Below are 98,694 nucleotides of genomic sequence, written 5' to 3'. Positions count from 1 at the left end.
ACAATGTACAATTTTTTTATCGATTTTTCAATAAGCATAAGCAATTGTTTGAATGAGAGTAGGACAAGGGAGAGGCATTTAGAGAAAGCGGGTTCACCGGACACATCCCATTTTAAATTCAGTGAAGGCAAATGATAATATAAACTTCATAAGTGGATAATGCGGAGAAGAATATTTAGTATTGGACTGACTCCCATCATTAAGGTCTACGGCAGCCTTGGAACAGAGAATAAAGTCTTAGACTGCCGATCACAGTACCATTCCAATTGTCTATTTCAATCTTCAACACTTCACTGTACCATTTTTTTATAACTTCAAGATTCTTAGTTCTCCAAAATATTCCTCCGAAACCTTTTATCATTGTCTCTAACTCCTGTCTGTCATCAATTTTTAGCTATCCGATTTCATTAGATATTCGATATTTAAATTAGAGTTCCTTTTTCAACTATACTGCCTGTTTAGCTTGATGAAGAGTCGACAGACAAATAATTTATTATCTCAATCTACAACTTTATTTTACAAGTCTAACACTTTATTTATCAGTTTATACTTTATTTTCTTCGGACCGCCATTCTGTTGTTTTATCTCCTAAAAATAAGACTATTTCATGGAACAGTTTGCCGCAGCAGCTCAATGGATGTCACAGGATAAGAACATAATCCTTTAAGAACCCGCGCCCTGCGCGGTTTTTCTGTTTCAGGCTATAGATTCAACTATAAATATAAAGCGGCATTATCAGAACAACCGCTATTGACAAACCACTACTTTGTGTTACTGTATAGTGGTAGTAAGTAATACTGAATATCAGTCATACAGAATAGCAAGGGGTGATTGTGCTGGAAAATCTGACGGAAATGCTCAAAGGCGTGCTTGAGGGCTGTGTCCTTGAAATAATAAGCCGCAAAGAAACCTATGGCTACGAAATCACGCGGCGGCTGAACGCCCTCGGCTTCTCAGATGTTGTGGAGGGAACGGTGTACACTATCCTGATCCGGCTTGAAAAAAGCAAGCTGGTAGAGATCACCAAAAAGCCCTCCGACATGGGTCCTCCGCGAAAGTTTTTTGCGCTCAACGACGCGGGGCGTGAGGAGCTGCGGAGGTTCTGGGAGAAGTGGAAATTTGTTGCATCGAAAATGAACCAATTAAAGGAGGAGGAGTAACAATGCTTGATTCAATCATAAAATTGTTAATAGGCGACATGGAAGATAAACGGGCCTATAAACAAATGATGAAGAGGGTTGACGCCTTGCCGAAAGATTATCGGTTTGCATTTCGCAAAATTCAACATTATATGTTTAGCGTTGGCCCCCTTGGCGGCGGTGACATGACGATATTTACGGACTTGACGATGTTTAAGGACTTAGTGGATTTATTTGAAGTAAGTGCGGCAGAGGGCAGGCAGGTTCTTGATGTCATAGGCAGTGACGTCGGCAAGTTTTGTGATGAGTTTATGCGCGCGTCGGTTACCAATACCGAAACAGTGCGAGAAAAACTAAACAAAGAGATTATGGAAAAATTTAATAAGGAGGAGCAATAACTATGCTGGAGCTTATCAAAAAAATGATCGGGGATAAAAAAGAGTATAAGCAGCAAATGGCAAGGGTAGAAGCGCTACCTGAAGACTATCGGTTCGTATTTGAAAAAATCCATGGATACATGTGGAGTTTCGCAGTAGGAGACGGCTCTGATATGTTGAAAATTCAGCACGAATTGATCGAGTTGTTTGAAGCGAGCGCGGCGGACGGCAAACACGTTCTCGACGTGACGGGCGAAGATGTTGTCGGGTTTTGCGACGAGCTTCTGCGCGGCACGAAAATGTGGACCGATAACTTTCGCAAAAAATTAAACCGCGACATGATGAACAAACTCGGAAGGGGGGACGATTCTAAATGAAAGACATCGCAATTCAAGTAAAGGATTTAAAAAAATCCTACAAGACCACGGAAGTCCTAAAGGGAGTGAATTTCGAGGCGCGGCGCGGCGAAATTTTTGCCCTGCTCGGCTCCAACGGCGCGGGCAAGACGACGATTGTTAAAACCCTCACCACGCTGCTTAAACAGGACGGAGGCACCGCCTTCGTAAACGGCTTTGACGTCGCGTCAAAGCCCGACCATGTACGTCAGTCGATTAGCTTGACAGGACAGTTTGCTGCCGTGGACGAGATATTGACCGGGCGGGAAAACCTGATCATGATTGCCAGGCTCCGACACCTGAAAAATTCGATTCAGATCGCGGATGATTTACTGAACCGCTTCGGCCTGACCGAAGCCGCCAACCGCAAGGTGTCTACTTATTCGGGCGGTATGCGCCGCAGGCTCGACATTGCCATGAGCCTTGTGGGAAAACCGCAGCTTATCTTTCTCGACGAGCCGACCACCGGGCTTGATCCCGAAGGGCGCAACGAGGTTTGGAAGACAGTCAAAGAGCTTGCGAATAATGGCACGACGGTATTTCTGACCACGCAGTATTTGGAAGAAGCCGAGCAGCTTGCAGATCAAATTGCCATTCTGCATGAGGGCAGGATTATCGCGAGCGGCACACTCGCGGAGCTGAAAAAGCTGTTTCCGCCCGAAAAGGTGGAGTATGTTGAAAAACAACCCACATTGGAGGAAATATTCCTCGCAATCATCGGCAAAAAGGAGGAAAAGTAAATGGAAACGATTAAGAAACACTTTTTCAGCGATATGGGCGTTATGCTTGGACGTTCCATGCGCCATATTTTCCGCAGCATGGATACCATCATCACGGTCACCATCACTCCGATCGCGATGCTGCTGTTGTTCGTTTATGTGTTCGGCGGCGCGATTCAAACCGGCACGGATAACTATGTGAATTACCTGTTGCCCGGCATCCTGCTGATTGCGATTGCAAGCGGCATCTCCTATACGGCTTACCGTCTGTTCATGGATATGCAAAGCGGCATCTTCGAACGGTTCCACTCCATGCCGATTGCACGTTCGGCCGCGCTGTGGGGGCATGTGCTGACCTCATTGGTGTCCAATGCGATTTCGGTTGCCGTCATCATTCTTGTAGCGCTCATTATGGGCTTCCGCTCGCCGGCAGGAGTATTGTCATGGCTTGCTGTGGCCGGTATACTCGCATTGTTTACGCTGGCCTTGACATGGATCGCGGCGATTGCCGGACTGTCCGCAAAATCGGTGGACGGCGCAGGCGCCTTTTCCTACCCGCTTATCTTCCTTCCGTTTATTAGTTCAGCGTTTGTGCCTACCGAGTCGATGCCGTCGGCTGTCCGCGCTTTTGCCGAAAACCAGCCAGTAACTTCAATAGTGGAAGCCATCCGCGCGCTCTTGTCGGGGCAACCTGTCGGAAATGATATTTGGGTTGCACTCGTTTGGTGCATAGGGATATTGATCGTCTCATATCTATTTGCGATGCGTGCATACAAACGGAAAGCAGCTTAATGTTTGCAGGCATTAAAATGAGAGTGGTTAACAAAACTTCAAGTAAAGGGATGGTAGAGTGTGTAAAGACGAATGGATATTATGCCCGGTCTGTGCCAACAAAACACGGGTCAAGGTACGTAATGATACGGTACTTGAAAACTTTCCGCTATTTTGCCCCAAGTGTAAACAGGAAACGATAATCAATGTAAAGGAACTGAATATGTCAGTTATCAAAGAGCCAGGCGCCAAGACGCAGAGCCGATAACCGTGAGTGAAATCACAGTTGTTGGCTCTTTATTTATGATAACTCCCCAATCTATATGATTGACGTCAAAGAAGAATGCGACAGTTCCCTAATAAAGAATATAGTTTTTATGAACCCGCGCTTAGCGTGGGTTTTCAATTCTTAGGTAGCAATGTAGTTCGTTGTCGGAACGCTAGGCGTAACTGTTGACTCCCGGAGCACTTAGGGGTTATTTATGGTGCGTGAGTTTTTTTGTTGAGAGCTTTGTTGTACTGCTAATGAATGGAGATTCGAAATAACGTCTATAAGTATCAAGTAGTTAACATTTGTATCATAAAATAACACAGGCCTTACACTTCGAAACGCAACAGTCTGTATAATGAATGATATAAATTCTCTAGGTGCCGCCAAAAATTTTACAACAGCGGCAGTTGTATGATTCATCCGCATTGACCTTGCTAAGGAGTGATTACACATGAGCGCAAGAATTAAAGATGTAGCTAAACGAGCGGGTGTCTCTGTCACCAGTGTGTCCCGAGTTCTGAATAGTGAGAAATATATTAGCCAACATATTCTTGAGAAGGTGAACCAGGCGATCAAGGAATTGAACTACACCCCAAGCCAGATTGCCCGCAGTTTAAAAAAGCAGAAAACCGATACAATTGGTGTCATCGTTCCCGATCTCACGAATTATTTCTGCTCAACTATATTAAGCAGTATTGAGGAAAGTGCCAGTGAATATGGCTATAATCTGATCGTCTGCAATATTGCAGAAAATCTGGATAAGGAATTGAAATATCTGTATGCTGTTCAGGAGATGCGGGTAGACGGAATCATCATCATGCACCAAAAGGTGAACAAACGTATCCTTTCTTTTATAGAAAGTGCTTCTATGCCTATCCTGTTCTCTTGTGTCCGCTCCCCGCTGCCGGGCAGGTTCTCAGTGCTGATTAATGACTATCAGGCGGCACTGGATGCCACCGAATATCTGATCGGCCTCGGTCATCGCCAGATTGCCTTCCTAGGCGGGGATCTGGAGGATGTAACGGCAGGCCGTAGCCGCTATCAAGGTTATTTGGACGCCTTAAACAAATCCGGTATTCCGCTCAATCCTAATTTCATCAGGTTTGGCAACTATAAGCAGGAGAGCGGACGAATAATGATGCAGGAGATTCTAGAGCAAGGAGAGCGGCCTACTGTTGTTTTTGCTGCCAGTGATGATATGGCAGTAGGTGCCATGAACTGTGCGCTTGATTATGGACTCAGTGTTCCTGAGGATATATCTGTCATGGGATTTGACGACAGTCTGATTGCCGAGGCCGTCAGGCCAATGCTTACTTCTATGCAGCAGCCTGTCCGGGAGCTCGGACGGACTTCGCTTGAATATCTGCACAACTTAATTCAAGAAGGGGAGCAGCCGGACTGTAGAGACATTTATCTGCCGCACCGGATCATGGAGCGGGCAAGCTGTCGAAGAATATAATATGAAACACCGTACATGCAGGTCCGTTCAGGTTGACGGACCTGCTTTTTTTGTATATCAATTACAAACAAAACTATCGATCAACTTTAATATAAATCGGCTGAAAAGCAGGAGTTCTTTTAACAAGAAATGATTATGCTAGTGAAGGAAAGTTTTCCGGTATCGATACCATATGAGTGATTACGGTGAGAAAGAGGTACAGGCCATGCATAAAGGTATCATCGCGGTTGAGGGAAAACTCACTCCGCTTAGTTCTAAAACACATATCACTTACCAATTCCACCTGGAGCACCCCTTGTCTTCACTGGAGATCGATTTCAGGTATGCGCCCAAACAGTTTTTAGACAGGGAAGCATCACAGCCGCTTATATTAGAAGCTATCGAGACATACTCCGATCCGGCTTGGGTGGAATTGCATAAGAAACAATGGGACAATTTCTACCCCTTGCAGAATTTGTTGACATTATCTCTGGATAGCCCCTCAGGCTTCCGCGGCTCAGCACACCGGCATGCTCCAGAGCAGCAGCACATGATCTGCCCGGATGGGAGCAAGACTTCTCCCGGGTTCATCGCCGGGGACATTCCCTCCGGAGTATGGAAGATAACGATCAGCGTGCATTGTGTTGTTACACCCGATTGCCGCTATGAATTATTCGTGAGGGGGACCGGCAGATGAGATGGCTTCCATTTGAGCTTCATACCCATACGCCCCATAGTGATGGGACACATTCTCTACTGGAGATGTGCCGGGCTGCCGCAGAGCTAGGGCTTGGAGGAATCGCGCTTACAGACCATAACACCGTATCGGGACTAGCAGATGCCGAAGCTGTCAGCAGGCAGACAGGCATTACCATCATTCCCGGCATGGAATGGACGACGTTCTACGGCCATATGCTGACCCTTGGCGCCCCTTACTGCGAATGGAGGGATCTCGGTCCCTACGATATTCATAAGGGCATCGCTCGTGTTCATGAGCAGGGAGGTATCGTGGGCATTGCCCATCCCTACAGCTTCGGCAGTCCGATCTGTACAGGCTGCCACTGGGATTACACCGTAAGCGACTGGAATCAGATTGATTATATGGAGGTATGGCATGAGACGATGCCTTCGATGAAGAATCATAATGTGCCTGCTCTCAGACGATGGACCGAGTTGCTGAACGGAGGGTACCGGATATCCGCTACAGCCGGCCGGGATTGGCATAGATCCGATCCGGCTGACAATCTGGCGGCTTACACGTATATCGGCCTTCCCGATGCACCATTGCCGGATTCATCAACTGCCATCATTGCCGCAATCAGGCAGGGACAGATCTGCCTGAGCATGGGTCCGCTTCTTGAGATTAGTCTCTCTCTTGGAGCTGACCAATATGGGCTTGGGGACGAGGTTCCCTTAGCCATCAGGGAGGACCATCCTGTTGCAGGTCTAATTGTGCAGATCACACGTTCAACCCAGCCTGAGCGTCCTTGGGGAGCGGAGGAGGGCAGCCTGATCATCGTAGATTCTAATTTGGGGGAGCTGGCAAAAGTACCGGCCTTCGGGTATGACGGATTGCCTATTATGCTGACAACCGCAGGATTAGGATGGCTGCGTGTACGGCTGTTTGGCATCATCGACGGAATCCTGACAACCATTGCCTGCACCAATGCGATTTATTTCGCAAACAGGCAGCGGGATGAAGAATAATTGCAAAGGAGGGATAGCGATGCAATATCCAAAGCTGATCGCCCATACAGGCTGCGAGGGAACGAGCTACAATTCGCTTGAATCCTGTGAAGCCGGAGTGAAGGCGGGGGCTCCTATTCTAGAAGTGGATGTCAGAGTAACCAAGGATAATGTGGCTGTTCTCCAGCATGTTGATGAGCCTTCCGTCAGCCAGTTGAATTATGAGCAGCTGCTGGAGACAGGGCAGAAGCCGGAGACGCTGAACCGGGTATTAACACAGTTCAGTCAGCTACCCGTGGCCTTCAATCTGGATCTCAAAACAGAAGAGGCGGGGTTGGCGGCCATCGCTGATGTAACAGCCACATCTACCTGGAGCCAGGTATGGTTCACCGGGGCCACAGGGCTGATAGCAAATTCCGGATATTCCAGACATGTAATGTGGAATTTACCGAAGGAACTCAGTGAGTTGGACGAAGTAAGCTATCGGCAGCAAGCGGCAGAGCTGTGCCAGCTAGCGGCTGAAGCGAAGTTCGGCGGTGTGAATCTCCAATATGAATGCTGCCGGCCTTATCTGGTTCAGCAGGCCCATCTTCACGGGTTGCAGGTTTGGATCTATACATTACCCTATGATCAGAACTTGTTCTTTAAATATATGGATATGGGCGTAGATGCAGTTACTGTCTATGAGGTGAAGAAGTTTGCAGCGCTGAGAGCTGTTATGCCTGAGGACGGCGGGGCATGAAGCGCAGCCCTCCCGCCCTCACCCTGCTGGGATTGGCCGGACCGCTGTTTCTGAGCCAACTGGTGCAGACGGTTATCTTCACAATCGATACCTTGATGCTTAGCAATTATTCTGATCTTGCCGTTGCCGCCGTAGGTACGGTCTCTCAATTGCTCTCCACAGTCAATCTGCTGTTCGGATTCGCCACCGTAGGGGCCGGAATCATTATGAGTCAATTGAACGGCTCGGGGAAGCGGGCCGAGGCAGCCGGTGTCGCCCGGACCGCAATAATAGTGAATCTGCTGCTCGGCGGTATAGCTAGCATAGGGCTGTTCTTGTTCCCTGAACCGGTCCTGCGCGCCATCTCCTTGCCTGAAGAATTGATGCAGTACGGGACAGTGTTTCTATCGGTGACAGGACTTGCCTCCTTTGCCACGTCCTTCATTATGACTGCGGAAATGACCTTGCGCATGAACGGTATGGTCAAGCGGATGCTTCTGCTGTCCTTCGCGATGGTCGCTCTCAATACGTTTGGCAATTATATGGTACTGTATGAACCGTTCGGCCTGCCTTCCTATGGGGTTGAAGGTGTGGCATGGGTGACCTTCGGGAGCAAGCTGGTTGGCGTGGCGTTAGCTGCGTTCCTGTTGATCCATGCGATGGGTCAAACTCTATTCCGCGTTAAGGGCATCTCACTCCGACTTGCTGATTTACGGGGAATCTTCAAGCTGGGCATTCCTTCAGCAGGTGAGAATCTCTCCTATTCTGCTTCTCAGGTAGTCATTATGATGATGGTAACACTCCTCGGGACTACAGCCATCACCACTAAGATATACACACAAACACTTACCGGATATATCTTTCTGTTATCTGTCTCTATCGGTCAGGCGACTTCGATTATGATCGGTCATCTGATTGGAGCTGGAAAATCGGAGAAGGCGAGCACCACCGGGCTTCGGCATCTGAAAATCGGACTCTTCCTGAGCTGCTCCGTCAGCCTGTTGCTGTATTTGGTATCCAAGCCACTGATGGGTCTGTTTACGGAGGACAGCAATGTCATTAACATGTCTGCCAACCTGATCCTGCTGTCCGTCCTGCTGGAAGCTGCCCGTGCCTGCAATGTCATTATGATTGCTTCGCTGAATGCCAGCGGTGAAGTGAAATATCCTGTCATGATGGGACTTATTCTGATGTGGGGAGTAAGCGTCCCTGCGGCTTATCTGTTCGGAATCGTATGGGGTTATGGAATATACGGCATTTGGCTGGCTTTTATTATAGATGAATGGATTAGAGCCTACTTCATGCTCCGGCGCTGGAAATCAGAGAAGTGGCGGCAAATTCGCTTGTCTGCTGTCGATACCAAATACAGAAGCACAGAATTGCAGCCCGATGCCGGAGCTGTCTAACGTTAACTTTACACAATATTATTAATCTCTGAAATGTATAGCAGGGAGGGATGGTTACCTTGTCCGACCATATGTCAAAGGCTACACCGCTCGGCGTCTTAGACCAACGTATGCTGCGTAAACGCAACAAAATGATCCGGAGGCAGCCTCCGCTTGCCTGGTATCTATTTCTTCTGCCCACGTTGCTTGGCATTGCGGTGTTCATGATCTACCCGCTCGCTGAGTCGCTGCGGCTCAGCTTCACCAAGGGGGCTGATGAGCGGTTCGTTGGACTGGAGAATTACGTGAGTGTGCTGGAGTCAGGCACCTTCTGGTATTCGGTGTACAACACGCTCTACATTACCGTCTTCCAGCTTCTGATTGCCATTCCGCTAGGTTTCATCATTGCTTGTCTAATCAACAATTTACGTCGTGGCTCAAACTTCTTCAAGGTGCTGTTCTATCTGCCCAATGTCACTTCTATTGTTGCAGCTGCCACTGTCTTTCTGGCGCTTCTACATCCTGATGGGCCACTCAACTATGTGCTGCAATTGCTCGGCTTCGAGAAGGTAATCTGGCTGTCACAACCCCTCTCTGCCAAGTGGGGGGCGATCATTCTTTCTGTTTGGCATTGGCTGGGCTTCGTCATCATTATTAATCTGGCCAATTTGCAGGCGATATCAAGCGACTACTATGAAGCGTCTTCTATAGATGGGGCTTCACGCTTCAAACAATGGCTGTACATCACCCTGCCGAATATGCTTGGAAGTCTGACTGTCCTGTTTATCATTGGCTGGATCGGCGGCCTGCAGCGGTTCTCCGATGCTTATATGCTCGGTGGCTTGCAGGGAAGTCCTGCGCGGTCCTTGCATACTGTTGTCGGGTTTATATTCGAGAGAGGGTTCGGCGGGCATGAATATGGTCTGGCCTCTGCGGCGTCATATATTTTATTTCTCTTTATTCTTGCTTTCACATATATCAATACCAAGGTCACGAAGATGAAAATATAGGGAGGAGACTTATAACATGTTGAACGCAACAGGAAAAGGGAAACTGTCGAACGGGTTGCTGTTCCTGCTCCTGCTTGGAATGGGTGTACTGATGTTGTATCCCTTTCTCTGGATGATAAGCGTCAGCTTGGAAAGAAGCAGCAACATAGCCGTTCCATTTCCACCACGGATCATTCCTGAACAGTTCTCCATATTCAACTATAAGCTGGTATTCGAGAATGGGGTTCTGTTCAAGACCTATGCCAATTCAGCAATCATTTCATTGTTTAGTGTCATTCTCAGTGTGTCTTCTGCCCTGCTGGCCGGCTATGCCTTCTCCAGAGGGGAATTCAGAGGCAAGAAATTCCTATTCTTCGCAGTCCTGGCTACCCTGATGATTCCATTCGAGGCCAGACTGATTCCGATGTTCAGTATGTTCAATGATCTCGGTATGATTAATACCAAATACCCCCTGATATTTCCAGCGATTATTAATGCGCTTGGTATTGTGCTGGTGAAGCAGTATTTTGACCGTCTCCCTGAAGGGTTACGTGAATCAGCCAAGATTGATGGGGCCAATGAGTTCACAATCTTTATCCGTATTTTTGCTCCCCTGACCGGGCCGATTACAGCGACGCTGGCGATTCTGGCCTTTCAGGACAGCTGGAATTCCTTCCTGTGGCCGCTCGTTGTCATCAACGATCAGGATATGAAGACCGTACCGTTATTTCTGTCCAGCTTCTCTTCAGAGAATGGCAACCGGTTGGTGGGGGTTACGATGGCTACAGCGGCAATGAGTATTCTGCCGATCCTGCTTGTGTTTCTATTTTTACAAAAATACATCATTCGCAGTATTGCCCTTAGCGGCTTGAAGGGAGAGTGATAGCTGGAGAATGCGTGGTCACTTCAAGAGGCGGGACTGGTAAGCAGGTAAGTGGCAATTTATAAAAAATATAATGGAGTTAGGGGAGTTAACAATGTTTAGTAAATCGACCCTGAAGTTGACAGGAACGCTGCTGCTGGCGTCCACTATGATTCTAAGTGCATGTGGGACAAACGGTAATTCGAACGGGGCAGTGAAGGTCAACAATGAGCCAGCAGCAACTGAAGGCACCAGTAGTGCAGTGGCGGCGAAAGATGCGCTGACAGGAACACTGAAAGTGCAGCTTGTGGGCGATTTCTCGCTGGAGGACAAGACCGATGCAATCTCAGGCAAAACCTCCAAGGGTGTAAAGGTGCTGAAAGAGGAGTTCGAGAAGAAGTATCCTAACGCATCTGTCGAGTTTGTACTTATGGGCTGGGATAACTATAACGAGAAGACTCAAACTATGCTTCAATCAGGAGCAGCTGATGTATATCAAGTGCCTGGGATTGCCGCTTTTGCCGAACAAGGGCTGCTGGAGCCGTTGCAGTCCTACATTGATAAAGACAGCTATGATCTGGGGAGTTATCTGAATGGACAGGTGGATGGCTGGAAGGCCATGGGCCCGGATGATCAGGAGCTACAGATTTATGGCCTGCCTTTTATCGGCGATGCGCGGGTAATTGTATACGACCGGCAGTTGTTCGATGAATGGGGTGTGGAATATTTGTCCGAGTCTCCGACTATCGAGGAAGTCATGGAGAAAGCCTCCAAGATGACAGGCAAGAACCCCAAAACGGGCGAACAGAACTATGGTCTGACCTTCAAGGGCGCCGATGCTGCCGATACTGTAATGAATATTAATGAATCGCTGGGTGGACAATGGGGCACAGGGTTCTTGTGGAAGGATATGGAGCTGAACTTCGAAAGCGAGACCATGGTGAAATCAATCGATTGGTTGAAAGAAGCGATTAAGTATGCACCGGAGGGCGTAATGGCCGGACAAGGCTCTGAATACTTCCTGACGGAAAATAACAACATTGCGATCAACCTGCGTGAAAGTCCGGGATTTATCAATAGTTTGGCCACCTTTGGACTGGAAGACCGCTACCAGGCGGCCTTGCTGTTCAAGAATCAGGCAACAGATATGGGTGGCATGTTCGCCGGAAGCCCGTTCGCAATTGGAGCATCCAGCAGCAATAAAGACCTGGCTTGGGAATGGTTGAAATTCAGCGGCAGCGAGTTATTCCAGCAATATATGTGGGATGAACAGCGTTCGCAGAGTATGCCAGTCATCAAGGCAGCAGAGAATTGGCCTTCTGTGCAGGAGATAGGACAAATGGACATTATTCTGAAGCAAATGGGCCAGCTGTGGACACCACGTTATCCATATCGCTCCGGTCAACCACGCTATATTCTGTCAGAGAATGTAGAACGTGTTCTGTTAGGTGAACTAGGTGCGGCCGAAGGAATGAAGAAGGCTCAGGAGGAAGGCACTAAATGGTTGGCCGATCAGCAGTAAATGCTATGATGTAGACTATAGAGAAGTCTGGCCCTGGCCAAATATAATTGCGTTATGTAAGTATACGGGATCGCGCCGACATAAGGTGATACCTAATTCGATTGGGAGTCCTATTGAAAGTCGCTAAAAAAGCGGCTTTTTTTTATCGGTATAAGTTCTTGTCCCGAGTCGAGGACAAGAACTTGTACCGATTGCCGATTTAATGGATACCAATATTTAAATTTATCGAGACGAAGAAGGAGTGAGTATTGAAATCTTTGTTATTTAGAATATTCTTATTTGTTTTACAGTATACTATCATTCTTATTCTGAATAGTTGGATTGTGGAACAACATACCAATAATGCACATTATGGATAGGTTGGTGATCTTCATTCATGCGACAAAAAAAGAGTCTATTTCTGCTGATGATCTTTATATTAATTGTAACTTCAGGATGCAAAAGTCAGGAGTTGAGACATAAAGAACAAGATTTAGTCCGAGTAAAATCCGTAAACGGTGAAAACACAAAAAAAGTCGTTTTACTGGTGATCGATTCATTAATGGCACAAGCAATTGATAAAGGCATAGAGCAAAATGAACTACCCACTATACAATTTCTGATCAAACACGGCCAATATTTTAAAAACCTTGTCAGTTCTTTTCCCACCATGTCAGTGACGATTGACAGTTCTCTGATTACTGGAACATATCCGGATGTACATCATGTGCCTGGTTTGACATGGTATTCGGCGAAGGAAAAAAAACTTATCAATTATGGAACCGGACCGATGGAGATCATCAAACTTGGTGCTGACAGTGTATTGGTTGATGCGTTAGTCAACTTGAACGACCGTCACTTAAACCGGAACATGCCCACCATTTACGAAGACTTGGCCCGAAGCGGGATGAAATCCGGCAGTATTAACGGTTTGATATATCGGGGCACCGTTGATCATACTTTATCCATTCCTCTCTGGATTCAAGGTCCTACTTCATTACCTAAAACAATTCCTGTAAAGGGCCCCGATTTTTTAACGCTGGGTTCATTGTCAGATCCGCTTGAAGGCATTCAAAAACTGCCTGACGGTTTAACCCGTCGCATCGGTCTTAACAATCAACATTCCATTGAAACCGCCCAATATCTAATAAAGGCAAATAAATTACCGGATTTTTTGTATGTTTATCTACCTGATTTGGATCAAAAAATTCATAAAAAGGGTCCTTCAGAGTTAAAAGGAGTCAAGGAAGTAGATAGACAGCTCGAATCATTATTGCAAAGCTTTGGTTCGCCGGAGGAAGCTTTGGACAAGGCGGTTTTTATTATTGTTGGAGATAGTGGAATGACCAAAATCTTGCCTGTCCAAGATAACCCGGTTATCGATTTGGCTTCCTTTTTCAACGACTATAAAGTGTTGCGTCAGGAAGAAACAGTAACGGATGATACTGAAATCATTCTCGCTGTCAATGAAACTATGGCCTATGTCTATACTCTTAAAGCGGACAAGCTAAAAGACATTGCCTATTTATTAAAAGATGATCCTCGCATCGATGTAATTTCATGGAAAGAAAAGGAGTGGATCTACGCAATTCAAGGTGCAACCTCCAAAAAGCTCAGATTTAAAGCCAATGGCAAACTGATCGATGATTATCAACAAAAATGGGCGGTCGAGCAAGATGTAGAGGTGTTGGATTTGAAAATAAATGCTCAACATCATTCATTACAATATGGTGAGTATCCCGATGTGCTCAGGAGGTTATCTGGAGCTTTACATTCTCACCCTGGAGAATTTTTGATTGTCACCGCAAAGCCAGGTTATGAATTGGCAGACATAAGCTCACCGACGCACAAAGGAGGTGGAGGTCATGGCTCTTTTGGACAAATGGAATCGCTGGTTCCCCTTATCATTAGTGGAACAGATCAAAAGCCGCAATACTTGCGGATCATAGATTTAAAATCCTTCCTGCTTAAGCTACTAACAAAGTAGCGATTCATGCTTTCCATTTTCGTACTTTTAGATGCTGAAACTGAAGATGTTATGTCAAGGGGAGCTCGGTTTAAAGTGATTCAATAGTACACTAGCTGATCTTTAGATTGTTGATGATAAGCCTTTGTTATATGATGAAAGAAGGGAGGATTCGGTTAACTATATAAGTTCTTGTCTTTTAATCATATATGTTCTGTCCTCCATAAATAATCCCTAGATTGTGACACAAAAAGGGGGGATAGTTTGAGAAAATTTCTGTTTTTGATGATTCCGCTCTGGCTGGCAACTACTTTTTTTGCAATTTGGCCAATTCATGCGGATTGGGCATACAATTTTGTTGTAAACGACGGTAAATCCTATATCATTTCTGACAATCGAGTGGAAAAGGAACAAATCGGTTCAATAATAGGCAAAGTTACATCATTTTCAGACAAGGAAGGCACATACTCAGGTAATTTTTCGAATCACTATCCGAAGGGCACTGAATATTACAATATCAAAGACGTGGACAAAAATGAGGCAATTGCGATAAAGATAAATGATGGGTCATTCATTAAAGCTAATTATGAGGGTGAATATGCCGGTTCCACATTTGATTGGGGAAAAGCTTTATGGTATACCGCCGGCTTATTCTTGCTAGTCCTTGTCATTGTCATTGTGAAAAATAATCGGAAATGAATCTAATACTAAAATGCAGGATCGTTAAGATAACGGGAAACGTTAGTTAAATAAAACAGCGGCAGCCTAGGACTGGTTTTCTCGTCCTTTACTGTCGCTGTTTCGACTCTGGTGTCAGTCTAATTATTCATTAGTGGCATCGTTAGGATTCATTTCAAAAATGGCTCAGCCATCCGGAGCATTTCTTCTTTACAAAAATACTGTCCGCTCATCTCGTCCATTTGATATGGATAATCTCCTGTCTGCCAGGAATTTCGGCTGACTATGTCAGACTATTGCCGCCTTTATACTTGGTGTAAAGCATTTCTACTCCCTGAACTACCAGCTTTTCTGCGGTAGGTAATCTTGTACAGCCAGGCTGCGAATGGCACATCAGGATTGTAGGTGGACAAGGAACGGTAAGCTTTGAGAAAGACCTCCTGGGCGCTGTCCTCTGCTTCTGGATAAGACCCGAGCATATGATAACAGTAAAGAACTATCGGCTTCTGATAGAGAAACAGGATACTCTCAAACTTATCAATATTGCCGCCCAGCACCTCGTTAATAGTATTGTGCAGTACTTCATCCTCCAAGGCTTCTCCCCCCTTTCAATGTGTACAACGAATGATGGAGTAGGAATGTGACATTTTTTCAGAAAGTAATGCTGAATGTGTAGACGAAAAAAAGCCCATCTCTCAAGTGAGAAAGAAGGGGCTTGCTCCGTGTTTACCACGGTCTCTTCGTGAAATCTGGAAGGTAACCTCGGCCCAGCTGGAGATTAAACGCTGGAGCAGGGTACAGTTGAAACTGCAACCTGATAGGTTGTGCTTTGGCAGAGATGCGTAGACTCGTCGCCTTAACAACCGGGATACCCGGCCATGTCTGCGTATAACCAATTGTGAATTGAGGTACCGAATGACCGGACAGGTGATGGAAATATGAAATCCATTCACCACACATAGAGCTCACTGAGCTTAATAAAAGCGGCAGCTTCCGGCAGTGTGCAGCAGCTTGAACAAGCGGCGGCTTTGTAGTCTGGGGCGATAGTATAGGTCTGTAAGTACATTGATTCCGCTTGTGTGATCAGACTAAAGCTGCCATCTTCACACTGCTGTACCGTAAATGAATCAAGCGGCCGGGACAGCCCGGTGCCAATCGCCTTGATATAGCTTTCCTTTAATGTCCACAAGTCATAAAAAAAATTCTGCTGCTCCCCGGCAGACTTGCCCTGTAACGCCTCTCGCTCCTCCACAGAAAAAAACCGCTCTGCTATTTGAATATCTATGGGCCGTATCTGCTCAATATCTACTCCGAGAGAACCCTCATTCATTCCCCAGATCATCAGCACCCAATCTCCTGAATGAGACACATTATACTCAAAATCAGGCAGCCCAGACACCCCCGGTTTGCCGAATGGATTCTCCTCGAATTGAATATTGCCATTCCGTTTACCGAGCTGGCTGCAGAGGATGTACCGCACCAGTATCTCGCCAAATAAAGAACGATACGCATCTTCCTTATGGAAAAACCGGGCGAGACGTGCGCGCCGGGCTTCCGATACCTGTGCTGTAAAATAAGCATAGCTCTCCAGACTTAGCTGCTCCGGGAGCTTAAAAGCAAGAATTTTGGACATAAACAACACCTGTCTTAGGAGATTTTATTTTGTTTTCGTTATTGTGAATATTGTGAAATATGAAGTCCGTTCTCTAAACAGGACAGCTATACGATTCTAGCATATTTATTTGAACTCACTCCATACCTAAATTGGTACTAATAGCTCTTTCCGAAATTTGCACATTATTGAACTACTGGCATTTTACGACATAATAGGACGTCGAATGCTGCAAATATATACACCATTCAATTAACTTACTTAAAATTATATTAATTATCTTTATTGTTATATAGTCCTAAAGAATGGTATTTATTTAAATATTTTCATAGTATAGTTGGTATTATCAAGACATCGTCAAAATCAGTTTTAATACTACAATAATATTGAATGAAAGCAATATTACGGGAGTGATATCATGTCATTGGAGAATGAATGTGAAGATAATAAGGCGGATATTGCCATTATTGGCCTCTCCATCCGTCTGCCTGGCATTGATACCGTTTCACAGTTCTGGGAAGCAATCCTGGGTGGAGAAGAGGTGGTTGCTAACACATCCCCGCAGGATAAAGCAGAAGTTGCTTCTGCGGAGGGAAGGCCAAACTTTATTCGCACAAACACCAACATTCGGAACATTGAGAATTTTGATGCTGCTTTCTTTAATTTCAACATAAGAGAGGCGTCCTTGATGGACCCGCAGCATCGTCTGCTTCTGGAGATGGCTTGGGAAGCGCTGGAGACAGCGGGATATGATCCGGGAACCTATGACGGTCTTATCGGGATGTATGCGGGCGTGTACGCGAACTATTATCAAATGTTCAACCTTATGCCGCTTCTCAATGGCAACAGAGCAGCCTCCGAACTCCAAATGCAGATCGCAAGTGAGAAAGACCATGCGGCGACGATGGCCGCTTACAAGCTAGGCCTTACCGGGCCAGTGCTGAATGTCCAGTCTGCTTGTTCCAGCTCGCTGGTTGCTGTACATCTGGCTTGCGAGAGTCTGCTCACTTACTCCAGTGACATGATGGTATGTGGAGGTGCAACACTCGGCATTCCCCAAGCTAACGGCTATTACTATCAAGACAACGGGTTGTTGTCAGCTGATGGGCATCTCCGGGCGTTCGATAAGCAGGCTACTGGAACCTTGTACAGCGACGGGGCAGGTTGCGTCGTACTGAAACGATACAGTGATGCCCTTGAGGATGGCGACACCATTCATGCTGTAATTAAAGGTTCTGCCGTCAATAATGACGGAGCCCTCAAAGCCGGATATACAGCTCCCGCAGTCAAAGGTCAGATTCAGGTTATTGAACGCGCACAGATGAACGCAGACGTAAGCGCCGAGGACATCTGTTACATAGAAGCTCATGGTACCGGCACTCCTCTAGGAGATGCGATTGAGCTTGAGGCACTGCATGAGGTATTTGCCAGACATACTGAAAAAAACGCTTTTTGTGCTTTGGGTTCGGTTAAATCTAACGTCGGTCATACGGGGCCATCCGCAGGTATTGTTGGGTTAATCAAGACAGTCATGGCCCTGCGAGAGAGGATACTGCCACCCGCTATTCACTCAGATACACCACATGACAGGTTAATGACGGGCCAGAGCCCGTTTTATCTGAATCCTGTTCCGCTGGAGTGGAGCAGCCCCAATCAGCGGCGTCTGGCTGGGGTCAGCTCCTTTGGACTTGGAGGCACCAATGCACATGTTATCCTGCAAGAAGCGCCGGTGTTGCCGAAGGAACCTTCCTTACGGCGCAGCAAATTGTTCGTCCTCTCCGCCAAAAGTGCAGAGGCGCTCAAGAGGCAAAAGCAATCCTTGCAGCAATTTCTAAGCTCTGCTTCAGAAGAACTGTTAGCGGATGCAGCCTATACACTGCAAACCGGACGGAAGCTGTTTGAGCACCGGGCAATTTGGCTATACGGCTGCGGAGGTGAGACGGAATGGATGGAACGGGAGACTGGCAAGAAGGATAACCCCGATCTTGCGGGCATGCCCTTGTTCCACTTTCCGGACCTATCCAATTTCGAGGCTCCTGAGCTTGGGGATTGGATCGCTGAGGAAACGGTATTCTACAAGAACTTCGTGCAGGGTAAGAAACTGGCAGAGGAATGGTTTGGCAAGGGAGATTCGGCATTGCGGGAACAAGCCACATACGCATTAACCGTGCAGATCTCCTTATTCAAACTCTGGGAGAGCTGGGGAATCCATCCCTCGGGCTGCCAAGGTACGGGCAGCGGCTTATTTGCCGCCGCTTATGCCTGTGGCCTCCTGACTCATGCGGATGCTATGTATCTTGGCAGCTCCTTTACAGCCGCACTCGCAACTTCGGGTGAGGCGCGGGGTACTTTTGTCCGAAGGTACCGGCAACATGTCTCGAGTCTGAAAACGGGGGCGATGAAGGTTCCACTTGCAGCATCGCCGGGAAGGGACCCGATGACTCCTACGGAGTGGAGCAGCAGCGATTTTTGGACAGCGTATCTGACGGATGCCCTGGAAGACGGAGCCTCATTACAGACCAGCAGCAAGAATGAAAAAGATCGGCTGGTGCTTGATATGAATCTCGGTGAACCTTCGGAACGTCATGGAACAACAGAATGGAAGAGCGTTTACCTTCTTCTCGGCAAAGTCTGGATGGAAGGCTGCCCCGTCAATTGGAAGTCTTATTATCAAGGGGAACGCCGCCGCCGCATTGAATTGCCTGCCTATCCTTTTGAAAGAACACGCTGCTGGGTGGAGCGTGATGATTCTGCACTTGATACTACCGGGCCGCTTCAGCCCATTTCGGAACCCGTCAACTTGCGGTCAGAGCAGTTGGATGGATATATCGCACCAAGAACAGAGGTTGAACGTGACCTGGTTGCAGCTTGGGAGCTTTATCTGGGGGTGGCCCCAATCGGAATCAACGACAATTATTATGAACTGGGAGGCAACTCGCTGCTGGCAGCTTCCTTGCATGCACATATATGTGAACAGTTTTGCGTGACGCTTAAACTTGAAGTTTTTTTGGAGCAGCAGACGATAGCCCGATTAGCCGAATCCATTGAATCCTGGAGATTGAATTCTATATCTGCGAAAGGCGGACACTGACATGGATCTTGTGAATAAGGCATTGCATCGTTTAAGCCATCCCCAAAAGAGAATTTGGTATACCGAATGCCTTCATCCCCAGACAGCCGTACATCATATTGGTGGCTGTGTCCGTATTCACGGAACGCTCGACTTCCCCCGTTTGGAAACTTCGATCCAGAATGTGATTCAGTCTCATGATGGCCTGCGCCTGCGTTTGCGGGCACAAGACGGTGAACCGCAACAATATGTAGCGGATACTACTTCGCTACAGCCGTTGCCCCGCTACGACTTCAGCTCATATGCCAATCCCCAAACGGCTTATGAGAGGTGGGTGAAGGCAGAGGCGGCAAAACGATTTGAACTTTTCGATTCTCCTTTATACCACATCGCTACCTTCAAGGTGGGGGAGCAGGATAATGGTTTTCTCCTGAAAGCCCATCATATCATCTGCGACGGCTGGTCAATGGACCTGCTGACCAGACAAATTCTCGGACATTATGAATCGCTGGGCAGGGAAGACATCTCTGACCGTGCCGTATCCGAACCCTCCTATTTGACTTATCTTGATCTCGAAAGTCAATACCTGAGCTCTCAGCGCTGTCAGAGCAACAAACAATTCTGGGAGAACAAATTTGACGTTCTTCCCGAACCGCTGTTTGACAAAACTGCCACTGCTCCGGCCGGCAGGCGCTATACCCGCCTGCTCGACAAGCAGGCCACAGGGCAGATTACCCGTATTCTGCCAGAGCTTAATGTGTCATTGCCCCTATTTTTATCTGCCGCATTCGGGTTGGTACTAGGCAGGTATTACCAGAGAGAAGATCTAATCCTGTCCATACCCGTGTCCAACCGCTCTGCACACACCAAGGCAACGGTTGGCATGTTCACTGGCAATCTGCCGCTGTCGCTGCATCTTAAGGAAGGCCTGTCCATACGGACATTTTTACAGCGGGTACGCCGTGAATATTCACGTAATCTCGCCAATCACAAGTACCCGTTCGATCTCCTTGCAAAGCATCTTCAGTTGCGAAAAAAAGGGCATGGAAGCTTATACCAGGCCGCTGTGAATTATTATAATACCCACCTATTGACAACCGTGGACAGCATGATGATTAGCAATGAGGAGTTCTACTCCGGCGAGCAGGCTTATCCCGTACAGTTGATGATCAAGGACTGGTCCGAGGATGGCACGTTATTGTTCACTCTGGACTACCAGACTCAGATAATTGGCAAGGAAGAGGCAGAGTCGCTGGTGGAATGTCTCCTGCATGTGTTGAACCAGATGGTGCATACTCCAGACCTCCCATTGAAGGAACTGACGCTGTCTACCGAAAGACAATTGGAACAAACTTTGATTCATTACAACCAGCATTCAATCCATAACTATCCACTTGAAAAGACGGTTATGGATCTATACGCAGATCAGGTTCGGCTCCATCCGAATCGGATTGCCGTGAGCTGTGCAGATGAGAAGCTGACCTTTGCAGAATTGGCGCAGCAGGTCAATTGCCTTGCGGCAGCCCTGACCGCAGAATTTCCGCAAGTGTCAGGCGTTATAGGCGTACGGATGCATCATTCTCCCGAACTGGTCATTGCAATTCTAGCGATTCTTCAGTGCGGTGCGGCTTTTCTCCCGCTGGACCCCGGAGTTCCGGCCGCCAGAGCGGAATATATACTCCGAGACTCGGGAGCAATCTGCCTGTTGACCGATCTGCCAGAGGAACCGGCTTTCGGCTGGCCTATTCCAACGCGCAATTCCCGGCATCTGCTCCGGCATAGGCCGTTGTCTGCGGGGGAACAGCAGAGGTCGAGGCCTGAAAAAACGGCTTACATCCTATATACCTCGGGATCTACAGGAGCGCCCAAAGGGGTTAAAGTTCTTCATTCTAACCTGGCCAACTATATCACTTGGGCAGCAGAAGAATACTTGACCTCGGAACACGAAGTGTTCGCCTTTTATTCCTCAATCGCCTTTGATCTGACGCTGACATCCTTGTTCGTACCGCTGGTCAGCGGCACCCAGTTGAGGATATACCCCTCCAGCGGCGAGGACTATACCTTGAGCCGGATTCTGAGCGAGAACAGAGCTACAGTAATCAAGCTTACCCCTTCCCATCTTGCGCTTATGGGGGAAGAACGGAGGCCGAATGCTGCCTTGCGGACACTGATTGTGGGCGGGGAGAGTCTCAAGACCGGCCTTGCAGCAGCCATTCAGCAAGCATACGGGCCCAATCTGGCTATTTATAACGAATACGGGCCAACGGAAGCAACCGTAGGCTGTATGATTTACCGTTATGATTCCATAAAAGACAAGGGAGCGGCGGTTCCTATAGGAGTACCTGCTGCAAATGCGAAGCTATATATATTGGATAGGGATTTGCGGCCGCTGCCTCCAGGCGCGAGGGGAGAGCTCTACATTTCCGGCCCCGGTGTTGCGGCTGGCTACGTCCATCAACCCGAACTGACAGAGGAACGTTTCTTGCCGGATTCGGTAAACAAGGGCAACCGGATGTATCGTACGGGGGATCTGGTCCGGTGGGGTGAAGGCGGAGTGATGGAATATATCGGCCGCTGCGATACCCAGCTTAAGGTTAGAGGCTACCGAATCGAGACGGAAGAGATTGAACATCACCTGCTGGAGATGGAGGGTATCCGTAATGCAGTTGTCTTGACGGAGGGTGAAGGTCCCGGCATGGAGCTGGTCGCCTGTATTGTCGGAGGCTCGCTTACAGCGTTGGATATCCGCAGCCGTCTGGCAGGCATCCTGCCTGGATACATGGTTCCGGGACGCATCATTTTTAGGACAGAGATTCCGCTTACTGCTAATGGGAAGACCAATCTGAGGCAGCTTGCACAAGATTTAAATGCCGCCGCTGCACAGGTCCATGAGTACGAAGGAGGGACTCAGACTGAACGCCTTATATCCGCACTACAGACCGTTCTGGAGCGTAGGGAAATCAGCCTGGAGGACCGGTTTTTCAATCTGGGCGGGGATTCCATCAAAGCGATTCAGATTTCAAGCCTGCTCAAAAACCAAGGACTTCAACTCAGCGCGGCAGACATTCTGGATCATCCCCTCATAAGCGAAATGCTGCTGCATCTCACGGAAGATAAGGAGGTTCAGCCGCAGGGTCCGCCGGAGGGAATCGTCCCGTTGACACCGATCCTGTCGTGGTTTTTCTCCCGGGAGCTTAAGAATGAAGACTACTATCTGCAATCGATGCTACTGGAGATCAGAGAAGATGTTGCCACGCATACCCTTGAAGACAGTTTAAGGCAGTTGGTCCGGTTGCATGACTCCTTGCGCTTGCATTATGACTCTGTACAGCAGCAGCTATCCTATAACAATAACCTTTCTGTATATGAGTTCCAGCTAAATGTACTTGATTTGACCGAATTTGATCCTAAACAACGGGAGCAAGAGTTTCTGTCATATACCTCCACACTGAAGGCAGGCATACGCCTTACTGAGCAGGATCATTTCCCCTTCCGCGCCTGTCTGATTATGGAGCCGGGACGTGCTAATCGTCTGCTGCTGGCGGCTCACCATGTCTGCATAGACGGTGTCTCATGGCGGATTATTATGGAGGATTTGGGACGATTGCTTCGGGGAGAACGCCAGTGGCTGCCCAAAACATCATCGTTCAAGCGCTGGTCGCTGGCGCTGAGCGAACGCGCTGAACCGCTGGTCCAGCGGGAGCGGGAATATTGGAGCGGAAATTACAACCTCCCAGATGATCATTGGTTTTGTTTAGGGCAACCGCGTAGTGGATGCACGACACTTCGTACGCTGACGTTCGGCCCTACTGAAACGGGGCTATTGCTTGAACAGTGCCAGCAGATTAACGGTCTGCAGCCCCATGAGCTGCTGCAGACTGCGCTTGCCCTGGCACTTCATGATACCTGGGACTGGCAGACGCAGGTCATTTGGCTGGAAGGACATGGCCGGGAGCCCTTGTTCCCTGAAATTGATCTCTCGCGTACCACTGGCTGGTTCACCAGTCTGTATCCGGTCAGAATTACGGTTGAGGCAGGTACAGGTGTAATCGAGAGGAGGGATAACATCCTCCAACAGTTCAGGGCGGTGCCCCGCAAAGGTCTGGGATATGGCATTTTGGCTTATGGATTAGGGCAGATTGCACCGGCTGTTCCCCGGATTTTGTTCAATTATCTTGGGGAATTTCAGGAGGATTACGGGAATGGGCTGTTGCGTGTTCTGAATGAGCCAACAGGACCGGATATGGCCGAAGACAATGCAACACCATTCGTACTGGAGATCAACGCTTATATTCTGAAGCGAAGACTGTATCTGGAGTTGCGTTATCCCTCCAGTATGCCGGACAAGGTCATGGAGCAGTGGATGGAGCGGTATGAAGCCCTCTTTGTGGAACTTCTCACTCAACCGCCGGTTCAGAGGGAGCCAAACTGGACACCCGCCGATTTTGATGCGGTGGATATGACGCAGGAGGAATTGGATTCGTTATTCAAGTAACAGGGGGGATGGCATGAACCGCTTGCTAATCAAAATGCTCTGCGCCTGTATTCTGCTTGGTATAACTGCGCTGCCGCCAGCTTCGGCAAATACTGCTGGCAGCGGGATTTCGGCTGAGTCCGTCGACGAATATGTGCTTAGGCTGATGGATCAGATGGATCTTCCCGGTGTCTCTGTAGCTGTGCTTCGCGGTGACAAGACTTATGTTAAGGGGTATGGCAAAGCTGACGCCAGCCGGAATATACCGGTAACCCCGGACACCTTGTTCGAACTTGGCTCCAACAGTAAAGCCTTCACCGGCGTAGGTCTGCTGCTGCTTGTCGAAAGAGGGCTTGTAGACCTGGAAGCGCCAGTAACCCGCTATCTGCCATGGTTAGCACTGCAAGCGAAGGGGGAGTCTGCCGAACCAACGGTCGGGCATTTCCTCCACCAGACCAGTGGGCTGGGCAGTGATTCCGTTGCGCTGATTGATCCGTCCACCGAAGACACCGCACTCCAGAATACGGTGCGCGGACTAAGCGAAAACCCGCTCTGGTATAAACCGGGGACCCAATTTCTGTACTCCACCGGAAATTATGATGTACTTGGCGCGATTATTGAAGCTGTGAGCGGGATGTCCTATGAATCTTATATGTCCGCTGAAGTTTTGCAGCCTTTGGGTTTAGAGCAAACATCCGCAGGAAGAGCGATCTTGCAAGGTGGCAAGGAAATCTCCCAAGGCTACAAGCCCGGACTTATTGGCAACAGAGAGTATCAAGCCCCCGTCTACCGCGGGAATACACCCGCAGGCTACATTTTGTCAAGCGCTAAGGATATGGCCAGCTGGTTGAATCTGCAGATGAACCCGGCAGTAGCGCCTTCAGAGCTTAGGGGGGCCATTGCCCGTGCGCAGATTCCCGATGAAACGGTCAAGGCAACAGAAACTCCTCCGTACACGATACCTTTTCGCTATGGCGGTGGCTGGCTTGTATTTAACAAAGGAGATCATACCCTCTATTCACACGGGGGCAATAATCCCAATTTCTCTTCTTACGTCTTGTTTGATCCAGTAAAACAACTCGGAGTTGCTGTCCTGGGGAATCGGAATACGACGGCGACTTACGCCATCTGCGAGGGACTGTATGCCTTGCAGCAAGATCTGAAACCTGCCGCTGCACCAATGGATACTATGGACACGGCGAATCTCGCAGGACGGATCATTATCATCATTTGTGCGGCTCTTTGTCTCTGGATGATCTACGTATGGGTCAAGGATCTGCGCTTGATCCGCAATGGCAGACGGATGCGCAGGGGATCTTCTTTCGCTCTATACCTCAAGACATCCGGTTTTGTTATCCTAGCCGCTTTTATCGTGGGCGTAGCCTGGTATATACCCAAAATGCTTTTTTGGGGCTATCCTTGGAGATTTATTGTCGTCTGGGCACCGTTTACGATAGTCCCGGCTATGATTTTGATCGCAATCACAGGAACGATGTTCTCAGCCTTAAGACTGTTAAAAATGTGGTTCCCGCTACACCCAGAGGTGCAAACGGACCGCCGGACACAGCCGCAAGTGATTCAAGAGGAGGCCTCCTTATGACTATCAAGCTTTTTACAATTCCGTATTCCGGCAGCTCAGCGGCCATTTACCTGAAATGGAGGACCCTGCTGCCGGAAAATATCGAAGTGGTACCCCTTGAATTTCCAGGCAGAGGCAAACGGTTCGGGTCCAAGCTATGCGGCAGTATGGAGGAATTGATTGACGATCTTGTACAGCATATTAGCAGCCAGCTTCAGGGGAGTCCATATGCGCTGTACGGACACAGCCTGGGAGGACTGGCGGCTTATGAACTGAGTGTGCGGCTCCTGGAGAGCGGACAGTCGCTTCCGGTACATGTCTTCCTCTCTGGCTGTAATCCCCCGCACCTGCGTTATGGAGAGGAGCAACTGCATAAACTGCCGGACGAGCTATTCCTTCAAGAAATCATCAAGCTGGGCGGTACCGCTCAGGAGCTGGTTAATCACTCGGAGCTAATGAGAGTTTTTCTGCCGATCATCAAAGCGGACTATAGAATCTACGAGTTATATGCCGGGAACGGCCGGTGCGTGAAGCTTCCGGTGGATTGCACGGTCATGCTCGGCACCGATGACCCCTTGATGCCTGCGGAGAACGGGATAGAGTGGGAGCAGTATATCAGCGGGAGCATGGTGATCAAAAATCTGCCCGGCGGCCACTTTTTCATTCATGACCGACAGGATGATGTGATCGCCGCCATTCAGGATGCACTTGCCGTTCATAAGTGAGGAGGCCCAAGATGAAGGTTGAGAAAAACAACGTCCAAGATATTTGGCCGCTGCGGCCGCTGCAGCAAGGGATGCTGTTTCATTATTTGCAGGGGGAATCCAAAAGTGAATACATGGAGCACCTTGTCCTTAGCCTGCAGGGGCAAGTCGATAACCGGCTGTTCAATGAGGCCTGGCTCGCTGTCTACCGTGCGAATGACGCATTGCGGTCCGTTTTCAAATGGGAGGGGCTCCGGTCCCCTGTGCAGGTGGTGCTTCGGAGCCGTGAACCGTTGCCGGAAATCTATGATTTTACGGGCGGAATTATCCCTGATGAATTTAAGGCCGTCATTTCCAGTGAAGATCAAGAGGCTCTGAAGCAGACGAAGAGCATAGAAGAACGGATGCAGCTAACTGCAGAAATCATTGGCAAACGGAACCGTACGATGCGTTTCGATCTGACCCGGGAAACCCTAAGAATCGTATTATGTAAGTTCGACGGGGAATGCAGATTGTTCCTTACGTACCATCACATTTTGCTGGATGGCTGGAGTCTCGGCATTGTGCTGGAAGAATGGCTTCATGCCTACCGGGCACTCGCTGAAGATCAGAAAGTGTCCCCTTCGGCAAAGCCGGGAATGAAGGCTTATCTGGCTGCTGTCAAAAGCTCACGCGAACCGGAACGGGAAGCGGTGTATTGGGCCGATTGTCTGCGGGATTATGAAATAAAGCAAACGATACAGCCGTTCTACAAACCCCGGCGCTCGGGATTCAAACAGGTATCCCTGAACATACCGGAAGCGGCAGCTGCGGGAATGCGGCTATTTTGCCAAAACAATGGCATTTCGGTAGCCACCTTGATGAATGGTGCGTGGGGCATATTGCTCCAGCGGTTCAAACATGTCGATGATATTGTATTTGGCTCGACGTTATCCGGCAGGGGCGTTAGTCTTACCGGCATCGACCGTATAGTCGGGCTGTTGATCAATACGGTGCCGCTGCGTCTTTCCAGCCGAAAGAGGGAAAGTGTCCAGGAGTATTTTGCAGGCGTTCATTCAGCAATCGCGGCCAGGCGTCCATATGAAATGGCTGGTCTGTCTGAGATCCGGGAATACGCTGGAATTCAAGGTACGGAGGAGTTATTTGATACCTTACTGGTCATGGAGAACTATCCGCTGGATAAGGTGCTGCTGGAGCAGCCGATGGCAGACTCAGTACCGGAAGGTCTAACCGGGCAAGTTCCGTTGTCGATCAGTTCCTTTGAAATGGTGGAGCACACTCATTATCCGCTTACTCTGCTCATTCGGGAGAGCAGCGGTTTCGAAATGGACTTCATCTATGATCAGGAAAGCTATGAGTATTTTGTGGTAAATCAGATGTCACAGTGCTTTGTGCAACTGCTGCATAATCTTGTCGCGCAGCCAGAGGTACTGGTGTCAGACATTAGGATCGCGGAACCTGACGCACTAAAAATGAACGGACTGCTGTCCTCCGCCGAACCCCTGAAGCAGTTCCGTGAACAATCTATTCCGCAGTGGTTCACCACGATGGCACGGAGCCATCCCCAGAACATTGCCATAATTCATGAGCAAGTCAAGTGGACCTATGCTGAGCTTGATCGGATGTCTGACAGGGTAGCCGCTGCACTGATTCGTCTTGGAGCCGGACCGGAGCAATACATTGGAATCGAGTCTCGGCGGAGCCCGGAGACGATCATGGGACTGCTCGCGATTCTGAAATCCGGGGCGGCTTATGTGCCTCTGCACCCGGATTATCCCGAAGAGCGGATCAGGTTCATGATCGAAGATTCAGGAATGCGGCTTATGCTGTCAGACGCAGATAGCCGGCTTTCTTTTATGAGATCCATGAATGTAGATACACTGTGTTACCAAGATATCCTTGTGAAAGAAGACCCAGCACCGCTGGACAGCTTCCCTTCTCCGCATGATGGCGGACACCGTCTAGCCTGCATTGTTTATACTTCCGGATCTACCGGAAAGCCCAAAGGCGTAATGATCGAGCATAGAGGCATCGTGCGGCTGGTCAAGCATACAGAGTTTGTGAATTTCAGCACCAGCGATGTGATTTTGCCGACATGTCCGTTTGAATTCGATGTCTCCAACTTCGAGATCTGGGGAGCACTGCTGAATGGAGCGTCACTGTACCTGATGGCTCAGGACAAGCTGCTGATGCCTCAGGTATTAAAAGAAACGCTGCTCCAGCAGAAAATAAGCTTGATGTGGATGACTACACCGCTGTTCAATCAATTAGCCAGTGTGGATGCTTCGCTGTTCCGCTCCCTGCGTTATCTGATTATTGGTGGTGATACGTTGTCGCCAACGCAGATTAACAAGGTGAGACAGGCCTGCCCGGCTTTGGCACTCGTCAATGGTTATGGTCCTTCCGAGAATTCGGTGCTGTCCACCACATTTGCGATTGAACGGGAATATGAGACCAGAATCCCGATTGGCAGACCTGTCTCGAACTCCACTGCATATATTCTGGACCGGGATCAACAGTTTTTGCCTGTAGGAGCGATTGGTGAACTATGTGTCGGGCTGGAAGGCGTGGCAAGAGGGTATCTGAACAACCCTGAGCTGACCGAAGCCAAATTTATTCCCGATCCGCTTTATCCAGAGTACAAGATGTACAGAACAGGGGATTTGGCCCGATGGCTTCCTGATGGAAATATTGATTTTCTCGGGAGAGCCGACAATCAGGTGAAGGTTCGGGGATACCGGATTGAGCTGCAAGAAATCGAACATGAATTAAGCCGGCTGCCCGGAATAGAAGACTGTACGGTTATTATTATTCAGTCATCTGACCGGGAGAAGGAGCTGGCTGCATATTTTGTAGCGGGCGACACACTGCAAGCAGGTTCGCTAAGAAAAGCGTTGCTGGAACGGCTGCCATCCTATGCGGTGCCTACGCGTTATATGCAGCTTGCTGCGCTGCCGCTGACGATCAACGGGAAAATTGACAAGAAGGCGCTGCGCAACCTGCCGTTCCCTTCCTCAGTCATCGGAGGTAAACCTGCAAAATCATTGGCCTTTATGGAAATCACGGTGCTGGAAGCCTGGAAGGAAGCACTTGGGGTGGAACAGATTGGACTTGATGACCCCTTTTTTGATATCGGCGGGAATTCGCTCCTGACGATCCGTATCAGCGATAAGCTGAATGCCTCCACCGGTATTGAGCTGTCGGTAACCGATTTATTCCGATATCCAACGGTCAGAGAGCTCGCCGCGTACATGGCGGTGAAGCAAACCGAAGGGAGCCCGAAGAACGACACTGATCATGTGGCTGTTCCCTCCCAAGTAGAGCAACAGCCGATGGTAGGTGCTTCCGCAACAACCAGTGATATTGCTGTCATCGGACTTGCCGGAAGGTTCCCAGGTGCTGCTGATCCGACGAGTTTTTGGCGCAATCTGCGGGATGGGAAGGAGAGCATTTCGTTCTTTTCCGATGAAGAATTGCGCGCTGCCGGAATTGCCGAGACGCTGCTGCGTGACTCCAGGTATGTGAAGGCCAAGGGGATGCTTGAGGATATCGAATACTTCGATGCGGAGTTGTTCCATTACAGTCCGCAAGAGGCCGAACTTATGGACCCGCAGCTTCGCATTCTGCATGAACTCGCCTGGGCGAGCCTGGAGGATGCCGGATACGATCCCATGCGGTACCGGGATGCCATTGGCTTATTTGTGGGCGCAACGGTCCATTTGAACTGGGTAAACCGCCTGTTCGATTCGCTGGAGGACGATACAGAACGCTGGCGGGCAGCAAATCTTAATGTACATTCCTTGAGCATGCCCATCTCTTATAAGCTCAATCTGAAAGGTCCGTCGCTAACCGTTGAAACCGCCTGTTCTTCGTCACTTGTAGCGGTACATCTAGCCTGTAATTCCCTGATGCGAGGAGAATCGGATCTGGCGCTGGCAGGAGGGGTGTCGATCTCAGTACCCAAGAAGTCGGGCTACACCTACCAGGATGGAATGATTAAATCGCCGGATGGGCACTGCAAAGCCTTCGATGCAGATGCCAAAGGGACAGTCAGTGGCGACGGTGCGGGTCTTGTGGTGTTAAAAAGGCTGGATCAGGCTGTTCGGGATGGCGATCATATCTACGCTGTTATTAAAGGATCTGCGATTAACAACGATGGAACGCGCAAGGCTGGATTCACGGCACCTAGTGTTCAGGGACAACTAGAGGTTGTGACGGCTGCATTGGAAGCCGCAGCCGTCCCTGCGGAATCCATCAGTTACATTGAGACGCATGGTACGGGCACCCCACTGGGTGATCCCATCGAGATCGAGGCCTTGTCCGGGTTGTTCCCCGCCTCCAATGGAACTGGAACAGCCATCGGGTCTGTCAAAACCAATATCGGACATCTCGATGCTGCTGCGGGAATTGCCGGATTCATCAAAACAGTGCTGGCACTGCATCACAAGCAGTTGCCTCCCAGCTTGCATTATAAGCAGGCAAATCCAGCAATCTGCTTCGACAAAAGTTCATTGTATGTCAATGCCACGCTTCAGGATTGGCTGCCGCCGGAAGGTTCGCCGCGCCGTGCCGGTGTAAGCTCCTTCGGAATCGGTGGAACCAACGCGCATGTCGTCCTGGAGGAGGCCCCGCTTCCCGTCGCGGCAGATCATGGGATCAGACAGAACCAGAGTGAGGGATCACCCGAATTATTCCTATTATCCGCTGCGACTGAAGAAGCCTTGCTGCAAAAAACAGAAGACTTGCTCTGTTATCTCAGTTCGGCAGAAGGTCAAGAGCAACAGCTTTCTGATATCGCCTATACGCTGAATATAGGCCGTCAAGAATTGAACTGCCGGGTGGCATGGATTGCCGCGGATGCAGCTGAGCTTGCTGCCGGCCTGCGTGCTTTCCTGAGCGGAACACGCAACATTGCCCGTATCCGGGAGGCTGTGCATGTAGTATTCGCATTCCCGGGCCAGGGAACCCAGCATGCAGGAATGGCACGTTACCTGTATGATACGCAGCCGCTATTCCGGCGTGAAATGGATCGCTGTCTGGAGCTGGCCTCACCGATCTTGGCGACCGATTTGCGGTCCATCTGGCTGCCGCAGCAGGGGCCGGACTCGGGAGGGTCAACACTGCCGGCAACGACTTTGAAGGCTATCGACCAGACCGAAATTGCCCAGCCGCTGCTGTTCATGGTGGAGTATGCGCTGGCCCGGCTTTTGCAGCATTGGGGCATCTCACAGGCGGCTATGATCGGGCATAGCCTCGGTGAATACACGGCGGCCTGCATCGCAGGCGTGTTGACACTGGAGGAGGCTATCCGGCTGGTGATCCGCCGATCCTCGCTAATGCAGCAGATGGAACACGGCGAGATGATTAGCATTGGCCTGGGGCATGAGCGCTTGCTTCCACTGCTGGGCGAATGGCCCGAACTGTCCGTTGCTGCGACCAACAGCCCGGAACTCACAGTGGTCTCGGGACCGCCCGCATCCATTCGTGCCCTGTCAGCCGAGCTGCGGCAAAACGGCCACGAGCCGTTCCGTCTGCAGGTATCGCATGCCTTTCATTCCGCGATGATGGAGCCGATGCTCGGCCCCTACAGCAAAGTGCTCCAAGAAATCAAATTGGCGGCTCCGGCAATTCCGTATATCTCCAATGTTACGGGTGAGTTTATCACAGCCGAACAAGCAGTGGACCCTGAATACTATGTGAATCATGTCCGGCAAACCGTCAGGTTCTCGGAAGGTGTGGCAACGCTGGTGGAACAGCTTGAGCCTGTATTTCTGGAAGTCGGCCCGGGCCGGACGCTGGGACAACTGATCCGCCGCAACCCGGGTATCAGCAGTAATAGTAAGATTCTTAGCATAGTACCCAAAGCCTCCGAGGCACAGGCCGCAGGTGTTCAACTGCTTCAGGCCTTGGGGGACCTATGGATGAGCGGAGTGGCTATCAACTGGGAGAATGTATTTGAGAACCGCAAAGGACGGCGGGTTTCCCTGCCGGTGTACCCGTTCGGGAAGCAATATTACTGGAAACATCAGCAGGGGAAGGCAGAGAATATCCAACCAGACAGCTCGCTTTCCCGCAAACGTCCGGTTTCAGAATGGGCTTATGCCCCGGACTGGAGTGAGCAAGAGGGCCGCCCGGAAGACAAACGTCCTGCCTGCAACGGACAGACGGTGCTGTTGTTCACTGAGCGGAGCCTTCTCGCTGACCAGCTTGCAGAGTTGCTGGAGGAGCAAGGGGCCCGCTGGATCAAGGTCTACCCCGAAGGGAGCTTTCAGAGGGAGTCTGCTGCTGAGTACACCCTTGATCCCGGCAACCCGGCCCATTATGCTCAATTGTTTGATGTGCTTGCCGAAGGCGGGACACAGGCACCCGAACGGATCATTCATCTGTGGAGTCTCGGGTTGGAACAAGCCGAAACCTTGGCTCAGGCCCAAGTAGCGTCCGGTCGAAACGGGGAGAATCTTGCCGACATTGAGGTGCTTAACCGCTGCCTGTACAGTGTACTGGAACTGGTTCGTGCGGCCGCTGTAGCCGCGCAAGGGAAGACGCTGGATCTTACGCTGTTCACAAATCAAATGGAACGGGTCCATTCGAACGACATTGTAGATCCGCTAAAAGCTACCCTGCTTGGAGTAGCCAGCGTTATCCCGCTGGAGTATCCGCATATCCGGGTGCATACGCTGGATCTCGACAAGGAGTCCGCCGCCGCGAATCCCGGACTTCTGCTGACACTGCCTTTCGAAGGGTCGGAGGGTAAGGCTTGCCCGCTTCCCACTCGGCAAGCGCTGCGGTCCTCACACCGATATGAACACGGCTTCATCCGGGTGCCCCTTCCCCGGAGAACCCTTCCGTCCGGCGCTTTGCGCAAGGGAGCAGTGTACCTGATCACTGGCGGACTTGGCGGAATCGGCCTTGCGCTCGCCGATTATCTGGCTAGTCAATATCAGGCCAGGCTTGTACTGGTTAGCCGCAAGCCGCATCCGGTACAGGATCGGCTGGAGCAGCTAAGTGTGAGCGGAGCACAGGTGCATGTGGAATATGCCGATGTCGCTGACCGAGCATCGATGGAACGCGTCATTTGCGCAGCGGCGGAGCGCTTCGGCCCGCTGGACGGAGTATTCCATGCCGCAGGAGTGCCGGATGGAAGCATGATCCACATCGCAACAAGAGAACAAATCGCAGCGGTGCTGCGGCCCAAAATCGCAGGTACCACAGCTTTATATGAGGTGCTTGCAGATATGCAGCAGCCACCGGCATTTCTCCTGCTGTTCTCTTCAATCAGCGGCTCGTTCGGTGCTTTCGGGCAGTGTGGGTACGCAGCGGCCAATGCCTTTATGGACGGATTCGCCCGTGCACATGCCGGGGAGTCGTCTGGAATGCGCGTAGTCAGCATGGATTGGGATGCATGGAAGGAGACGGGGATGGCTGTTGAGGCTGTGAACCGATTTAACGGGTCCGACAAAGACGATTTGGATACCCCAGCCTACAAAGAAGGGCTTACGGACCTTCCGCTGCGCATCTCCCACCCGCTGCTGACCTCCAAAAGTGAGGCGGCAGGAGAGACGCAGACGGTTTATGTGTCCAGATTGTCGGCAGAGCATCATTGGGTACTGGACGACCACCGGATGCTCGGTTCCTCCATTTTACCGGGAACAGGTTATGTAGAGATTCTGAGGGCATCGTTTGAAGAGTTAACCGGAGATACCGGCCTGAACATTGTAGAACTGTTTTTTGTACAGCCGCTTGTGGTCGAAGAGGTGTGTGAGCTAAGAACCGTATGGTCCAAAAATAGCAGCGGCTGGGAATTCTCCATGTCCTCCATAGGAGCGGCAGGAGAATGGGTACAACATGCCAAAGGCTGCGCGGAGCGTCTGGAAGAGCAGACTGATCGGACACTCAGCGACACAGAGCTCAATAAGCTCCATAACTGCCTACTGGAAGCAACGAATCCTGTAGAAGCAGAACGATCCGAGGAGGGCACGAAGGTACGCATGCAATATGGCCCTCACTGGAACAACATGCGCCGGTTCTTCCGAAACGAGAATGAAGCTGTTGCCGAATTGTCACTGCCAGAGGATCTGGCAAGGGACTCGGCTGATTACGGAGTTCATCCCGCTCTGATGGACCGGGCAACGAGCCTGCTGGGCGGACAAACGGAGGACAGCCGTGCTTATCTGCCTTTTGCGTATAAGAACCTCCAGATTCTCCGGCCGTTTCCTGCTAATCTCTGCACCATTGTGCAAGTAGGGGAACAAAGTGAAGAAGCCCGGACGTATACCTGCCTCATTACTGATCTGGAAGGCAGTGTACTCATGGAGATTGAAGAATATGTCATGAGAAAAGTCCGTGACCAGTCGCTGTCAGACAAGTTGCCTTTGGAACGCGAAGGAATGTTGCCTGCGGTCGGCAATTATCGGCTGGGATTAGCCGTACCAGGTGAACTGAACAGCCTGCATATCCTGTCTGAATACCGGATGCCGCCGGGACCGGATGAGGTAGAGATTAGAGTGGCGGCTAACGGCCTGAACTTTAAGGAAGTGCTGTATGCACTCGGTGTGCTCAAGCTGCCGGATACCTATGGTTTCAGCTTCGGCCTGGAATGCGCCGGGACGGTAACGAGGGTGGGGGCAGGCGTAACCGGTTGGCTGCCTGGAGATAAAGTGATGGCGATAGCCGGAGCAAGCTTGGGCAAATACGCGCGAGTGGCGGCAAGCTCGGTGGTGCGCAAGCCTTCCCGGATATCGTTTGCTGAAGCGGCAACCCTGCCGATTGCCTTTATGACAGCTTACTACGCGCTGATTATCCGTGGACAGCTCTCCCCGGGCGAGAAAGTGCTGATTCATACGGCAACTGGCGGCGTGGGTCTGGCAGCCGTGCAAATCGCCCAGTGGGTTGGAGCGGAGATTTATGCAACGGCTGGCACCGAAGAGAAACGAGACTACCTGCGTTCACTGGGTATCTCCCATGTGTACTCCTCTCGGGATCTTGCTTTTGCCGACCAAATCCGTGAGTCTGCCGGAACGGTAGACGTGGTTCTGAATTCCCTGACGGGAGAGGCTGTCGAAAAAGGCCTTTCCTTATTGGCCCCGCATGGCAGATTTCTGGAAATGGGCGTAAAGGACATTATGGAGAACAGCAAGCTGGGGATGCGGATTTTCGAGAAAGGAATTTCTGTGTCAGCCATCAGCATGGACAGCGACCTGCCAGGCTACACCAGGCTTTTCCGTGAGATTGCACGGCATGTGGAAGACGGCACTTTTACACCACTGCCTGTGATCCCCTACCGGTTCGCAGATACGGAAGAGGCTTTCCGGTATATGGCATCGGCCAAGCATATTGGCAAAATCGTCATTACCCAGGAACACTCTGCAGCTCAAAAGTCGGAGACGGTGCAGCTCCAGGGTGGAATGACCAATGCTGAAGGAATAGAAGTGCTTGAGCATATTTTAACCAAAGTCATGAGTGCAGAGTTGTCTCCCGTTCAGTGGCTGTTGTCAACGACCGACCTGAACACCCGGTATTCCTTACTTGAGGCCAACACGCCGGAGGGGATAAGACCTGCTAATAAGCCTCTTCCTGCGGGACGCAAGCGGAAACGGATGGCTAACAGCACCGAATATGCACCACCGCTTACACAGACGCAGAAGAAGCTGGCAGAACTGTTCATGGACTATCTGGAGCTGGAGGCGATTGGGCTGCATGATAATTTTTTCGAAGCGGGAGCAAGCTCACTTGACCTGATTCAGATTAATGCCCAAATCAATGCTTTGTCTGTCAAAGATACGTCGATTGTCAAAATGTACTCCTACCCGACGATTCATCTGCTGGATGCCTATTTGTTCGCGGACAGGGAAGAACAGACGGACAAGAGCGAGGTTCTCAAAGATTCCGAAGACCGCAAAAGAAAGGCAAGCCGCTTGAAAACGCTGGAGTCCATCAAGGGAAGAAGGTGACGTGATGAGTGAAGAGACCGCAGAGACCGGACTTGAGATTGCCATCATTGGCATGAGCGGTAAATTTCCGGGCGCGGATAATATCGAGGAGTATTGGAATCTGCTGATGCAGGGTGCATCCTCGGTAACCCAATTCAGCTTCGAAGAGCTTCGGGAACAAGGGATTTCTCCAGAACGTTTGAACCATCCCGATTACGTCAAAGCGAAGCCTTACCTGGGCAACGTATACGATTTTGATGCTTCTTTATTCGGATATGCCCCCTGGGAAGCCGAGAACATGGACCCCCAGATCCGTCTGTTCCACGAAATTGTCTATCATGCGCTAGAGAATTCGGGCTATCACCCCGACCGCTATGACGGCCAAATTGGCATGTATGCCGGGGCCCCGCTCGACCTGAAATGGACGAGTGATCATCTGTCCCGTCACGGAGACGGAGAAGATGTGCTGGAGTCGGGCATCGTGTCGAGCAAGGATTTCTTAAGCCAACTGATTTCCTACAAGCTCAATCTGACGGGACCCAGCTACACCCTGTACACCGCCTGTTCAACCTCACTCGCAGCGGTCCATCTGGCTTGCCAGGGTCTCCTGCTTGGAGACTGCAATCTGGCCGTTGCCGGAGGGGTGACGCTGGAGCAGCCGGGCAAGTCGGGCTATCTCTACCAGGAGGGCACTATTTATTCTAAAAGTGGCGTCTGCCGCCCTTTTGACAGCCGGGCCGATGGCACCATCTTCGGAGAAGGCGCAGGCGCGGTGGTGCTTAAGCGCCTCTCGGAAGCTATAGATGACGGCGACCATATCTATGCCGTGATTAAGGGCTCGTCGAGCAACAATGACGGGCGTCGAAAAGTAGGCTTTGCTGCCCCAAGCCTGGAGGGCCAGAAGGAGGTCATCCGCTCGGCCTGGAACCTCGCAGATATTGAACCGGATACCGTCGGTTACATCGAAACCCACGGTACCGGCACCAAAGTCGGTGACCCGATTGAATTTACCGCCTTACAGCAAGTGTTCGGGCAGGAGAGCCAGCACCGGCCCATCGGCTCGGTCAAGGGCAACATCGGACATCTTCATGCCGCTGCCGGGATTGCCGGCTTGATCAAGACCGCTTTGTCTCTGGAACGGGAGATGATTCCGCCGACAGCCAATTATGCTGAGCCCAATCCGCTGCTGGAGATGGAGAAGTCGTCCTTTTACCTCAGCCGGGAACCCGTGGCGTGGCCTAGAGGGAAGCAGCCGCGCCGCGCAGGCATCAGTTCGTTTGGCGTTGGCGGCACCAATGTCCATCTGGTTCTCGAGGAGCCGCCAATCCGGGCGCTCGGTGAGCCGGCGGAGCTTCCGGCTGTTCTGCTTCTCTCGGCCAAAAGCCCTGCTGCCCTAGAGCGGATGCAAGGCGAATTGGCAGATCATTTGGAGAACAAGTCAAGCAGCGTACCGCTGGCCGATGTTGCGTTCACGCTGCAAATGGGACGGGGGCAATTCAAATACCGGCTAGCCTGTACTGCAGCGCAGACGGAAGAGGCTGTCCGCCTTCTAAGAGGTTCTGAAGGTGTTGGAATGATTCGATCTTCTCAGGATCGTATCAACCGTCCAGTGGTGTTCATGTTCACGGGCCAAGGCTCGCAAGTTATGGGGATGGGCGCAGAGCTGTACCAGCGCCATCTGTCCTATCGCCAGGAAGTAGACCGGCTGTCGGAGCTGCTGCGGCCGAAGCTTGGCATTGATATCCGCCGCTATATCGGCGTGGCGGAGGCCGAAGCTCTGACTCTTGCTGGCACTTCCTCCGATTCGGAGCTGGACCAGACCTGGCTCGCTCAGCCCGCATTGTTCGTTTTGGAATATGCGCTTGCCCGTGCCTGGATGAAGCTTGGTGTCCGCCCTTCCCACATGGTGGGACACAGCATCGGGGAATATGTTGCGGCAACACTCGCCGGGGTCTTCACCCTTGAGGATGCTCTCGATATTGTTGTGGCTCGCGGACGACTGATGCAGTCCGCTCCAGGTGGAATGATGTTAGCCGCAGCTATTCCTGTATCTGAAGCAGGCCGGTATGTCAGTGCAGACGTATCGCTCGCAGCTATTAACCAGCCGGGGTTATGCGTATTCTCAGGCGACGAAGAAGAGCTGCGCCAGCGACAGGAGGAGTGGAGCCAAGCGGGGATTTTCACGGCAAGGCTGAACACCTCTCACGCGTTTCACTCTGCACGGATGGATGCCATTCTGGAGCCGTTCAACGAAGTGCTCCGCTCCAAACACCTGAATACACCCGAGCTGCCGTTCTATTCCTGTCTGACCGGGGAACCTGTCACTAGCGAGATGGCAGTGAATCCCGAGTATTGGACCGCGCAACTTCGCGGGACGGTGAACTTCTCGGCGATGATCAGCGGCTGTCTAGCCAATGAGGACAATGTCTTCCTTGAAGTAGGCCCAGGCCAGACGTTATGCCGTCTGGCGAAAGCTCAGACCGGAAGTGACCGGCTAGTGCTGTCCAGCCTGGGGGCCACGGCAGCAACAAGTGAAGCAGTCGTTTTCGTGCAGACCTTGTCCCAACTATGGCTGGCCGGGGTACCCGTCCAGTGGGAGCAGCTCTATCCGCCGCAGTCCCGACGGCGGCTGCCCCTGCCTATGTACAGCTTTGACCGGCAGACCTATCTGCCTCGGCCAACGCTTCCAGGGCCGCTCCGGGCGGCAACGGCGGAGCAGGACATTTCCTTGCTCTATCTGCCTGCATGGGAGCAGGAGCCGCTCTCGGACGCACCAAGTAATACCCGTTCGCATCCTCTAACCTGGCTCATTCTGCGGGGAGAAGGCCGGGCAATCGAGCGATGTAAAGAACGGCTTGTTGAACAGGGAGACCGCTGTATCGAGGTGCTGGCTGCCGCGCAGTATCGACGGCTCGCACCGGATCTGATCGAGCTGAATCCGGTCCATGCCGGGGATTACCAGCGGCTCGCCGGTGACCTGCGAAGGGACGGCATTGTCATCGACCGCATTCTCCATGCCTGGATGCTGGAAGAGCAGCCGCAGCCCGGAATTCCGTCCACTGCAGAGATGACGGGAGCAGCAGCAGCCGAGCGCGGATACCTGTCGCTCATTCATCTAGTCCCTGCCCTGGATAAGGATCTATGCGGAGCGCAAGTCCAGTTAACGGTGGCGGCCAGCCGGATCTTTACGATCTTCGGAGCAGGAGGAGGTGAGGCGGAACGACGGGCCATCCTTGGGCCGATCCTGACCTTGGGCCAGGAGCAGCCCGGCTGGCAGGGCCGGCTGGTTGACTTCCAGCCTGAGGAGCCCGAAAGACGTCTGACAGACAAGCTTTGGCTGGAGCTCATGTCGCCCCCCGGTACTTCGATCGTAGCCGCTTACCGGGGCGGGACACGGCTGGTGCAGGCTTTTGAACCATTTACAGCTCCAATTCAACTGGGCGAGCCTGCTATCTTCTCCGAAACAGCGGCAGCAACACCCGGGGAGGTTTATCTGGTTGTCTCTCCCGCTGGTGGCGCGGAGTTGATCCGCAGCTTTTTGGCAGCCCGGCCTGGTGTGGAGGTCATAGCATCCGAAGGTCTAGGATCAGATCAGCTTCGCCAAGCCATTGCGGCAGCGGCTGGAATCTGCGGCCGGATTGACGGGGTGGTATACGAACCGGAGCTGCAAGCCTTGGAATGGCGGACACTTGCGGCGATGTCTGCGGCGGTGAACCCCAAGGTTCCGGCGCCCCGCACCTTCCAGGAACTGAACAAGCTGTTGCAGAGCTGCGGTGCTGAGATCGGTTTTGGCTGGCTATTATCTTCCTTGTCTTCCGTAGTTGGCGGACTGGGCCTCACCGAACTGGCAGCGGCAGCAGGCGTGCTTGATGCCGCTGCGGAAGATGCGGGCAGCGGGAATATCCCCTGGCTGTCGCTGAGCCGGGATTTCATCCGCAGCACGGCAGCCCCGGGTCCGGGCATTACCCGGGAACAGGAATATGCCTTATATGAGCAACTGTGGCCGATCCGGGGACAGATCAGCCGGGCTATCATCTCTGCTCAGCCTCCAACATGCCGGTTGAAGATCGCCTCAGAGGGACAGCCACTTCCAGCGGAATCCCATCCCTCCGCCCACCCTTACAATGCTGCAGGCAGTCGCGAGCGCCCGGCTTATCTGGGAGCATACAAACCTCCAGTGACGGAGCAGGAGGCTATCATCTGTGAGATTATCGCCGAACTGCTTGGAGTACATCCGGTGGGTGTGGACGACCATTTTTACGATTTGGGTGGACATTCGCTGCTGCTGACACGACTCCTGTCACGAATCAAGGATGTGTTTCGCGCCGAACTGCCGCTTCGTACCGTGATGGAGAATCCAACGGTGGAAGGGATGATCCACAGCTTGGTGAGCGAGTGGGGAGATGCCGGAACCGTAGCGGACATTGCAGATGCCTACCGGGAATATCAACGGCTGACCTATGAAGGTGTACAGTGAGCAGAATTCAGGACGGAGGAAGAACGATGGAACAGAGGATTGGCGTTGTAGGCTCAGGTGTGATGGGAAGCGGCGTAGCCCAGGTCTTCGCTCAAGGGGGGTACGACACGGTAGTTGTAGATGTATCCGAAGCGCAGATGCGCAGAACCCGGGAGAAGATCCGGGAGAGCCTTCGTTTTCAGAAAATGATGACGGGTGTGGCCCCGCGGGAACGTGCCGAGGTGGTGCTGGACCGCATCCACTTCACCCAAGAGATCGAAGCGCTCGCTGCGTGTTCGTTCGTGGTGGAGAATGTGACCGAGAGCTGGGAAATCAAGCAGGCGGTATACGAACAGCTTAACAAGGTCTGCGCGAAGGATTGTATTCTGGGGGTCAACACGTCGGCGATTTCAATCACCCGAGTTGCTGCATTGGTGGAACGCCCTGAGCGGGTTGTCGGGATTCATTTCATGAATCCGGTGCCGCTCAAACCTATGGTTGAGGTGATCAAAGGATACCATACCACCCCGGAGACACTGCAGATGACGCAGGAAATGCTGGGAACCCTCGGCAAGCAAAGTGTAGTCGTTGACGACTCGGTCGGGTTTGTGACAAACCGGGCGATGATGATTTTTGTCAATGAGGCCATCTTCATGGTGCAGGAGCAGGTGGCTTCCTCGGAGGACATTGATATTTTGTTCAAACAGTGTTTCGGGCACAAGATGGGCCCCTTGCAGACAGCCGACCTCATTGGTCTGGATACTATTCTCAAGTCACTTGATGTGCTGTACGAAGGTTATAACGACAGTAAATACCGCCCTTGTCCCTTGCTAAAAAAAATGGTCGATGCCGGGCTACACGGTATGAAATCCGGTCAGGGTTTTTATTCTTACAATTGATTACAGGAGGCTGATCCCTATGAATCATGAGGAAATCAAAGCACAGGTGACTTCATTTCTTACCCGCTCGCTGCGTACCAAGGAACTTAAGGAGGACGATAACATCCTGGAGCTGGGCCTTGTGCATTCCCTGTTCATGATCCAGTTGATTATGTTTATCGAGAAGACCTTTCATCTGGAGCTGGAAGAAGAGGATTTGGATATGGACAATATCAAGACAGTCCGCGATCTGGTAGTTCTGATTGAACGCCATCAACCTACGGGAGCTGAAATCTAATGACTACGCCACTAAAAGCGACCTCCGTCCCTACCGCCCTTACCATCCGCCAGTTTGTTGACACGCACATCCTGCCGCAGGCCGCCCAGATGGATCAGGAGCAGGAGATTCCGCGCGCATTGTTCACTGAGATGGCAGCCGAAGGACTTACAGGCCTTGCGATTCCAGAAAAATATGGGGGAACTGCCGTCGACTACGCCACACTTGGAGCCATTCATGAGGAGTTGGGCCGCGGATATGCCTCGGTGCAGAATGCCTGTACTGTGTTCGGCATGGTCTGCAAACCGCTGGCGCGGTTTGGGTCGGAAGCCCAGAAGCAAAAATGGCTGCCCGCCATCGCGGCTGGCGGGGTAATCCCGGCGATTGCAATCACCGAACCGATGGTGGGAAGCGATATTGCCAAGCTGGAGACGGAAGCGGTTCAGGAAGATGGACAAATCATCCTGAATGGCCGCAAAAAGTACATCACGCTCGGGCAAATCGCCGATTTGTTCCTGGTGTTCGCCCGCTTGAACGGACGCGGGGTCGCTGTACTGGTGGAACGGGGAACTCCCGGTTTGCAGATTGATCCAATGCGGGGGTTGATGGGGCTGAGGGCCAATATGGTTGCGGAGCTGACCTTCGAGCATTGCAGTGTGCCTGTGGATAATTTGGTTGGCAAAATCGGCTTCGGCTTCACCCATGTGGCGAACTATGCGCTGGACGAAGGCCGTTACACCACCGCCTGCGGCAGCGTCGGGTTGGCACAGGCCTGTCTGGAGCAAAGCATCCAGTATGCCGGTGAGCGGTTCCAGTTCGGTGAACCCCTGCGCAAGCATCAGCTTGTGCAGAAGATGCTCAGCGAAATGATTACCGAGTCCAAAGCCGCCCGCGAGCTGTGTGCCGCCGCTGGGAGACTGCGGGAGCAAGGTGATCCGGCGGCCATCACAGAGACCTTGATCGCCAAGTACCATGCTTCCAAAACGGCTGTCCATGCAGCAGATCATGCCCTGCAAATACACGGCGCTTCAGGCTGTATGAGCGGCAATCCGGTAGAACGGTTCTACCGGGATGCCAAGATTATGGAGATTATTGAGGGGACTTCACAGATGCATGAGCTGCAAATCGCACGCACCTTCCGTTTGTGACACTATGCCGCATCTTTGGCAGAAGGGTGAGGATCGGATGAACAATCGAGCAGACCTGGCTTTATTATTCCCTGGATCAGGGTCCCAATATAAAGGAATGATGCGGAGCCTCTATGAATCCTCGCCTATGGTGCAGGACACCTTGCATGAGGCAGATGACATTCTCGGTTTTGAATTATCCCGGATGATGATGGAGGGCAGCACGGTCAAGCTGAACCGGATTGGGCATATGCTGCCGGCCGTCTGTGCGGCGAGTGTTGCCCATTACCGCCTATACCGGGAGCAAGGCGGACCGCTTCCAGCCTACATGGCGGGACACAGTCTGGGCGAATATTCCGCACTGATTTGCAGCGGTGCCTTGTCCTTCAGGGACGGGCTGATGCTGGTCCGCTTCCGTGCCCGTCTGGCGGAAGAGGTTATGGAAGCCACGGGCGGTGCCATGAGTATTATGAAATCGGTTGATCCTGCGCAAGTCGCATTGCTGTGCCTGAAACTGCAAGCCGAGGGGCGGGAGGTCAGCATTGCCTGTCAGAACTCCCGCAGCCAGATCGCGGTTTCCGGTCAAGACGCTGCACTGGCGGAGCTGGAGCAGCGGGTAACAGAAGCGTCAGATTATGCACAGATCAGCCACTTGATCGGAAGCGCCCCTTATCATTGTGCTCTAATGCAGCCGAGAGCGGCTGAAATGACGGAGGAACTGCTCAAGTATAACTGGAGCCTTCCGGCATGTCAGCTTCTGTCCAATGTAACCGGACGGCCTTATACATCTATCCAGGAGATGCAGGGGCTGCTGGCGCAGCAGCTATACAAACCGGTGCTGTGGCAGAACTCCATCATGTATCTGCTGGAGAACGGTGTTCAGACATTCATTGAAATGGGTCCGCAAAACATCCTCAAAACACTGATGCCCGAAATTTCTGAGCAGACCCGTGTATATGCCCATGATGAAAAGGTGGACCGGATGACCATTAGAGATCACATAGCCGCTTCTTCAGCCACTCCTGTGCCCAGGCACAAGGCTGAGACAAGCCCGCCCGCCGCAGAGTTGCGGCTTAAAGCAATAAGCATGTGTCTAACCCATGCCATGACCACCCGCAATAACAACCAGGCTGATGTTCCGGTTATGCCGTCCTTGGAGCTGTATACGCAAGTCAAACGGATGAAGCATGAGCTTGATCAAGGGGAAATAGCACTTGGAGAAGAGCATGTTGCCCTGGCAATATCCATGCTGCAGGCTGTGTTTGAAGATAAGCGTACCCCGGACAGTGAACGGGAGCTTCGATGGCTGCAGATCAAGGAAAAGACCGGCGTGGAGCGGCAAGCAGAGATTACTGCCATTGCAAGGAGGGAACCGGAATGAGTCTGCCTACTGTAGAGAACGAATTGCTGCATACGTTGCGCGGCTTTAACGATACCGCTACGCCTTATTCACAGGACACCACCATTGTCCAGCAGTTTGAAGCACGCGCGGCGGAGCAACCACTCGCACCTGCTGTATACGTGAAGGAGGCAATCTACACTTACGGGGAATTGAACCGTGCGGCGAACCGGCTGGCTCATGCGCTGCGGTCAAGCGGTGCCGGAAACGGGGCGATTGTCGCCTTAATGCTTGAGCGTTCTTTTGACATGCTGGTTGCCATATACGGTGTATTCAAAGCCGGAGCCGCGTATTTGCCGCTGGATCTGGAGAGTCCGCCGATGAGGCTGCAGACCATGCTGTCTGACAGCGCCCCGGGCTGGGTCATTACGGAGGGAGGCGTTTCCCGTCCGTCTGTGCTGCCTGCAACAGCAGAATGGGTCCCGCTAGATAGTCTGGCAGACCGTGATCTGCCCGAGACGAATCTGCCGGACGGACCAGAGCCAGGTGACCTGGCTTATGTAATCTATACTTCCGGTTCCACCGGCAACCCCAAGGGTGTGCTTGTGGAACATGATGCCTTGACCAACCGGATCGAATGGATGCAAAAAACCTTCCCCATTACCCACAAAGATATCCTGTTCCAAAAAACAGTATATACATTTGATGTCTCGGTCTGGGAACTGGTCTGGTGGTCAACCACAGGCGCTGCGGTCTGTCTTCTGCAGCCGCGCAAAGAGAATGATCCGCGCATGTTCGTGAGACTGATCGAGAAAACAGGGATCACTGTCATTCATTTTGTTCCCTCCGTATTGCGTTTGTTCCTTGAATATATCGGCAGCGATTTTGCACTGGAACGCTTGCGCAGCCTGCGGTATGTCTTTTGCAGCGGAGAAGCGTTGACCGTCCCGCTGGTCAGTCAGTTCTACCATACCTTCCCGCCCGAACAAGGAGTTAAGTTGATCAATCTATATGGTCCAACGGAAGCGGCGATTGATGTCACCTATCATGTCTGTGAACGGGATTCTCTGGACCAGCCAGTTCCCATCGGACGCCCCATTGACAACATCCGCTTGTATATTCTGAGGGATGATTTGACTCATGCATCTATTGGAGAGACGGGACAGCTATATATCTCAGGAGTGGGGCTGGCACGCGGATATCTGAACCAGCCACAGCTAACGCTGGAGAGATTCGTGCCCAATCCCTATGAACCCGGACAGCGCATGTACCGTACAGGCGATCTCGCCTTATGGACTATGGAGGGGGAGGTTATGTACGCCGGACGGGAGGACGATCAGATCAAGCTGCGGGGACTCCGCATTGAGCTGGGTGAAGTGGAGAGCTGTTTGCTCCGTGCAGCCCAGGTAAAAGCCGCCGTTGCCGGGGTGCGCATAGGTGATGCCGGGGAACAATTCCTAACCGCTTTTGTGGTTGCAGCTGCGGGCGCGGAGCCCATTCCGGAACAGGACAAGCTGCGGGCGCTGCGCGCCGAGCTTGCTATGTATTTGCCTGCGTATGCGATTCCGACAGAGATCATCTGGATGGATGAAATCCCACTGAAACCAAACGGCAAGGCAGACCGGAACCTTCTGCTTGCCATCCACGGAGGTAAGGCCGCACAAAGCTAAGGGGGCGGAATGGAAGATGATAAACAATGAGCTGTATGACAGATTATTGCGCAACAAAGGCATTTCAGTTCCGGGGCACAAGCACACCGTGATTCCCCGTACAGGAGAGTCTGGTTCCTTCGGTTTGTCCCCCGCGCAGCGCGGGATCTGGTTCCTCCAGCAGCTGCATCCGGGCAGTGCCGCCTTCAATAACAGCGCGGTGCTGAAGATCGAAGGGAACCTCGACACGGACTGTATGCGGGCAGCACTGCGCTCCCTGCTGGAGCGCCACGAACTGCTGAACGTGAATTACAGACTGCACCAGGGCGAACCGTGCGCCTGTCCACACGCAGGAGACTTAGCTTTTGAAATATTGGAAGCGGAGGGCGGTGGCAAAGCCACTTCTTCCGAATGGCTGCATGCCGAAATCACACGTATTGCAGGCAGTCCGATAGACCTGGAGCATGATCCGCTAATTTCTTTTACACTGCTGCAGGTGAGTGAGCAGGAGCATATCTGGATCATCCGCATGCACCATATTGTAGCGGACGGCTGGTCCAAGGGGATTCTCCTTCGTGACTTCACACATCTGTATGAAGCAGAGTTGAACCGGACAGCTCCAGACTTGCAGCCGCTTACGATCCAGTACCGGGACTATGTACGGTGGCTTGAGAGCCGGAGCGAAGAGACGGCGTATGCACGGGATCTGGCATTCTGGCTGGATAAGCTGGAAGGTGCGCCTCCTATGCTGGACATACCCGCCGATTTTAAACGGCCAAGCTCCATGTCGGGCTTGGGAGGGATGGAGTCGTTTCGGATAGAGCCTGACGTGTATGAGCGCATTGGCAGCTTTTGCCGGAAGGAACGCTTGTCGGTGTTTCATTTCCTGCTGACCGTCTTAAAGACGCTGCTCTTCCGCTACTGTGCAGAAGAAGATTTGCTTGTCGGCACGCCGGTAGCCGGACGGACAAGAACCGAGCTGGAGCCGCTGATAGGGATGTTCGTGAATACTGTGGTAGTCCGTACGCAGCCGCGGGACGACCTGTCTTTTATAGACTATGCAAGGAGCGTTCAGGAAGAGGCTTTGCTGGCTTTTGACCATCAGGACCTGCCGTTCGATCTGCTTGTCCAGAGACTGAACCCGGACCGCGAGCGAAGCGTACAGCCCGTCTTTCAGACCATGTTTCAGCTCGATAATCTGGAGATACCTGTTATGGAAGCGCAAGGTCTCCGCTTGTCAGCCGTCCCGCTGGACATTGGGGTTGCCCAGAATGATCTGTCCGTATCCTGCTGGGAGGAGGACGGAGCACTGCGGGGGACTTTTGAATTCAGCTCCGATCTGTTCACAAGAGCAACGATGAGACGAATGATTGGGCATTTTATCCGGCTGGCGGTGGCAGCTCTGGACGATCCGCAGGAGACGCTTGGACGGCTTAATCTGCTGGAGGCCTCAGAAGAAAAGATGATTTTACGGACATGGAATGAAACAGAGCAGCCAATACCGGAACATGGATTTGTAAGGTGGATTGAGCGCAGAGCTGTCCAAACTCCAGAGAAATGCGCGGTGCTTGAGGGAGAACATGCACTTAGTTACCGCGGCCTGAACCAGTGGGCGAACCGTCTTGCGGCACAGCTTATGGACAAAAGCCTGCACGCGGAGACGCCGGTGATCGTCTGCCTTCCCTCCTCGGGACGTTTTGTGGCGGCTGCACTTGCCGTATCCAAAGCAGGAGGAGCAGTGGTGCCCGTTGATCCTGCGATGCCCCGGGAACGTATCCGGCAGATGGTGGAGGAGCTTGGCGACGTGTATGCACTTAGTGATGCCGTCCATTCCGAGTTGCTGTCGCTCCCGCCAGAACGAGTAATCTTGCTGGAGGAACAGATCCCAGTGTTCGGTGAGCAGGACGAGCGGGGACCGGACAATGGATTATCGCCGCAGGCGCTCGCTTTTATCATCTTTACTTCCGGCTCGACAGGGGTTCCTAAAGGAGTCCTTCTGGAGCGGCGCAGCATCGACAATCTGGTCCACTCCTTTCTTTCATCGTACCAGGCGACGGACTTGGATCGTCTGCTGCCCATTACATCGGTTGCTTCAGCCAGTTTCATCGGAGAATCGCTGCCGATTCTGGCTGCCGGAGGGACTCTCGTCTTGCCGGATACCGAAACAGTGCTGCACCCGGGCAAGCTGCGGGCCTACATGGAGCGGCATCACATTACGATCCTCAGCACCGTACCCTCCATGGTTCGGCGTTTGAATAGTGACGGCGGAACCTATTCCCTGCTTCGCCTCATTCTGAGTGGTGGAGAGACTCTGCTGCCCACACATGTGGACAGGCTGCGCGGAATGGACATTGCCAACGGGTATGGACTATCAGAATCCGGCGTGTGCAGTACGTATAAGTTACTGAAGCCCGACCAGGATGGGGGGCAAGCTGTTTCCACCTCACTGGGCAGACCGGTAGCCAATCAGCAAGTCTATGTGCTGGACTCTCATCTACGGCCGGTTCCGATTGGGGTGAAGGGACAAATCTGCATCTCTGGACACGGATTGGCCCGTGGATATTTGAATCGTCGTGACTTGACCGAAGCGGCATTTGTTCCCCATCCATTCCGCCAAGGCGAGCGGCTGCTTCTGACAGGGGATACCGGATATTTGCTTCCCGGCGGCGAGCTTGCCTTTATCGGCCGGAGCGACCGGCAGGTCCAAATCCGCGGGTACCGGATTGAACTAAGTGAAGTGGAGCGGCATTTGTGCACTTTCCCGGAAGTCGAAGAGGCGGCCGTGCACCCTCAGCCCGATTTTGAAGGCAACCTGCGGCTGATCGCGTACTATACGGTCCGCAGCCAAGCGAGCATTATCGGTCAGCAATTGGCGCATTGGCTGGAGTCGCGGATTCCTTCATATATGAAGCCCGCTGCTTATATTCAACTGGAGCGTATTCCCTACAATGCCAATGGCAAGCTGGAGGTTTCTGCCCTTCCGCAGCCTGGCGAGAGCCTTGCCCGTAACGGGGCCGCCTATGAACAGCCCCAGACCGCCACAGAGAAAACCATCGCAAAGGTCTGGGAGGAGATTCTTCAGCTCCGGCACTTTGGCGTGGAAGACAACTTTTTTGATCTGGGCGGACATTCGCTGCTGCTCGCCAAAGTGCATGACCGGCTCAGCCGGGAATTTCCCGTTCCGCTGACGCTGGTGGATTTGTTCAAATACCCGACGGTCCGTTCACTTGCCGGATATCTCAGCGAAGGCTCGCGCGATGCTCTGGGGACTGACATTTACGAGACGGCCGCGAAGCAAAAAAACGCATTTCTCCGTTACCGGAAAACAGCTTCTTCCGTAGCGGTTCGCAGCACCACAGAGAAGGAGGAATAGATGCTATGAGTCATCCTGAGTATCCTTATAACGGAAATGAAATTGCGGTCATCGGCATGGCGGGAAGGTTCCCTCAGTCCGAGAACCTGGAGGCCTTCTGGCGGAATCTGACCGAGGGAAAAGAGTGTATTTCCCATTACTCCAGCCGGGAACTGGAGGAGGCAGGCATTGACCCCGGAATACTGAGTCAGCCGAATTATGTCCGGGCCAAAGGGGAAATCGGCCAGCTCGATGAATTCGATGCCACTTTTTTCGGGATCAATCCCAAGGATGCGGAGCTTATGGACCCCCAGCATCGGATGATGCTCGAATGTGCTTGGGAAGCGCTGGAGCATGCCGGCTACCAATCCTCGGAATGCGGAGGCTCCGTGGGCGTTTTTGCCGGAAAAAGCATGAGCTCATATCTGTTCCTGAACCTCTATCCGCATATTCAAAAAATGCTGGCCACCGGCAATTTGCAGGCAGCCATCGGCAATGACAAGGATAGTATGGCTACAACGATCTCCTATCGCCTGAACCTCAAAGGCCCGTCTATGGCGGTGCAATCCTCGTCGTCCACCTCTCTGGTCTCGGTCTGCATGGCAGCACAGAGCCTGTTGACCTATCAATGTGACATGGCACTGGCTGGCGGCATCACGGTTGGCCCGCCTGAACGTGCAGGCTACCTGCATGAGCCTGGAGGAATTATGTCGGCGGATGGGCACTGCCGCGCTTTTGACGAGAACAGCAGCGGATTTGTTCCGGGCAACGGTTACGGTCTTGTCGTGCTGAAACGGCTGGATGAAGCGATCCGCGACAAGGATCATATCTGGTCTGTCATCAAGGGGTTTGCCGTCAACAATGACGGAGCGGATAAAATTAGCTATACCGCGCCAAGCGTAGGCGCACAATCCGAAGTCATCGCTTCGGCCCAGGCGCTGGCAGAGGTTCACCCGCAGACGATCGGTTACGTTGAAGCGCATGGCACCGGCACCCGAATGGGAGATCCCATTGAAATAGAGGCGTTGACCCAAGCGTTCCGCCTTGGCACGAATCAGCGCGGGTATTGCCCGATCGGTTCGGTCAAGACGAACATAGGGCATCTCGATTCTGCCGCCGGCATTGCCGGCTTTATCAAAGCGACGCTCATGCTGCACCACAAGCAAATTCCGCCGACGCTGAATTATGAGCGCCCTAATCCGGCGATTGACTTTGACGGGAGTCCTTTTTACGTAAATACAGGGCTTACGGATTGGCCCGAGCAAGCCTACCCGCGCCGCGCCGGAGTGAGCTCGCTCGGTATGGGCGGCACCAATGCCCACGTGGTCCTTGAAGAGGGTCCACGTATGTACAGCGCACCAGCCGCGCCGGGGTGGAATATCCTTCCGGTCTCAGCGAAATCCGAGACCTCCCTGGCTGGTAATCTGTCCCGACTGCAGCACTATTTGCGCGAAGAGACGCAGACTGAACTAGCGGATGTGGCATATACACTGTCGGTTGGCCGGCAGGCTTTTGGGATCAGGGCGGCTGTGGTCTGCTCCACGCAGGAAGAAGCTGTCCTGGCAATGGAAGCGGCCGACCCGCAAGCGGTATACCAGGGAGAAAGTCCTTCCAGGAACCGTCCTCTGGTGTTTATGTTCACGGGGCAAGGCTCGCAATATATGGGGATGGCGGCAGGCCTATATGCTGCTGAGCCGGTATTTCGCGAGTATTACGACCGCTGCGCAGTGCAGATCCAAAGCCTGACGGGGATGGATATCAAGCTATTGATGCAATCCGTTAAGAATCACCCGCAAACACTGAATGTGAACGAGACCGCGCTTACCCAGCCGCTGTTATTTGCTGTTGAGTACGCTATGACCCAGCTCCTGATCAGCCGGGGACTTCGTCCACAGGCCATGATCGGCCATAGTCTGGGAGAATACGCCGCAGCCGCAATCGCAGGTGTGTTCCGTCTCGAAGATGCCGTTATGCTGGTCTGCCGCAGGGCAGAGTGGATGTCACGGACCGAAAGAGGAGCGATGCTGGCAGTTGGGCTCAGCCGTGAGGCAGTAAACGGATATCTTCAAGAGAGAATTACGCTGGCAGCGGTCAACAGCCCAGGTCTATGCGTGTTGTCGGGAGAAGAGGCCGCCATTGCCGAACTGGAGCAGCGGCTGACGGAAGAAGGGGTTTTTAGTAAAAAACTATCCACCTCTCATGCCTTCCATTCGCCGCTGATGCAGCCGATGGTCGCCGCTTACCGTGAGTTGTTGATGCAGGTGGAATTAAAGGAACCCTCTGTTCCAATAATGTCCTGTCTTACCGGTACCTGGCTGAAGGCTGAGGAGGCTATCGATCCCGAGTACTGGACCCGGCATATTCTCGACCCGGTTGTCTTTATGGATGGACTTGGGGCCCTGCTGCGCGAAGGAAACCGGTTGTTTGTGGAATTAGGACCAGGCTCCACATTATGTGGTCTGGGGCGGCAGAACCCGGCAGCGGCTGAAGACAGTGTGTGGGTGCCCGCCTTGCGTTCTGTCCACGGACAGGACGAGGACACGCGGGTGTTGGCACAGGCTATAGCCAACCTATGGGTATGTGGTGCAGATCTGGACTGGGGACTTTATTTCGGAAATGAGACGCGCCGACGGGTTCCGCTGCCAACGTATGCATTCTCCCGGCAGAGCTACTGGGTATATCCCGAAGCTGCCCCGTCCGGCTCAAATGCCATGGTTGGCCCAGGGACTCAAACATCCGGAAAATCCGTACCGTTCAGTTCCATTCCCGAGCAACGTCAAACCGGATCACACCATGCCCGCCCCAAAGTAACGGCAGCGTACCGTGCGCCGGAGGGGAGCATTGAGCAGCAGCTTGTGGAGATTTTGGAACGGGAGCTTCATATTCAACCGGTGGGTGTGGATGATAACTTTTTCGAGCTGGGAGGTCATTCGCTGCTGGCCACCCAGGTGCTTGACCGGATTCGGCAAGCTTTGGGCGTACAACTGTCCATCGAGAACATCTTTCTGCACCCGACCGTAAGCGGAATGGCTCAAGTGCTGGAGAACACCTCCGGAGGGACCCGCAAGGAGCAATCCATTGCAAGTTTGTTCCAGGAAATGGCTGCTATGAGCAGTGGCGAAATCGCCAGCAGCCTTGCAGAGGACAAACTCAAACCGAGCGGAGGGAAGGGGTAATGGCCGAACAAGTAGCCTTATCCTCATTGTCGCCTGAGCAAAAACAATGGTTCCGGCTGCAAATGCGTGAACGGGGCATTCCTGTGCTGCAAATCCCCTTGGAAAAACAAACACGCGATGGCAATGGATTACCGTTGTCCTACAGCCAGGAGCGTTTATGGCTGATGGAACAGCTCGGCGGCACCGCCTCCAGTTATCATCTGCATCAGGCAATCCGAATTACCGGTGCTCTTAAGAAGGGGTATTTGGAAGCCAGCCTGCACCTGCTGGCGGCCGCGCACGAGAGCTTCCGGACCTCATTCACCGCCACAGAGGGGAGGCCGCAGCAGCACATCGCCGCTGACAGCGCCATTCCGCTGCTGCAGGTCAAGATCACAGGGGCATCAGAAGCGGAGCGGCTGCGCCAGGTCGAACAAGCGGCTCAGCCGCTGCTTACGCAGCCGTTTGATCTCGGCAAGCCGCCATTGCTACGCGCCGGATTGTACGAGCTGGCAGAGGATGACCACATGCTTGTGTTCGTCATTCATCATATTGTTGCCGATGGCTGGTCGCTTAGATTGCTTACAGAAGAATGGGTGCAGCTCTATAACGTATTATGCAAAGGTCAGAGCCCACCGCATAATCAGCGTGAATACGACTATGCCGATTATGCCTGCTGGCAGAGAGAATGGATGCAGGCAGAGATGCTGACGGAAGGTCTGCATTACTGGAAGGAGCAGCTGCAGGGCGCAGATCCTTTCTATACAATTCCTTCCCACCGCCCGCGCCCGAGCTTGCTGACCTCGGGCGGAGATAGCTGCACGCTGCGGATCGAAGCGGAAGAGCTTGAAGCGCTCAGAGTTCTCGCAAGGTCTGCAGGCGCCTCGCTCTTCATGACTGTACTGGCTGCCTTTAACGTGCTGCTGTACAGATATACCGGCAGGGGAGATGTTGTGGTCGGCACTCCGACGGCGGGAAGATGCCGGGAAGAAACCGAAGAGATGCTGGGCTGCTTCGTGAACAATGTGGTGTTAAGAACGGATATCCGCGAAGCAGGCAGCTTCACAGAGGTCCTGCAACTGACCATGCAGACAGTGCTTGGAGCTCTGAAAGCTCAGGAAATCCCGTTCGAGCATGTACTGGATGCATTGAATCCGCCCCGGGACATGGCATATTCGCCTTTATTCCAGCTCTTTTTTATCTTTCAGCAAGGCGGCTTGTCATTGGATCAACTGGACGGTGCTGTCTGCACGCCGCAGAAGTGGACTCAGCCATCTGCTAAATTCGATATCACACTGGAAGTTATCGAGCATCTCCACCATTTGGATGTAATGCTGGAATACAACACCGATCTCTATGACAAAAGAATAGCAGAAGGACTGCTCGCCAACTATGTCTGGATGCTTGGGCATTTGCCGGCGAAAGCGCAGCAGACGCTCCCGCAGCTTCCATTGATTTCTCCGTTTGAAGAAGCGGAGCTGCGAAGGGCAGGCATCGGCCCGGGTGTTGTTTACCCGGAGCGATCGACTCTGTATTCACTGGTGGAGCGGCAAGCCGCAACTAGTCCGTCGGCCGCGGCTATTGTATGCGGCCCTCGTTCCTATACTTATGCCGAATTATATGGGGCGGCAGAGCGGTTAGCAGCCTATTTGCAGTTCTCAGTCGGCGCAGGGCCGGGCCACCGCGTTGGCATCTGTGCCCGTCCTTCGTTCGAGCTGGCGGCAGGCATCCTGGGCATTCTGATCAGCGGCAGCGCTTATGTTCCGCTCGACCCGGCCTTTCCAGAGCAGCGGCTGCAATACATCGCGGGCCACGCCGAACTGGACTGCATTCTGGTAGATCATCCTGCGGAAGCCGAGCGGTTCGGCAACCATCGCTGCTGCGACATCAGCCCAGGCAGCCCGTGTTGGCAGACTAATCGTGCTCTATCTGACTCCAAGGCATCTGAAAAACCGCATCACGCTTATATGATTTATACCTCCGGGAGTACAGGCCAGCCCAAAGGGGTAGCCGTGACTCACCGGAATGCGGTCCATTTCCTATATGCCATGCAGGATCTGCTGCATGTGACATCCGAGGATTCGCTGTTGTCTGTGACGACATGCTCGTTTGATATTTTCTTGCTCGAACTGTTTTTGCCATTATCCGCAGGGGCAACGGTGATCTTCCCACAGGAGGGAAGCAGCAGCGATCCAGGACTGCTTATGGAGAATATGAATCGTTATAAGCCGACCTTTATGCAGGCAACACCGGTATTGTGGCGGCTGCTGCTGGCAGAGGGCTGGAAGGGTTCAGAGCACATGACTGTACTCTGCGGTGGTGAGGAACTGAAGCCGGAGCTTGCTGCACAATTGTTGCACCGGGGTAAAGCGGTATGGAATCTGTACGGTCCCACCGAAACGGCGGTATGGTCTCTGGCCCACAAGCTTACGCCGGATGACCTCCTGCACAAAGTCCCGATTGGCAGACCGATCGGACGTACAACCTGCTTGGTCCTGGATGAAGCGCTGGCTCTTGTGCCATTCGGAGCCGAAGGCACACTGCACATCGGAGGTGACGGCGTAACGGACGGCTATCACCGTCAGCCGGAGCTGACCGCGCAGAAGTTCATCATGAACCCGCTGGACAAGGCGGGAGGGCGGCTATTCAATACGGGGGACCGGGTCCGGCTGCTGCCTGGAGGAGAAATGGTCTATCTCGGCCGTAAGGACCAGCAGTTCAAGCTGCGGGGCTTCCGCATCGAGCCTTCTGAGATTGAACAGCAGTTGAACCTTCAGCCAGAGATTGCGGCAAGCGCCGTGGTCGCTTGCGACGACGGACAGGGAGAACACCTGCTGGCTGCGTATTGGGTGCCGTCCCCTTCAGCCTCTGGCAAGGAGGCCATTCCTGACGAAGCAGACTGGAAGGAAACACTCCGCGAGGTGCTTCCCAGTTATATGATCCCGGCACGTTTTGTTAAGCTTGCTGAGCTGCCTTTGACACCAAACCGCAAGGTAGACCGGCAATTCCTTGCACGGCTGCCACTGGACAAGGCGTTGTTAACCCGCAGTTACACAGCGCCGCGAAGCACAACTGAGATCCGGCTCGCCGAGGTATGGGGGGAGGTGCTGAACCTGACCAGCGTCGGAATACACGATCATTTTTTTGATTTGGGCGGTAATTCTTTGTTGGCTGTCAAGCTGCTGACTGAAATCCGCTCCAGGATGCAGGTGGAGCTGACGCTCCGCCAACTGCTTATCGCCTCCACCATTGCCAACATGGCAACTGAACTGGATGCGGCTGTGGTGACACCTTTGTCAGAGACGGGAAGCTCAGCCAGAGTGGACTTACCCGAATTTACAGTGTCACCGCAAGAAGCCTTTGAACCTTTTCCTTTGACCGAAGTACAGATGGCCTATTGGAGCGGAAGACGGACAGGCAATGCCGCCACTCATGTCTATCAGGAGATGGAGTTTGCGGGTCTTGATATTGAACGTTTCGAACAGTGCTTCCAGACGCTTGTAAAGCGGCATCCTATGCTGCGGGCAATGGTCATGCCGGACGGCATGCAGCAGATTCTGGAAGAGGTCCCGCCTTACCCGGTGAGAATGGCAGACGCAAGCGGCTGCTCCGAAGCGGAGCGCGTCTCACGGCTGGACGACATTCGTCAAGTGATGTCGCAGACCATTCATACCGGCAGCTGGCCGATGTTCGCCATTGAAGCGACCCGGCTGCCCGAAGGACTGACCCGGCTGCATATTAGCTTTGACCTTATGATCGCCGATGCGCTGAGTTTTCGGATTATTCTGGAGGAACTGGCTGCGCTGTATGCCGGAACGGCCCAATTGCCACCACTGGAAGCAACTTTCCGTGATTATGTGCTGTCCTTGCTGTCCGTAACCTCTGCAGACCGTTATAGAATGGCGCAGACCTATTGGCAAGAGCGACTTCCCCGCCTACCGGCCGGTCCGCAGTTGCCTGTTGCGGTTTCTCAAGGCTTGAAGCGGCAGGAATTCAAGCGCTGGAAGGCCGTTCTGCCGGCCAGTCTCTGGTCAAAACTGTCGGCGGCGGCACGCAGACGGGGGTTAACTTCCTCCGCATTGCTGCTCGCCTGTTATGCGGAAGTGCTTGCGCTGTATGCAAAGCAGCCGCATTTCTTGTTGAATCTAACGCTGTTTAACCGTCTCCCGCTGCATCCGCAAATGGAACATTTGGTTGGCGATTTCACAACCATCAGTCTGCTGGAGGTCGATTACCGTGACCCTCTTCCTTTTGGCAGCAGGGCTGAACAGCTCCAGGAGCGTCTGTGGACCGATCTCGATCACCGCCTTTACAGTGGCATCCGTGTGACAGAACAGCTTATGGCCCACAGCATTCTGAGTGAACCAGTTCCGGTGGTGTTCACAAGCCTGCTGGACTTGTCTGACAGGGAGAGGACGACAGCCGGATTTGATCAGATCTTCCAGCGGAGGAATGAATCTGAGACGGAAGCACGCAGTCTGTCGGAGACACCTCAGGTATGGCTGGATCACCAGGTAGCTGAACGGGACGGCGAGCTTCACTACAATTGGGACGCGGCCCTGAGCAAGTTCCCGCCGGGAGTGCTGGATGAGATGTTTGCCATCTATGGAAGCTTGCTGCGCCGTTTGGCAGAAGAAAAAGAGGCCTGGGAGCAGGCCCTGCCGCTGGCCGATTCGGGTTCAGCCGGATTCGCACACCGCCTGAGACTGGCGGAAATTGACGCACGGCACCAACACAAACAGGAGACGCAGGACATTGCCCTGCATCATGGCTTTCAGCGGATGGCCCGTACTCAGCCCAATGCTCCGGCTCTGCTTGTGGGCGGATATACGTTCTCTTACGGAGAGTTGAACCACAAAGCCAATGCTATAGCGCATCAGTTGGTGGCGTATGGCATACAGCCGGAGACATTGGTTGCCGTAGTGATGGAAAAAGGCTGGGAGCAGGTGGCGGCGGTCCTAGGGATCTTAAAGGCCGGAGCTGCCTACCTGCCGGTAGATGCAGGTCTGCCTGCCTACCGCATTGGAGAGCTGCTGGAGCTCGGACAGGTTCAAGTGGTACTGGTCCAGTCCTCTGTCCCTGTAGATGATTGGGCCACTACCGGTATTAAGACCATAGAGGTCAACGAAAATACTGGAAACGAAGAGACGCCGGAATATGGAGGCAATACGGACGGAATAGGCGAGCAACTGGCCTACGTTTTATTCACTTCCGGCAGTACAGGAACGCCTAAAGGGGTGATGATCAGCCATATAGCCGCGGTTAATACGTTGACCGACATTAACCGCAGCCATGGGCTGAACCCGCAGGATGTCGTGCTTGGCCTTTCTTCGCTAAGCTTCGATTTGTCCGTATTCGACATCTTCGGCTGCTTAGCGGCAGGAGGCACACTTGTGCTGCCAGAGCCGCAGCGGCTGCGCGATCCAGCACACTGGCTGGAGCTAATGCAGAAGCACCGGGTTACGGTCTGGAACAGCGTTCCCGCCTTCATGAACATGCTATTGATGTATGCCGCATCTGAAGTACGGCTGGATTCCCTCAGACTGTGCCTGCTGAGCGGAGACTGGATTCCTTCTACTCTTCCGGGAGCTATTCGCTGCCTGAGTGCTCAGGCCGAGGTTATTGCGCTTGGCGGGGCAACCGAAGCAGCGATCTGGTCGATTCAGTTCCCGGTTCACACTGTCGATCCGGCTTGGACCAACATTCCCTATGGTCTATCCATGTCCGGCCAGCGTGTATATGTGCTGAATGCACGGATGGAAGAATGTCCAGTATCGGTGCCGGGAGAGTTATATATTGGCGGTCTGGGCGTTGCCAGCGGCTACTGGCGGGATGAGATCCGCTCTGCTGAACGCTTTGTCATCTCGCCTATCACCGGAGAACGCCTCTACCGGACGGGGGATTGGGGCCGCTATGGATTAGACGGGGTCATTGAATTCCTTGGACGCGACGACCTCCAGGTCAAAATCAGCGGCTACCGCATTGAGTTAAGTGAAATCGAAAGCAACCTGAAGACCTGTCCCGGCGTTCAAGAGGCTACTGTGCTTGCTGAAGGGGAGGAGGACGCGAGACGTCTGCGCGCTTATGTGGTTCTCGGTTCGGAACGGCAACCCTTGCCGGACTCGGCTGCACTGCGTTCCCATCTGCGCTCCCGGCTTCCAGGCTACATGGTTCCTTACAGTATAAGCATTCTCGAAGAATTCCCTTTGACTCCCAACGGCAAAACTGACCGCAAAGCACTCCTGGCCATTCTGCCTGAGACGATTGAACTCGCAGCGGGACCGACGCAATCCGTACTGGAAGAAGGTATTATCTCCATTTGGAAGGAGCTGCTGAACCGTCCGCATATCGGCAGGGATGAGCATTTTTTCGACCTTGGCGGCAATTCGCTCAAGCTGGTTCAAATGCAATTGAAGCTGCAGGGGATGCTGAACCGCGAGATTCCTATCATCGAGCTGTTCAGACATACCTCCGTCGCTGCGATGGTTGAATTTTTCGGAAGTGCTTCAGTGGACAAGTCCCCTACAGGTATGGAGCAAAAAGCGGTGGACCGCGCAGACAGACGGTTTCAAGCAAGACAGACGCGCCGCAGATGATTTTGAACATAAGGGAGGAAACACAGTGAGCAAGGAACAGTCGGAGCAGGATTTAAGCAATGATATCGCCATCGTCAGCATGGTGTGCCGATTCCCCGGGGTGGATTCCGTGGAGCAGTATTGGGAGCTTCTCGCTAGTGGAACGGATGCGCTTCAGCTAAGCCCAGCACCAGCAGGACCAGGCATAGAACCCCTGAACCGCTTGGGGAGCGAGGGTCTGATCCCGGTGAATACTTCATTGAAGGACACCGAGAAATTTGATGCAGCCTTCTTCAAGCTGACCAGCAGGGAAGCCGAAATCACCGATCCGCAGCATCGGCTTTTTATGGAGAGCGCCTGGGAGGTACTGGAGAAGGCAGGGTATAACCCGCTGAATTATCCCGGACTGATTGGTTTGTTCGCGGGAGTCAGCACCAGTACTTACCTGATTAACCACTTGCTTGCGGACAGGGACCGGAACGAATCCGTCAGTGATTTGCAGCTTATGATCGCCAATGACAAGGACCATATGACCGCCCAAATTGCTTATCGCCTAAATATTTGCGGACCTGTCGTTGCCGTACAAACTTCTTGTTCGACTTCTCTCGTAGCAACGCATCTGGCCTGTGAAAGTCTGCTCAGCGGACAATGCGACCTTGCACTGGCAGGGGGCGTGACGCTCAAATTTCCGCAAGTTCCGGGCTATCTGCATCGCCAAGGAGGGCTGACCGCAGCAGATGGGATGATTCGCGCTTTTGACGCAGAGGCTACTGGGACTGTATACAGCAATGGCCTGGGAATCGTCGTCTTGAAAAGGCTTGAAGATGCACTGCGGGACGGAGATATGATCCAGGCCGTAATCAAAGGTTCGGCGATTAACAGCGACGGCGCTAACCGGATCGGCTATGCTGCTCCCGGTGTAGATGGCCAGGCGGCGGTCATTGCTGAAGCCATGAGCATCGCCCAAGTCCAGCCGGATGCAATCAGCTACGTAGAAGCTCACGGCAGCGGCACGCCGCTTGGAGATGATATTGAGCTTGAGGCGCTAAGCAGAGCGTTTGCAGCAGCGCGCTCCAACCATTTTTGTGCAATTGGTTCGGCCAAAACCAACATCGGCCATGTCGAGATGGCTTCTGGGGCAGCCGGTCTGATCAAAACAGCCTTGGCGCTCAAGCACCGGAAAATTCCGGCAAGCCTTCATTTTGAGACACCGAATCCCAAGCTTGAGGAGCATAGCAGCCCCTTCTACGTAAATGATATGCTTGCTGACTGGGATGCCGGGGCACATGGGCGGTATGCCGGAGTCAGCTCCTTTGGACTAGGTGGAATCAATGCCCATTTGGTGCTGACAGAAGCACCGGTTCAGGCGGAAGGGGATGCAGAGAACCGCTGCGAGCTTCTGGTCCTGTCGGCCAAGACAGCAAGTGCGCTGGAGCGGATGTGCGCCAATATGGCGGCCCATATAGAAATACACCCGCAGCTTAATCTAAGCGACATGGCCTATACCCTTAAAACAGGACGGGCGGTATTTGCCGTTTCAAAAGCTATTGTTTTTCGCGGGCGCACCGATCTGCTGGAGCAGCTAAGGGCTGCGAGTGTAACGGGTACTATACGTCAGGGATCTGCAGCGGAGGGCAAGCTGGCAGTTTGTTTAAGCTTCTCCCAAAGCTGTGTGCTCTCTGCAGAAGAGGCTCGCGATTTATACGAATCGAATACGTCATTTCAGCAGTTGATTAGTGAGCTGTCCGACCAAATCCGCCGCTCATATCCACTCGACCTGCGACATTATGTTCGGTCCGCCCTTGCACCTGAACCATCTTCCGCTACCGGGAGAATGTTGTCGTTTGCGCTGCAATTGGCGCTTGGCCGCCTGTTCCTTGGCTGGGGTATCCAAGCCTCTTCCATCGTTGGTACCGGAATAGGCGACTGGGTCAGCCAGGTGTTGAAGGACGAATGCGCCTTGGAGGATGCTTTACATCAGCTCTACAGCGAAGAAAAGGATCATACTTCCGGTCATGCACCTGTGCAGGTGGAGCAGGTCTATGTCCTGAACCTGGGCAAACCCAGCCAATCCGACGGGCAGATTGCAGCGGCAGGCCAAGCACCCGGACTATATTGGCTGCAAAGCGAAATCGCCCAATTATGGCTGGCAGGCGCTGAACTGGATTGGGCGCTGTATTACGAAGGAGAACGCAGACGCAAGCTGGAGCTCCCAACCTATCCTTTTGAACGAGGTGTATTCTGGATCGGCCCTTCCAGCGGGCGTGCCACAGCAGATGTTGAGAGTGACAGCCGCCAAGGGAACAGAACGGCAGACAACAACTATTATCAGCAGAAAGTCAAAGAAATCTGGGAGCAGAGCCTTGGGCTCGAGATCGCGGATGGACAGGAGACCTTCTTCGAGCTGGGCGGGCATTCCCTGCTGGCGACCCAAATTTTGTTTGTGATGAACAAGACCTTCCGTACGGAAATTACGCTCCAGCAATTTTTCGATCATCCTACCGTGGACGATCTGGCTGCATTAGCAGCGGAGCAAGCCGGGCAAGGCATCAGTGCGTATACTGATCTTCCCGAGGTGCAGATTGCCTTGGCGGAGCGGTATGATCCCTTTCCACTGACCGATGTGCAAAAGGCCTACTGGATCGGCCGTTCGGAGGGCCTAGAGCTTGGAAATGTATCGACCCATATGTATTTTGAAAATGATGTCGCTGACCTTAATCTAAGCACGTTCCAGCAGGCGTTCCAAGCGCTGATTGACCGGCATGACATGCTTCGCTCGGTGATTCTTCCGGATGGGCAGCAGCAGATTCTTCCTCAAGTTCCCAGCTATATAATCCGTTCCTATGACATCACCGCTTTTGGAAAAGAGGAGCGAAGCGCCCATGTGCGGTCTATTCGGGAAGAGATGTCGCACCAGGTGCTCGATTGCTGCCAGTGGCCGTTGTTTGATGTCCGCGCGACGCGGCTGCCTGAAGGCCGGGTCCGGCTGCATATCAGCGTCGATCTGCTAATCGCTGATGCCTGGAGCCTGGAGCTGCTGCTGCGTGAGCTCTCTGTACTTTATCTAAATCCGGCACATGTCTTCGAGCCGCTGACCTTGTCCTTCCGCGATTATGTGCTGGCTACTGCAGAGATTGAAAAAAGTGAATTATTCCGCCGCTCCGAGACGTACTGGAAGGGCCGGCTGGACTCCCTGCCAATGGGACCGCAGTTTGAACTTGTGAAGGAACCGTCCCAAGTGCTGAAGCCGGAATTCAGACGGCGGCAGCATGTCATTTCCGCCCCACACTGGAAGCAGCTCAAAAAGAGAGCGGAAGGTTATGGCATTACCTCTACGGTGGCTTTACTGACTGCTTTTTCGGAGGTGCTGACGTTATGGAGCCGCAAGGCGCATTTCGCCCTTAATCTGACCTTATTCAACCGTCTGCCGATCCATCCCGAAGTGGGCGAAGTCATTGGGGACTTCACCTCCCTGACTCTGCTGGAAATTGACAACCGCGAACCGGGTGCCTTCATCAGCCGGGCCCAGCGCCATCAGCGCAGGCTGCTTGAGGATATGGATCACCGCTATTTCAGCGGTGTGCGGGTGACAAGGGAGCTGCTGGCCAAATACAAAGAGCCATCGAAGGCGATTGTACCCGTAATCTTCACGAGCATTCTGAATCAGACGGAACAAGCTGCGCCCGAAGGCCAGCCCGCACAGGCCTTGCAGGAGGATCGCTACAGTGTCTCGCAGACTCCTCAGGTGTGGCTGGATCACCAGGTGCTGGAACGGGATGGGGAACTGCATTTCAATTGGGACTCTGTAGATGAACTGTTCCCGGCCGGCATGCTGGACGAGATGTTCGCTGCGTATTGCGAGCTGCTGGACATGCTGGCTAAGGAAGCACAAGTCTGGGATGAACCACTGCCCCTGAGTATGGAGCTTTCGCGCAGGATGCCGCACCGCGAACGTCTTCATGAGGTTGCAACATTCCATACCCGGCCACTACTGCCTAATCCGTCACCTGGATCACTGCTGGAGCGTTACCACAACAATGTACGGCAACGACCGTCCGCAGTGGCACTTATCTCCCCTGGAGGGCAGCTTAGTTATTCCGAATTGAATGACTACGCCGATTACGTTGCTGGTCAGCTTATCCTAAATGGAACCCGTCCGGGCGAACCGGTGGCCGTTGTGATGCACAAGGGCTGGGAGCAGATTGCTGCCGTTCTTGGGATTCTCAAGGCTGGCTGCGCGTATCTGCCCGTGGATGCCTCGCTTCCCCAAGCCCGGATAGCTGAGCTTCTGCGGCTTGGACAGGTCGCAAATGCCGTCATTCAGCCCGATTTGGATCACTCAGATTGGCCGCAGCTTATGCCCGTTGTTCTTAACGGACAGTGCAAGCCGGACGGCAAATACGGAGCAGAGGACCCGGAGGCGGCGGACCGCCTGGCGTATATTATGTTCACTTCAGGGAGCACGGGCGTTCCCAAAGGTGTCATGGTCAATCACCGCTCTGTTCTCAATACCACTGAAGATATTCTTCACACTTATAAAGTTGGACCGCATGATGTCATGTTCGGCTTGTCTGCGCTGAACTTTGACCTGTCCGTGTTTGATATCTTCGGCATGCTCTCTGCAGGAGGCACACTCGTTCTGCCAGACAAGGATCATCTCCGGGACCCTGCACATTGGCTGGAGCTGATGAACCGGACAGGCGTGACCCTCTGGAATACAGTTCCTGCACTCCTCAGCATGCTTACGGAACTGGTCAAAGATACGAATTCGCCAGTCTGCAGCTCGCTGCGTCTGGCTCTGCTTAGCGGTGACTGGATACCGCTGGGCTTGCCTCAAGCAATCAGCCGGTTGAAGCCAGGGCTTGAGGTGGTCTCATTAGGCGGTGCCACCGAAGCAGCCATCTGGTCGATTGCTTACCCGGTTCAGGAGGTGTTGCCTGGCTGGACCAGCATTCCTTACGGACGTTCACTCGCCAATCAACGGGTATACGTGCTGAACGAACGGATGGAGGAGTGCCCTATTGGCGTATGCGGGGAATTGTATATTGGGGGAGAAGGCCTCGCTATGGGCTACTGGCAGGATGAACTGCGAACCCTGGAACGATTCATCCGTCATCCTCTGACCGGCCAGCGGCTCTACCGCACCGGCGATCTCGGGAGATATGCGGAGGACGGAAATATAGAATTCCTGGGCCGGGAGGATTTGCAGATTAAGGTACGCGGGCATCGCATTGAGCTAGGCGAGATCGAAGCTGCCCTGAAATCCCATCCGTATATCAAGGAGGCTACCGTAATCAGCCAGGGGGAAGGCGAACGCAAACGGTTGTCCGCCTATGTGACCGTGGACCGTGAACAGGCTTACGGTGTCGCGGGGATGGCCGGGCAAGAATTGATTACGGGGGCAGTGGACCGGATGTTGTTCAAGCTGAATGAACCCGCATTGCGAAGTAATCTATCCGGTAAAAGCTACAGTCTGGGCGATGCAGAGGAAGGTAACGATCCATTCTTGCGGCGGCGCAGCTACCGCAGCTTTGTGAAGGAGCCGATTTCCCAGCAGCAATTCGGGGCATTTACGTCTGCTTTGTCACAAAGGACTTTCGATGGTCTTCCTTTTCCGAAGTTCCAATATGGTTCTGCAGGCGGGCTGTATCCAGTCCAGGTCTACTTCCATCTCAAGCCTGGAGCGGTAGAGGATCTGCCTGGCGGGCTGTATTATTACAACCGCAAGGAGCATCAGCTTGTACTGCTCGAAGAACATCCAAGGATGGATGCTGCTATTCATGCACCGGGGAACCGTGAAGTTTTTGAAGCTTCGGCCTTCCAGATTTTCCTGATCGGCTGCATGGATGCAATCGTCCCTATGTATGGACAGAAGGATGGCCTGGGCTATTCGATGATGGAAGCCGGGATCATCTCGCAGCTCCTGGAAGATAAAGGTCCTGAACACGGAATTGGCTTAATTCAAATGGGGACTCTGGGCTTCGAACACATCCGCCCAATGTTCCGGCTGCGTAGTAACGATGTATATCTGCATTGCCTGCTTGGAGGCGGGATTACGCCTGAGCAGATGACTCTGTCTGGACAGGTGGAAGAGATGAACCTCTATTCTTCCAATAAAACCACAACCAAGGAGAGCAAACCGGACATCGGCAAAGCCCTAACCGTTTATTTAAAAGAGAAATTGCCTTCATACATGGTGCCGTCCGCTATACTGGAGCTGGAGAATTTCCCGCTGACAGCCAATGGCAAAGTAGACCGCAAAGCGCTTGCGCTTCTGGCACCGCAGCTCCCGGAAACCGATGAAGCGGCCGCTATGACAACTGGCGAACTCCCCTCTGGATCAGCTCCGTTGCTGCAGCAGATTGCGGATGCCTGGCACAAAGTTCTGAACCGCCAGGATATTGGCCTGCACGATAACTTCTTCGATCTTGGTGGTGATTCGATCAGTATGGTTGCGCTCTTCCGCGAATTACAGGAAGATTATGGAAGTAGACTGACCATGATCGAACTATTCAGGTATCCGACGATTAAAGATCTCTGTGAATTTCTGCTGGAAGATGCAGCAGATTCACCGCCGCAGGATGGCTTGCCCCTGGAGCGTGAACGGGCTGATTCCCGGCGCAGTTCCCTGGCCCAGTTAGCCGGCAAACAGCGGCAAGGCCGATCAACAACCTAAATTCAGGAGGGAACAGAACATGAAGAAATTTATGCTGCTATTATTTATTGCACTGCTGGCCTGTCCGAGTGGCACTGCCTTATCGGCAGCCGCTCCAGCGGTCAAGATCTCGTGGAATGGAACACCGATTACCTTTACAGGGGCCTCACCGGTTCAGGAGGGCAAGACCTGGCTCGTACCGATCCGGCCTGTCTCCGAAGAACTGGGTGCAGATTTGCAATGGGCTGCCAAAGAAAAGAAGCTTACCCTGTCAACATTTGCCCGGACGGCAATACTGGTTATCGGCAGCAAGCAAATGAAGGTCAACGAGCAGACCATTACTCTTCATGCAGCCCCTAGACAGCACCAGTCCGCCATCCTCGTTCCACTGGAGGCGCTGGAGGCGATTGGGCTTGTAACAGCCTGGAATCCGGCGAAAACCGCAGTGGATCTGAAACCGGAGTTCACCGTTGTTAAAAAGTACATTTTCCCAATTCAGGTTGCAAGCATCCGTTACCGCGGCCAATATGAGGAAATTACCAAGGTCTTTACCCTGCTTGACAGCAAAGTGAAAGATGTAATCAATGGTCAAGGCATGAGTTTGTATTATGAGCAGAATTATGAACTAGGACATGACACAGAGATTTGCATTCCGGTCAGCAAGGCTGTGGAAGGCGAGTCTATAGAATACAAGGGCCAGAAGATTCCGATAGTTACCAAAACGCTGGAAGGCGGTTATTTCCTGTCTGTGGTTCACCAGGGAACGCCGGATACGCTGGGTGACGTCTGGGCGCAAATGGACTTATATGCTAAAAATACAGGAGTCCAGCTTACATCACCGTCGCGGGAAGTATATGTGCATGAGGATCTGAAGGATTACCGTAAACAGGTTACCGAAATTCAGCTCCGGTTCAAAGACCTATGAAGCATTATAACGAAGGTACGTTTTGCTGGGCCGAGCTGGGCAGCGGTGATCCGGCAGCATCTGCTGCATTTTATACCGCATTATTTCCTTGGAGTACGCAAACGACAACTATGGAAGATGGGCGAAGCTACACGGTATTCCAATCGGACGAACAAGATGTGGCTGCCATGTATTCCTTAGGTGATCCTAAGCTGGCCTCTTTCTGGGGCTGTTACATTGCTGTTCAGGACGTGGAGTTCTCAGCTGAACGGGCCCAGTCACTGGGAGCGGAAATGCTCATTGCTCCAAGACGCATAGCGGACAAGGGCGCTATGTGTGCATTCCGTGATCCTACCGGAGCGATGGTGGCCTTATGGGAAGCGGCAGAGCATCTGGGATCGGGCGTTCAGCACGAATCGTACTCTATCGACTGGCATGAGCTGTATACAACAGATCTGAACGCCGCCGCTCATTTTTATACTGAACTACTGGGGTGGTCAATGGAAGAAGTGCCTACTCCGTCAGGCCGTTATCTCCAGTTCAAAGTTAGAGCAGACTATGTAGCCGGCATGAAGGCAATTCCCCAGGACATGGCGAACATGAGCAGCGGCTGGGGATTATATTTCAAGGTTTCCGGATGCGAGAAGGTCTCTCAGCAAGCGGTAGCCTTGGGAGCTGCTGTGGTAATCTCCCCAATGCCTGTGCCGGGTGGCGGGACATGTTCCACTTTGCAAGACCCGCAGGGAGCTTTCTTTTCGATCCAGCACAGATTCTAGACACAAATTCTACCGGGATAGTCCTAAACAACCGTTTGGTTATCCCGGATATTTCAAAAAGAATAGTGAGGTAGTGACACAATGACCTACTTGCAAATTACCAAAGAAAACATCAAACAAGAACATATCTGCTGCGCCCTGGGCGCGAAGCAATATGAGCAGGCGGTCCGGGACAAAAAGCAATGGCTGAGCGAACGGATGGAGGAAGGGCTGGTTTTGTACCGGCTGAATGACCGGGCCAAGGTTTTTATTGAATATTTGCCTGCCGAGAAGGCTTGGATCCCGCTTAATGCCCCTAACTATATGTACATTAACTGCCTGTGGGTATCTGGAAGACACAAGGACAATGGTCATTCCAAACAGCTTCTGGATAAGTGCAAGGCAGATGCCCAAGCCTTGGGCATGGATGGCATTGTGCATATTGTCAGCAAGAAGAAAATGCCTTATTTGAGCGATAAACGTTTTTTTGAGCATATGGGATTTCAAATCACCGATGAAGCAGATCCTTATTTCGAGTTGGCAGTACTCAAATGGAACGATGAGGGGGAGCACCCGTCTTTTGCACATTCCGTGAAGTCTGCGCCAGCCTCGGGCGACGGGATTTGTATTTATTACACAGCACAATGTCCTTTTGCCGTTGGTGTTTTGGAGGATTTGCGGTCAGTGGCGAAGGAGAGGGGTATCCCGTTTACGGCTCATCTCCTGACTACCCGGGAGGAAGCCCAGGCCGCCCCTTCGATCTGGACAACCTTCAGTCTGTTTCTTAATGGTACGTTCATCACTCACGAGATTATGAGTCCGGGCAAGTTCGCGAAACTGCTCGACAGCGCCAAATAGTAAGGATACAGGGAGGAAGAAACTTGAATTTAACTTATCTTACCGCTTCCGATGTGATCCGGCTGCTTGAACAGGGTGAGGTGAATTCCAGGCAACTGCTGGATCACTATTATGGCCGGATGGACCTTGTTAATGAACAACTCAATGCCGTGGTGCAGCAGCAGCGGGAAACTGCCTACGCCCAGGCGGATCAGGCCGACCGGGACAGAAAAGAAGGCCGGAGGTATGGGCCACTGCATGGTCTGCCGCTTACGGTCAAGGAGTCATTTAATGTCAGCGGGATGCTTACAACCTCTGGAGCCCCGCATTTAAAACATAACATTGCTACAGAACATGCGGCCACGGTGCAACGATTGATTCAGGCCGGAGCGATCGTTATGGGGAAAACCAACGTACCGGTGATGACTGCAGACTGGCAGACTTATAATGATCTATACGGCACGACCAACAACCCGTGGAACACAAACTTGACACCAGGGGGTTCATCTGGCGGCAGTGCGGCCGCTTTGGCATCTGATTGCACGCCTGTGGAATTCGGCAGTGATCTGATCGGCTGCCTGCGGATCCCTGCGCATTATACCGGTGTATATGCCCATCGCTGCAGTCTTGGAATGCTGTCGCTTAGAGGACATGTTCCTGGCAATCCTCCCGGTGATGAAAGCGAACCCGATTTGTCGGCGGCTGGCCCGCTGGCCCGAAGCGCCAAGGATCTGCGGCTGATGATGGATGTGCTGTATGATCCCTGGGTAGATGTGCCTGTCCCTCCTGATTTCCGCACTAACACATTAAAGGAGCAAGCGAAGATTAAAGTTCTGACCTGGTTTGAAGCTCCGGAGCATGAAATAGATGAACGTATTAAACGCAGATATGCTGATTTCACCGCAGGTTTATCAAGGATGGAGGGGGTGGAGGTTCACCACGGAATGCCTCCTGAGATCCAAATGGACAAGTTGTTCGACCTGGCTATGAAGCTGTCTGGACGGCTTGTCGGCACCTCATTCAATTCAAGGCAGCGCCTGACTGCAAGTCTGGCCTCCCTTGGCCTGCGGGCATCCCGTTTGGTGACAAAGGCTTTTCCTGAAGGGCTAGAGGACTATTACCGGGCAATGAATCAGAGTGAGGGGGAACAAGAGGAAACGGACCGCTTGCGTCAGGAATATAACCGTGTGATCACTTCCTTACTTCAGGAATATGATGTTCTGCTGCTGCCCATCAGTCCGGTATTGGCAATTCCCCACATGCAGCAGGCGGTAACTAGAAGGACTCTGGAAGTGAATGGACGGGCAACTGGATATAACGAGCATTTAATCTGGAATATCCTCGCGACTGTCTTTGGGCTGCCTGCCACAATTTTGCCGCTGAACCGCTCTAACGATGAATTACCTTGTGGAATCCAGATTATCAGTGGGCATTTCAAGGATCATATCACCATTGACTTTGCCGAAATATGCGAGTCATTGACAGAGGGATTTCAAATTCCTCCTGGTTATTCATAACTGCACTACTCACCTTACATTTTCAAAATCACGATAAATATTATTTTCATCTTCAATAGTTTACGGATAGAAATGAGTAATAAAAGCACAAGGCCGCGGCTGTGTGCTTTTTATTTGGCGGACGCTTATGCCTGGCAGCGCATGTATAGCCGCTCGCCTGCTCTGTTATGTAATCTGCTCAAGCCGTTTCACTTTGCGCTGCCTCGCGTTCTGCGGCCGATTGTACCTCAAGCTTACGGACAAGGGAGGGAAGTGAAAAAAGGTAGAAGAAGCTGACGGCTACTGTACATAGCGCGAGTATATAGTGCAGCCAAGTCACCGAAAGCCAGACGGGAAAGGCCAGGGCGACAATGCCCAGTGCCATGGAGTGGCCCAGCATCATGATCGGATCAATCAAAGCATTAACCCGGCCCATATTACGGGCGGGAACCAGTTCGGGCATCCAGCTGCCAAGAACGATATTGATTGGCGCAATTGCAATACCCGCGAGCAGAATAATGACTAAGTATACCTCGACCCGACCGGCAAAACCCAGGCCCCCAATAAGCAGGCTGGCTACGAATAACCCCGTTATAAGCACCGGAGTCCGGGTAAAGCGGGCAATGAGACGAGGACCGAGAATGCTGCCCAGCAGGAAGCCGATGCCCAGAAAAACGGTAATCATCGAGGAATAGACGACATAATTATCCGGACTCAGCTTATATTTCATTGCAAAAATCGGAAGCACAGCAAACACACCATTTACGATCCCAAAGAACAAAAATCCGCTGATAAGTACGAGCAGCAGCCGATTTCCGGCGATATAACGAAGACCCTGCCAGAAATCTGTAATGAGATGCGAAAAGCGAAGCTCGCGAATACGGCTCTTGCCGTTAGGCATCCGGGCATTCTCGGGAAAATCCCCCCAGGCCAGCAGCAGACCCGAGATTAGAAAACTGGCACCGTCGACGATGATAGCGCCTTCAATTCCAACAAAATGATAAGCGGTCGCTCCCAGACTCATCCCGAATAACATGAACATTCCCATAACGATCTGGTTCAACCCTGATGCCTGAACATACTGGTCATGACCGATGCTTCCCTGCAGCAGCCCCATCTCAGCCGGACCAAAAAATTTGGAGATCGAGCTGCGCAGAAACAGGACCAGAAAACATAGCACGATTAGATCGTAATGCACGAATACCAGCAGCAGCAAGGTCAATCCGGCACGGATCCAATCGCTGTATGCGGCGATATGCTTTCGGTCGAACCGGTCGGCCACAACACCGACGATCCAGAATACAGCCAGTGTAGGCAAGGAATACATCAACTCAGCGGTCGTTGCCAGGGAGGGGCGCTCGCTGAACCGGTCTACCAGATAATAGGCAAAAGCCATGTTGCCGACCACCGTACCCAGTTGGGAAGCAAAAGCCGCAATAAACAGCTTGCAGAACACAGGATTGCGAAAAAGTGACTTCATTAAATCTCCTCCCTTAAACCCAAGAAATCCATTGCTTGGCCGGCTGACGGTTGAAGCAGACTGTACAGATAGTGAAGTAGTGCATTGAATTGCATACTAGTATCCGCTTGCTTGGTGCCAACCGTGATGGAATGTGTAACGATACCTTCCTGAAAGGAGGAGACCACCTTGGATATCTCACTAAGATCCATGACTGGAGTAAATTCGCCGCGGCTTACCCCCGTCCGAAGCAAATCTGCAAAGCGTTCGATGCCTCTTTCGTACCGTCTTTCAAGTAGCTCTCTGCGTGGAGAATCACGCCAGCCGACTAGAAAATACTCGTAAAAAGCAGACATCATTCCACCGCCCTCCATTTGCTCCAAATCATGAAGCTGCTGGGTATAGAGTGTGATAATGACTTGCCACATAGATGATGAAGCAGCCTTCAAGTATTCAAGATACTGTTCATACTCAAGATCCTGACGATCCAGCAATGCTTCAAAAATTTCCTCCTTCGTTTGATAATAGAGGTAAATCCAGCCCCGGCTCATGCCTGCTTCCTCGATAATATCCTTCAGCGAGACCGCGCCGTAGCCTTTTCTAATAAATACGCTTTTAGCAGCATCCAATATCTGCCGGCTTCGCTGTTCTTTACGGTGATCCGTCAATCGGGGAGACATTTACCCGCCACCTTTCTAATTTCCCAAAATGAACCGCGTGTCATTATTATTTTAATGACACGCGGTTCATTTTGCAACAAATAAATAGGAGGCTGGAAGAGGAAGGCAGTCAGCCGTCCTACCGTGGCCATGTCGTAGTATCTAATCTGAATTCCAAGGGTCAGACTGTTGTTTCAGGCAAAAAAGCGGAGCTGGAACGGTTCAGGAAAAGGATACTCACTATGGGGGCCAGAGCAGTTGTAATTCCGGTCGGTGCCGCCTATCACAGCCCATTAATGAAACCGGTAACGGAGGTTTTTGAAAATGTCTAAACTACTGTCTGATAAAAAATCCTTTTACATACTTAATTTAGTATTTAAGGGTGATATATTAAAATTACATGGGAAAAAATCGATATATAGGGAATTAAAGGAATTGCATGAAGGAGATGACACAATGGCAATGTCAGCGGTTAGCTATGAACATTTGCATATACTTCCTTTTGAGATGAGACTGCATCATGTGACGTTGGTCAAGAAAATCAATGACCACGCTAAATTGACGTTTACGGGCATGATCTCGGAAGATAGGGAAGAGCATTATGTACGGATGGCGGATGAGAATACCCCGGTAGAGCTTCTGTATACCGACGAGAATGGAAATAGCAAGCGATTGTTTCATGGCACGATCCTCAAACTCCGTGTCAAGGTCGATAAGGAAGCCTACTGGCTGGAAGCGGAAGCCATCTCTCATACCCACGCAATGGATCTCAAACCGCAGACGCGTTCCTACCAGAACAATTCTACGCTCATTCCCGATTTAATGCAGAAGATCAGCGGGTACTACCCCAATGGGCAAAGCTTTAATACGTTTGAGGAAGATAAAAGACTGGATGCGTATACCCTGCAATATCAAGAGACAGACTGGCAGTTTCTGAAGCGGCTGGCCTCCCGTTATCACACGGTGCTGGTTCCTGTATCCACGGAAGACAGCGTACGCGTGTATTTGGGCATTCCAGATCATCGGGACGCAGGCAGGATCGAAGCTACACATTACCGGATGTACAAGGATATATTAGCCTTCAAAAAAGAGGCGGGAAACGGAGAGAGCGGGCTTAGTGAACGGGATTATATTTGTTATGAAGTGATGCTGAACAATCAGGTGCTTGAACTTGGAGATCAGGTCACCTTCAAAGGCCAGCAGCTTCACGTGTTCGAGGTACGGACCGAAATGAAGCAGGGTCTGCTTACTCATCACTACACCCTCTGTCTGAAACGGACAGCTTACCGGCGCATGAGGTATAATTCCAAGCTGATAGGCTCTTCCCTCTCAGGAAAAGTCATGGAGGTGGTCCGGGATGAGGTCAAGGTGCAGCTCGATTACGATCAGGACTGGAGCCTCGCGATCGCCAGCCCCTTTCCGTATTCCACGATGTATGCCTCGGACGATCAGACGGGATGGTACTGCATGCCGGAAAAAGGCGACGCTGTCCGGATCTATTTCCCCAATGCGAAGGAAGCAGAAGGCATTGCACTCAGTTCTGTGCGGAAGAAGATACCGGAAGAAGCAATGGCTCCCGCATCCAAGCCGGGCAGTACATCCGCTGCTGCAGGCAGACACAGCCAAAATGTGACGACGACCGTAGTCCGGCAAGAACAGCTGCAGCCTGTTATTCAATACGACAAGGATCTAAAGGAAGATTTAATGGCCAATCCGAACACGAAGTTCTTGCTGACGCCAACCGGCCAGAAGATCACGTTCGAGGAAGATAAAATCATCATTACCGGTGCGACCGGGGGCGCAACTCTTACTTTAACGAGTGCGGGCACGATTATTTTGAATTGTGAGAATAAGATTACACTGCAGGCGAGCAAGCAAATTGAAATGGTCTCGGAATCTATTATGATGGTTGCCAACCAGATTGAAATGTCCACCAAGGGCGGAAACGGCGGCTTTACGATGGATCAGGGGCAGGTCGTGATTAAAGGCATCGAAGTGCTGATGAATCAATAGAACACACCGAAGAGAGGAGCGCACGGGATGCACGACCTGGAGCTATGGAACCATTTTATAGAAGAAGATGTCCTGCCTCAGCGAAATGAGCAGATTAAATCCTTACATAACTATTACGTTCAGCATAAAAAACAGATCACCACCCAACTCGTCCCGCTGTTTGACCAGTTCTGCGAGAAGGTACGACTCCAGCAGCAAGAGGGGCAATTAATGAAATGCGCCTACCTTCATCTCTCTCTGCTGCGGACGAGCCTGAACGAAGGGAAGCCCGTCTATATGCTGGAGGCCAGCGACAGGGACACGGAAAGCAAGGTGCAGCTGACACCTTTTCATTATGATGCGGGCTGGATCTACGGATTCGCGGACGCTTGGAATCAAGCATGTGAGGAGAAGCGCAGACGTTATTTAAACCGTATTCACCGCCATTCGTTCGAAGTCTGGAAGGCCCGGAAGCTGTATCCGTTCCACATCTATATGGTACATGCTGTTCGTTATGCCATGGACACCATCCGGCAGCTTGTTTCTTTCCAAAGCCTGGAGAAAGACAGTGCTTTTGAAGTGCGTGTCGGTCAATTTCGGGACCCTGAGGTCAGTGAATCTGTGTACCGCGTCAATGAAAGGCAACGTTCCTCCATTACTTGCAAAGGGTGGCTGGAAAATAAGTCAGATCAGGAATACATCTATGAACATATTGCCAAGGTCAACTTGTCCCGTGGCTATTACGAAGGCGTTGATCTGAGTTATGCAAGGTTTGAAGAGGTGACGCTGACCGGAAGTCATTTCGGGGGCAGCCGAATGCTCGGTACCCGCTTCGAGCGCTGTGTGTGCGATCAGGCCGATTTTCGCGAGAGTCTTCTGGTGGATGCGGACTTTCGCGATTGTGACCTGACTTCTGCAAGGTTCGACCATGTGCTGGGAATTCGGGACATGGCGGCAGAAGCACATGGCTTGGTATTCGGCATGAATGGCGTGTTGTTTCAAAAGGCCAATCTGACGCTTGCCAGCTTTCAGGGCGCGAGAATTGCCGGAGATTTCACAGGTGCGCAGCTGGAAGGGACGGATTTCACAGGCGCTGACTTGACGGGAAGCCGGATGCTGGAGCGGGATGCTGCTCGGGTAACGCTGACTAAGGAACAGCGTGGCACGATGATCTGGGTGGGGGAGGCGCAGCATGAGTAGTATGAAATACTTCGTGCTGGAGCATGACCGGCGCTTGCCGGCAAATGGAGTGAATCTGGCATTCCCGGAACGTATGCTGAAAGGGTATGGGTATGCCGGGCCGCAGGAAATCGTCTATACCAAGCCGGGCAATCTCCTCTCTGCCTGCAGTCTGATCGAACATCCGATACTGCTGGTCAGCGAGGAGCTGCGGGCAACTGTAACTAAGCAGTTACCGGACATTCCTTATAAAAGTGTGGTCGTAATGGACCTGGAACAGCAGGGGCAATTTTATTATGCATGGATGGACTTTCCGGAAATCCCTTGTCTTGCACCTGACCGCACAGAGACGGAAAACGGACGGATTCACACCCTTTGGGTAGACACAGAAGCATTAAAGGAAACGGCAATTTTTCAAATTCCATATTACCGGAGTCGTGTGCTGGTTGCACGTGTAGACATCGCTGAGAGCTTGCTTAGAAAAAGTCTGTATGGCTTAAGTGTCAGACCTATCCGGTTGACGAGAGGAGAAACTTGAAATGGGAATTATGGATACCCTGTTGACGAAAGGCACGCTTAACAAGCTCCTGGAATCCCCGTGGCGAAGCGAGGATACGTATGTGACGGCGGGGGCGTATATGCATTGCACGCGAGGCACACATGAGGAAGTGCTGAACAAGCAGGACCCGAACGGTGTGTACATAAATGGCAGGCCGATGTTGACGGTGAAGGATTGTGTGACATCCACCTCGGAGCCGGGAACGATTCAGGGCGCTATTCCCTTTGAACGAATGGAACAGGAGATCGATGGAAACTTCTATTCGTTCGGCTATTGCCGAAGTGATATGAATCCGCTGAAGGCGGCTGAGAAAACCTTGGGTTTTACAGATCCTTCGTATATGGTCGACCCCGATCCGGAGGAACCCACCGCAGGCCAGTTTATTTATCCTTGTGCGCCCAAGCTGATGCCAACGGTGCTGGGACCTTCTTCTGCAGGAGGCCCATCCCCTGAGCCGCAATTCAAGCTGTCAGGTGCAGTATCTGCGCTTACCACATTGCTGGAGCGCTTGGCAGGCGCTCAGACAGAGTGGACCAACGGCAGTCCGAATGTTTCTATTCAAGGGGTACAGGCGCTGACCAGCAAGTCCTGCTTATTTTGCCAGTATGGGGGTCAGATCCGGTTGCTCACGAATGGAATGGACCCGGCGCCGCCTGAGTTCTCCGCGAGATAAAGAAGAGAGGTGAAGGTGAGGGCATGGGAGCAGAGTATCAAGGGGATGGCTACGAGCTGCAGTGGCCTTATGAGCTGAAAGCGATCCGCAGTTTCCGGATTGAACGGAAATTTAATACACATGCGCGGTGCACGTTTACGGCGGTCATGACGGAAGAAGAAGCGGAAGCCTGCTTGCTGAGAAGCAGCTTCGAGGATAGCCTTGTCTTCCGCAAACCGGCCAAGCCGCGGGTGGAGAGCTGGTTCGCCGGCGGCATTACGAATGTAGATATCCAAATGGAAGACGGGATTCCTCATGTGCAAATCGAGGCGCTCTCACGCAGTTATGCGATGGATATGGAGCCGAAGAACCGGTCGTACCAGAATAAGCATCTGACTTATTCGGAAGCCATCGCGGGGCTTGTTGCGGACTATCCCGGAGGGGATGCGCACAATATGGCGACGGGCAAGCAGGACGCCCTGGGCACTTTAATGGTTCAATACGGTGAAACTGACTGGCAGTTTATGAAACGGCTGGCTTCCCGGGTGGGGACAGTGATCTTGCCGGATGTCACACTGGATGCACCGCGCGTCTATTTCGGCGTGCCGGACCTGTCCTGGGGAGAGGAGCTGAAGTCCAAGCATTATACGGTCATAAAGGACCGGGCCGCCTATGAAGAGCTGAAGGCGCATGCGGAAGGAACGGAAGCGGATCAGCTCCATGAGGGGGATTTTGTCCGTTACCGGGTTGTCAGCGGTCAATATTGCCAGGTCGGAGACGATGTTCTTTTTAAGAATCAGATGTGGGTCGTCTCCGAATCGGTGATCAGCTATGAATCCGGGCTGCTGCAGTATGAATATGTGCTGGTGAAACGCCAGACACTGCGAAGGAAGTCGCGGCGCAATGAGGCGATTCAAGGGGTATCCCTTGAAGGCCGGGTCGTGAAACGGGCAAACAATATGGTGAAGGTGCACCTGGACATCGATGCCGGGCATGACGCACAAGGGAACTGGTGGTTTCCGTACTCTGGGGAAGGGAACAATATCTTTCACTGTCTGCCGGAGGAAGGTGCGCGGATCAAGGTGTATTTTCCAAGCGGGGTAGAGAAGAAGGCGATAGCGATTAACTCGGTTCGCGGCGGGAGCGAGGAGATGAAGAGCCGGACAGTGTTCCAGAAGCCGACGACGAAGGTGTTCGAGATGCCGGGCGAAGCGAGGATGCAGCTGGGAGACGACGGCGTCCTGTTCCAGAAAGGGACGGTCAGCCTGCATTTGGATGGCGGGAACATCACCGTTAATGCCAGCGAGGATCTATTGCTGGTAGCGAGCAATCGGATGGAGCTGGGAAGCGGGGACGTAAAGAGTATACTGGAATCCATCCGGATGCGGGCAACGCAGCAGATTACGCTGCAAACGAACGCCGCCCATTATATGGTCGTCAGCGAGAAGCGGGTGGGCATCCATAGCAGCAAGATCGACTTCCAGAAAGTCGAAGTGGATTACATGGAGCTGCTGACGGATGCCGAACTGAAGGAGCTGTATATTGACGAGCTGGCCAAAGGTGAAATCATGATGCAAGAAATAGATTTAAGCCTTAAATTAGGTGCGGCCACGCAATTAACAGAAGGACAAAGAGCCGATATCCGCTCCAAAGTGGCGGCTGATGCGAGCGGCAATCCGGGTACCCAGGAAGCGGCACGAAGCTGGATGAGCGGGAAGGCGGCGGAAGAACAGCAGAGCGCCTATAAGAAGAGGTATGGCCAGCCGCCCGCCAGCGAGCCGGAGAAGCAGGGCGAGGAAAAAAAACAAGCGGAGCTGGAGAAGAACCAGCAGCTCTATGAGGTGGAGGACCGGAACCGGACAGCGGTTCATGCCTGGAATCAAAGTGCGGAGAGGATCATAGAGCAAGGCAGAAAGGAAGGTAAATCGCGAGCGGAGATCGAGGCGATGATACCAGCGCCGCCAGAACTGGCCGCAAGCGCACCTCAGCAAAGCAAGCAGCCGGGAGTTATGGAGCGACTACTGGCTGCAACGGGAATCCGTCAACTGGTGAACCAGATGAAGCCTGTCCTGGAACCCGCGCTGGATGACTGGCTGCTTCAGAATGTCGTGCCGCAGAAACCGGATTATCTGAGCAAAAAAATGGAGAAAACAGTATACTTATCTCGATATACGTTCCAGGTATTAATCCTAGACCCCCAAGTGCTGGTCGCGGAGTTCAACCTCATATTCGGCGTGGTGGCGATCGTCTCGGCGATTCCGACAGGCGGGGGATCGTTATATCTCTTGGCGGCCGCAGACATCGCCTTTAGCATAGGTGTGATTGTGGTCAACGTGGAGAAGCTGAACGATCTCAAGAACGGAAACGCCTATACGAATCCGACCTTCCTCGGCATGGACCAGGCGCTGCTGGATGGAATGGGGATTGGCATCGCCTTTGTGAGTCTGGCCAGCCTGCTCAAGCATGGCTTGTATAAGGCTGCAGATAAAATAGCGAACCGCAAGAATATTGCGGCGCTAGATGATGCTTTGAAGGCGTTGACGAACGAAGCGGACATCGCTACTAGACTTAAAACAAACCTGCCCCATGAAATGGTGGTTAAAGATGGCGGTTTGATGGATGACCTAGCAAAGAGCAAGAGTCTTGCAGGGGCAGATGACGCCAGGACAGTGGGAAAACCAAAAGCGGAGGGTTCGTCGCAGTCGGTTGAGGAGACGGCTAAAGTTACGAAAACAAAAAAGGAAAAGATTGATCCGCCACCTTATGATATAGAGAGAATACTTAGAAACATTGAAGAAAGTAAAAAAGCTCGTGAAGCTTCCAATTTCGATAAGTATTTACAGAAAGAAAAGGAGCTTCTTGAGAAGTTGAACAAGAGGACGGTTAAAGTTAAAAAAACAAAAAAGGAAAAGATTGATCCGCCACCTTATGATAGAGAGAGAATACTTAGAAACATTGAAGAAAGTAAAAAAGCTCGTGAAGCTTCCAATTTCGATAAGTATTTAAAAGAAGAAAAGAAACTTCTTGAGAAGTTGAACAAGGGGACGGGTAAAACTAAGGGAACACACGAAAATAAGTATCTAACTGATGCTGCAGAAATGAGACCATTTATCATAACACCACTAGATGGGTTTGACGCTTTTTTGGAGAGGAAATATATCGAGATTAGAAAGATGGGCTTAGAAGATGTGTCGTTAGTTGCAAAAAATACAGGTTTATCAGAACAAGATATAATTAATATGAAAAAACATTTATTCCTTGATACACATCAGCTATCGATAGATGGCGCTCCATATAAGGCACTATACTTTAAAGCTGATCAAGATGTTGCATATGCGTGGCAATTAGCACAAAAAAGAGAACTTACAACTAAAGAAAAGGACTGGTTTAAACAACTGGCGAATCATGAATTGAAGGAAAAAAAGTTAATGGATAGCGGAATTCCATTAATGGATAGATCTACATGGAATGGTAAAACATTTAATAAAGATCCTAAAAAAAATGCACATGATATAGCAAACTCAACAGATCCTAATCCACGAAGTTTCCCAGAATATGATTCTTATAAGGATTGGGAGAAATATTCAGATGATGATAGTCATAATTATTAACTTGAGGTGAAAGCAATGCGTCTAGAAACAGCGGTTTCGAAAATAAACAACATAAATTGGAAAAATGATGGTGAATTTACTAAGAAAATTCACTTTGGTTATGAGTATCTGAGAAGATTGGCTCAGTTTTACAAAGAAAAACAACTAAAACCCAAATCACCGGCTTTTTCTAATATACCTCGTTTTTTGGGAGATATTGAGGGGGATATAGATATTTCTACTTACTACAATACGGATATACTAATGGTTTTCGAAAATAATCAGAGTATAAAAAATATAGTAGAATGGTATTTACAGCTAGCGAGATATGCAGACAAGTGTCCTGAAGCGAGTCAATATTTAAGGGTGTATGAGCCTTTAATAAATTTATTAGAATGTGGAGGCGATTTTTTCATGAATAATATTGGGCTAGAAATCAAGAATGAAGGCTATTATCCGTTCAACAACTGGTTTGAAAATTTTGTTGATGCCGAACCACACGACATAAACGATCTATAATTCTGGACAGACCCGCAACACCACAATACGAGTTAGTCGCCGCATTGTGGTTATTCGACTGAAGGTTATAAAACTCACGAAAAAAAGTGTGAGAGTGACTGGGAAGAAATAAAAAATGTCAACGGTAAACTAGGTCGTGTCTGAAAACTCATCACTGAGTCAATTTAAAAATGGCGGCTATGTATACAAACGACAAGAATGATTCTGCCAGTTTGTCATAACGAGTTGCCACGCGGCGAAAATGCTTGATTTTATTGAAAAAGCACTCAACCAAGTGACGTTCTTTGTACCGATACCAATCGACTTTTCCATGGATTTTGACTATTCGCCTTAGGCGGAATGGTGTAGGAGGCTTGCTTAGCCGTAATCCAATTCCGAATCGCTTCTGAGCCATAGGCTTTGTCGCCAAGAATATGACTTCCTGTACTATCAAATTCTTGAAGTAAATCGATTGCTGGAACGGAATCATAGACTTGACCACCCGTCAGAAGAAAAGCGAGAGGATTTCCTAATCCATCGACGACGGTATGAAGTTTGGTGGTCTTTCCACCACGACTGATGCCGATGTGCTGATTTACTTCGTGTCCTTCTGCGTTTTTTTAGCACCGGCACTGTGTTGATGGGCTTTAACCGATGTAGAATCAATGCTCAAGTTTTCAAAATCAGGCTCTACGTGAAGCGCTTGGAAGATGGCGACAAGTAATCCAGTATCTCTCCATTTGCAGAAACGACTGTAGGTCGTTTTCCATGAGCCGTAACGTTCTTCCGGTAGATCACGCCAGGCAGCACCACTTCGAGCAATCCATAGAATAGCATTAAACTTGGTTCGATCACTTAATTTTGACGGACGTCCTGTTTTGTAGGGTGGAAACATGCCCTAAATTTGTTCCCACTGTTCATCGCTTATTTCGTACCGTCTTTGAATCATGCTTGATGCTCCAATCGTTTTTCTCAAATCTTACCACATTATTATTTAGTTTTCAGACACGTTCTAGTCTTGATTTTTTTGGTGGGACGATTTCGTATTTTGAAACCTTGATTGTTCTTTATGCCTTCAAGGTTTCTTTTTAATAAGGAAGGGTGACAGAAATGAATAAGAGTTATCTTTACACCAAGCCTAGTGTTATAGGAGTGTTAGAATCAAGAGGCGAAGAATTTGATAGTATAGGTTCGTGGCTTGATGATGACACCCCGGAGTTACTTAGAAAAAAAATTTATGAGAGTCCTTTAGATGAGATGATTATAGATTTAGTAGATATATTTAGAGAAGGAGATCCAAACTACAAAAAGTTAGCAGTGTTATTTGGTTTTGTTGAAATTGAAGAGGAAGAGCAAGAAGGAAAAATAATATGGAAATTACAAAAAAATCGAACGGGAAGATGATGATTTAAATAAAGTTGTAATGCACATTGATGCAAAACATTTAATTATTCAAAATCTATATTTATATGTTAGTGAATTGCCTCTTCTACGAATACTCAAAGAAAAATCAAATGACCAATTTAAGGATATAACTTTTACAGAGGTAAATAATGGGTTTGTAATTGTAGAAAAAGAATGTGTTATAAGTATTGTTAAGGATACTGAGAAGGTATAGAGAAGAGTTTTTGTTAAACATATTTAAGAATATTAATACATCTTTAAAGTAAGATCATATAATACAACTAACAACCAAACACTTAAAAACAAAAACATTTGATAAACTTTCAAAAAAGTATACTTGAATGGAATGAATTCTGAAGTCAAAATCTCGTTCTATCTGGACTCGATAGCAAAATTTTTTACTCTTTATTTAAAGAACCTGGATCTTATGAGGAGTTTGTTCCAACAGGTTGGCGGGGTATTTGAAAGAAATTCAAAAAAATAATCCCAGATAATTTCAATTTTAAGTAAAAGGATGGATTTATTTGAAAACAAAATTACAAATATTTGAAGATGAATTCCGAAGTGAAAACACTAGAGAAGCTATAAAAGGTGTAACTGTAGTTGTAGATGGGTATTTTAAACAAGTATTAGACACAATACTTCAAAATGATAAATCCTATGACGGTTACACAAATCTTATAGCAAATGCTCTAGCTAGGGGAATTAATAAGAATAAAGAATAGGAGATATTATTATGGACAATTTTACAATTGTTGAAGATGATTTGCAAAACGGCGATACTGGAGAATTAGTAAAAGGAGTTAGAATTATGGTTGAAGGAAAGTTTAAGAATTTACTTGATTCAATAATAGAAAAAAATTCTTCATTTAATAATTACTCAGAGGTCATTGGTTCTGCAATTACAAGTGGAATTACCGAGATAATTTCTGATTTGAAAAGCAAAAGATCTATTAAGGATAAGTAGTTCAACTGATATATATAAGGATCATTTATTCTTGGGTTTACAAGTTCTAGTAAAGATCATACAATACAACAGACCAAACACTAAACAATTTAAAACATGCTTAGATAAACTTTCAAAGGCTTATTCCAACTTGAATCATGGGGAGGAATGAGTTTTTTTCATGCCCACAATTAAAGAGAGAAGAAAACAATAACTAGAGCATGAAAAGGTGAAAAAAGAAGAGGGAAGGGGCCGCTATTATTTATCGGGCAGATGCAGAAATGAAGGAAAAGTATTTGATTGTTATGCTCCTGATTCAACTATTCTAAAGAACATTCTTGACACACTTAGAGTAAAAACTACAAAGCAGGCTAGAAGGATAGTGTTAAATTTGAATGATTATCCCGTTGAAAAAAGAGCTGAGCTTATTGAATATTTAAAGAGTCAAACACACAAAGATTTTAAAAATTTAAATGAACTGTTAATTGTTGAAGGTCGACAAGTAACTAGAGCGTACTGGAGGTTTGAGTAAAATGGATTTCAGGTTATCAATTGGTTTTGATTTACCTAGAGAGGCCTTGAGAAATATATTTTATGATATGATACGTGATGCGTTAATTTTGGAATTAAATATTTATGAAGCAGAAATAAGTGATTGGTCTGACGCTCAACAAGTGAGCATTAGTTGTACTTATTTTTCTCTAGGTATAGATTTAGATGAAGAGGAAGAATATTTAGAACGTTTTCGAGAGATGAATCTTGAAGCATACGGTGTGGATACAAATGTTCTTGTAAATATTCAATTTATAACGCGTACATTTGATATAGGATGGTTAAAGCTACTTAAAATAATTGGTAAAATATTGATTATGAACGACGGAGATTTGATTTTAGAAGATGATTCCACATATCCATTACTGAAAAGAATTAAAGGATCTTTACTTATTAACAGTAATTTGGATGATTATCGAACATGGTATATGACTAAAGAAAATCTAGGACTACTGAATTATCCATATGAAGAGAGGATTTTGTAAAGATGGGGAGTATAGAAGGTAATCTGTTCCTATTTATTGAGTAATAAAATGACATAAGCATTTGTGAATATTTTTGAGGTATGTCAATAATTTTGTGTATCCAGTCGTTCAATACCACAATACGAGATAGCTACCCGTATTGTGGTATTTTTTTGTCATAGTTCCTATCCTAGTTGTTAATGAATTGCCCCCACCCAGTGCCGAATGAATCAGGCGGCAGATTCCAATTAGACATTACCCATGCAATATTTTTGTCAGCTGATAACCGAAAACTTTCAAGAGCTGTCTTTAATGAAAAGAACCCCACATTCTTCAGATCTCTATCTTAATCATTAAAGTAGAAGCTATTTTTATCTTCAGAAAATAGGGCATTCTTCGAAAATAAATTATGCAAAATGCTAAACTCAAAAATGTGTATAACTACCCTCGGCATGGACCAGTCGCTGCTGGATGGACTGGGGATTGGCATCGCCTTTGTGAGCCTGGCCAGTCTGCTCAAGCACGGCTTGTATAAGGCAGCGGATAAAATAGCAAACCGCAAGAATATTGCGGCGCTGGATGATGCTTTGGAGGCGTTGACGAACGAAGCGGACATCGCTACTAGACTTAAAACAAACCTGCCCCAGGAAATGGTGGTTAAAGATGGCGGTTTGATGGATGACCTAGCAAAGAGCAAGAGTCTTGCAGGGGCAGATGACGCCAGGACAGTGGGAAAACCAAAAGCGGAGGGTTCGTCGCGGTCAGTTGAGGGGACGGGTGAAGTAACTAAAACAAAAAAGACTGCTCCGCCACCTTATGATAGAGAGAAAATACTAAGAAACATTGAAGAAAGTAAAAAAGCTCGTGAAGCCTCCAATTTCGATAAGTATTTACAGAAAGAAAAGGAGCTTCTTGAGAAGTTGAACAAGGGGACGGGTGAAGCTCCTCCTATAAAACCTATTGAACCAAGAGGCGAACCCAATGTATTTATTCCTGCATTTAAGGGTAAAAAAATAGCTATAAATATTTATAATAGAATGAGATTAACAGGTTTAGACAAGAAAGAACTAGAAACTATTTCAAAAAACACTGGATTAAGTTTAGATGAAGTTACTGCAATGAAAAAGCATTTGTTTTTAACTAAGCATGCTAATTTAGTAGATGAAAATGGTAAGTATTATTATGAAGGTTATTTTACACCAGATAATTAACGTAGCGTATGGATGGGGAAAAGCATTAAGTACTGAACTATCACCTGCTGAAAAGGCATGGTTTAGAGAACTAGCCGATCACGAATTAGCAGAAAGCAAACTGATGCAAGCCTATCCGTAAAGAGGACAACCAATTGGGATATATTAGTAAAAAATAAGAAATTTTTTAGATAATATGGAGGGAAAAGATGAATAAGGTTTTTGAAGAAGCTAAATGCATTATTCGAAATATTGATTGGAGCCATATTGAGTTTAAGAGACCGTCATATGTTGTGTTGTTGTCTAAGCACCTGAGAAGAAGCTCATTATTCTATGATTATTTTCACAAAGATTCGATGAGAATAATAGTATTTAGTGCTATGGAATTAATCGATATGCAATTACCTAAAAATATATTAGATGAATGTACGGAATCACTCCAAAATGTAAAAGGTATTTTTGTCAGAGAAGTGTGTATACAATATTTGGAATGGGCTTATTTGATAGGGGAGGGTGTGCCGATCGCTGTTCAGTTTCGGGAGCTATATTTACCCATAATAAAGCTATTTGAAAGAGGGGGCAGAATACAATATGATAAAGGACTGTTGATTATTGGGGGATTAACTTGTTCGCGATTTGTATCTTTGGAGTCTAGTTTGTTTGAATCAGAGGATATTAGTGATAGTTATCTAGATGAGATAGATAAAGATGTTTCGAATAAGTAAATATTGTAAAATTTCATATAATATCTTTCAACACAATCAACAACGGGTCTGTCAATAATTTTGTGTAACCAGTCGTTCAATACCACAATACGAGTTAGCCACCCGTATTATGGTATTTTTTGTCATAGTTCCTATCCTAGTTGTTAAAGAATTGCCCCCCCCCCAGTGCCGAATGAGTCAGGCGGCAGATTCCAATTAGGCATTACCCATGCAATATTTTTGTCAGCCGATAACTGAAAACTTTCAAGAGCTGTCTTTAATGAAAAGAACCCCACATTCTTCAGATCTCTATCTTTAACATTAAAGTAGAAGCTATTTTTATCATCAGAAAATAGGGCATTCTTCGAAAATAAATTATGCAAAATGCTAAACTCAAAAATGTGTATAACTACCCTCGGCATGGACCAGTCGCTGCTGGATGGACTGGGGATTGGCATCGCCTTTGTGAGCCTGGCCAGTCTGCTCAAGCACGGCTTGTATAAGGCAGCGGATAAAATAGCGAACCGCAAGAATATTGCGGCGCTGGATGATGCTTTGAAGGCGTTGACGAACGAAGCGGACACCGCTGCTAAACTTAAAACAAACCTGCCCCATGAAATGGTGGTTAAAGATGGCGGTTTGATGGATGAACTAGCAAGGAGCAAGAGTCTTGCAGGGGCAGATGACGCCAGGACAGTGGGAAAACCAAAAGCGGAGGGTTCGTCGCGGTCGGTTGAGGGGACGGGTGATGTTGACGACTTTGCTAAAGAACCGTTTCTGCCTGATGAGTACTATAAAAATAATTACGCCCCTATGCAAGGAACTCCAGGGGCTAGAATTGATTTTAGCCGTCTAGGTTCAAGTGGACAGATAGAGAAGTCCCGAGTAATTTATGACCAAGCAGGCAAGCAAAAGTATAGAATTGATTTTTCTGACCATGGGAATTCTGCTCATCATACAAACCCACATATGCATGAATATGTTTATCAAGATGCAGGGAAAAGTGTGAAATCAGAGATAAAGTATTTTATGGACTTTTCTATAGGCAGACTAAGAAAAGGTATAATTGATGAAGCGACAAATAGCATAAAATTTATTGATTAATGAGGGGAGATGTGTTTTTTGGCTGCTATAAAAAATTACGATACTATAACTGCTAAGTTAAATACTCTTGGTTCTTGGACATTCAAGGAAATAGTTGGGATTAATTACGATGTAGATATTGACTTTGAAGATAATTATACGACTGTACTTACTTTGTCTTTTTTTGTCTCGGTTATTGAGACAGGGCGACGATTTAAAATGAAAATAAGATATAATAATGTTTCCGATTTTAGTGTACGGAAAATAACAAATCTATATATGACGAGGAGTTTAATAGTACATGATAAAGAAGAATTTGGATGGGATACAAGTCAACGATACCATGTGCATGATGATAGTGGGTATGGTGAAAATGATGGGTACAACTTTATTGAGTTCTACTGCAGTTCCATTGAGGCAATTTCATTAGAGGAATTCTAATTTATTTGTCCTTAAGTTTTTTATGGGGCTACCCAGTGCCGAACGAACCCATCATTCAACCAATAACACATATAACCCATGTAATACCTGTATAAAATTTCGTTTGTACGCACAATAATGCTTGAAAAGTATAACCTAATTAATGCTAAACCGTTACATAAAACAGGTCGATTATGGTCAGATACCACCATGATTGACCTGTTTTTTGTTATCTTTGTTATCTGCGGTTTTTTCAAAATTACTCACAAATGTAAAATACCATATAACGTGAGCCTGGTTAGCCTGTTGAAGCACGGCTTGTATAAGGCAGCGGATAAAATAGTGAACCGCAAGAATATTGCGGCGCTGGATGATGCTTTGAAGGCGTTGACGAATGAAGCGGACATCGCTACTAGACTTAAAACAAATCTGCCCCAGGAAATGGTGGTTAAAGATGGCAGTTTGATGGATGACCTAGCAAAAAGCAAGAGTCTTGCAGGGGCAGATGACGCCAGGACAGTGGGAACCAAAAGCGGAGGGTTCGTCGCAGTCGGTTGAGGAGACGGGTAAATCAAAGCCAAAGGATAGAGAAGAACATGAAAGAAGAGATAGTGAAGATCGTTTAAGTAAAGAAAGAAAAGAACGTTTAAGAAAAGAAAGAGAAGAATGTGAAAGAAGAGAAAGAGAGCAATCAAATACTGAGGAGACGGGTAAAGTACCGAAAACAAAAAAGACTGATCCGCCACCTTATGATAGAGAGAAAATACTAAGAAACATTGAAGAAAGTAAAAAAGCTCGTGAAGCCTCTAATTTCGATAAGTATTTACAAGAAGAAAAGGAGCTTCTTGAGAAGTTGAACAAGGGGAGGGTAAAGATGCTGAGATCCCTCGAACAGGGGCAGAATGGGATGAGTACTTCCGTTCAAAATATGGTGATGATAATGTTACATGGGTGACTAAGAATAATTTCGAGTATGTAGACGGTTTTGACGATCATCTAATAAATGCACAAAGTATTGTAAGGAAAGGGAATAAGGGCGTTGTCGGGGGGCACAATTTAGATAGTTTCGAAAAGATTTTAACAGACCAAGGTTGGAATCTTGATGACCTTATTGTTTCCAAAACGCCACACCCCACAATTCCTGGAGTCTATCAAATTCAGTATAGACTTCCAGCACTTGATAGGGAATTGAAAGTAATACCTGATCAGTATAAAAATATTTCACATCCTAAAACTGTATATGATCCAAGTGTAATCTCGAATGATCAAATAATACAATGGAGGAAAGAAGCGATGGCGAATGGAGAAATTGTGGGTAGGGAAATTCGAGGAACAGCATCGAATGGTTTAAAATTCACGGGATACCTTGATGAAAATGGAAAAGTGACAAATTTCTTTTCCGACCATATCAGAATAATTTCTAGGAGGATGATTTGATGAGTGTCAAATTAACAGAGAAGGAATTATTGGAAATGTATTATCGACACCTTGAGGGGAAATATTTTTTAGAAGCACTTAAAAACTATTGCAATGGAAATGGGTTTGGTGGTAGTGAAAGTGTTTGGTGTATTTTTGCTGGTGAGTTAGATGAGTGGGAAGAAGGTTATTTCGGAGATGCGGGAGTTTGTTATTTTTTTGACTACCCTGCGGTAGAGGAAGATCAGACAATTGTATTGGATTACCCAACTTTCTAACAGTATCTAAATGAAGCAAGTATGGACTATTTAATACGGAATCCAATTGTTAAGGATGAGGTTGAAGCTCGATTAATGGAAATCAAACAAAAGTTCAATATTGCATAAGTTGGCGAGAACATTTCTAACCCATATTATGACTTAGATAGATGTAAATAATCAAATCTTGTTTACAAGCGATAGTTGCGATGCATTCTGCATCGCTAAGGTACTCCTTGCAAGACTCGATGAACTGCCGGATGCGAATCCGCAAGACTTGTACTGGATATTAGGTCAATTGGTAGCAAGGCGGAACGCTATCGTCAAACATGCCAGTGGCTTGAAGAATCAAATGCATCAACAATTAAGCTATCACTATCCGTCCTATAATAAGTTCTTCTGTGACATTGACGGTAAAGCCGCCCTTGCCTTTTGGGAGAAGTATCCTGCTCCGCATCAAGTGTTAACGGTGGGGGTGGATGAACTAGCGGAGTATTTACGTGAAGCGAGTCATAACACCTGTTCCACTCGTAAGGCAGAAGGAATACTGGGATTGGTGAAGCAGGACGGTGAGACAAAGCGGAACTTCCAAGAATATAGAGACTTTCTTATCGTCAACATGGTCAAGGACATGCGGAGAAGTCGGGAACTCATCAAGCAAATCGAGGAACAGCTTCGGCAGGTACTGGCACAGACCGATTACAAGCTAGAGTCGATGGACGGGATTAGCACCGTTGCAGCGGCAGAACTGGTCGCTGAAATCGGAGACATCCGCCGATTCTCTAATGCAGACAAGCTAACCCGATTCGCCGGAATTGCTCCTGTCCGCTTTAGTTCGAGACGCAAGGGCAAAGACCAAGCCAGTGGACAAGGTAATCGTGTACTGAATGCCATCTTCCATAACCTAGCCGTACAGCAAATTCAAGTTGCAAAAGGAAAGAACAAGACACTGCGTAATCCCTTGTTCTACGAGTTCTATCAACGGAAGCTATCAGAAGGTAAGACGAAGAAGCAAGCCCTCATATGCGTCATGAGAAGGCTTGTGAACATCATATACAGCATGATGAAGAACAAAACAGAATACAGGGCGGCGAGTCCTCTAACGGAACTCAAAGCCGGATGATATAATGGTGGTAATTGGTAAAACAGTTATCACCTTCTTTATTCCCAAGTTTAAGATTACAACTTAGGGGACGGGTAATGTTCCTGAATCAATACCTACCCTTTAAAAGGTTGATTGGAATGAATACAAGCGTGTAGATGATTATAAACCCACATTTATGGATGAATTTCAAGAAAAAGAATATAAAGCTGCATCAAAGGATTATGATGATATTAGAAGTGTTGGTATGACTGATATTGAACAGGTTGCAAAAAATACTGGTATGACAATAGAAGAAATTAGGGCTATGAAACAACACATGTTTTTTGATACACATAAAATCCCTTTAGATAATCAAAGTTATAGAGTTGGCCACTTTACTCCTGATTTAGAAGTTGGGTTTATATGGAAAGAAGCACAAAAAGGATCTAAAACAAAAAAAGTGGTTTCAAGAGTTAGCTAAACATGAATTAACTGAAAGTGAAAAAATGAAACAAGGCTACCCATATAAAAATCCTGGTTCGTATCAAAAAGATAGTGATGATTTTGGTTCTGATCCTCCTGGTGCACATGATGTAGCTTCTGATCAACCTTCATTTGAACTCCCTGGAGCATATGACTATTATTCGAAAAAAGTTCTTGGGCAATAAAAATAGAGAAGATGGAGTGAAATAATTGATGGAAAATTTTAATCAGGCAATTAAGCGTATTTCTGCAATAGATTGGAGTTGTATTGGAATCAAGCAAGCAAGATCACATGTTCATTTGAGTAAAGAATACTTAAGAAGAGCATCAATATTTTTCCAATATTATCCTAGGCCTTGTAGGTATCCTTTTATTATCATTTCAAATTCGATAACTAAGTCACAAGTGAGTGTTGATGAATTACAAATACTAAAGGAGATTGACAATAGTTATGTTAGAGAAATTGCTACCAGTTATTTTGAGTTAAACGCACTCATTGATGAAGGAAATCAAATTGCTATTGATAATAAAGATTTGTTTGAGCCAGCAATAAAGCTATATGAAAGAGGTGGCCATTTCTTTATAAGGGCAGGTTATTTGAATGTAGCTGGTGCTACTGATTTTCTTTCGCTTGCAAATCGAGTTAAAAGGGAACCACTTGATATAAGTGATGAAACCTTGGATGCACTTGACAATGGACATGTTGATTAATTTATGGATTTGTTCGGATTATTAAACAACTTACAATACTAATACAAGATCGTACAATACAACAAACAACGCCACAATGCGACCTAACCGCCGGTGTTGTGGTTCTTTAATTATCCGCCACTATATGCTAAATAATACAAACATACAAGTGGCAGCTCTCCATCAAAGACCCCACCCAGTGACGAATGAACCCATCATTCAACCAATAACACATATAACCCATGTAATACCCGTATAAAGATTTCCCCATTTCGGTTGTACGCACATCAAATGCTTGAAAAGTATAACCTAACTAATGCTATTCCGTTACAATGAACAGGTTGATTATGGTTAGATGTTACCATGATTGATCTATTTTTTTGTTATCTTCGTTTTCTTGCGTTTTTTCAAATTCACTCGCAACTGTAGAATACGCCGCCCGGATAGGGAGGATGAAACAGCAGTGAATTATCGAACATTCTTAAAATGCTCAGAGATAAAACTACGGGTCAAGCTAGAAGAATAGTGTTAAATTTAAATGATTATCCTGTTGGAAAAAGGACTGAACTTATTGAGTTTAAATTAAGTCAAACTCACAAGGATTTAAAATATTTAGCTGAACTATAAGTCATTGAAGGTCGTCAAGTAACTAGAGAGTACTGGAGGTATGAGTAAAATGGATTTTTCGTTATGTATTGGTTCTAATTTGCCTAAAGAAGAATTGGGGAAATTGCTCTACAATATGATATCCGAAGTATTATTTGTAGAATTAATTGATTATGAGGCAGAAGCATGGAATAGGTCTTATACTCAACGCGTAAGCGTCGATTGCACATATTTTTCAATGAGCATTAATTTAGATGATGAGGATGACTATTCAGAACGTTATCGGAAGGCAAATCTCGAAGCATATGGTGTAGATACGAATGTTTTTATTAGTATTCAATTTATAACGCGTACATTTGATATAGGATGGTTAAAGCTACTTGAAATAATTGGTAAAATATTGATTATGAACGACGGAGATTTGATTTTAGAAGATGATTCCACATATCCATTACTGAAAAGAATTAAAGGATCTTTACTTATCAACAGTAATTTGGATGAATACCGAACATGGTACATGACAAAAGAAAACCTAGCACTATTGAATCACCCTTATGAAGAAGATTTTTTATAGATGGTGAGCATAGAAGGTAATCTGTTCCTATTTGTTGAGTAATAAACAATTATTTTGTGTAGCCAGTCGTTCAATACCACACTACGAGTTAGCCACCCGTATTGGGGTATTTTTTGTCATAGTTCCTATCCTAGTTGTTAATGAATTGCCCCACCCAGTGCCGAATGAATCAGGCGGCAAGGCATTCTTCGAAAATGAATTATGCAAAATGCTAAACTCAAAAATGTGTATAACTACCAGGAATGAAGTCCAAGCGATCATTTCGGTTCTACGTATAATAACGTATAAAACTTGAAAGGGGAAATGATAGATGGCAACAATTATAAGTTATGGTTCAAAGGCGTTAAATCCATTAGGAGCTGTTGCATTAACAATTCCACCGGGGCAAAATATTGGAATACTTGATACCTCAGTAGTTATTCCTCCGGAAAACCCTGCTTCTTTCTCAAATAGAGTTGAGTTAAAAGGAAGTATTAACATTGACCAGATTGTAACTCCTGATAATTTCAATGTTGTAATTCTCAGAGCTGGTACAGTAATATATCGCTCTCATATTCGACTTGTGGGTACAGCAAATCCTGAAATTAAGCAAATAAATGTTCTATGGGTTGATGGTGCCCCTTTGGGCGTTATAAACTATCAATTGGGTATTGAAAATTCGAATCCGGGCACTACCTTCATCACTATAGTTGGACCAGTAGTATTTACTGCGACAGCTATTGGAGGAGATGGCGTAATTTAAGTTCTGCACTAAGATTTGCGTCCAACCAGGTAACAAAAGCGACATTCGCTGGAGTAGTTAACCACGCCCCTGTAAAAAGCAATGGACAGTTGAACCGATCTGGTTCAGCTGTCTTTTTTTCATGGGCATATACGTAACTAGAACGATTTCTGAAAAGGGTTTTTTTTGTGGCAGAAAATTAGCAGGTATCGGCTAAGGAACTAAGTTCTTGTTCTCCGATGTCAGAAGACAAGAACATAGTCCCATTAGAACCCGAGTCAGGCGCGGTTATCTCGCGAAATAAAAAACCACTTAGGCTCGGAAATCCCAAGCTTAAGTGGTTAATCGCGCTTATATATCTTATAACAACCTTAAGTTGTCGGGTTCAATGCCCCTTGATACTCATTCATTAAATTGTCGATAATCTGCTGTACGGACAAAATCTCTTTAATCTCATGGACTCTGGACCCAGCAAAAACCAAACCGTTCTTAACATCTCCTCTAAGGGAAGTAAGCAGGGATTCCATTGTACAGAAGCGATGTGAACAAACCTTTAGACAATCATAGCATTTGACTATCTTTAATTTGGCATTATCACTGATCCGGTCCGTAAATTCATTCCGAATCGCTCTACCTTCTAGACCCACTGTAGACTTGATGAGGACAGTATCTCCTTGCTGAGCATCTACATACTTTTGCTTGAAGGCTAAGGGAGCATCACACTCATGGCTAGCCACAAAACGGGTACCCATTTGAACACCAGATGCGCCAATCCGAAGGGCTTTTGCGATATCATCCCCTGTCAGAATCCCACCCGCAGCAATAACCGGAATCGAAACGGCCTCTAAGACTTCAGGAAGGATATCAAACATGGATCTGTCTGTACCTAAATGGCCCCCAGCTTCGAACCCTTCCACAACGACTGCGGAGGCACCAAGTCTTTCGGAAATTCTGGCTAATTTGGCGGATGAAACAATAGTTACCACAGGAGTACCATATTCTTTACCCCAAGCATAAATATCTCTAGAAATTCCGGCTCCGGAAATAATAAAGTCAACCTTTTCTTCCAAAGCAACCTTCATTTTTTCGGCAAAGTCCTTCACTGCGAATAGTACATTCACACCGATATAGCCAATCCCTTTAGAGAGTTCTCTTGTTTTGCGAATATGCATTCTCAGCTCTTCAGTAGTGATCCCTGTACCAGAGATGGTGCCGATCCCGCCTGCATTGGCTACAGCAGCGGCTAATCCACTTAAGGATATGCCTACGCCCATTCCACCTTGAATAACAGGAACTCTGGATTTAATATGTCCGAATTGGATTGTTGGAAGTTTCAATTACACACCTCTTTCACAAGTTGTAGACATTATAAAAACTCCTCTGGAGTAATTAACTATAACGTAACACAGTTAAGTCTTTCCCGATGTGACTGTGAGCATGCTCAAACTATGTTAAATATCATGTCTTTCAAGTAGGCCTCTTTTTTATGACACTCTATTAACGAACGATAAAATTGTCTTAACTGGAAGCCATTCTTTAGATTGTGTTATTCTGTCTAATAGTGAAGTCAATTTAGAGAGCGGGATGTTACTTGAAAAGAAACGTATTATATATTGAAGATAATGAGAAAATAGGCAGTTGGGTAAAAGAAGAATTGGAACAGCGAGGATTTTCAGTTCAGTGGCTGCTTTCTGGTGATGGAGCCGAAAAAGAAGTAAATCAGCATGAAATCGTTATTTTGGATATCATGTTGCCCGGTTTAGACGGATTTACTGTGGGAAAACGATTAAAAAAGGCAGCTCCTGCTGTTCCTATTTTGCTGTTAACTGCTCGAACATCGATAGATGATAAGGTAGAAGGTTTACAATTTGCTGATGACTATTTAACGAAACCATTCCATACGGATGAATTAGTTGCTAGATTAGATGTATTAATCCGTCGAAGTGGCGGAACACATTCCGAACGTATTTCATTAGGGAATTATATTGAAGTAGATCCAGAAGTCCAAATGGTATTTGACAAACACACAGGAGAAGAAATTATATTGACAGGGAAACAACATCAAATTTTAATGTACTTCTTACGCCACCCTAATCAAGTTTTACCAAAAGAACAAATCTATGAAGCCATTTGGGAAGAGGTTTATATAACTGGTGATAAAACATTAATGGTGCATATCCATCGACTGCGCCAAAAGTTGGAACGTCATCCGGATTCCCCAGAGATTATTGAAACGTTGAAGGGAATAGGCTATCGGGTGAAACTATGAAACAGACTAAATCATTATTTCGTCGGTTTCTAAAAGGACATTTTCTATTTATCTTTTTTCCTCCGATTGTACTTATTTTCTTATCTGCGTTCATTGAGTCTCCTTTTAATGAAGAAGAGCTGAACAAGTTAAATTATTTTTACGTTGTACTGCTTTTGTTTGGTTTTATTATTGTAGCATTTGTTGTAATATCTTGGATTTTCTTCTTGAGGCTTCGTAAACGTCTCACCCGCTTACAGGAAGTCATGTCATTTTCAGCTAATAATTTTCCTAAACCAATATCTGTTCAAAGAGATCGTATGGATGAAATAGACCAGTTAGGAAGTTCTTTTAATTGGATGATTCAGCAACTTGAAGACAGCCGCAAGCGAGAATATGAAGAGGAATTGTTACGACATCGGCTCATTGCGAATTTATCTCACGACTTACGAACGCCACTTACTATTTTGAGAGGACATATCACCAGATTAAATAAAGAAGCAATAAGTTTAGAAGGACAAAACTCATTAACAGAGATGAACCATACGATTTCAAGAGTCGGAGATCTAATGGATGATTTACTTTCCTATACATTGCTTACATCAGGGAAACATCCTTTCGGGCCCACTTCAACAGATATTGGACGTTTAGTAAGAGCATCTGTTGCTGCGTGGTATCCTGTATTTGAAGAAAAAGGAATTCAGATCGATGTTGATTTACCGGCAGAGGCGACTTTTTATTGGAAAGCAGATCCTAAATGGATGACACGGGTTCTGGATAATTTATTTCAGAATATTCTTCGCCATGCAGCAGAGGGGAAATATGTACACATTGTGGTTGATGTAGAAAAAGAACTGATCCTTGTTGCAGACAGAGGTCCAGGTATGAATAACTCTTCCTATGAGCGTGGGGCGGGGATTGGTTTATCGGCTTTAAATTATATGTTGAAAAAAATGAAGCTGAAAGCTGACTTTACATCAAATGAAAATGGCACAAGAGTGGTTATTGATAGAGCTTAACCTAAAGGTAATCCAGAATTAAACAACATGATCACCGGGATGTAACTTTGCTTCTTTATAATTAGAACCATAACAGAAAGGAAGTGTTGTGGTTGCTTACAATTGATAACTTAGTCAAACATCGCGGAACTGGGGAAATCTTATCAGGTATTAGTTTTAAAGCTAGACCAGGTAGAGTAACTGGTTTTTTAGGTCCTAATGGGGCAGGTAAAAGTTCTACACTTCGTATCCTGCTTGGATTAGATCGTGCCACCTCAGGGAGTGCGCTAATTAATGGAAAGCCATTCGCAGAATTACATAATCCTCTAGCAACAGTAGGTGCCGCACTTGATGGATTTGGAGCTCATCGTATGCGAACAGGACGGGCACATTTGCGTTGGATTGCCCGTGCCGCAGGATTGTCCCGCTCACGTGTCGAGGAAGTTCTGGAAATAGTAGGTCTTACTAATGCAGCTGGCAAAAGAGTGGGGAATTATTCCCTTGGTATGGGGAGAAGACTTGGAATGGCAGCTGCATTACTAGGTGATCCACAAATATTGATTTTAGATGAACCCGTAAACGGGCTCGACCCAGAAGGAATTCGTTGGATTCGGACATTTTTACGTGAACGTGCTGAGTCTGGAAACACGGTGTTACTGTCCAGTCATCTAATGGGAGAGCTTGCAGAGACTGTTGATGATGTGGTGATTATTAAGCATGGAAAAATCGTTGCAGATGGAACATTGGAAGAAGTAATAGGTAACCATTCCACGCTGGAGGAAGCCTTTTTTGCCCTGACATCTGAAAATGCAGGTGAGGTTGTATGAGAGCATTCAACGCGGAACTATCTAAATTGTTCTCCCTGCCGGGCATTTGGCTTGCCTTGCTTATTGGAGCATTTGCCCCAGCGGTCATTGCTGCCTTGGACAGCATAGCACAAAAAGAAGAGATTATAGCTGGAGTTAGCACACGGCTATCGGAAGTTGGCTATATCGGGTTAGCTCTTGGTGTGCAAGGCGTTATTATTCTTGGTGTGCTTGCTGTCAGCAGTGAGTATTTGACAGAGAGCAGTGAATCTGGTGGAGGACAACAGATTACAACGAGTTTAACTGTTGTTTCATCCCGACTTCATTTTTTGCTGGCAAAAGCAGGCGCTGTGGCTGTGATCAGCATACTGCTTTGTATTGTTGCTATTATGACAACTGTGTCAGCAACGCATCTTATTCTTGGTGAATATGCCCCTGCATTTGAATGGTCTGAACTTATCGGTGCAGTTTGTTACTGGACATTCACTGCTCTTTTAGCACTTGGGATTACTTTGCTAACTAAGAATGGCATCATCCCGCTTACTGTGCTCATAATAAATTCATCCGTTGTATCATTTAGTGTCCTGCTTTATAGGGTTACAAAGTTGGCGTTTTACTTACCAGATAGGGCTGGCGCTGAAATGTTTATGTTTACGAGCGACAGACTTCACACCCCGTCCACAGGCAGTTTATTCGACAGATTTCACACCCCCTTCACAGGCGGTTTAGTCATGTTTGCCTGGGTAGTCGTTATTTTCATTGTTGCAGCTATTGTATTCCATAGGAGGGACGTTGCATCATGAGTGTCTCATCTAGTAGAACGATAACACAAATCCTTGGTGCTGAACTGGATAAATTAGTTACATTACCATTGATATGGCGCACTCTTATGGGTACATTCATTCTTAGTTTAGTTTTAGCCGCAGCTTTTACTTCTGTTGGTCTACAAGGGGCAGCAGGAACGCAAAATATACTGAATATAGGTCTTGCTTCTATGGGATATCTTCAAGCAGGCTTCATTATTCTTGGTATATTAGCTACTTGTTCGGAGTATACAGGTGGACAGATTCGAACTACTTTAACTACGATACCTTGGCGTGGGTTCCAATTATCCACGAAGCATTTGGCATTGGCAATTATAACTATTCCTGCTGCGTTTATTATTACTGCATCAGGTGTACTATATACCTTTATCATGATGAGAGACACAGCAGTAGTGATTGAAATAGACGCAATGATAGAATCATTAGCAGGTGCAACAGGCTATCTCACATTAACCACACTTCTCAGTGCAGCTATAGGTGCTTTATTAAGACGAACCACTCCTGCTTTAGTGGTACTGCTTGGTTATTATTTCATTGTCAGTCCATTGTCGAGAGATTTTCTACCTAGTATTAAAAATTATTTTCCGGATACGGCAGGATATTATATGTATATGCCGCCTTCCTCTGATGAGATAAATGTCCTTACACCCATGCAAGGGACAGGTATTTCAATGTTATGGACACTGATCTTTTTTACAGTAGCTATTGTATTTTACCGTAAACGAGATGCTTAAGTTTATTCCATCGATGAATCCAACGGGATATTCTTGAGAAAATTGAGCTGGAATAGCTTAGGAACAAAAATACTCTCTTTTATCTGCTTGTATAGCAAATAGAAGAGAGTATTTATTATATTGGATAAGTAAAGTAGTACTCGAAGTATTTAATTTGTAATTCCAAAGCTAGTATTAGTTA

72 protein-coding genes and 2 pseudogenes are annotated in these 98,694 nt (G+C 49.4%); 67 read left to right on the top strand and 7 right to left on the bottom strand.

Annotated elements, in window-relative coordinates; genetic code table 11:
- Window positions 1-220: 220 nt before the first annotated feature.
- Window positions 221-361 (bottom strand): annotated as a pseudogene (locus tag ACQ76X_RS24365) (VOC family protein); the annotation flags it as partial.
- Between the two features lie 493 nt (window positions 362-854).
- On the opposite strand from ACQ76X_RS24365, the gene ACQ76X_RS24360 reads away from it, so the two are divergent.
- The 16 genes from ACQ76X_RS24360 (at window position 855) to ACQ76X_RS24285 (ending at window position 14,919) form a co-directional block, all read left to right on the top strand.
- Window positions 855-1,160 carry a PadR family transcriptional regulator gene (locus tag ACQ76X_RS24360; RefSeq protein ID WP_438496312.1) on the top strand — a complete coding sequence of 102 codons (306 nt, stop codon included), beginning with the start codon at window positions 855-857 and terminating at the stop codon, window positions 1,158-1,160.
- 2 nt (window positions 1,161-1,162) lie between these two features.
- Window positions 1,163-1,537 (top strand): DUF1048 domain-containing protein, encoded by a 375-nt coding sequence (locus tag ACQ76X_RS24355; protein ID WP_438496310.1) that lies wholly within the window; start codon window positions 1,163-1,165, stop codon window positions 1,535-1,537.
- A 2-nt stretch (window positions 1,538-1,539) separates the two neighbouring features.
- Window positions 1,540-1,893 carry a DUF1048 domain-containing protein gene (locus tag ACQ76X_RS24350; protein WP_342435524.1) on the top strand — a complete coding sequence of 118 codons (354 nt, stop codon included), beginning with the start codon at window positions 1,540-1,542 and terminating at the stop codon, window positions 1,891-1,893.
- Window positions 1,890-2,651 (top strand): ABC transporter ATP-binding protein, encoded by a 762-nt coding sequence (locus ACQ76X_RS24345; RefSeq protein WP_438496309.1) that lies wholly within the window; start codon window positions 1,890-1,892, stop codon window positions 2,649-2,651. Before ACQ76X_RS24350 ends, ACQ76X_RS24345 begins: the two co-directional genes overlap by 4 nt.
- On the top strand, window positions 2,652-3,422 hold the full coding sequence (locus ACQ76X_RS24340) for an ABC transporter permease (protein ID WP_438496308.1): 771 nt from the start codon (window positions 2,652-2,654) through the stop codon (window positions 3,420-3,422).
- 58 nt (window positions 3,423-3,480) lie between these two features.
- Complete coding sequence (locus ACQ76X_RS24335; RefSeq protein ID WP_438496307.1) at window positions 3,481-3,669, top strand: cysteine-rich KTR domain-containing protein; 189 nt, start codon at window positions 3,481-3,483, stop codon at window positions 3,667-3,669.
- A 454-nt stretch (window positions 3,670-4,123) separates the two neighbouring features.
- Window positions 4,124-5,131 carry a LacI family DNA-binding transcriptional regulator gene (locus tag ACQ76X_RS24330; RefSeq protein WP_438496306.1) on the top strand — a complete coding sequence of 336 codons (1,008 nt, stop codon included), beginning with the start codon at window positions 4,124-4,126 and terminating at the stop codon, window positions 5,129-5,131.
- Between the two features lie 205 nt (window positions 5,132-5,336).
- Window positions 5,337-5,807 carry a hypothetical protein gene (locus ACQ76X_RS24325; protein WP_438496305.1) on the top strand — a complete coding sequence of 157 codons (471 nt, stop codon included), beginning with the start codon at window positions 5,337-5,339 and terminating at the stop codon, window positions 5,805-5,807.
- Entirely contained in the window at window positions 5,804-6,817 is a 1,014-nt protein-coding gene (locus ACQ76X_RS24320) for a CehA/McbA family metallohydrolase (RefSeq protein WP_438496304.1), read from the top strand. The genes ACQ76X_RS24325 and ACQ76X_RS24320 overlap by 4 nt, the downstream gene beginning before the upstream one ends.
- 19 nt (window positions 6,818-6,836) lie before the next feature.
- Window positions 6,837-7,538 (top strand): glycerophosphodiester phosphodiesterase, encoded by a 702-nt coding sequence (locus ACQ76X_RS24315; RefSeq protein ID WP_438496303.1) that lies wholly within the window; start codon window positions 6,837-6,839, stop codon window positions 7,536-7,538.
- Window positions 7,535-8,923, top strand: a complete 1,389-nt coding sequence (locus tag ACQ76X_RS24310; protein ID WP_438496302.1) for an MATE family efflux transporter — start codon at window positions 7,535-7,537, stop codon at window positions 8,921-8,923. The genes ACQ76X_RS24315 and ACQ76X_RS24310 overlap by 4 nt, the downstream gene beginning before the upstream one ends.
- Before the next feature lie 59 nt (window positions 8,924-8,982).
- Window positions 8,983-9,912, top strand: a complete 930-nt coding sequence (locus ACQ76X_RS24305; RefSeq protein WP_438496301.1) for a carbohydrate ABC transporter permease — start codon at window positions 8,983-8,985, stop codon at window positions 9,910-9,912.
- 16 nt (window positions 9,913-9,928) lie between these two features.
- Window positions 9,929-10,774 (top strand): carbohydrate ABC transporter permease, encoded by an 846-nt coding sequence (locus ACQ76X_RS24300; protein WP_438496300.1) that lies wholly within the window; start codon window positions 9,929-9,931, stop codon window positions 10,772-10,774.
- A 94-nt stretch (window positions 10,775-10,868) separates the two neighbouring features.
- Window positions 10,869-12,275, top strand: coding sequence for an extracellular solute-binding protein (locus tag ACQ76X_RS24295; protein WP_438496299.1), 1,407 nt, complete (start codon window positions 10,869-10,871; stop codon window positions 12,273-12,275).
- A gap of 376 nt (window positions 12,276-12,651) precedes the next feature.
- Window positions 12,652-14,241: an alkaline phosphatase family protein gene (locus ACQ76X_RS24290; protein WP_438496298.1), complete on the top strand. Its 1,590-nt coding sequence runs from the start codon at window positions 12,652-12,654 to the stop codon at window positions 14,239-14,241.
- A gap of 243 nt (window positions 14,242-14,484) precedes the next feature.
- A complete protein-coding gene (locus tag ACQ76X_RS24285; protein WP_438496297.1) occupies window positions 14,485-14,919 on the top strand; it encodes a hypothetical protein in 435 nt (144 codons plus the stop codon).
- Window positions 14,920-15,203: 284 nt separating this feature from the next.
- Here ACQ76X_RS24285 and ACQ76X_RS24280 read toward each other — a convergent pair whose 3' ends face one another.
- Both ACQ76X_RS24280 and ACQ76X_RS24275 read right to left on the bottom strand, forming a co-directional pair.
- On the bottom strand, window positions 15,204-15,491 hold the full coding sequence (locus tag ACQ76X_RS24280) for a sigma factor (RefSeq protein WP_438496296.1): 288 nt from the start codon (window positions 15,489-15,491) through the stop codon (window positions 15,204-15,206).
- A gap of 356 nt (window positions 15,492-15,847) precedes the next feature.
- Entirely contained in the window at window positions 15,848-16,531 is a 684-nt protein-coding gene (locus ACQ76X_RS24275; protein ID WP_438496295.1) for a 4'-phosphopantetheinyl transferase family protein, read from the bottom strand.
- Between the two features lie 397 nt (window positions 16,532-16,928).
- Here ACQ76X_RS24275 and ACQ76X_RS24270 point away from each other — a divergent pair, with 397 nt between their 5' ends.
- From ACQ76X_RS24270 to ACQ76X_RS24180, 19 genes are all read left to right on the top strand, one after another.
- A complete protein-coding gene (locus ACQ76X_RS24270) occupies window positions 16,929-19,601 on the top strand; it encodes a beta-ketoacyl synthase N-terminal-like domain-containing protein (RefSeq protein ID WP_438496294.1) in 2,673 nt (890 codons plus the stop codon).
- A gap of 1 nt (window position 19,602) precedes the next feature.
- Window positions 19,603-24,075, top strand: coding sequence for an amino acid adenylation domain-containing protein (locus ACQ76X_RS24265; protein WP_438496293.1), 4,473 nt, complete (start codon window positions 19,603-19,605; stop codon window positions 24,073-24,075).
- 13 nt (window positions 24,076-24,088) lie between these two features.
- Window positions 24,089-25,654: a serine hydrolase domain-containing protein gene (locus ACQ76X_RS24260; protein ID WP_438496292.1), complete on the top strand. Its 1,566-nt coding sequence runs from the start codon at window positions 24,089-24,091 to the stop codon at window positions 25,652-25,654.
- Window positions 25,651-26,358: a thioesterase II family protein gene (locus tag ACQ76X_RS24255; RefSeq protein ID WP_342435533.1), complete on the top strand. Its 708-nt coding sequence runs from the start codon at window positions 25,651-25,653 to the stop codon at window positions 26,356-26,358. The genes ACQ76X_RS24260 and ACQ76X_RS24255 overlap by 4 nt, the downstream gene beginning before the upstream one ends.
- An 11-nt stretch (window positions 26,359-26,369) precedes the next feature.
- Window positions 26,370-36,287 carry an amino acid adenylation domain-containing protein gene (locus ACQ76X_RS24250; RefSeq protein ID WP_438496291.1) on the top strand — a complete coding sequence of 3,306 codons (9,918 nt, stop codon included), beginning with the start codon at window positions 26,370-26,372 and terminating at the stop codon, window positions 36,285-36,287.
- A 4-nt stretch (window positions 36,288-36,291) separates the two neighbouring features.
- A complete protein-coding gene (locus ACQ76X_RS24245; RefSeq protein WP_438496290.1) occupies window positions 36,292-40,743 on the top strand; it encodes a beta-ketoacyl synthase N-terminal-like domain-containing protein in 4,452 nt (1,483 codons plus the stop codon).
- 26 nt (window positions 40,744-40,769) lie between these two features.
- Window positions 40,770-41,621, top strand: coding sequence for a 3-hydroxyacyl-CoA dehydrogenase family protein (locus ACQ76X_RS24240; RefSeq protein ID WP_438496289.1), 852 nt, complete (start codon window positions 40,770-40,772; stop codon window positions 41,619-41,621).
- 19 nt (window positions 41,622-41,640) lie between these two features.
- The gene (locus tag ACQ76X_RS24235) at window positions 41,641-41,898 is read left to right on the top strand and encodes an acyl carrier protein (protein ID WP_438496288.1); all 258 of its coding nucleotides are present in this window, start codon (window positions 41,641-41,643) and stop codon (window positions 41,896-41,898) included.
- Complete coding sequence (locus tag ACQ76X_RS24230; RefSeq protein ID WP_438496287.1) at window positions 41,898-43,025, top strand: acyl-CoA dehydrogenase family protein; 1,128 nt, start codon at window positions 41,898-41,900, stop codon at window positions 43,023-43,025. The genes ACQ76X_RS24235 and ACQ76X_RS24230 overlap by 1 nt, the downstream gene beginning before the upstream one ends.
- A 37-nt stretch (window positions 43,026-43,062) precedes the next feature.
- Complete coding sequence (locus ACQ76X_RS24225) at window positions 43,063-44,385, top strand: ACP S-malonyltransferase (protein ID WP_438496286.1); 1,323 nt, start codon at window positions 43,063-43,065, stop codon at window positions 44,383-44,385.
- Entirely contained in the window at window positions 44,382-46,013 is a 1,632-nt protein-coding gene (locus tag ACQ76X_RS24220) for a non-ribosomal peptide synthetase (RefSeq protein WP_438496285.1), read from the top strand. Before ACQ76X_RS24225 ends, ACQ76X_RS24220 begins: the two co-directional genes overlap by 4 nt.
- 16 nt (window positions 46,014-46,029) lie before the next feature.
- On the top strand, window positions 46,030-49,365 hold the full coding sequence (locus tag ACQ76X_RS24215) for a non-ribosomal peptide synthetase (protein ID WP_438496284.1): 3,336 nt from the start codon (window positions 46,030-46,032) through the stop codon (window positions 49,363-49,365).
- A gap of 5 nt (window positions 49,366-49,370) precedes the next feature.
- A complete protein-coding gene (locus tag ACQ76X_RS24210) occupies window positions 49,371-52,520 on the top strand; it encodes a type I polyketide synthase (RefSeq protein WP_438496283.1) in 3,150 nt (1,049 codons plus the stop codon).
- A complete protein-coding gene (locus ACQ76X_RS24205; protein ID WP_438496282.1) occupies window positions 52,520-59,095 on the top strand; it encodes an amino acid adenylation domain-containing protein in 6,576 nt (2,191 codons plus the stop codon). Before ACQ76X_RS24210 ends, ACQ76X_RS24205 begins: the two co-directional genes overlap by 1 nt.
- Window positions 59,096-59,120: 25 nt before the next feature.
- The gene (locus ACQ76X_RS24200) at window positions 59,121-65,750 is read left to right on the top strand and encodes an amino acid adenylation domain-containing protein (protein WP_438496281.1); all 6,630 of its coding nucleotides are present in this window, start codon (window positions 59,121-59,123) and stop codon (window positions 65,748-65,750) included.
- A gap of 19 nt (window positions 65,751-65,769) precedes the next feature.
- On the top strand, window positions 65,770-66,654 hold the full coding sequence (locus ACQ76X_RS24195) for a stalk domain-containing protein (protein ID WP_438496280.1): 885 nt from the start codon (window positions 65,770-65,772) through the stop codon (window positions 66,652-66,654).
- A complete protein-coding gene (locus ACQ76X_RS24190) occupies window positions 66,651-67,409 on the top strand; it encodes a VOC family protein (RefSeq protein ID WP_438496279.1) in 759 nt (252 codons plus the stop codon). Before ACQ76X_RS24195 ends, ACQ76X_RS24190 begins: the two co-directional genes overlap by 4 nt.
- A gap of 81 nt (window positions 67,410-67,490) precedes the next feature.
- Window positions 67,491-68,246 (top strand): GNAT family N-acetyltransferase, encoded by a 756-nt coding sequence (locus ACQ76X_RS24185; protein WP_438496278.1) that lies wholly within the window; start codon window positions 67,491-67,493, stop codon window positions 68,244-68,246.
- A 23-nt stretch (window positions 68,247-68,269) separates the two neighbouring features.
- The gene (locus tag ACQ76X_RS24180) at window positions 68,270-69,742 is read left to right on the top strand and encodes an amidase family protein (protein WP_438496277.1); all 1,473 of its coding nucleotides are present in this window, start codon (window positions 68,270-68,272) and stop codon (window positions 69,740-69,742) included.
- Between the two features lie 178 nt (window positions 69,743-69,920).
- On the opposite strand, the gene ACQ76X_RS24175 is transcribed toward ACQ76X_RS24180, so the two are convergent.
- Window positions 69,921-71,201 carry an MFS transporter gene (locus ACQ76X_RS24175; RefSeq protein ID WP_438496276.1) on the bottom strand — a complete coding sequence of 427 codons (1,281 nt, stop codon included), beginning with the start codon at window positions 71,199-71,201 and terminating at the stop codon, window positions 69,921-69,923.
- Window positions 71,201-71,860, bottom strand: coding sequence for a TetR family transcriptional regulator (locus ACQ76X_RS24170; protein ID WP_438496275.1), 660 nt, complete (start codon window positions 71,858-71,860; stop codon window positions 71,201-71,203). The genes ACQ76X_RS24175 and ACQ76X_RS24170 overlap by 1 nt, the downstream gene beginning before the upstream one ends.
- 71 nt (window positions 71,861-71,931) lie before the next feature.
- Here ACQ76X_RS24170 and ACQ76X_RS24165 point away from each other — a divergent pair, with 71 nt between their 5' ends.
- From ACQ76X_RS24165 to ACQ76X_RS24135, 7 genes are all read left to right on the top strand, one after another.
- Window positions 71,932-72,171 carry a hypothetical protein gene (locus tag ACQ76X_RS24165; RefSeq protein WP_438496274.1) on the top strand — a complete coding sequence of 80 codons (240 nt, stop codon included), beginning with the start codon at window positions 71,932-71,934 and terminating at the stop codon, window positions 72,169-72,171.
- Window positions 72,172-72,295: 124 nt separating this feature from the next.
- Window positions 72,296-73,852, top strand: coding sequence for a contractile injection system protein, VgrG/Pvc8 family (locus tag ACQ76X_RS24160; protein WP_438496273.1), 1,557 nt, complete (start codon window positions 72,296-72,298; stop codon window positions 73,850-73,852).
- Between the two features lie 27 nt (window positions 73,853-73,879).
- Window positions 73,880-75,031: a pentapeptide repeat-containing protein gene (locus tag ACQ76X_RS24155; RefSeq protein WP_438496272.1), complete on the top strand. Its 1,152-nt coding sequence runs from the start codon at window positions 73,880-73,882 to the stop codon at window positions 75,029-75,031.
- Complete coding sequence (locus tag ACQ76X_RS24150; RefSeq protein WP_438496271.1) at window positions 75,024-75,548, top strand: hypothetical protein; 525 nt, start codon at window positions 75,024-75,026, stop codon at window positions 75,546-75,548. Before ACQ76X_RS24155 ends, ACQ76X_RS24150 begins: the two co-directional genes overlap by 8 nt.
- Before the next feature lies 1 nt (window position 75,549).
- Window positions 75,550-76,242 carry a PAAR-like protein gene (locus tag ACQ76X_RS24145; RefSeq protein ID WP_438496270.1) on the top strand — a complete coding sequence of 231 codons (693 nt, stop codon included), beginning with the start codon at window positions 75,550-75,552 and terminating at the stop codon, window positions 76,240-76,242.
- A gap of 23 nt (window positions 76,243-76,265) precedes the next feature.
- Window positions 76,266-79,832: a hypothetical protein gene (locus tag ACQ76X_RS24140; protein WP_438496269.1), complete on the top strand. Its 3,567-nt coding sequence runs from the start codon at window positions 76,266-76,268 to the stop codon at window positions 79,830-79,832.
- A 15-nt stretch (window positions 79,833-79,847) separates the two neighbouring features.
- Window positions 79,848-80,330, top strand: a complete 483-nt coding sequence (locus tag ACQ76X_RS24135; protein ID WP_438496268.1) for a hypothetical protein — start codon at window positions 79,848-79,850, stop codon at window positions 80,328-80,330.
- Window positions 80,331-80,481: 151 nt separating this feature from the next.
- On the opposite strand, the pseudogene ACQ76X_RS24130 reads toward ACQ76X_RS24135, so the two are convergent.
- Window positions 80,482-81,204 (bottom strand): annotated as a pseudogene (locus tag ACQ76X_RS24130) (IS5 family transposase).
- 215 nt (window positions 81,205-81,419) lie between these two features.
- Between ACQ76X_RS24130 and ACQ76X_RS24125 the strand changes: the two are divergent.
- The 20 genes from ACQ76X_RS24125 to ACQ76X_RS24030 all read left to right on the top strand — a co-directional run bounded on the left by ACQ76X_RS24125 (window position 81,420) and on the right by ACQ76X_RS24030 (window position 92,924).
- Window positions 81,420-81,713, top strand: coding sequence for a hypothetical protein (locus ACQ76X_RS24125; RefSeq protein ID WP_438496267.1), 294 nt, complete (start codon window positions 81,420-81,422; stop codon window positions 81,711-81,713).
- 524 nt (window positions 81,714-82,237) lie between these two features.
- The gene (locus ACQ76X_RS24120; protein WP_438496266.1) at window positions 82,238-82,438 is read left to right on the top strand and encodes a hypothetical protein; all 201 of its coding nucleotides are present in this window, start codon (window positions 82,238-82,240) and stop codon (window positions 82,436-82,438) included.
- 11 nt (window positions 82,439-82,449) lie between these two features.
- Window positions 82,450-82,680 carry a hypothetical protein gene (locus ACQ76X_RS24115; RefSeq protein ID WP_438496265.1) on the top strand — a complete coding sequence of 77 codons (231 nt, stop codon included), beginning with the start codon at window positions 82,450-82,452 and terminating at the stop codon, window positions 82,678-82,680.
- A 208-nt stretch (window positions 82,681-82,888) separates the two neighbouring features.
- Entirely contained in the window at window positions 82,889-83,191 is a 303-nt protein-coding gene (locus ACQ76X_RS24110) for a hypothetical protein (protein ID WP_438496264.1), read from the top strand.
- A gap of 1 nt (window position 83,192) precedes the next feature.
- Complete coding sequence (locus tag ACQ76X_RS24105; protein WP_438496263.1) at window positions 83,193-83,696, top strand: hypothetical protein; 504 nt, start codon at window positions 83,193-83,195, stop codon at window positions 83,694-83,696.
- A 431-nt stretch (window positions 83,697-84,127) separates the two neighbouring features.
- Window positions 84,128-84,886: a hypothetical protein gene (locus tag ACQ76X_RS24100; protein WP_438496262.1), complete on the top strand. Its 759-nt coding sequence runs from the start codon at window positions 84,128-84,130 to the stop codon at window positions 84,884-84,886.
- 188 nt (window positions 84,887-85,074) lie between these two features.
- Complete coding sequence (locus ACQ76X_RS24095) at window positions 85,075-85,590, top strand: hypothetical protein (protein ID WP_438496261.1); 516 nt, start codon at window positions 85,075-85,077, stop codon at window positions 85,588-85,590.
- 399 nt (window positions 85,591-85,989) lie between these two features.
- Window positions 85,990-86,673: a hypothetical protein gene (locus ACQ76X_RS24090; RefSeq protein WP_438496260.1), complete on the top strand. Its 684-nt coding sequence runs from the start codon at window positions 85,990-85,992 to the stop codon at window positions 86,671-86,673.
- Between the two features lie 18 nt (window positions 86,674-86,691).
- The gene (locus tag ACQ76X_RS24085) at window positions 86,692-87,093 is read left to right on the top strand and encodes a hypothetical protein (RefSeq protein WP_438496259.1); all 402 of its coding nucleotides are present in this window, start codon (window positions 86,692-86,694) and stop codon (window positions 87,091-87,093) included.
- 117 nt (window positions 87,094-87,210) lie between these two features.
- A complete protein-coding gene (locus ACQ76X_RS24080; RefSeq protein ID WP_438496258.1) occupies window positions 87,211-87,630 on the top strand; it encodes a hypothetical protein in 420 nt (139 codons plus the stop codon).
- Window positions 87,578-88,027, top strand: a complete 450-nt coding sequence (locus tag ACQ76X_RS24075) for a hypothetical protein (protein ID WP_438496257.1) — start codon at window positions 87,578-87,580, stop codon at window positions 88,025-88,027. The genes ACQ76X_RS24080 and ACQ76X_RS24075 overlap by 53 nt, the downstream gene beginning before the upstream one ends.
- Window positions 88,024-88,509 (top strand): CdiA family toxin C-terminal domain-containing protein, encoded by a 486-nt coding sequence (locus ACQ76X_RS24070; protein ID WP_438496256.1) that lies wholly within the window; start codon window positions 88,024-88,026, stop codon window positions 88,507-88,509. The genes ACQ76X_RS24075 and ACQ76X_RS24070 overlap by 4 nt, the downstream gene beginning before the upstream one ends.
- Window positions 88,509-88,766, top strand: coding sequence for a ribonuclease toxin immunity protein CdiI (gene cdiI / locus ACQ76X_RS24065; protein ID WP_438496255.1), 258 nt, complete (start codon window positions 88,509-88,511; stop codon window positions 88,764-88,766). The genes ACQ76X_RS24070 and cdiI overlap by 1 nt, the downstream gene beginning before the upstream one ends.
- Before the next feature lie 166 nt (window positions 88,767-88,932).
- Complete coding sequence (locus ACQ76X_RS24060; protein WP_438496254.1) at window positions 88,933-89,868, top strand: IS110 family transposase; 936 nt, start codon at window positions 88,933-88,935, stop codon at window positions 89,866-89,868.
- Window positions 89,869-90,025: 157 nt separating this feature from the next.
- On the top strand, window positions 90,026-90,310 hold the full coding sequence (locus tag ACQ76X_RS24055; protein ID WP_438496253.1) for a hypothetical protein: 285 nt from the start codon (window positions 90,026-90,028) through the stop codon (window positions 90,308-90,310).
- A gap of 25 nt (window positions 90,311-90,335) precedes the next feature.
- Window positions 90,336-90,497, top strand: coding sequence for a hypothetical protein (locus ACQ76X_RS24050; protein ID WP_438496252.1), 162 nt, complete (start codon window positions 90,336-90,338; stop codon window positions 90,495-90,497).
- Window positions 90,498-90,525: 28 nt separating this feature from the next.
- Window positions 90,526-91,023, top strand: coding sequence for a hypothetical protein (locus tag ACQ76X_RS24045; RefSeq protein ID WP_438496251.1), 498 nt, complete (start codon window positions 90,526-90,528; stop codon window positions 91,021-91,023).
- Window positions 91,024-91,479: 456 nt separating this feature from the next.
- Complete coding sequence (locus ACQ76X_RS24040; protein WP_438496311.1) at window positions 91,480-91,629, top strand: hypothetical protein; 150 nt, start codon at window positions 91,480-91,482, stop codon at window positions 91,627-91,629.
- Between the two features lie 49 nt (window positions 91,630-91,678).
- A complete protein-coding gene (locus ACQ76X_RS24035) occupies window positions 91,679-92,182 on the top strand; it encodes a hypothetical protein (RefSeq protein WP_438496250.1) in 504 nt (167 codons plus the stop codon).
- A gap of 310 nt (window positions 92,183-92,492) precedes the next feature.
- Window positions 92,493-92,924 carry a hypothetical protein gene (locus ACQ76X_RS24030; RefSeq protein WP_076110832.1) on the top strand — a complete coding sequence of 144 codons (432 nt, stop codon included), beginning with the start codon at window positions 92,493-92,495 and terminating at the stop codon, window positions 92,922-92,924.
- Between the two features lie 350 nt (window positions 92,925-93,274).
- On the opposite strand, the gene ACQ76X_RS24025 is transcribed toward ACQ76X_RS24030, so the two are convergent.
- On the bottom strand, window positions 93,275-94,240 hold the full coding sequence (locus ACQ76X_RS24025) for an NAD(P)H-dependent flavin oxidoreductase (RefSeq protein ID WP_438496249.1): 966 nt from the start codon (window positions 94,238-94,240) through the stop codon (window positions 93,275-93,277).
- 254 nt (window positions 94,241-94,494) lie between these two features.
- On the opposite strand from ACQ76X_RS24025, the gene ACQ76X_RS24020 reads away from it, so the two are divergent.
- The 5 genes from ACQ76X_RS24020 (at window position 94,495) to ACQ76X_RS24000 (ending at window position 98,513) form a co-directional block, all read left to right on the top strand.
- On the top strand, window positions 94,495-95,172 hold the full coding sequence (locus ACQ76X_RS24020; RefSeq protein ID WP_438496248.1) for a response regulator transcription factor: 678 nt from the start codon (window positions 94,495-94,497) through the stop codon (window positions 95,170-95,172).
- The gene (locus tag ACQ76X_RS24015) at window positions 95,169-96,170 is read left to right on the top strand and encodes a HAMP domain-containing sensor histidine kinase (RefSeq protein WP_438496247.1); all 1,002 of its coding nucleotides are present in this window, start codon (window positions 95,169-95,171) and stop codon (window positions 96,168-96,170) included. The genes ACQ76X_RS24020 and ACQ76X_RS24015 overlap by 4 nt, the downstream gene beginning before the upstream one ends.
- 92 nt (window positions 96,171-96,262) lie before the next feature.
- On the top strand, window positions 96,263-96,976 hold the full coding sequence (locus ACQ76X_RS24010) for an ABC transporter ATP-binding protein (RefSeq protein WP_438496246.1): 714 nt from the start codon (window positions 96,263-96,265) through the stop codon (window positions 96,974-96,976).
- The gene (locus ACQ76X_RS24005; RefSeq protein WP_438496245.1) at window positions 96,973-97,758 is read left to right on the top strand and encodes an ABC transporter permease; all 786 of its coding nucleotides are present in this window, start codon (window positions 96,973-96,975) and stop codon (window positions 97,756-97,758) included. Before ACQ76X_RS24010 ends, ACQ76X_RS24005 begins: the two co-directional genes overlap by 4 nt.
- The gene (locus tag ACQ76X_RS24000) at window positions 97,755-98,513 is read left to right on the top strand and encodes an ABC transporter permease (protein WP_438496244.1); all 759 of its coding nucleotides are present in this window, start codon (window positions 97,755-97,757) and stop codon (window positions 98,511-98,513) included. Before ACQ76X_RS24005 ends, ACQ76X_RS24000 begins: the two co-directional genes overlap by 4 nt.
- Window positions 98,514-98,694: the final 181 nt, after the last annotated feature.

The organism is Paenibacillus sp. IHBB 3054, assembly GCF_051594305.1.
Lineage (GTDB): Bacteria > Bacillota > Bacilli > Paenibacillales > Paenibacillaceae > Paenibacillus_AQ.
Note: the sequence above shows the minus strand (reverse complement) of the source record. Positions and strands in the feature narration are given on the sequence as shown.

What these genes read in the sequence shown, in the direction of transcription:
- ACQ76X_RS24360 (WP_438496312.1), top strand. Translation starts at nt 855, where the DNA reads ATGCTCAAAGGCGTGCTTGAGGGCTGTGTCCTTGAAATAATAAGCCGC.
- ACQ76X_RS24355 (WP_438496310.1), top strand. Translation starts at nt 1,163, where the DNA reads ATGCTTGATTCAATCATAAAATTGTTAATAGGCGACATGGAAGATAAA.
- ACQ76X_RS24350 (WP_342435524.1), top strand. Translation starts at nt 1,540, where the DNA reads ATGCTGGAGCTTATCAAAAAAATGATCGGGGATAAAAAAGAGTATAAG.
- ACQ76X_RS24345 (WP_438496309.1), top strand. Translation starts at nt 1,890, where the DNA reads ATGAAAGACATCGCAATTCAAGTAAAGGATTTAAAAAAATCCTACAAG.
- ACQ76X_RS24340 (WP_438496308.1), top strand. Translation starts at nt 2,652, where the DNA reads ATGGAAACGATTAAGAAACACTTTTTCAGCGATATGGGCGTTATGCTT.
- ACQ76X_RS24330 (WP_438496306.1), top strand. Translation starts at nt 4,124, where the DNA reads ATGAGCGCAAGAATTAAAGATGTAGCTAAACGAGCGGGTGTCTCTGTC.
- ACQ76X_RS24325 (WP_438496305.1), top strand. Translation starts at nt 5,337, where the DNA reads ATGCATAAAGGTATCATCGCGGTTGAGGGAAAACTCACTCCGCTTAGT.
- ACQ76X_RS24320 (WP_438496304.1), top strand. Translation starts at nt 5,804, where the DNA reads ATGAGATGGCTTCCATTTGAGCTTCATACCCATACGCCCCATAGTGAT.
- ACQ76X_RS24315 (WP_438496303.1), top strand. Translation starts at nt 6,837, where the DNA reads ATGCAATATCCAAAGCTGATCGCCCATACAGGCTGCGAGGGAACGAGC.
- ACQ76X_RS24310 (WP_438496302.1), top strand. Translation starts at nt 7,535, where the DNA reads ATGAAGCGCAGCCCTCCCGCCCTCACCCTGCTGGGATTGGCCGGACCG.
- ACQ76X_RS24300 (WP_438496300.1), top strand. Translation starts at nt 9,929, where the DNA reads ATGTTGAACGCAACAGGAAAAGGGAAACTGTCGAACGGGTTGCTGTTC.
- ACQ76X_RS24295 (WP_438496299.1), top strand. Translation starts at nt 10,869, where the DNA reads ATGTTTAGTAAATCGACCCTGAAGTTGACAGGAACGCTGCTGCTGGCG.
- ACQ76X_RS24290 (WP_438496298.1), top strand. Translation starts at nt 12,652, where the DNA reads ATGCGACAAAAAAAGAGTCTATTTCTGCTGATGATCTTTATATTAATT.
- ACQ76X_RS24275 (WP_438496295.1), bottom strand. Translation starts at nt 16,531, where the DNA reads ATGTCCAAAATTCTTGCTTTTAAGCTCCCGGAGCAGCTAAGTCTGGAG.
- ACQ76X_RS24270 (WP_438496294.1), top strand. Translation starts at nt 16,929, where the DNA reads ATGTCATTGGAGAATGAATGTGAAGATAATAAGGCGGATATTGCCATT.
- ACQ76X_RS24265 (WP_438496293.1), top strand. Translation starts at nt 19,603, where the DNA reads ATGGATCTTGTGAATAAGGCATTGCATCGTTTAAGCCATCCCCAAAAG.
- ACQ76X_RS24260 (WP_438496292.1), top strand. Translation starts at nt 24,089, where the DNA reads ATGAACCGCTTGCTAATCAAAATGCTCTGCGCCTGTATTCTGCTTGGT.
- ACQ76X_RS24255 (WP_342435533.1), top strand. Translation starts at nt 25,651, where the DNA reads ATGACTATCAAGCTTTTTACAATTCCGTATTCCGGCAGCTCAGCGGCC.
- ACQ76X_RS24250 (WP_438496291.1), top strand. Translation starts at nt 26,370, where the DNA reads ATGAAGGTTGAGAAAAACAACGTCCAAGATATTTGGCCGCTGCGGCCG.
- ACQ76X_RS24245 (WP_438496290.1), top strand. Translation starts at nt 36,292, where the DNA reads ATGAGTGAAGAGACCGCAGAGACCGGACTTGAGATTGCCATCATTGGC.
- ACQ76X_RS24240 (WP_438496289.1), top strand. Translation starts at nt 40,770, where the DNA reads ATGGAACAGAGGATTGGCGTTGTAGGCTCAGGTGTGATGGGAAGCGGC.
- ACQ76X_RS24235 (WP_438496288.1), top strand. Translation starts at nt 41,641, where the DNA reads ATGAATCATGAGGAAATCAAAGCACAGGTGACTTCATTTCTTACCCGC.
- ACQ76X_RS24230 (WP_438496287.1), top strand. Translation starts at nt 41,898, where the DNA reads ATGACTACGCCACTAAAAGCGACCTCCGTCCCTACCGCCCTTACCATC.
- ACQ76X_RS24225 (WP_438496286.1), top strand. Translation starts at nt 43,063, where the DNA reads ATGAACAATCGAGCAGACCTGGCTTTATTATTCCCTGGATCAGGGTCC.
- ACQ76X_RS24220 (WP_438496285.1), top strand. Translation starts at nt 44,382, where the DNA reads ATGAGTCTGCCTACTGTAGAGAACGAATTGCTGCATACGTTGCGCGGC.
- ACQ76X_RS24215 (WP_438496284.1), top strand. Translation starts at nt 46,030, where the DNA reads ATGATAAACAATGAGCTGTATGACAGATTATTGCGCAACAAAGGCATT.
- ACQ76X_RS24210 (WP_438496283.1), top strand. Translation starts at nt 49,371, where the DNA reads ATGAGTCATCCTGAGTATCCTTATAACGGAAATGAAATTGCGGTCATC.
- ACQ76X_RS24205 (WP_438496282.1), top strand. Translation starts at nt 52,520, where the DNA reads ATGGCCGAACAAGTAGCCTTATCCTCATTGTCGCCTGAGCAAAAACAA.
- ACQ76X_RS24195 (WP_438496280.1), top strand. Translation starts at nt 65,770, where the DNA reads ATGAAGAAATTTATGCTGCTATTATTTATTGCACTGCTGGCCTGTCCG.
- ACQ76X_RS24190 (WP_438496279.1), top strand. Translation starts at nt 66,651, where the DNA reads ATGAAGCATTATAACGAAGGTACGTTTTGCTGGGCCGAGCTGGGCAGC.
- ACQ76X_RS24185 (WP_438496278.1), top strand. Translation starts at nt 67,491, where the DNA reads ATGACCTACTTGCAAATTACCAAAGAAAACATCAAACAAGAACATATC.
- ACQ76X_RS24175 (WP_438496276.1), bottom strand. Translation starts at nt 71,201, where the DNA reads ATGAAGTCACTTTTTCGCAATCCTGTGTTCTGCAAGCTGTTTATTGCG.
- ACQ76X_RS24170 (WP_438496275.1), bottom strand. Translation starts at nt 71,860, where the DNA reads ATGTCTCCCCGATTGACGGATCACCGTAAAGAACAGCGAAGCCGGCAG.
- ACQ76X_RS24160 (WP_438496273.1), top strand. Translation starts at nt 72,296, where the DNA reads ATGGCAATGTCAGCGGTTAGCTATGAACATTTGCATATACTTCCTTTT.
- ACQ76X_RS24155 (WP_438496272.1), top strand. Translation starts at nt 73,880, where the DNA reads ATGCACGACCTGGAGCTATGGAACCATTTTATAGAAGAAGATGTCCTG.
- ACQ76X_RS24150 (WP_438496271.1), top strand. Translation starts at nt 75,024, where the DNA reads ATGAGTAGTATGAAATACTTCGTGCTGGAGCATGACCGGCGCTTGCCG.
- ACQ76X_RS24145 (WP_438496270.1), top strand. Translation starts at nt 75,550, where the DNA reads ATGGGAATTATGGATACCCTGTTGACGAAAGGCACGCTTAACAAGCTC.
- ACQ76X_RS24140 (WP_438496269.1), top strand. Translation starts at nt 76,266, where the DNA reads ATGGGAGCAGAGTATCAAGGGGATGGCTACGAGCTGCAGTGGCCTTAT.
- ACQ76X_RS24135 (WP_438496268.1), top strand. Translation starts at nt 79,848, where the DNA reads ATGCGTCTAGAAACAGCGGTTTCGAAAATAAACAACATAAATTGGAAA.
- ACQ76X_RS24125 (WP_438496267.1), top strand. Translation starts at nt 81,420, where the DNA reads ATGAATAAGAGTTATCTTTACACCAAGCCTAGTGTTATAGGAGTGTTA.
- ACQ76X_RS24115 (WP_438496265.1), top strand. Translation starts at nt 82,450, where the DNA reads ATGGACAATTTTACAATTGTTGAAGATGATTTGCAAAACGGCGATACT.
- ACQ76X_RS24105 (WP_438496263.1), top strand. Translation starts at nt 83,193, where the DNA reads ATGGATTTCAGGTTATCAATTGGTTTTGATTTACCTAGAGAGGCCTTG.
- ACQ76X_RS24100 (WP_438496262.1), top strand. Translation starts at nt 84,128, where the DNA reads ATGGACCAGTCGCTGCTGGATGGACTGGGGATTGGCATCGCCTTTGTG.
- ACQ76X_RS24095 (WP_438496261.1), top strand. Translation starts at nt 85,075, where the DNA reads ATGAATAAGGTTTTTGAAGAAGCTAAATGCATTATTCGAAATATTGAT.
- ACQ76X_RS24090 (WP_438496260.1), top strand. Translation starts at nt 85,990, where the DNA reads ATGGACCAGTCGCTGCTGGATGGACTGGGGATTGGCATCGCCTTTGTG.
- ACQ76X_RS24080 (WP_438496258.1), top strand. Translation starts at nt 87,211, where the DNA reads ATGCTTGAAAAGTATAACCTAATTAATGCTAAACCGTTACATAAAACA.
- ACQ76X_RS24075 (WP_438496257.1), top strand. Translation starts at nt 87,578, where the DNA reads ATGACGCCAGGACAGTGGGAACCAAAAGCGGAGGGTTCGTCGCAGTCG.
- cdiI (WP_438496255.1), top strand. Translation starts at nt 88,509, where the DNA reads ATGAGTGTCAAATTAACAGAGAAGGAATTATTGGAAATGTATTATCGA.
- ACQ76X_RS24055 (WP_438496253.1), top strand. Translation starts at nt 90,026, where the DNA reads ATGGATGAATTTCAAGAAAAAGAATATAAAGCTGCATCAAAGGATTAT.
- ACQ76X_RS24050 (WP_438496252.1), top strand. Translation starts at nt 90,336, where the DNA reads ATGAAACAAGGCTACCCATATAAAAATCCTGGTTCGTATCAAAAAGAT.
- ACQ76X_RS24045 (WP_438496251.1), top strand. Translation starts at nt 90,526, where the DNA reads ATGGAAAATTTTAATCAGGCAATTAAGCGTATTTCTGCAATAGATTGG.
- ACQ76X_RS24035 (WP_438496250.1), top strand. Translation starts at nt 91,679, where the DNA reads ATGGATTTTTCGTTATGTATTGGTTCTAATTTGCCTAAAGAAGAATTG.
- ACQ76X_RS24030 (WP_076110832.1), top strand. Translation starts at nt 92,493, where the DNA reads ATGGCAACAATTATAAGTTATGGTTCAAAGGCGTTAAATCCATTAGGA.
- ACQ76X_RS24015 (WP_438496247.1), top strand. Translation starts at nt 95,169, where the DNA reads ATGAAACAGACTAAATCATTATTTCGTCGGTTTCTAAAAGGACATTTT.
- ACQ76X_RS24005 (WP_438496245.1), top strand. Translation starts at nt 96,973, where the DNA reads ATGAGAGCATTCAACGCGGAACTATCTAAATTGTTCTCCCTGCCGGGC.
- ACQ76X_RS24000 (WP_438496244.1), top strand. Translation starts at nt 97,755, where the DNA reads ATGAGTGTCTCATCTAGTAGAACGATAACACAAATCCTTGGTGCTGAA.